Origin of the sequence: Mycoplasma haliaeeti (genome assembly GCF_048284645.1) — a bacterium.
Taxonomy (GTDB): domain Bacteria; phylum Bacillota_I; class Bacilli_A; order Mycoplasmatales; family Metamycoplasmataceae; genus Mycoplasmopsis.
Window position 1 is genome coordinate 57,672 of record NZ_JBLWAB010000001.1, and the last position, 115,343, is coordinate 173,014.

Consider the following 115,343-nt stretch of genomic DNA (forward strand, 5'->3'; position numbering starts at 1 on the left):
ACAAGATCAAGAAAGTTTTAATAGCAAGTTATCTCAAGCACTTGATTTCAATGGCTTTATTAAGACTATTAATTCAACCTTTAATGCATTAAACTATAGTAAAGAAGTCTACTATATTAATGCTTCTAGTCAAGACCAAGAAAATATCAATTCTCTTGCTAGTGACTTTAGTTCAAAAGTAACAACTAGTTTAGATAAAAAGCAAATTCAAGATAGTTATGATGCATTATTAAAAGCTCTAGACCAATTAAAAGAAAAATATTTAGAATCTCTATCAAATAAAGAAGAACTAATTAAGCAATTAAATAACTTAATTAAACAATTGCAAGAATTCTCTATTTCGCAACTTGAAACCTATAAAACAGACTATTTAAACTTAGCAAATCAATACTTAGCTTTATTAAATGATGATACTAAGCCATTTAGCAAAAAAGCAGAAGTACTTGATTTAGTTAAAAATGTTTCTCATTTATTACAAGTGGCTCCTAATTGAAAACGTGACTATGACAAAATCAATGATTTAATTACCCAAGGTAAAAATGCATTTGCTAAGCCTGCATATCAAAGTGTATTAGATCAATTTAATAAGGTTGTTTCTCAAATTACTACTTCAAATCAATATCAAGCTAAAGATTTTGCTTCTATTGATTCAAATGCATTACAACCATTGGTTGAAAAACTAACTCAAGCCTACCAAGATGGTGTAAAAGAATGCAATCAAATTGACCTAGGTCTCAAAAAACAAGAGCTTAATAATCAATTACAAGAAGTTATAAAAAATATTCTTCCTGAAGCTAAAGAAAAAGTTTTAGCCCACTTAGCAAGCTTAATAAATCAAATCAAAGATAAGATTAATCAACTAAGCCAAGTTCAAGGTGCAGCAATAATAAAACAAGAAATTGATACTTTAGCAAACTCAATTGCTAGTGATAATAACTACATTCAAATTTATAAAGAGTTGCAAAACCAAATACAAGAAGCTAAAAACCAAGCTTCAAGTCTTTATAACTTACCAGCTTATGATAATATGCTTCAGCCTTATGTTGCAGGTCTAGACAACTTGCAAAATGAACTAAACTTCAACTTCAATGCCCAAGAACTAGCTAAAATACAACAAGACTTTAATAAATATATAGACAATGCTGCTCAAGCTAGAACAATAGCTTTAAGTCAATATAATTCAGCTAAAGAAGCCTATAATATAGCTCTAAAACAATTGTCAAACTATACAAGTAAACTTACAAATCCTTTATTTAAGGATCTTAAAGCTTCATTAGAAAACTTTATTACTCAACACCAATTAAGTCCAGAATTAAGCACACAGCAAATTAAAACTTTAACTAGACAAATTCAAGATCAATTAGTTAATGGACAAGGTCAAGAAAAAGAACTAATTAATCAAGTTATAAATAACTTAAAAGTATCACTAGCTAAAGCTACCGATAAACTTTCAAGCCTAGAAATCTCAAACTTTAAATTGATCAAAGAACAATTACTTGAACAAGGCCAAAAAATTAGTGCTAATATTAGTCCGCTAAGCTTTAATTTAGATAATCTTGCTCAATATCAAGCAGAAATTCAAACATTAGATAGCACTATTCAATCTACTATTGAACTGCAACCTCAATATAAGCAATTGCTTAATACTCTGCAAGAATATCAAACTAAAGCAAGCGAATTCCAACAACCTGCTAATTTAAAACTTATTTATAATGCTTATTTAAATGATTTAAAAGCTATTGCAACACATTCTATTTTTGCTCCTAACGAATTAGGACAAGTTTCAGATTCATTAATTCAAGCTACAAGTGAGGAAATTGTACAAGCCTACAATAAAGCCCTACAAGCTAAAAATGAATTGGAAATGAAGCAAAATGACTTAAAACTTGAATTAAGTGCAATAGCAAAAATGCAAAATAACATTCCAGCTATCATTCAAGCTAATGAAGCTATATTTAAAAACTTACTAAATCAAATTGACTCGCTAGATAAAATTTCTGATGCTATTAATATTCAAAATCAAATGAAAGCATTAAAATCAAATCTAACAAATGAATTAGCTTACAATAATGCCTATGAAACAGCTGTAAAAGAATTACAAGGATTACTTGCACAAGCTCAAGATTTCTCTTTACCAATTGAAAAAGATATCCAAGCTAACTATCAAACTCAAATTGAAGCTATTACTAAAGAATTACAATATAACTTCAACACAAATCAATTGCTTATCCTTGAGCAAAAAGCTCATCAAGCATATAATTCTACTAAAGAGCAATCAAATATGCTGATTCAAAAGTATCAAGCTATCCAAGAAGAAATTAATCAATTAGCTAACACCTTTAAACAATTCTTAGTAGATAATCAAACTGAACTAAGCTTGCAAAAGGAAACAATAACTAAATTTATTAGTGATGAAACTCAAAAAGCTAGTTTGGATAACTTAACATTCACTCAGCTAAATGATATTTATACAAAAATTCAAAATTTCTTCTCTGAAGTTAAAAAATCAATTCACATTCCAGAACCATTACCAAATCCTAAACCTGATCCAGTAATTCCAAGTCCTAACCCAAAACCAAATAATCCGGATTCTAAGCCAACACCAGAGGAACAAAAACCTGCTCAAGGTTCAAGCTCTCATGCTGCTTATGCATGATTTAGCTTACTTTTAATTCCGGTTATAGGTCTACTAATTTATCTTCCACTTAAACTTAAAAAACGTAAAAAATAGCATGAAAAAAGTCCGTTAACAACGGGCTTTTTTGCATTCTTTATTTCTTATAAATGATTCTTTAAAACCTTTAGAGCTTGGTGCTAGGGAAATAAATTTCTTTCCTTTGCTAAATGAAAATACAACTTTATCTTGAATTTCAAATAAATAAGCACTTGCAAAGAAGTAAAAGGCTCCAAAAACAGATAATGTAACTAGACTTGTTGGTCAGTGAAGTAATGGGCCTATTAAGTTAGCAAAACCATTATATTGATTCATTCCGGTGTAGAAATAGTTGCTCTTTCATTCAATTGGTGCTAGCGCATCAGTGAAAGCATTAATAGTAAAGACAGTTAATAGGAATGAAAGAAAAATCTTACATTGAGTAGCAACATCTTTTTTAGTCATCTTATAAGGGTAAAGTACAGCACAAACTGACACAGAGACAATCATAAAGATATGTAATCCCATTAGATCATAGAAATAAACATTATTTCAAGCTACATAATATGTGGTATTTACTCCAGCTTGGAAACTTTGACCAAAGACAGTAAAAGTTTCGCTTGGAGTAAATACGATTTTAACATCAGGAATCGCTAATGCAATAAAGGCTCCTAAATATGCAGGTGAAGCAAAATAACGTAAGGCTTTAGGTTTGTTAAGCGCTAAAGTAAATCCAATACATAAGCCAACTAAACGACAAAAGTGCAAGGGAATTGATTCTCAAATTCTTGGATAATGACTTAGCCCCATATTTAATGAACGTAAAAACATTCCAAGTAGCAATAAAATTCCAGTGGCTCTAATTAAGATCTCTTGCATTTTTTCAGATGGTTTATTCTTTTGCCATGAAGCTGCAATTTGACGTTTAAATATTCATCATAGCACTACAAAAATAACAGTAGCAATTAGTCCAAGTTTCATTAATAATAAAGTAATCGATAAGTTGCTAGCAAAGTTATTATCTGTCCCGGTTCATGATAAAAAAGAATGTTTAAGGTATCAATACTTTTGTTCTAAATTCATTACTTCCTTTCAATAAGTAATATTATAAAGTAAAAATGCTAATTTACAAATTGCATTATGATGGCTAAAAGTTAATTTTTTAGCCCTTTATAACTTCCTCCCACTATTTACCCAAAAGCATAAATGTGGAACAAACAGCATAATTTCCACATTTATGCTTTTTGTGTAATATATACTCATAATACTAAAAAAAGTTAAAAATATCAATAAAATAAGCTATTTTTTAGCTTTTTAGCTAACTTAACAGTTTCAAAATGGCTTTATATAGTTTTTTCTACTACAAAAGTGTCAAAATTCCAAGAAAATTTTTAACTTTTTTTGTTTTGTGTTATTAATAAATGGTAGAATTATGGTGGATAGTGGGAGGAAGTGGTAAATATGTACGGATCACAAACACGAAATATCGACGATAAAAACAGAGTAGTTTTACCTCCTGTTTTTAGAGATGAACTCGGAAGCAAACTTTACATCACCATCGGATTTGATGGTAATGCTGAAGTGCGTTCTCAAGAAGGTTTTCAAGCATACATTGCGATGATTGAAAACAAATCTAGATTTGATGTCAAAACCAGAACATTAGCTAGATATATTTTTGGAAACACTTTCGAAATCGTACTTGATAACCAAAACAGAATTTCCCTGCCTAAACCAATAATTGAAAAATTATCTATCCAAAAAGAAGTAATCTTTATCGGAGTGGGTTCAATTGTTGAACTCTGAGCTAAAGAAAAATACGATGAAATTCAAAATCAATATACAGTGGAGGATATGGCAGAATTAGCACAATTCTTGTCTCAAGATGTCTCAAGATAAATTACATTACTCAGTTATGCTAGATGAAACTATTGAGTCACTAAATATAAAACCTGATGGTATTTATGTAGACTTAACTGTTGGTATGGGCGGACACTCTTCCGCTATTCTAGCCAAGATACCAAATGGAAGGCTAATCGCTTTCGACAAAGATGATTATGCTTTAGCACAATCACAAATAAGATTAAGCGCAATTGCTTCCAATTTTACCCTAGTTAAAAGTGACTTTAAAGATATTAAAGCTAAACTTTATCAACTAGGTATATATAAGGTAGATGGTATTATTGCTGATTTAGGAATTTCATCACCTCAAATAGATCAAGCCGAACGTGGATTTAGTTATAACAAAGATGCTAAATTAGATATGCGGATGAATCAACAACAAGAGCTAAGTGCTTATGATGTAGTAAATTCATACTCTGAAGAGAAACTGGCTGACATTTTATGAAAATACGCTGATGTAAAACTTAACAAAAAAGTTGCGAAAGCCATCGTAAATGCTAGACCAATTTCAACCACCATGCAGTTAGTTGATGTTGTTAAATCTGCCTACCCAGCAGCTTTATTAAGACAAAAAAATCCAGCTAAAGCAATCTTTCAAGCAATCAGAATTGAAGTTAACAATGAACTGGATTCGCTTAAACAATTATTACTTGATGCAACTGAATTATTAAATAAGGATGGAACATTAAGTATCATTACATTCCACTCGCTAGAAGATAAAATGGTTAAGGACTTTATTAAAGACTTAACCAAAAGTGATCTCCCAAGCAAGATGCCTGTTATGGAAGAGAAAAAATTCTTAGTAAAACAGGTTAAACCTTCAAAACAAGAAATAGAAGAAAATAATCGCTCTCGTAGCGCAAAATTACGTGTCATAAAGAAATTAATTTAACAAAATAAATCAATAATTTATAAGGAGTAGTTATGAAGAAGTATTTTATAAACTTTCACATTCGTACCAATGAATGTTCTTTTGCGTTCATCAATAACACAAACGATAACTACTTAAATGTTAAATTAAGCGCCACAAATCATATTTCTTATTCACACCCAAGTGACTTAGTTTCTTGACATGATGACATTATGTCTCAAGTTAAGGAAATTGCCAAAAAAGATATTGTGACATTAAACTATGTGTTTGATGACAATTTATTTCCTAATTTAGAACAAAAAATTATGGTTAATAAACTAAATTGTCAAAGCACTAGTTATGATTCAAGAATTCTAGCTGAATTATTTGCTCAAAAAAATGCCACATTAACTAAAGCTAACGTAATTGAGGATTTCTTAGCTAGTTTTCCAATCAATTACACTATGCAAAAAAATGAAATTATCAAGGAATATAAAGATATTCCTAAAAATCGTATAGCTGAAACAATTACTCAATATTTATCAGTTTTCAAGACAAATTTAAATTCAATCAATGATTTTAAAGCTTGCTTTTCAGCTAACATTCCAAATTGCCAAATTAATTACTTTTTACAAAGTCAAGTATTAGCAGCAAGTATGAAAAATATTCCTACTTCAAGCCTAGTAGTAGATTTACAAGCTGACTATATTGCTTTCTTTGTAGTTAAAAATGGTGCAATTTTAACCTATAAAAAATTGCCTCTTGGTTACAATGTACTTGATAATGGTAGCCAACTTGATACTTTAGAAGTTATTAAATATCAAGTTAAAAATAGAATCAAAAATGAAGACAATGAAACAGTAGAAGAATCATTAATTCCAGCACTTGAAGGAATTAATCAACAATATAGTGCATTCAAAAACTCCTTGCTTAACGAATTATTAAAATACACTATGACAAGTTTCAAAAATCCTCTTATTAATCAATTAAGCCACATTGCATTTACTGGTCAACTTGCATGAATGGTTAAGGATATTGAAGAAACATTTTTCGCTCGTTTTAATGAACACAACATGACAATCCAAAGTCTTGACAATGACAACAACTTTAGATTATTTGCTCTAGAAGACTCACTTTTAGAACAAGTTGTTCTAATTACCAATGAACACAAAGTTGAAGCAATCCAAAATAACACTGTGCTAAGCAAAATTGATTATGCACACCCTAAAGCCAAAAATAACGTATTAAGCAAACTCTTTAGTAGATTTTTCTTAAGATAGGAGCACACTATGAATAATGAATTCAACAATAACGCAGCATCATATAAGACAGCCATTTCCCTAAAGGTCATAGGGGTTGGGGGCGCTGGAAACAACGCAGTTAATATGATGTATGATGAAAACTTACCAAACGTAGATTTTATCGTTGCTAATACAGATCTTCAATCTCTAGAAAAAAGTAAATGTACTCATAAGGTTGCTTTAGGAAAAGAAAATCGTGGTTTTGGTGCAGGGTCAGATCCTAAACTTGGAGCCAAAGCAGTTGATGAATCAACAACAGAAGTCAAAGAAGCCTTAAAAGACGCTGATGTTGTAATTATTACTGCTGGATTTGGTGGCGGAACCGGTACAGGTGCCAGCCCAAAAATTGCTCAAATCGCAAAAGAAAGTGGTGCACTAACTATTGGTCTAGTTACTACACCATTTGTTTACGAAGGAAAAAATCGCATGCTTGTAGCACAAAATGGTATTGAACAACTTAAACAAGCTGTTGACTCTTACATTGTTCTTTCAAACGAAAAATTATCTGATGAAAATCCAGATGTCCCATTTGCTGATTCTCTTAAATTATCAAACATAACCTTAAAAAATATTATTATGGCAATCCATGATGTTTTAAATCGTGTCGGCACAATTAACATTGATTTTGCTGACATTAAGCACACACTTAAAGATTCAGGTCTAACTATTGTTGGTATCGGACAAGCTGTTGGTGAAAATCGTGCTGAAAAAGCTGTTAAAAAAGCTTTCGAAACAAATCTATACGAATACGACATTAAACATGCATCTAAGCTTTTAATCAATATCCAACATGACAAATTAGTCACAAACAAAGAAATTAGAAACGCAGTTTCTAGCATACACGAAATTCTTTCAGGTCAAGATGGCTTTATCAATGATTGCAAAATTGGTCAAGAAATCGTTGAAACTGAAGATAACAAACAAATTTTCAAAGTTTCTATTATTGCCTCAGGTGTAGATGCAACTACAGCCAATGCGCAAGAAGAAAAGGTAACTTCTAAGATTGATGCAATTTCAGACTTGCAACCTGAAATTGAAAATACCGAAGAAGTAATGCTTGAACAAGAAGAAGAAAATGAAATGATCAAAAATACTTTAGAAGCAGATTCAAACGCCTTGTTACATGCTACCGAGGAAGTTAAATATGCTCAAACTAAAGAATTAAACTCATATTTTGATATTGATGATACTTCATTAACAGATGAACAAGAAGAAACAAGTTGATTTATTTCAAAATAGTCGATGTTGCGAAGACTTGGAATAATTAATGTTTCCTTGTTAACAGCCTAGCTAATACCTAGGCTGTTTTATTATCCCTTAGTTTTATAATGCCTTGAATAAAAAATGCCCTACTGTAATGTAGAGCATTTTGCAACTATTTCTTGCTTAATAAAGCAGCTATTTCAGGTATTGATTGATTGTGTAAAGTAGCTAAGTCATAAGGTGTTTCATTTAAATAAGTTTTACTAATGCGTTTATCAAAGTCATCTACAGCCATGGCCTTATGTGGCTGTCATTTTAAACGAGAATCTAGTTTAAAGTAATCAAAAGTTCTATATACTAGACTTGTAATAAAATCATTTGGAACCTTATTTATAACAAATTCAGGTTCATTATCTTGTAAAATTAGTGGGACAATGAAGTCAAATGTTTCAATTGTTTCATTTGCTATGGTATTTTGTATATCCCTGCTTAGTTGGTCACCTTTCATCGAATCATATAATTGATCAATGTATGCTTGCTCATTACTTGCTTTAGTTTGGTATCTATCAAATTGATCACTAAAGACTTTTTGATAGTATAATTTAAAACTTTCAAAAGAGCTATGCGAATATGCACGATTTGCTGGTACATGTTTTTCTGGTTGATAGTTAATAAAAACCTTATTTGTTATGCCATAAACCATATATAATTCTGGCTTAAGTTCACCATGTTGAACCTTTACAGGAATAGAAATTTTATAAAAGTGTACATTAGGATTTAATTCCTCTAATTTATTCTTTTCAAATTCCGGCTTATAGTCAATATATAATTTATCATTATCTAAGTATGCTAAATCATACTTAGATAAGAAACTATTTTTTAAGGCAACTAATGATTCATGCATGCTGCTTGATAGTTTCTTATCTTCCAGTAATGTAGATAGTTTATTATTTACGTATGACAATTCTTGTACTGTATAACCATTTATAGCTTGCACAAGTTTATCTTTATTTAAGTATGATAAAGGGGCATTAAACTCTGGATCCTTACTTTTAGCGCTAAATTCTAGCTTGTTATTTCAAGCTTGGGCTAGGAAACTTGAAATATTAAATTCATAATTTGGATAAAGCTTATTAAAAATCTGTTCTTCGACATTTCAAGCAGGTATCATTTCTGCTTTTTGATTGCCTTCCAATTGAGCAAGACTAAGAGAAGTGACTAAATCTAGTCCATATTTTCTATTATCTTGCACAAGCTTCTTGTGTTCGTCGCTATATTTAGCTAAATTAATTTTATTTTTACTTTGTAAAATATCCTGTAAGAAATTTATGTTTTTGCCTTCCCCTACAGGAGTAAAAAATCCAATATCTTTATTTGATAAATCCATTTGTTTATATAAAGGTATCGTAATATTCTTATATGCTATATAAACAGTTGGTACCATATCTCCTAGTTTGCTTTTTTTCTCTTCTTTTTTTATAAAATAGGAATCGGAACTATTCATGTAGTTTAAGTAATTATTTACTAAATTAATATTTACTCAAGCTGTTTTATTTATTGTTCCATCTTTGTTGTATATCTTTGGATTTCTGTTTATGGTTTTAATAATTAAATTAAGCGACTTTAAATAAGTTTCTGAAGGATAGTAAACTTCATGATCCTGTGCTGGAATAAATTTTAATACTGCTTTATTTAGCCCATCAAGATCAAAGTTTTTGTTTGGATTTACTCAAAGTAATTCTTTAATACCATTAATTTTGTTCAAATTATCATTCAATTCACTTTTTTCAGTTTGTTGACATGATATAAGTGTGCAAAATGGTAAAAAGGATATTGAACCCAAAAGTAATAATAATGATTTATGTTTTTTCATTTCACCTCTTTAATTTATATACAAGAATTAATTGTATATATAATCATTATAGGCTTATTTTATTAAGTACATTATAAAATTTGATTTCATGTGGAAATTTCCACATGTTTTCCCTTTTTTTCAGATTTTGGAGTTTAAATACTTTAAATTTAGAACCAAGTAAAATAAATAAGAGCATTAGTGAACTCTTAATAAAATTTTTAAACGATACGATCAAACAATAAATGATTTAGATCATTAATTCCAATTTTAATAAAGGAAAGAAAAACGAAACTACCTAGCGCGTAGCTTCGTTAATTTTTTTTATAGTTGGTATATAAATTTTTGCAATATAATGCTTACGATTTTTACCTACAAAAGATATTCATTCAATATTATTTGGGATATCTACATCTAGACTTAAATATTCATCTAAATCCTTGCACAGATTCACAAAAAAGCGTTTATAGAAAATGTACCTTATAGGCGAAATATATATAAAGAATACTGCCATAGATATATAACATATTATGGATGAATATTGACTCATATAAACTTTTTCCTTAACTAATATAGTTAATGTTGTAATTATAAAAAATAATGATGTTAAAGTTGTAGATAAGAAGCCATTAAGTATCATTCATCATATTAATTTTCTTTTGATTAAAATGAGAAGTTTATTTCGTCTTAGTAAATAGAAATCATTTCTAAATTTAAATATGTTATTATTCACATTTTTTTCATCAATAATTTCATATTTTGTATTTATGTAGATTTTCTTTCTGTTTCAAAAGAAATTAACCATACGATATTGTTTATTACATCCTATTGCATATCTATATATTCAAGTATTTTTTACATTTGATTCCTTATTTCACTTATATCTAGGGATATACAAAGGTAAAAAGTCACCTTTTTTATTTTTATATAATCAAATCAGTTTATACAAATTTCAATATATAAATGGATTTATTCAGGCAAAAAGTATTCAATAATTAGATAAATCAATAAAAGCTATAGTCAAAAATAGACTAAAAATAATTGATTCAGTAAGACTTTTTAATACAAATAAATTGTCTTTAAAATTGCTTATTGCCTTATTTGGATTGATTCTTTTTATCATTTTATTTTAATAGGATATGTATTTCTAGCAACTTTTTTTGCACTAAGACTGATATTTCTTCAGATTTCTTTAATTACCACAATAATTATTTTGCATAAAACGAACTAATGTTTGAATGCAAAATAATTTGTTAGAGCAAAATGCTGTTAGTATTGTTACCTTGTAAATTTAATTTATTTTCTTATATCCTTGTTTATATTATTTAACTAATAAAGATGGTTCATCCATTTCTTTTGGTTGCGCTACATGAATGTAGTCTAATACAGTTGGAGCTACATTAGCAAGTTTACCATCTGCTAATTTAACACTTTTATCACTACATACAAACATTACAGGACTTGAAGTGTGTTTTGTAGCTGGTTTACCATTAGCATCTTCAGTAATTTCAGCATTACCATGATCAGCTGTAATAAAGATTGTTACATCATTTTCTTGAGCTCATTTTATAACTCTAGCAATTTGGCCATCTAAGAATTCAACAGCTTTAATTGCAGCTTGTAAGTTACCTGTGTGTCCTACCATATCAGGGTTAGCATAGTTCATAATAGTTACATCAAAATCAAGTGCATTAGCAAGCAATTCATCAGTAATTCCTTGAGCTGACATTTGAGGCGCATCAGCATATGATTCAACTTTAAGTGAATCTACCATGATACGTTTTGAGTTTTTAAACTCAATATCATTTCCACCATCCATGAAGTAAGTTACGTGAGCGTATTTTTGAGTTTCAGCGATTCTTAATTGTTTTAATCCAGCTTGTTCAAGAACTCTACCAATTGGCATTGTAATTTGCATTTCATCAAAGGCAATAATTGTATTAATTCCTTCATATTTCATCATTGAAACAAATTTATCAATGTTTCTTGGGTGTGTTGGTTTTACATCATATAATGGTGATCCAATAAATAAGTGTGTTAATTGTCTTGCTCTATCAGGTCTAAAGTTAAAGAAGATAATTGAATCTCCATCTTGCACAAAGTCTTCTTTAGTTAAGTTAGCATTAATTGCTGGTACAAAGAATTCATCACTAATATCTTGACTATATTGTGCATCAACATATTCTAGTGGTGTATTAAATTTATGATCTGAATTACCCAAAATAGCTTCATAGGCTTTTTCAACTCTATCAAACATTGAGTCTCTATCCATAGCATAAAATCTTCCTGAAATTGAAGCTACATTATATCCGTATTCTTTACATAAAGCATCTAATTTTTCAAATGAAGGTTTAATGCTTCTAGGTGCAACATCACGTCCATCCCCGAAAGCGTGAATTGCAACTTTTTTAACACCATGTACATGTGCTGATTTTAATAATTCAAATAAGTGGTTTTCAAGTGAGTGAACTCCCCCAGGAGAAAGTAATCCCATCACATGTAAAGTTTTATTATTTTTCTTAACAGCTTCAAAAGCTTCAATAAAAGCTTTATTTTCACCAAATGTCCCATCATCTAAGGCTTTTTGAATTAAAGATAGTCCTGTGTATACAACAGTTCCAGCCCCGATATTTAAGTGTCCAACTTCTGAGTTTCCCATTTGTCCTTTTGGAAGTCCTACATATTCTCCAGAAGCTTGAAGCACTGAGTTAGGGTAATTTGCTAATAAATTATCAAATGTAGGAGTGTTAGCTAAAGCAAAGGCATTCCCTTGTTTTTCTGCTCTAAGTCCTAGTCCATCAATAACGATAAGTACAGTTTTTTTCATTTTTTCTCCTTTTAAATTAATTAAAAAAATTATATTGTTTTCTTATAAATATGTAAATAAAAACTTGCAATAATCAAAAAATAAGAAGCCTAAGCTTCTTACTAAAATTATTTATCTTGTACAGCTTCTACACCAGGTAATTTAAGCCCTTGAAGTAATTCAAGAGAAGCTCCACCACCTGTTGAAACATGGGTAAATTTATCTTCCATACCTAGTTTTTCAACAGCAGCAACAGAGTCTCCTCCACCAACTACTGAGTAAGCACCTTTTAATTGTGCAATAGATTCACAAACAGCAAGTGTTCCTTTTTCGTAGTTAACAAATTCAGCAACTCCCATAGGTCCATTTCAAACTACTGTTTTAGCATCTTTTAATGCATTCTTGATGTTTTCAATTGATTTAGGTCCAAGGTCAAGTCCCATGTAACCATCTTTAATTGATCCTTCTTGAATTTCAGGTTCAACATCTTTAAATTCTTTAGCACATGCGTGATCTATTGGTAAAATAACTTTATCACCATATTTAGCTAAGAATTCTTTCGCAAGTTCTACATAGTCGTTTTCAACTAATGAAGTTCCAGCACTTTCTCCTTTAGCTACCATAAATGTATAAGCCATAGCTCCACCAATAATCATCTTGTCGGCAATTTTAGCTAAGTTTTCTAAAACTTGAATTTTATCTGAAACTTTAGCACCACCAATAATTGCTACATATGGGTGTTCTGGGTTTGTAATTACTTTGTTAAGTGATTCAACTTCTTTTTGCATTAAGTATCCAAGTGCAGATTCTTTAATGTTTGAAGAAATTCCAACGTTTGAAGCGTGTGCTCTGTGAGCTGTTCCAAATGCGTCATTAATAAAGACATCACCCAATGAAGCTCAGTAAGCACCAAGTTCTGGGTTGTTTTTTGATTCAGCTTTGTCATTTAAGTCTTCAAAACGTGTATTTTCAACTAAAACAACATCACCAGGTTGCATGTTTGCAACTGTTTTTTCTAATAGTTCACCTCTTGTTTCAGGCACAAATGTAACTGGACGTTGTAATTCATTTGCTAATTCTACAGCTACTGGTCTAAGTGTCTTAGAAGCTAAATCTTCAGCTGATTTAATTCTTCCTAAATGTGAGAATAAAATAACTTTTCCACCTTCAGCAATAATTTTGTTAATTGTTGGTAAGGCAGAAACTATTCTTTTTGTTGATGTAATAACACCATTTTTTACAGGTACGTTAAAATCAACTCTAACTAATACTTTTTTTCCTTTTAAATTAAGGTCATCAATTGTTTTTTTCATCGATATCTCCTCTATGTTATCTTTTGAAATTATATTTTATTTTGAATAAAATAAACTAAAAAATATAGCTTTTTATTGCTATATTTCTAGTATAAATAGTTTGGAATATAAACTAGTTCAAGTAAAAAGTAAAGTGAAAAAATATCTTTTAAAACATCATTATAAACTGCTTTAGTTACTTTTTCTGGTTTAGTTGAATATAATGGAACATCAATTATTCCAAATCCTTGTGGTGAAATAAATCCCATGTAAATTAAATCATTATCAGCTTGTAATTTAATATAGCTAGTATTGGTAAATTTAACGTTTTTCTTTCACATATTAGTTAAGTTTTCCATTGCTAGTGGAGTAAACATTACACGTGCTTTAAGTTCATCATCTGATTTAAGTTTGAAAATCTTATTAAATTCAGGATTTTCAAGTGTAATTTTCTTCATTTTTCCCATAAATGAATCAAAGAATGAAAATTTTGCTCAATGTTTTTGATCAAGCGCTCTGGCATCAATTTTAAGTAATGTAGCATAATAGTGTGTTTCACTGTGGTGAACATTACCTTTTGAGTCAGTATAAGTGGTTTCATAGATTCAGTGAGTGTTAGAAAAATGCGCTGGGTATTTACCATCAATAATTAATGTTTGACATGGTTTAGCTTGAGCTAATCTGGCACCATTTGGAATATTTGAAGGCATGCAGTTTTTATATTCTGACATAGTGAAAACATGAGTATCTGGAGCAAAAGAATATTTAATTCCAGCACTTGGATCATTATAATTTGCACCTTGGAAATCTCAATTAGGTTGCAAAATATCAATTGCCATCTTATATATTTCATCTTTAGAAGCCTTTTGACGAATCATAGAAGAAATACTTTTAGCTGCGCTTAGAGCTTGTCCTAAAAAGATGGCAGCAAAAATAAAGACTGTTAAATTAAGAATTGCTAAAATTACACCTACAATTATTCCACCAATTTTTTCATAAATGCAGCATGGAATAAGGATAGCTAAAGTTATAGCTAATAAAGCTAAGGTAACTGATCCTACAATATAAAATAGTTTAATTGATTTTTTATATTTATCATATAAAGGTGTTTTGAAGCATTCATCAACTATTTTTTGAATAACTGGTAAAACTTTTTGGTCAGCTTCACTTTTAAAGTCTGCATAGTTTAAATAGTCAGCAACGCGTTTCATTGTACTATAATCCTAATTCATTCATATCAACATCTTGTCTAGCTTTTGTTGAAGCTTGGAATAGAGGAGCTGTTGATAATTTCATGTTTGATGAGACAACATTGTCTGGTCAAGTCATAATTTGCATGTTAAATGCATTAACTTTTGAGTTATATAATCTTCTGGCAGCAGCAAGTTCTCTTTCAAGGTAAACTGTTTCTTCCATTAATTCCTTGTATAAACTATCTGCTTTAAGTTCTGGGTAGTTTTCTCCCACAGCCATTAAACGACCAAAGATTGAGTTGTTTAAGCTTTCGATTTCTTGACTATTTGCAGCTGTATTACCTGCTAAAGTTAATGAACGTAATTTAGCTACATCTTCAAATACTTTTTCTTCGTGAATTTTGTAAGATTTTACTTGTAACACGATTTTGTTTAATGTATCTGAACGTTTTTGCAATTGTGTATCAATTCCTGAAGCAGCTTCATTAATTTCATTTTGCATTCTTAAGAATTTGTTTCTACGAACGATGTATCAGATAACTGGAATAATGAAAATAAATGAAGCATAGACAACAACTTTACCTCCTGTTGATGCTTTAGCAGCAACTGGGGTGTTGTCAGCAACTGGTTCTAGTCCTTCTGTGTTTTTTACTTCTGAGTTGTTAAATAAATTTGACATAATTTCTCCTTTCTATTAATTATATAGTTTTTTAAATTGCACTACAGTTATTTTTTCACCACCTATAAAACGTTTAGGCCAATAAGCAAGGGATAAAATAAAAGTCCAGAGAAAATTCTGGACCTTTTTTGCTTATTAATTAATTGTGATTTTATTTTTTACGACTGTATAGGATAATCATTCCTGCCACTCATAAAAGTGAAGCTGAAATTGCTACATATGCTCATCATGGCATATTTGATCTAGCCACTTTTAATTGTGTGATAATAGCTGAACGAATAATATTGTCACTAGCTTGGAAAGCAGATGAGTTAAGAATGTTGCGCAATGCAGCTACTTGTTGTTTTGTAATGTTTTCTTTTGGTGTTGAAAGAATGTTGAAGTAATTGTTACTTTGTAATTCATTAGCTAGGGCATTATAGTTATCATTTCCACTAGCTGTGCTTAAAGCTTGTGCTGCTTGGTTGTAAGCTACTTGATCATTATTAGCTAAGGCATTAACTAGGTTTTCAAGATCACGAGCTTGAGTTTGCAAGTTAGCAACTTTGGTATTAAGTTCATTTGCTAGAGCAGTATTATTAGGATTTGCCACCACTGTTTTACTTGCAGTCGCAATAGCATTATTTAAGTTTGCTAAAGCTTGGTTATATGCTACTGTATCCTTAATATCACTGGCTTTATATTGATTTAAAGCATCAATTAAGGCATCTGCATTAGCTAAAGCTTTGCTTAAGCTATTAATATCAGCAGATTTTTCAGCTGGAGCATATGAGCTAATATCGCTAGCTTGTTTTTGAATGTTACTTAACGCTTGTTTATCAACATTTGGTAAAGCATTAATTGCATCTTTAATTTGAGTATTAATGTTATTTAGTTCATTACCAACTTTATCATTTTGTTCTTGAGCTTGTTGAATTACTTTATTTGCATCAGGTAGATTCATTGTTTGATTGTATGCTTGTTTGAATTGTTCTTTAGCAGCTGGAGATAAATTATTCAATCCATCTAAAATATGGTCGATTTCAGGAACTTTATTACCAGCATTTTGGTAAGCAGTATCTGGGAATTGATTAATTTGATCTGCTAAAGTCTTAACATCAGCTAGAGCTTTACTTAAAGCTTCAGTTTTACTTTGGTCTGTAGCTGATTGCATTTGATTTACAGCTTTAAGAGCATCATTTGCTTGATCAAGTGCATTTTGATATGCATCTTGTAAAGCTTTTGGTGCATTGAAGAACTTGTTACTATTACTTAATTGAGAATCTGAAGCAATTTGTTCACTAGCTGCTTGCTTGATTTTAGCTAAGTTTTCATTACCATTTAAGTCATTTAAAGCATTCTTTAAGTTGTTTAAATATTGTTCAATTGCGCTTGGGACATTAGAGTCAATTACTTGACCTGTGGTTTTATTTAACACAGCATTTGCATCATTTAGCGCTTGCATGTAGGCTTGTTGCTTATCAGCATCTGCATAAGTATATTTAATTGATGAAATTGGAGCATCCTTAAGAGCTGGTGCAATATCTTGCACATAATTACTTAAGGCTTTCATGTTGTTTTCAAGTGCGCTAGCTTTTGTTCCAATTGTGTTAATACTATTTTGGTTAACATTAGGTTGAGCTAATGCATTTTTAATTTCATTATATAAAGCTTGTTTTTGAGCATCATTTAAGTACTTGTCACCTGCAATTTGATTAATGATACTTGCTGCACTATTAGCAAGTTCTTGTAACTTAGTTTGAGCTTTTAATGCTTGTTCTGAGATATTTTGATCAGCTAACATCTTGTTTGAATTATTTAAGATGTCATTTGTAAATTGAGGTGCATTGGCTGCTAAAGGTACAGCATGAGCAACTGCATTAGCTAAATCATTTGATTTAACTAAGTAATTAAGTTTGTTTTCTTGGTCTCTTAAATCAAAGTAATTTTGATCTTTAGCACCATTTTGTAGCATTGTTGATAATTTATCTAAATCTTGGCTTAGAGCTTGTGAAGGAGTTAAACTGTGAGCTGCAATTTGGTTTTGAATTCCTTCAACTGTGTCTTTTAGCTTAGTTAAAGTATTGTTATATGCATCATTTAACTTAGTTGTTACTCCAGCAAGATTATTAGCAGCATTTTGATAGAAGTTTTTATCTTGATTTGCTGTATTTAGGGCCTCTGTAGCTGAATTAATAGCTGTTTGCATTTGTTCTCTAAGGTCTTTTGCTTTTTGGTCATCTTCTTGACCACTATTAGGAGTAAATTTAGCAAGTGCTTCTTTAGCTTGTGCTAAATTAAAGGCTAGAGAATTCTTATTAATAGCATCTAATAATTTGTCTGTTGCAGCATTATTAATTTCAGTTGAGTTAGTTGTACTTGTTTGAGCAACATCCTTAGCATTTTGTAAAGCAGTTTCTAATTCTTTTGATCTAGCATTTGCAGGAATTGCTTCAGCTTGCTTAATGGCGTTTGCTAAATCATTTTGACCTAAGGCATTTAATAGTTTATTAGCTTCTTGATCAAAGAATGCTTTATCTTTATTTGCTACTGAAACATCTGAATTATTAAGCATTTTTAAAGCATTATCTTGTAGATTTTTTAAGTCAGCAGAAACTGGTTGAGAAGCTTTTAATGCTTTATCATAGGCATTAAATAATTCTTGCTTCTTAATTTGGTCTTCAAGAGCTTTAGTTGCATTTTGATAATCTTGAGTTGTTGAATCAGAATTATCTAAAGCATTTTGTGCTGGGCTTAAGGCTAAGTGTTTAAATGTTGGATTATTAGCTAAGTTAGGGTCAACATTATTGATTGCATTTGCTAATGTATCTTTAGCGATTGCTTTGTTAAGATCATCTGTTGCTTTAACGATATCTAAAGCAGACGAATTAGGGTTGTCAATTAATCCTTGAGCAGAGGCTACTTGTGCTTTTAAAGCTTCGCTTTGAGGATTTACTGCAGCAGCTTGTTTAATTGCATCTGCTAATTTATCTTTTAGTTCTGAGACAATTGTATTGGCTGCTGTAGTTGCTTGTGTTAATTCGTTTGCAGCATCATTATAGAATTTTTCATCTTTATTTGGTGTATTTAAAGCAGTATTTGCAGCTTGAATAGCTTCTTTTAATGCATTTGCTTTATTAACCACAGCTTGTTGATCTGGGGTTAAGCTTTCTCCTGCTTTAGGTGTAAATTCTTCTAATGTTTTATTAGCACTAGCAATAGCAAGAGCTAATTTGTTTTTATTTAATTCTAGAGTTAAGTTTTCGTATGCTTGAATAACTAGTTGTAATGGTTTATCATTCTTATCTTTTAAGTTGGCAGCTGTCATTTGAGGCACTAAGGTGTTAAAACTTGAACTTAAAGCACGTGAACTAGTGAATTGAATTGCTGCTCCACCTAATTGAATAATAGCATTAGAATCCTTCATCGCATTTGCTAATGAAGTTGAAATTTGTTCAGGAGTTAATTTAGCTAATTTTTCTAATTCAGCTTCCATCTTGTAGTAGTCAGCATTAGCAGTTAGTTTGTTATATACCTTTTGATATGCTGGGGTGCTTGATACATTTTCTTGGAATGCAGTTGAACTTACAGCACTAGGTACTAGACCTTGAAGGCTTTGAATATTTGATGTAAAGTTTGAATAGTAAGCTTGTAAAGCACTATCACCTGGATTACTTATGCTTGTTTGCAATTGATTTGCATATGTATATAGTCCATTGCCATTAGTATTTGTATAAACAGCAGGTGTAGCAGCTTGAATTGCTTGTTTTAATTCTAATGAAAGAGTATTGTATGTTGATCCATCTTGACTTTGATCATTAAAGGCATTAATTTTGGCTTGTCAATCAGAAATGAATTTATCTGCTATATTCATTTCAGCCATAAATTGAGCAGAAGCTTGGTTTGCAGGAACTAAAGTTTTAGCCTTATTTACAAGTTGAATAAATTTATCAAGGTTTATAGCTAATTTAAGTTTTTCACCTTGAGAGATAATTGCTTGATTACTTGTTTCAGGATTATCTAAAGCAGCTTGAGATTGATTAATAACTTGTTTTAAGAATCCTTCTCTTGTACCATTTTGTTCATTAGCATCCTTAATAATATCTTTTAGAGCTTCTCTAGCTTGGTGAACTAATAAGTCTCTAGCTACTGTATTATTTAACTTATTAACTGCTTGAGTAACTTGTTCTGGAGTAAGGTTTTCTTGAGCAGTTGTTTTAGCGTCATTGATTGCTTGAGCAATGTCAGGAAGGTTATATTTAGTATTTGTTTCTGTAGCTTTTTCAATTGCTTTGTATAAAGGTTCCTTAGTTAAAGCTTGAGATAACTTATTAATTTGGTCTTGATATTGAGCTGTTTCTTTATTATTTGCTACTGTTTGAGCAGCTGCAATAGCTTGTTTTAAGTTATCTGATGGATTTGTAACTTCACTTGCTTGCTTAATAAGTTTTTGTAACTTATCTAAACTTTCAGCATTCTTTAATTTATTAATTTGAGCTTGAATTTGTTCATCTGTAGGAGCACTTTCTCCATTTACCATATCAGATAAACTCTTTTCGACTTCTTTAATAGTGCTAGTTAAGTCAGCACCAGGGTTTGTAATTTGATCACTATCAGCAAGAGCTTTATATAATGGAGTTAAAGCCACTACATTTTTAGCTTCTTGAGTAAGTTTCTTAAGTTGATCTTCTGTTACATCTGGACTTGTAGCACTGTTTAAAATCTTAGTTTTAGCCATTTGTTGATCAGCTGGAGATTGTTCATTAATTGGTAATAAGATTTTTGCGATATCACCAACTTGCATACCTTGAGATAACTTAGTTAATGAGCTCTTAAGTTCATTAGTTAATTCAGTTGCTTGTTGTAATGATAAGTTTTGTTCATTAGCTAATTGTTCAGAGTATGGTTTATAGACTGTTTCAGCTTGGGCTAAGGCTTTTTCAAATGTTTGTTTAATTTCACTATTTGGCATTTGTTTGTATGCAGTTTCATTATCAGTTACAAATGTTTTTGCTGCATTATATGCTGCTTGTAATTGGTTCATTTGTTGAGAAAGAGCTTTAATATCAGTTACTGGAGTATTATAGCTAGCTAAAGTAGTTTGACTTGAAGCTATTGAATTAATGTTTGCTTCAAGCGCATTCTTTTGGGCTTGAGTTAAGTTAATATCTTTTGCTATTACAGCATTAATATTGCTTGCAACTGCACTCATTAATTCTTTAGCTTTGGCTTGATAGTTAGCTAATGTTCTAATAAGAGGGCTAGCAGGCACATTAGTGCTTGAAGTATATGTAGGATTTGTTACATAATTTCCAACTATTGTTTGAGCAGCTGCAATATCTTGAGTTAATAATTGGTTATATCCATTTAAGGCATCAAATTGAGTTTGTAATGCTTGAGTTCAAGTAGCAATTTGACTTGGATCAATATTTGAAATAGCTTCTACATTTTCAACAGGACTAAATGCTGCATTAAATGCATCTAAATTACTTGCTTTTTCAAATAGCAATGGGTCACTAGCTTTAACTTTAGCAATTTGATCTAGTAAATTACGTAAAGCTTGCATGTTGGTATTTAATTTACTTGCATCTGGTTTAACTAAAGGCTTGTGTAATGTTTTGCTTAAGTTAGCATAACTTGTAGGTAAGGCATTTGCAACTTCCGTAATACTTGTTGTAGTAGTATCAAAGATGTTTTGATTCATAATTTCTTGAGTTAATGCATCTTTTTGTGCCTTAGTTAAAGCACTATCAGCACTAAAGTTAGCAGCTAAGTTAGCTTTTAGATCATTAATTTGGCTTACTTGGTAAAGTACAGCTTGCACTTTTCAAATTCATTGTGGTTGATTTGTTTGGTTAATGTCAAAGTCATTAAATGAAACTGAATTTTGAGCTAATTGTAAAGTTGCAATTGCAATTTGTTTATCACTTGCAGTTACATTAGGTAATGAATTAATATATTCAGTTGCTTTCTTAACAATGAATTGATTTATTTGGTAATAGTAAGTATTGTCAGCATTAGATTCAAAACTAAATGTTGCTTTATTTAATTTTAAAGCATCAGTTTGATCTTGAGCTTCGCTCTTGCTGTATAAAGGTGTAACAACACCATTTGCAGCATTAATTGCGCTGAAGTATTTATCAAGTACATATTGAGCATAATTGTTAACTGCTTGGTATCTACCATCTAGTTTAGCTATAACTTGATTTAATGCATTATTTAAGCTTTCTACATCTTGAGCACTGTATACAAATCAGTTATATGGCATTGCTTTAGTAAATGTAGTTGTTTGAAGCACACTAGGTAAATTATTGCTTTTCATTGCAGCAAGAATGTCGCTAGTAGCTGCATTAGAAGCAACAAATGAGTTAACATCAGTTAAATTGCTTTGTAAAACTTGTAAAGCAGTTGATAATAAAGCGATTAATTCACCATTTGCTTGAGGCATTGTGAAGTTTAATGAACCATTTGTTGCTGTAACATACTTGTCATAGTTAAGCAATCCATAGAATTGTCCATTTTTAAATACTGAATTAGCTCCAGTTGTTAATGTAGCTACTGTATTTTGCAATTGATTCATTGCACTAGCAATATTTTGCATTTTTGTATTTCAATTTGTGACATTGCCAGCTAATACTACATCATCAGCATTATTTGTATTATTTGTGTAGTAAGTGTCGTATAAATCTTTTGTTAAGAAATTATATTGAGCTTGGTTTAATCCACCTACTTGAGGATTTTCTTTTGCTAAATCTCTATATTGTGCATATAAAGTTTTTAAGTTAGTTACAAAAGCATTTAGTAAGGCTTTTTGGGTAGTTAGTAAGCTTTCAACGCTTGCTTGGTTTGTTAAGCTAGCATTTTGGCTTACAAGTAATTGTTTATATTGTTCTAAAATAGCACTAGCAAGTTGAGTATTTTGTTTTTGATCAACTTGAGCAATACTAATTGTTGTTGAAGGATAATTTGTTCCATTCTTAATGTAAGCTTGTGCATCAGATTGTCATGCATAGTTTACAGAAGCTGAATCAATTGTAGTGTTAGGATAGATATAAATATTAATTCCATTTTGTGACACAACATTTCAGCTAGGGTGAGAATTGTTACTTGTTTCAACTGTAACTGTTTGATTGCTCCCATTAGCTATTGAACTACTTGTTGCAGCGTTTTTATCAATACTATTAGTTAAGCTCGTAGTAGAGAAGGCAAAGTTAAATTGTGCAGCAAATGGGCTTCAAGTTTTATTTTGAGCTAAAAGAGCATCTTCTAATTGAGCTGTTGTAGCAATTTTAGCCATTTGCGCTTCTCTAAGTTGATAGTTTTCTAATAATCTATAAGTATTTACATCACTTTCACTAGTTGGATTAATCACTGCTTTTAATTGTGCAATATAAGCTTGTTTACTTTCATTTGAAAGATTGCTTAAGTTATTAATTACTAAACTAAAGGTATCAATATCAGTTGTAATTGCATGGTAAGCTACCGGCACAGCTTCAGGTTTTAATGAAGCAGCTTCTTGGATAATTTTATCTGTAGGTAAGTAAGTATCTTGTCCTGTTGTTGCACCATAAATAGTTTTTACAGCTTGAATTTGGGCTAATAAAGCTTTTTCAGCAGTATCAAAGTTCTTAAAGGTTTCATTATTATTTGCACCATTTGGATTGTAAATATTTGTATAGATATTATCCTTGTTAGTGTCAGCTGGTAAGTATTTATCATACATTGCTTGAGATTGGTCTACTTTAGTTTGTAATGCTTGCAATGCATGGATAAAATCAACTACTACTTGACGTGAGTTTTGTCTTAATACAAATTGTTTAAATTGATTTTTGTATCATGGTGAGTATAGAGATAATGAATCGATAATTGAATTAGCTGTATTAACAAATTCAATTGAAGTTAACTTTTGATCTGGAGTAAATCCAATACCTTTTTCAGTTTGTAATTGGGTTAATACTTTTACATAAGCATCAATAATATCTTGAATTTTTCTAGCTGCATGATTTTTATCAACAATAGTATTGCTGCTTGTATCAAAATCAGGAGTAGAAACATCTTTTCAGTTTGTTAAAGCACTGTAAGCTTCCATGTAAGCTTTTTTAGTTGCTTCAGAAGCATATAAGAAGTTGATATATTTATCAATCTTGTTTTTAGTTTCAGTTAGCGAATTAGTTCAGTTAGATTCAATTAAGAAGTTTCTAACATTGTTAATTACTTCACTATTTCCATTAATATTAGCATTATAAGCTTCAATATCACTCATATCTGGAGCTGCTTTTAATTCATTTTCAGCATTAAAAGCAGATTGTTTTAAATCATTATATTGAATTCATCATAAGTTTCCTGTATTAGCAAAGTGATTTGTATTTCAATCGCTATATACAGCGTCAATAAATGGTTGCACTTGGTTTTCTAATAATGCTCTATTATTGAAATTATATGATTGGTAAACATTAGCTGGAGAGGCAGTTCCACCTCCAGTTGTATTTTGGTTAGCAACATCAAGTAATTTTAGTTTTCAATATCCATAGTTGCTTCCGCCATTAGATCCAGTTCATTGAGTATCTGAATAGAAGACAATCTTTCCATCATATCTTAATGAGTTTGTATCTAAGAAGGTTCCTCCAATAGATTGTGCCCCATTATCAGTTGGCAATTGATCCATTCCATGATTGCTATTATCGGTAAAGAATTGTGCAGCATCTGGTTGGTCAAAAATTTTCTTAAGCACTAATTTGCTTGGATCCATTAAATTGCTGTAAGAAGAAGCCATTCCTGCAGGTCACTTAGAAATATCTGTGTTAAAGACTAAATTAAGATCAAAGGTTTGGGTTCTTTCATTGTAGCTATTACTTTTGGCTTTAGCAATTACACTTGAAGGAATACTTGAAATTAAAGTATCACCATAGTAAAGAGCATATCCATAGTTATTGGTTAAATATTGGTTTCCTAAACCATATTGATTTTGCATGTAACTTGAGATAGCTTTTTCTTTTACTTGCACAGTAATAGGTCTATAGTTGCTACGTGTGTAAGAAATTGAATCTGCAGCTACATAGTTATATCCAGTTCCACCATAGGCAGTAAAGAATGCAGAAATCCCACCTTCAGTGTTTTGTGTATTGGTAAAGGTATATGTATTAGTATTATTAATATTTAAATCAGATTGGTTATCAATAGTTTCAAATTCCACAACAATAGTAGGTTGATACTTACTTCCTCTGTAGTTCTTGTATCCGGTACTTACTTCACCATAAAATACTGAACCTACATTAGTTACGTTTTTAGTAAATGCACTACCTGGAGCTTGTGGTAAAAAAGTACCAAGTAATGTTTGTCATCTAGAATCTGGTCACCCGTTTTGATCATTAACCCCTTTTCATAGGCCATTAACACTTTCAATATTAGCTTGATAATTTGGATCAACAGTTACATATTTAAGGTTGTTTAATTGTAATGGTTTGTCATAAACATCATTGAATGTTGCACCAAATCCTGGATTAGTGAAATTATTAAAGAAAGGATTGTTTGCATTTAAATCAATAGTTGCATTGATAAATTGTTGTGGTGCATATGAATCTAAATTATTATTGTTATATACATTAGGTACATTGATATTTCCAGTTGTTAGTGGTGTAGCTGAGCTGGTATTTAGAATATCAAAAGTATATCCTTTAAAGCGTGCACCTTCAATAATTGGATATGAAGTAGAATTATAGTTTGCATCTTTAGCCAATACTGTAATTCTCATTGAGTTGTCAACAATTTGTAAGTTTTTAGTTAAAGCAAGCCCGAAAGCTAAGTTTCCGTAACTGTTTGCTTGGTAATAATTTGATGCACTTGGTTGACTATTCCAGTTAGGGTTGCTTGGAGCAAAATAGTTGTTAAATACTGCTCTTCATCTACGTTTGGTTTGCTTTTTGGCATCAGTAAAGAGATCTCCAGTACTTGGAGATGTTACTTCTTCAATTTTAACAACATTGTTAAAATGTTCATTAGCTAAAGCAACTTTACCTGAAAATGCACTTGAATATGCTACTCCATCTTGATAAACTTCACGACTTTCTGTCTTGTTATATCATTGGACTTGATCCATTCCAGGATAAATGTTGCCAAATATCGCATCATCTGCTTGGTTATTTCCATTTTTTACAATGTTAATGTAAGAATCTTTAAGGTAAGTTCCTGAGAATTCTGAATCATTCCCTCCGAATTCCTGTCTACTTGCACTTGTAGAGGCTGAAAGAACACCAATAATTGGTAGCGAAATAGCACTAACTGCTGCTAGTGGCAAAATAATTTTCTTTGTTTTATTTTTCATTTTCGTCTCCTTCATTTTTTGAGATTTTTGCATTAATTTTTACTTTATATTTATGTTTTTTTATATTTATATTATATATGAAATTTTTTGAATAAAAAGAGTGCAAAAAGTCAAAAAAGCCCATTTTAGAGGGATATTTGACATAATATGAACTTTTTGTTACAATTTGAAATAATTTTTTTACCATTTTATATCCAAATGTGGAATGAAAATGTGGAACAAAAATGAAAGACTGCTTAGTCCAAGATTCAAATTAAGTTTAAGTTTTCGAATGGTAATATGAAAATATCTTTTATAATTGTTTTTATGAGACTAAGATTTGACAAAAATGCTGAAAGCAATTTAAATGCTTCAGAATACTTAATTAAGGAATTTCCAGTGCAACTTCATCCTGGAGATGTTTTAGAAATTGGAGCAGGTAAAGGTGAAATGATTGCTAAGCTTGCTTCTTTAAATCCAAACACTAGATATATTGCTTTTGAAAAGTATCCAACTGTAGCAAATAAAATACTTAAGAAGATTAATGAAATGGGACTTAAGAACCTATTTATAGTGACTAAAGATGCAGCTAACTTAAACGAGTTATTTACTGGATCAATTGATACAATTTGATTAACTTTCTCAGATCCATGACCTAAGAATGCTCACGAAAAAAGAAGATTAACTTATAAGACATTCTTAGAGCAATATAAAGCTTTACTTTCACCTCAAGGTTGCTTATACTTTAAGACTGACAATGACAAGTTATTTGATTATTCATTAGAGTCACTTGCATTAAATAATTGAACAGTGGTTGACTATACTAGAGACTTACACGCTTCAACTTATAATGCTACTAATGTGCCTACTGGATACGAAGAAAAGTGATCTGCTAAAGGAAAAAACATTAATTTCTTAATTGCTAAGCCAAATTAAAAATGTACTTACTTACAAGTACATTTTTTGTTATTTTTGGGAAATTAAATCTTATTTACTTCAATAAAGGCTGAAAACTTCTTGTTTTTAACAATTTCAACAACCTTGAAAGTAACTTCATCATCAAGTGTATATCTAGCATTCTTGTAAAGACGTTTAGCCCCAGTACGCTTGAGTAAAAAGCTACGTAAGTCCATATCTTCTTCCTCAGGTAAAAGCAATTCATCATCAATTTCAAGTTGTTTGAATAAATCATCCATCTTTACATTAGATTGCACACGAGCTTTTTCAAGAGAAACTTCATAAATTTCTTCATCATCATCAAATTCATCGTATATTTCACCAACGATTTCTTCGATAATATCTTCAATAGTAATAATACCTAAAACATCTGTGCTGTTGTTGTTTTCAACTACAAAAGCCATTTGAGCTCTTGCTGCCCGCATCTTTTCGAGAGCAGAAGATAATATTGAGTTTGCTGAAACTAAAGGTACGTGTTTCATGTAGTCAATAATACGACCTTTTTTCAAATTAAAGATGTCTTTAAGCAAGACGATCCCGATTAGTTGGCCATCTTTTTCCACTGGTATTCTAGAGTAATTGGTTTCCTTAAAGATTTCAAGTGCATCAGCTATATTACTTTTTGATGAAATAGTAGTAACATCTTTCATTCTAATATAGTGTTGAGAAACTTTAGTTGAGTCTAAATCTAAGGCATTTTGTGCTAAAATGCTTTCCCCAGTTTGCAGCACTCCTTCTTCTTGAGCTAGTGATAGCATTGATTTAATATCTTCTTCAGAGTTAGTTACATAAACATTTTTTGACAACTTACTAATTGGATAAGTAAGTGGGAAAAAGAGTCAAAACATCACTTCATTAAAGATACAAAAGATTGTTAAATATCTTTCAGGATTACTTTTAGCTATTAATTTGGGGATTATTTCACCAAAGAGCACTAAAATTGGTGTAACAACAACTGTTGAAATAATTACAGTTCGAGGATCACCTTCTGCAAAATAAAGTGAAAGCACATAAGAAGTAAGTGCTGAGGAAGCAACGTTTACTAGGTTATTGCCAATTAAAATCGTGCTTAATAATTGATTATATTTTTTAACTTGTTTATTGATTAAGACAGCAAACTTCTTCTTTTTATCTTGCATATCATGCAATTTAGCTGGCGAAATAGTGCTATAAGCAGTTTCTGATCCAGAAAATATGCTACTTAGTAAGAATAATATGATTAATACAGCTGCAACAATACCTGTAATAAGAGGTTTATTAACATCATTACCTGTTGCACTTGTTGAGTTTTGTAAATTAGTTATAAGACTGGAATAACTGTCCATGATTTAATATCTGTTCCCTTCATTTTCATCTGTGAATTTAACATATTTACCAGTGTAAATTAAAGTGTCACTACCTGGTTGCCCATTTCTGTTCTTAGCAATTGTAACAACCACTGGAATATGTTCGTTTCTATTTGATTCTTCTTCAGAAATACCTTTTTTCAAAGGTTTTCTATTTAAGAAAATAACAGCGTCAGCATCTTGTTCAATTTGACCTGATTCACGTAAGTCATTTAATTGTGGACGCTTGTCTTCTCTATTTTCAACACTACGAGATAGCTGTGAAAGTGCCAAAATTGGAACTTTTAATTCTAAGGCTAGTGTTTTTAAAGAACGTGAAATAGTTGCAACTTCATTTTGTCTATTACCACTTGCATCACCTGCAGAAAGTAATTGCAAGTAATCAATTACAACTAAATCTAGTTTGCCTTCAAGATTCTTCATTAAGTGACGAATCTTGAAAATTATTTCAGTAATGTTGCTTTTTGGTTCATCATCAAATCAAACAACACTATCTTTCTTCATATTTTCAATAGTATGAAATAGCTTAAGAGCTTCATCACCACTATTGATTAATTTTGGATTTTGAATTTTGTATAGCTCAATACCACTAGATGTTGATAAATAACGACTTGTTAGTTCGCTAGTTGGCATTTCAAGTGAAATAAAGGCTACATTTTTAACTTCACCTTTCATATTAGCTTCATCAATGATGTTTTTAGCTATATTTAAGGCTAAAGCTGTTTTCCCGACTCCAGGGCGAGCTGCTAAAATAATTAATTGTCCAGGTTTGATCCCTTTGATATATTTATCAATAGCATAGAAACCTGAATATAAGAACTTTTGGTTTTCATCTTTGTTTTGCAAGATAGCATTAATATGTTCAGCTAGTTGGAAAGCAGCCTCATCTAGTGGAATAAATTCAGAATTCTTAATTGACATGTTGTTATTAGTTACAATAAAGTTTTGTAAGTCTTGAATACTACTATCTCAATTAATTTCTTTATTATGTCCGAAAGCTTTTACATATTCAGCATAAAATGATTCTAAATTACGCATTTTTTGTAATTCAATCAGCTTTTCAATATTAGATACAAAGTTATCATCATTGTAAAATGAAGATGCAACTTTGTTTAATATTGCAAGTGAAAGCGCACTGTATTCAAATTCTGTATTATGTGATTCAATTAGTCTTTTCACATCATTATAGTCAAATGTGATGGCTTTATTATTTGATGCACTCCGAGTAGTTTTAATTAGTTTAAAAAGTTGATGATATGCTTGATTAAAGAAAGCTCCAGGAGTTAAATAGTCAAAGGCTAGCCCTTGCTTATCTAAATCATTTAGCATATTACTTAATATTTCTCTTTCAACACTTTCGCTGTGAAATAAAGTGTCTTTTAAAGGCATTAAATCGCCAGAAATATTACGATAAGGTTTATCTTCGAAAAAACGTCTATTTCTTGACATGTTGAATGGTAATTTCTACTCTAATGTTAGCTTTAATGTCTTTATAAAGCACAGCTTCGACATCGTGTGGCCCTTCTGAAACTAGACGAACTTTGCTTAAAGCATGTTTATCTAGTTTAAATCCTAAAGCTGTTAGTTTTTTGTCAACATCTTTAGTTGATACTGAACCATGCACGTTTAAGTTTCCGTTAGCATCAGTATTAGCTTCAAGTGTATATTTAAGCACTAATTTTTCAAGTTGTTCTTTTAGTTCTAATGCGCTAGTTCTATTTTCGTGTTCATTAGCTACTAAATTGTTTAATCTTTTGTTTAATTGGTGCACTGTTTGATCGTTGTATGGAACACCAAATCCATTCTTAATTAAATAGTTTGATCCATATCCATTAGATACTTCAACTATAGTATTAGCTTTTCCATCTTTACAATCTTTAATTAATATTACTTTCATCTTTAATCTCTCTTTCACTTGTAATAATTGCATGTCTGATATTATCAACAAAGGTTTCTAATTCTTCATCTGAGACAGCTGCAGCAGTTGAGAAGTGACCTCCACCTCCAACTTGTTCACAAATTATTTGTACATTAGTTCCAATCCCTCTGGCACTAAGTTTATATAATTTAGTTCCTTTTAATCTAGCTACAACAAAGCTAGCTACTCTTCCTTTTATTTTTAAAATTTCATTAGCTGCCATTGAAATAACATCATTTGAAACTTCTAAATCACAGTAGGCAAGGAAGTAGCCCTTCTTAACTTCTTGTACATTATTTAAAATTTCTTGAATTTGTTCTTCAGTTTCATCATCAATTTTGAGCAAGTTACCTGACTTAATTACGTTAGCTCCACGAGCTTCTAGTCATGCACTAGCCTCAAATGTCCGAGTGGTTACTGATTTTGAAAATTGTGCAGTATCTAGGAAAATACCACTAAGCAATAATTGTGCACAAATTTGACTTATGTTAAGTTTATATTCCATAAAGGTCATAATTTCAGTCACAATTTCTGATGCTGAGGAAGCTGTTGTATCAATGTAAATATTTGTAATTGGACAATAGTCAATACTTTTTCCTACCCGGTGGTGGTCAAAGATAAAGATATTGTTTCTAGCTGCATTAATAATGGCATCTTTGTTATCTGTTCGAGCTACATCATTATTGTCAACTAATACCACTAAGGTATTTCCATCAGTAATCTTAGTTGCATGTGCTGGTTTGATAAAGACTTTTTCATCAAAGCCACCAGCAGTTAATTCTTCTAAATATTTTTCAGTAGTTTGATCAAATGTTACGTTACAAATATAAGCCTTCTTGCCGAAACTACGAGCAATTTCAACTACTGCATAAGCTGAACCTAGGGCATCTAAGTCAGCTAATTGGTGTCCATATACAATAACTTGTTCAATATTAGGTTCCTCTAGACGTTTAGCAAACTCTAAAGCAACAGATTTAATCTTAGTTCGATTATTATTTGACATAATTTCACTATTTGACCCAAAGTAAACAGCTTGTTGAGTATTTGAGAAAATAGCAATTTGATCTCCACCTCTGTTTTGTGCTTGCACTAAAGCTTTTTTAGCTTGTTCAAGTTTTTCTTTCAATGAAGATCATCCTCTTGCAAATCCAACACTTAAAGATAGCTTGTTAATTGAAGGGTCCTTAATATTTTGGTGGATATTGGTAAATAAACTAAAATTATCCTTTGACATTTCTTGTAATGATTTTTCATTCGTAATAACAACGAATTTTCCATTGGTATATTGACGATAAATCAAGTTATATTTTTCCATGTATTCCTTAATTGTGTCAATAACAATTTTGTTAATTAAGAAAATTTGTTCTTCAGAAAGAATTGATTGATACATTTGATAGTTATCAATTTCAATTTCACCAACTACTGGTTTTTGTTCTCATGATTCTACTTTAAATAAGTGTTCAGTTGTAATATCACGAATAACAATTGTATTTGATAAAGGTCAAAATTGAGCTTCATAAATATTTTTGTTGTTATAGAACTCAATTTTTGTTTGGTTCATGTCAACTTCTTTTTTATAGTTATTGTCTATCTTTTGGAAAAACTCATTAACTGAGACATTAATAAAGTCCTTATGGAATTTATTCTTGATAAAGTTACTGGTTCAAACAATATTTTGATCAATATCATAAATAATTAGACCAATATTGTTATTTGTCATAATCTTTTCCAAGAAGCCATTAAATGACTTATTAATTAGCTCTCTTGATTTTGCAAAATTGTAAACAGCAAAATAAAGTAGCATAATAACAATTCCAAGTATCACAAACATTCCTAGTATTGCTAAAATACCAGTTAATTTATCGGTGTGTAGATTAACTAATGCCCAAATTAAGAGGATAAACATTATTATAAATAATGTTATTAATCCTGAATAAATTCAAACTTTTTGTTTTTTTCGCATTGCTTCCTTTCAGTAATATTTAAATTATAAATTAATTCTGATTAAAGGGGTAAATTACTTTAATCTTTTTACTAGCTTTATTTAGGATAAATTAGCCACTTTATTGCAATTTTTTGCTGCTTTCTGATTGGATTTTTGCATAAGAAAACAGCACATATTTGCGCTTATTTTAAGCAAAATATTGTGCTGTTAATCATATTTTTATTCAGTTTTTACAGTTGGTTTTGTTACTAATTTTGGTGTATTTTCAAAAGCATTTTGACCAATTTCTTGTACATTTGGACATGTAATTTCGCTTAATTCAGGATTATCACTAAAGGCACTTTCGCCAATCTTTGTAACTTTAGGTAATGTAACTGTCTTCAATAAAGGATCTTGGCTAAAAGCGTATGCACCTATTTCAGTTACTTCTGGGAAGTTAGCTTCACTAAGTACAGTGCAATTAGTAAATGCTCCCGCACCAAGATATGTTGCTTTAGGTAATGTAACACTAGTTAAGGCTTGATTTCAGTTGAAAGCATATTCTCCAATATAAGTTGCTTTAGGTAATGCGATGCTGCGTAAAGAACGATCATTGTCAAAAGCATTTGCACCAATTGTTACTGCTTCAGGTAGATTAATTTCTTCTAAGGAACCACAAGTGTCAAATGCATGACTTCCAATTGTGGTTGCTTTTGGAAAATGAATAGTTCTAAGTCGTTCTGAATTAGCAAATGCCTTGTCGCAAATTGTTGTAACATTTTCAAATATTGCAGCACCTAAATTGTCTGTGTCTTTAAACACACCATTATAAATTTCTGTTATATTATCATCTTTTACAACACCATCATCTAGATTTGACCATTTTACAAGTACTTTATTAAGCACTATTTTTCCATCAATATAAGGGAATGGATTATCATCATATAGACCAAAGGCATAGGGTTGGACGTATTTTAAGTTAGGTAAACTAATTCTTCTAATATCATTAGTTCGATTGAATGCCCCTCTGATTATTGATGTAACAGTGCTATCTGATATATCACCAAAAGCATCATTTCATCTAATAAGAACACCATTTTGAACAATCTTATAACCGGTTAAGGTAGATAATAAGTTATTTGTTAAACTATCAGGAAGTGGATTAGGTAATGTTGTAACTACATTTTCTAATTTTGGAAATTCAATTTCGCTAATTGAAAAATTATAACCAAGTCTAGCATCACTGACAGCAACCAATGTAGTTGCATCAGGGCAAACTAATTTAATTCCACCAATTATGCTTCCATCTTTGTTAACTAATTTTAGTTTTTTACCTTTTGTTTTGTATATGTTATTTAAATATTCAGGGGTAATTTCTTTCACATCTTTAATGGTTAAAACATTGTCTTTAGTGTTATATGAGATATTTTCGTCGGTTGTTATAGGACTAACTGTAGGTGTGTCCTTGTCTCCGGTTCCTTTACCTGGTTCTTTTTTGCCTGGCTCTGGTGTTGGCACTACAGGGCGAGGCTTTTCTTTATTATCATTATTATGATTGCAAGATCCAGCTACCAATGGTAAAGTGGCAACGCTTGAAATTGAAGCTAATGATAATAAGATAAATAATTTATTACGTTTCATATTTATGACTTTCTTTCTAAAGGCGCTCAATTATAAATAATTGAGCAATATTTTGTCCCTTTCAATTATTATTTCACTTCTGAGAAAAAAATCAAGGTACTAATAACTCTATATCATAGGAACGGATGTCAAAAATATTGCTTTAATATTGTATTTTAGTTAATAAACTAAAATAAAAAATATAGCATCCAAAGAATGAATACTACATCTTTATTACATTATTTAAATTGATTTAATTTAGGTGTGTTTTCAAATGCTTTATATCCTACTGTAGGGTTTTTAGCGAATGTAGCAGAAGCTAGATTTGTGTCATTTAAGAAAGCTGATTCACCTATTTTAGCAACTAGTGGAAGATTAATTGTATTTAAGGCAGCATTATTAGCAAATGCTTCTGATCCAATTGTTTTAGCTAATGGAATATTGACAGTAACTAATTTAGCATCATTTGCAAAGGCTCCATAAGGAATATTTACTAATTTGTTTAAGTCTACCTTTGTTAAACTAGTTGCATCTTGGAATGCTCTTTCACCTAAAGTAACTACATTAGGTAATGAGATCTCAGTTAAACTGCTTGTTCCTAAAAATGCACCATATCCAATTGTTTTAGCCTGTGGCATAGTTATTTTAGTTAAGCTAGATGCTCCAGAAAAGGCATTTCCACCCACTTTTGTAACACTTGGGAAATTAGCTTCTTTTAGGCTAGTTGCTCCAGCAAAAGCAAATGCTTCAATAGTTTGAACACTATCCATAGTTACTGTTTTTAAGTTTGGTAAGTTAGCAAACATATCTTTGCTAATTGTAGTTACTTTTGGCAATGAGATGCTTTCTAATGCAATCGCATCACTAAATGCACCACTTCCTAAAGTAGTTACCTTAGGTAAGTTTACCTTGTTTAATTTAGCTGCAAGTCCAAAAGCTGATGATCCAATTTTAACAGCACTTGGTAGATCAATGCTTTCAAGCATTTTTGCATTAAAGAAAGCACCATTTGAAATAACATTAACTTTTGGTAAGTCTAGTTTTGTAATGTTATTTCCATGTGTTCCAGCAAAAGCATATGAACCAATGAAGATTGCATTTGGAAGTGAAATTTCACTTAAACTTGGCGTATCAAAGAAAGCAAAGTCAACTACATTTTGTACTTTTGGAAGTTTAACTTGTGCAAGTTTGGTTGCTTCTTTGAAGGCTGACATTTGAACTTTTGTAACTTCAGGCAAGTCAATTTTGCTTAATCCGCTAGCACCATAGAAAGCATGTGGCCCAACTACTTTAGCCATTGGAGCTTGAATTCAGTCTAAAGCCTTAGCATTTGAAAATGCAAATGAACTAATTTCTATTACTTTTGGAAGAGATACTGAATGTAATTTTTCAGTTCTTGAAAAAGCACTTGAGCCCATTGTTGTTAATTCGGGAAGCTCAATCTTTTCTAGTGCATTAGCACCAGCAAAAGCACTATCGCCAATTTGAGTTACTTTAGGCGCATTTAGGTTTGTTAATGCAACTGCATCCTCAAATGCACTACTTTGTATTTCAGTGGCAGAAGGAATATCAAGATACCTAAGTGATTCACTGCCTTTAAAAGCATTAGCTTCAACTACTTGAGCATTTTGAAATGCTGCACGTTTAAGATTTGCTAGTTTGTCAAAGATATTTGCAGGTACCTTTGTTACATTAGGGAAATCAACTGCAACTAATTGATCTGAGTTTTCAAATGCACTTGGTGCAATACTAATAATATCTTCATCAAAAACATGCCCAGTTGCTTGAGCTCATTTAAGTAGCATACCATTTTGAATAACTTTACCTCTTAGGCCCGTTTGTGTAAAGGCATTGTGCTCTACTGTTTTAATTTTTGGTAATTCTACATTAGTTAACTTACTATCATTAGCAAAAGCATTAGCTTTTATTGTGTCAACTTTAGGTAATGAGATTTTAGTTAGCAAGCTTGCACCTTGCAGTGCACTAGTCCCAATTTCTGTTGCATTAGCAAGTGTTAGAGCTGTAATTGTACCATTGTTTTTAAAAGCATTAGGTGCAACTTTTGTAACTGTATCTTCACTTACTTCACCTGTTGCGTCACTTCACTTAAGTAAAATTCCATTTTGAACAATTTTACCTGGCATATTTGGTGTGTTTGAAATATCAAAACTATCATCAATCTTTTGCAAGTTAGGTAATTGAATAAATGTTAAATAAGTATTAATGTCTTTATTCCATTTAGCAATCTTGGTTATATCATTTCCTTCTAATTTAAATAAAACTAATGTATTGTTCTTTTTAAGTAGGTCAATGATAGCTTGCAAGACATTTTCATCAATAGTATCAATTCCTTTTAAAGCAACTACTCTATTTGCTTTGTCAAAATTGATGCTACCTTTAGTTCCTGATGCTAGGGCATATTCAGCACTAATTAAATTATTTGATTCATTTACTTTGTTTATTGGTTCTTTTTTAGTGTCTAAATCAGCTGAATTTTTATCTTTTTCATGGTTACATGAAGCAGCTACAATAGGTAAAACACTAACAGCTGAAAGGGTACTTAATAGTAAAAATTTCTTTTTCATATTACTCCTTAAAATAAATCAATTCACTAATATTAATTAATAATTAATCTTCAATATTATAAAAATAGTTATCTACATAATTATTTTTTCAAAATCTCTGAAAAAATCAAGCATCCAAAATCCCTACCAGCTAGCTTTTTATGAAAAAAATATTCTCCTAAATAATTCAACTTCTAGCACTTGAGAAAAAATGAAAATGTTTCTTTTTTAAGGGCTAAAACACAAGAAAGAAAAATTCCACTCCTAATGTGAGTGGAATGAAAGAATAAACACTGCTACAATGATTCCAACAAATAATGAAAAGAGTATAAAGAATCATTTTTTCTTTTCAATATGGTTGTGATAGAATTCTGGGATAAATTCAACAATTGAGGTAAATAAGAATATTCCTGCAATTGCTGCAAACATACCGGCTTTTAATCATCATAAATCATTGATTTTAGCACCTGCATAGGCACCAATGAGCATAAATGGTAAGAAGAGTGAAAGTCCTAAGAAGGAAAGTAGTAGTGATTTCACTTTACTAAATCCTGCTTCTCTTAATCTGAAGTAGAAAATTGATTCTTCAGGGAAAAGGTGAAGGATTAAAGAAATAAAGTAAGCTGTAGAAAGGTTGTTTAATTTACCTTCTGTTGCTAAAGATAAGTTATATCCAAGTAAAATTCCTTCAGGAATTCTGTGTGTAAGTAATAAAAGTAAAGCAATAACCTTCATTTTAGGTGAAGTTTTATAAATAATTGCTTCCTCTGCTTGAGCTAAGTTTTCTTCTTGACCAAAGATATAGTCAGGGTGTGCATGATCATGATAGTGATTATCATGATCATGGTGGTGAATGTATTTATCACCTGTATATAGTGTTTTATCTTTAAAAATAACTAAACTATTTTTATTTTCTTGTAAGACTTCAGCATTTTTCTTTGAGTGTACATGTCCAGCGTCATGATGGTGTTCGTGATCCCCATGTTCATGAACAAACACACTCATGTTTTTATCTTTTTTTAGTGCTTTATTAATTCGATAAGTAATAACAAACTTCAAGGTAAATGAAAAGAGTAATCCAACAATTAATCCTGTCACTACTGTTGCTATATTAAGGCCATAAACGATATTTTTATTTTCGGATGCACCTGGGTAATAATCGATTGCACCATGACTTGAAGTTTCAATACTTTCGCGTAAAAATCCAAATAAAGCTAAGGCAATAAAGAATCCAGTTGAAAATGCATATAAGTAAAATGTAAAACTTTTAAATTTGCGATCTTTGAGTCTGTGAAATAGAGGTAAAATGAATGATAGCAACGTTGGAATTGATAGCAATATTAGTAAGGTTACTAAAACTACTATAAAAGTTGCTAAATTTTGATTTCCTCCTACAGAATCAGTTAATCTAAGATATAAATCTTGTAGAGACATTATTCTTCTTTAACATCAATATTGTGATAAACGTCTTGAACATCATCATCATCTTTTAATTTTTCAACAAAATCAAGAAGTTTTTGTTCTTTTTCAGCGTCATATTCTACATACATATTTGGTAAGTAAGTTACTTCACATTGAAGATATTCATTAACACCTAGTGAAGATTCAATAGCTGATTTTAGATCTGAGAAGTTTTCAGGGGCTGTAGTAATAACAAATGATTCTTCAGCAACCTCAACATCATCAGCTCCATTTTCAAGAGCGACCATCATGATGTCATCTTCTGATACATATTGTTTAGAAATTTCAATAATTCCTTTTTTGTCAAAGGCAAATGGGATTTGTCCAGTTTTCCCTAGTGTTGCATTTTGTTTGTTAAAGTAAGCTTGAATGTTTGATTTAACTCTATTTAAGTTATCTGAAAGTGTAACAACGATAAATGTTGCTCCCCCACTAACTGTTGCGTTAAATACTGTTTCAACGAATGCGTTTGAGTTTTTATCTCCAGCAGCTTTTTTAATAGCTCTTTCAATATTGTCTTTTGGCATATTTTTTGATTTAGCTTTTGCAATAGCAAGTTTTAAAGCTGGGTTTGATTCTGGATCTGATCCTTTTTGTGCAGCTACATAAATTTCTTTTGATAATTTTTGGAATACTTTTCCTCTTGCTGCATCTTGAGCACCTTTACGGTGCATAATGTTGGCTGCGTGTGAGTGTCCTGCCATAATTTCTCCTTTATTTAATTTCTGATGGTTTATAGATTGCATCTCTCTTGTGTTGAGAGATTCTGTGTTTGTGTTCAATTTTATCAATGATATCTTGTGATAAAACTTTAGATATTAATTCTCTATTTTCAATGTTGTCTAAGTAAAAATCAAGTTGTGCATATGAAAAGCCAAGTTCACTTTCATCAGTTTGATTTTCTCATAGTCCTGCTGAAGGTGCTTTAGAAATAATTTCTTGAGGAACATTAAGTAATTGAGCTAAAAAGCGAACTTCACCTTTAGTTAATCTTGAGATTGGAAGTAAATCTACTCCTCCATCTCCATATTTAGTAAAGTAACCAATAAAAGTTTCATCTAAATTGTCAGTTCCAAGCACCAAGGCGTTTTTGTCTTGAGCTTTTGCATATAATGTTGTCATTCTTAATCTTGGTTTAATGTTAGCAATCGCAAGTGGATTGTTTACATTTACAGCATCATAAATGGCATTAAATGCTTTTGATAGATCAACTACTTCAAACTTATCATAAAAAGTTGCTTCTAATTTAGCAATATCACTTAAGTCACTGTCTAGCATTTGACCAACTGGCATCACGATACCATAGGTGCGTTGTGGCATTAAGTTTTTTGCAATAGCATAAACTAAAGCTGAATCAATTCCTCCAGATATACCTACCACAAAGCCTTCAGCTTTTGACTTTGCTAAGTAATCTTGTAAGAAATTATTAATAACTTCTAAGTATTCTAAAGCAGCTTGCTTGTCATAAATAGGCTTGTTATTTTCGTATCTTGTAATTTTACTCATACTAACCTCTAATATTTTAATATTGAAAATATCTAAAATTTTACTAAATTTTACATTTATACTTGCAAATAATTTATACCATAATTTTGAAGGTTTTATATTACTTTTTAGTAATTTAATACAGCTCAAACTAACCAAAATATAAAAGTTATAAAAACACTACATTTTTTAGGTATTTTTTAGCTTTTTAGATTTTTCATCAACTTTTTATAATAAAAGATATAATAAGAATCTATTACAAATAAGGAATAAATATGACAGATAATACAGTTGAAAATATTGAACACAATAAGAAAAATCTCTTGCAATTTAGCTGAAAGCGCACGCTAAGACCTAGTTATAAAATTGCTTTTAGTGGAATAATGCTTGCTCTTGCAATCATTCTTTCTCTACTCAGCATGTTTTTAAAATTTACTTCATTTTTAAGTTTTAATTTATCTTTAATTCCAATTTTTATCACCTTTACCTATATAGGATTAAATTATGCCTTAATTGTAGGCTTTTCTCGTTTTCTAATTATGCCTTTGATTGCATCTGCGCTGCCTTTTAGTTTGGGAGCTGGAGTTGAATATTTAGGGAATTTTATTGTATTTGTTTCACAACTGTTCTTTTTTGCATTTTTTTATTTATTATATAGAGTAGTTAATTGATCTAAAATTAGCACTCCACTAGTTAAAGTGATACTAGTCATGATACTTTCAGCCCTTGCAGTAAGTATTATTATGCCTATTTTAAATACCTTTTTATTTAACATAATTTACTTTCGTATTCTAAACGTAATTAGTAGCTTTAGCCTTAGCGAAATAGTAAAGAATTACAATAGTCAATTTAAAGGTTTCTTTTTAGGCATTCCTAACTACTACGCGGGCTCATTTACTGTATATTTTATTTTTAATTTAACAAACATCTTAATAAATTGCATTATAATTTATATATTTATTACATGAGAATATAAAACTAATTTTATATATAAAATTAGCTCTAAAAATACATATTAAACAAAAGGAGCGGAAATGGATAAGTTCGATTTTAAATTTATCGACAAAAAATGACAAGATAATTGACAAGAATCCAATTATTTTGAACCAAAAGAAGATTTTACTCTTCCAAAGAAATACATTTTAAGTATGTTCCCATATCCAAGTGGTAAATTGCACATGGGACACGTTAGAAACTATTCAATTGGTGATGCAATTGCTAGATACTATCGTCGTAGAGGTTACAATGTGCTTCACCCATTTGGTTGAGATGCTTTTGGACTTCCAGCTGAAAATGCAGCAATTAAACATGGAATCCACCCAAGAAAATGAACTTACGAAAACATTGATTCAATGGATAAGGAAGTTCAAAAGCTTGGTATTTCATTTGCTTGAAATTACGAATGCATTACTGCAGACTATGATTACACCAAATGAGAACAATATATCTTTATTAAACTTTGAGAAAAAGGTTTAATTTACAAAAAGAAATCACAACTTAACTGATGTGAAAATGACAATACTGTTTTAGCTAATGAACAAGTTATTGATAATAAATGCTGAAGATGTGATGGTGAAGTTATCCAAAAAGAAATGGATACTTACTATCTAAAAATTACAGCTTATGCTGATGAATTATTAGCTGACTTGCAACAACTTGAAGGGCACTGACCTCAACAAGTTTTAACTATGCAAAAGAACTGAATCGGAAGAAGTCAAGATTACAAACTTACTTTCGATCTTAAAGCTAACAAATTTAGTCAAGCTACTACATTAGTTGCTTATGAAAATAACTTAAATACAATTTCAAATATTGACTATGTAGCAATTTCAAATAAACACCCATTAGTAGAAGACTTAAAACAAGCTAACTACTTTAGCGACAATGAACTAGCATTATTAGAAGAAATCAATCTTAACTTTGTTAAAAAAGATTTCTCTAAGAAAATCATGCTAGCAACTCCTTTTGTAGCACTTAACCCATTTTCAAAACAAGAAGTAGCAGTGATTATTTCAGACTTTGCCTCAAATAATCCAAATAAAGAAGTTACATTAGTTTCAGCAACTAATGAAACCCAAAAAGCTTTCATGGACTTTAATAACTTAGCTTATGAATTAGATCATAAACAAGTTATTGATCCTTCTAGTCTTGAAACTGAAGTTAAATATAACTTAAGAGACTGAGGTATCTCACGTCAAAGATACTGGGGAACACCAATTCCACTTGTTAACTGTAGCAAATGTGGAACTAACCCTGTTTCATTAAACTCATTACCAGTACTTTTACCTGAAAAAGTTGCCTTTACTGGTCAAGGTAATCCACTTAACACCAATGAAGACTGACGTTTAGTTAAATGTCCAAAATGTGGTGAATATGCTCAAAGAGAAACAGACACGCTAGATACTTTCTTTGAATCAAGTTGATATTTCTTACGTTATACAACTCCTACATATTTAAGAGAAGACTATGCAATTGAGCCACAACATTTAGCTTACTGAAATTCAGTTGATGAATACATTGGTGGAATTGAACACGCAATCTTACACCTCCTTTATGCAAGATTCTTTACAAAAGCTTTAGCTGATGTTGGTTTAGTAAGCTTTAGAGAACCATTTAATAACTTAATTACTCAAGGAATGGTACTTAAAGATGGCGCCAAAATGTCTAAGTCAAAAGGTAATGTAGTTGAACCTGGAGAAATGATTGCAACTTATGGTGCTGATACTTCTAGACTATTTATCTTATTTGCAGCTCCACCTCAAAAAGAACTTGAATGAAGTGATTCAGGTGTAGTAGGCTGCTTCAAATTTATCAATCGTTTATTTGAACGTTCAAAAGAAATTGATGTAAATTCAAATTATAAAAACATTGATCCAGCTAGCTTAACTAGTCAAGAAAAGAAAGCTAGATATAAACTATACCTAGGTATGCAAAAGCAAATTGCAACTTTTGAAGATAGAAATAACAATTATTCTTTCAATACTTTAGTATCATGAACTATGGAAACCCTAAATGAGTATGATCAAATCACTCGTGCAGACTTAATCACTGAAATGTTCTATGTTTTATTAAACATTCTTGAACCATTCATTCCACACTTTGCTTGAGAAATTTCTGATCAATACTTTAATCTTGTTAACTTAAAAGACTTTAGCATTGATACTAAAGCTTTAGAACTTGATGAAGTTACTTATGGAATCACTATTAACGGTAAAGTTAGAGCTGAACTTCAAATTTCAAAAAGTGCAAGCAAAGATGAAGTCTTAGCTCAAGCTAAAACTATTGTTGCAAAATGGCTAGAAGGCAAAGAAATTGTTAAAGAAATCTTTGTTCCTGGCAAAATTGTTAACTTAGTAATTAAATAGAAAAGAGGAGAAATGCCAAAAAAACCAAATATAAAAAAATATAAATATCTTTCAACAGAAGAATTTATTGACGCTTTAGAAGGAATTAACTATTTTTCTAAGTATGATCACATCTTAAAAGAAGAATCTCAAATTGATGAACACATTCTAGAACGTTCAACTAATTCATTTGCACTAGTTGTATCTGCAAAAGAAATTACTGGTATTGATGGATTCGGTGTTATTGAAGCTAGATATGATGACAATCAATTCGAAAGACTATACGAGTTCTTCCAACGTATAGATATCGAAAATCGTGAAAACACACTTGTTATTTGCTTCGATATGCTACGTCTTGGAGAAGAAACCGGACTTACAGAATATGAATTCAAGATGAGTCCATGTGTTTATGTAAAACCTATTAAATTAGAATTAGTCCCAGACCAACTAATTTATAGATTTACATTTAAACCATTATCAAACTTCTCACTATTACAAACAGTTGAATTAGATGAAGTAACTATTGATGGTGAAACTTTTGAAGTTCCACTTTTTGGGGCTCAAGGAATTAGAGATGTGCCTCAATTATTACCATGAAGAGAATTTGCTAATACTCCTGAAGAAGTTAAGGTAGTTAGAAACTTTATTCAAACAATTAAAGATTTAAGTACTCCAGGTCACCCATTCCCTAATGGAATGACTGAAGAAGATCCATTAAGTCTAATCGATCGTGAATTTGTAACTTTCAAACCTCACTTATTAGGCAGAACAAGATATACAATGGCTGAAGTTGAAAACATCTTCCTAAGCAACATCGATTCAAGAATACCTAAATCTTCAGATCAATACGTTTATGAAGAAATGGCAACAATTATCAACTTCCTTGATCCACTTTTCTTTAGAATTAAATTTGACTTACTTGATATTTATACTCAAGATCGTCAAGGCCCAATTGAATTCATTATTTCTCAAATTACTGAGTTAATTACTACTCAAATGGAAGTAAATAGTGATATTAATAATAAATTAACTCAAAAATTAGGTAAACAACAACAAGAATTTATAGTTAGAGAAAAAATTAAACAATTACAAGATTACCTTGAAGAAATGGGTTCTGATGCGATTGAAGATGATTTTACTAAAACTATTAAAGATGAAAAATTAAGAACAATTTATCCAGAATCAGTTATTAAGCTAATTGCAGAAGAAGATAAACGTTCTTCAGAAATGATGCCAGCATCTCCTGAAGCTGCAATTTCTAAAAACTATACCAATACCCTTAAAAAATTACCTTGAAGAAAAGTTCAACGTGAATTATTAGATATTAAAAATGTTAAAGAAACTCTAGACCAATATCACTATGGGCTAGAAGAAATCAAAGAAAGAATTCTTGAATATCTTGCTGTTTTAATTAATACTAAGAAACAAAACAAGAATAAAAATGAATACACAATCATTGATAACGAATACTTAATTGATCACGACCTTTTCAAAGAAAATGGTAAAAACTTACAAGATAAATACAATAATGTTCCAATTTTAACTTTAGTTGGTCCTCCTGGAACTGGTAAAACATCTCTTTCAAAAGCTATTGCTGAAGCTTTAGGAAGAAAATTTGTCAAGATTTCTCTTGGAGGGGTTCATGATGAATCTGAAATTAGAGGTCACAGAAGAACTTATGTAGGGGCAATGCCTGGAAAAATTATTAAAGGGATTACTAAAGCTGGTGTATCAAACCCAGTTATCTTACTTGATGAAATCGACAAGATGGCTTCAGACTTTAAAGGTGATCCAGCTAGTGCAATGCTAGAAGTACTTGACCCTGAACAAAATACAAAATTCCAAGATCACTATCTAGAACATGAATATGATCTTTCTAAATGTATTTTTATTGCTACAGCCAACTACTTTGACAACATTCCACCTGCCCTTGTAGATAGAGTTGAAATTATTGAACTTTCAGCCTACACACTAAGCGAAAAAGTAAATATTGCTAAGAAATACTTAGTTCCTAAAGTTCTTGAACAATCAGGTTTAGGAAAAAGAATGTTCAAAATTTCTGATGAAGCATTAGAATACATAATCAAGCACTATACAATGGAAGCTGGAGTTCGTGGTCTAAAACGTACTCTTGACAAAATTGCTCGTAAAATCGTGCTTAAAAAACTTAATGACCCAGATATTACTTCATACAAAATTGAAATCAGTGATTTAGAAGAATTACTTGGTGTTATTAAATACAAAGATGAAGAAAAAGAAGAAGATAACCTTCCAGGTGTAGTAACAGGTTTAGCTTACACTTCATTTGGTGGATCTACTTTACCAATTGAAGTAACTACTTATGAAGGTAAATCAGAAATTAAACTTACTGGTTCTTTAAAAGAAGTAATGCAAGAATCAGCTCAAATTGCTTTAACATACGTTAGAGCAAATGCAAAACACTTTGGTGTTGATAAGTTTGATTTTGAATCTAACACAATTCACATTCACGTTCCTGAAGGTGCTGTACCAAAAGATGGTCCATCTGCTGGTGTAACATTTACTACAGCAATTATTTCAGCTCTTTCACAAAGAGTAGTTTCAAACGAAATTGGAATGACAGGTGAAATTACCTTACGTGGAAAAGTGCTAGAAATTGGCGGATTAAAAGAAAAATCATTTGCAGCCTCATCTAAAGGCTTAAAACGTATCTTTATTCCTGCTGGAAACGTTAAAAATCTTAAAGACATTCCACTTGAAATTAAAGAAAAATTAGAATACATTCCTGTTAAAAATTACGAAGAAATCTACCAAGTAATTTTTGAAGGAAAAGAACCTAACGAAATTATTACTTTTAAAAAATAGATAAGTTATGGAAAAACAATTCACAGAGAAAAGTTTTACATTCTTTACTATAAACTTTGTTATAGGTGTTGGTTTTATAACCACTATATCGCAAGTGCTAAAAATCTCTTATTGAGGTTATTTAGTTCTCTTATTAGCTGGCTTTTGTGTATTTGGAATTGCTTTAGCCTATTCACGCCTAGCCAATACTTATAATGATCATTATGGAGGCTCATACTCTTTTGCTCGTCACATTGATGATGAGGTAGCAAAAAATAAAGCTACACGTTCTAAAAATAAATTTTTAGATAACTTAGTGTTCTTTGTTGGATGAAATCAATTCATCCAAATGCCTTTATTATCAGCCATTGCCCCACTATTTTTAGTGGATGCAATTGAGCTAATAATCCCAGATCGCGATCAATTTCCACAGTATGATTTAGTTATGTGAATAACTCGTGGAGCTTCAATAGTTTTATTCATAATTATTATTGCAATCTCTACCATAGGCTTAAAAACTAATAAAAAAATCATTCTGATCGCCTCATCATTTAAATGATTTATCCTACTTTTAGCCCTTATCATTATGATGGTAGCTGTGGCTAAGGCATCTTCTCAACCAGTTATGGCAGTTAGTCAGGATCAAAAACTTAATGTTATTTCTCCAAGGCTCATAATTTCCAATACATTATTATTTATGTATGCTTTTGCTGGTATTGAAGATGTTTCTTCAATGGTCAAAGATGTTAAATTTAAAAATTTCCGTAAAATTCTGCTTATTTCATTTGCTGTAATTTTCTCATTCTATTTAATATTTTTCTCACTCTACTTATTTTTACCAAATGAATTAAAACCTCAGCCAAATAGTAACATTAATATTTCAGCTATTTATACCTATGGACTAGGTAGCGCTGGTGTTATCTTATTTATTATTGGATTCTTATGTAATGATCTTAGCTTCAAGCTATTTCAAAGTGCTTCAACAGCTCGAAGAGTTGTTCCACTAGCTGAAGATGGTTACTTACCAGCTTCTTTAGCTAAGCAAAACAAAAATCATGAGTTTAGAAATGCAATCGTTTTTACTACAATAATCATTTTAGTCTCTATGGTTATTTTATGAATCATTCCTTCAATCATGCAGAATGATAACGATAAAAAAGACTTCTTTGATGGAACTATTATTGCTTGTTCAACTGCACTCTTTATCGAGGATATTATTACCTTTAGCACAGCCTTTGTCCTAGAAGGCAAAAAACGTATTCCTCGTATACCAGTTTGAGAAAAAATAGTTTATGGACTAGATTTAATTGCAATTATCTTTTTACTAGTTTTATTCTACTGTCCATGAATTATAGGTGATACTTGAGGAATTAAGAATACAGTAGCTATTGTTTCTTACTTAGTCTTTGTGCTATTTGGTTTCATTTTAAAAGCCTGATATCACTATAATGTGTCACACTTAATCAAAGAAAAAATGAGATTAAAGAAAACTCAAAAACAATAATTTCAAGCCTACGGGCTTGATTTTTTATTTTCTTATCTGGTAAAGATTCCTGCTATCTTATCATTTATAAGTTTATAAGATTTATTCTTAAATATAACTCTTATTCTTTTGGCTCTAGCATATAGTATTAAAAAGCTATGCAGCAACATGGCACTGTTTAGTTGGGAAATGATTTTTACTTATTTAAAGTAGTAGAATAAAGATATATAGAAAGAAGAATTATGAAGAAAAGAAATATTTTAATTTTATCAAGCGTTTCAGCGCTTGGGGCTATCTTGCCAGTTAGTGTTATTTCTGCTAGCACTAATGAAATCAATAAAAACCCTGATGAAAATGTTAAAGCTTTGCAAGCTCAGTTGCGTGAAATTTTAAAGAAAATAGACTTATTAATTTATCCAATTGATATGGATGCTTTTAATCACGCCATTGATTCTATTCCTAATGTTGCTCAAGAAGAACTAGATAAAATTTCAAAAGTTATTACAAATGATATAGAAATAGCTAAAAGTGTATCTTGATTAAAATATTCAGCAATTTATTCTATACCTGCTGAATATTTACCAAATATCTACAGTAAAATTGATCAATTTTATGCAACTATTAATCAATCATTGGCTCAATTAAGTGATCAACCAACAGCAAATTTAGCTAATGAAGTTAAAAATTTTACAGATAATGACTTTACAACAAAATCACGTGCATTTCGTGAATATTATAATACTCATATAGACAAGCTTAATAGCAATACTTTAGGTTCCTTGAGTTATAATTTTTATCAAAACGTCCGTTCATGAATGCAAGTGCCACCTATGACTGCACAACAATTTATTGATACCTACAACACCTTGATAAATATGAATGCACAAATGCAAAACTATAATTTATATGTATCATCAATTAATTATATGCTTACTAATAATTTCATGTTTCCTGGGTTAGGTTCTGGCCCTCAAGCAGCAGCACTTAAACAAGCTAATAATAACCTAGCAAATGCCTTTCCTAACAAATCAGGCCCTTATAATGCCCAACAAATTGCTCAAATTTGACAAAATATTACTGATTGTACAACAAATGCAATAGCTGCATCTAAGGACTTTTATACCTTTGCAGTAGACTTGCAAGTTAAAAATGGACTATTTGATCAAACTGTAGCAGATAACTTTATATCAAAAAATGTAACACCAGCTACTACATTGAATGATATCAATAATATATATGCTCCATATAATGCCCTTATTACCATTTATACTGGTGTGCAAACAATTAATCAAGTCAAACCATTTCTTGAAGCTTTAGAAAAAGAAAAACTTGTTTCATATTGTCCTGATGAATATGCAGAATTAAAACAACAATATGAACAATATAAAAACTTAGATCCTACGGCTCCAAATGCCTTACAACTGGCAACTCAATATCAAAACAACATCTCATCAACTCTTCAAGGACTTACTGCAACTTTACTATCAGCTGCCTTTCCACAAAATCCATCCATTCCAAATGCAATGGGCACACTTTATATGAATTCAACTAATAAAATTATGAACTTTGAAATTGCAAGTGGCGTTACTTGAGCACAACAAGTACGTGAACAAATTGATATAGACACAGCTCTTATTGATAAATTTAATAACTTGCAAACTCAATTATTAATCACTACAGTTGGTCCAAGTTCGCCAGCGCAACTTAGTCCAGAACAACAAGCTAAAAATAAAGAAATTAATCTTAATTACAACTTATCTACAAGTAATGTTCAAACAGAATTCCTCAATGCTAGAAATACTGTAGAAAACTATATTACTTCAATTAACGATGGCTCAACTCAAAACCTTTTAGCTAGCGATATAGAACAAGCATTAGCTCAACTTAATGAGGCACTAAATACTTTAAATGGATTTAGTATTCTACAAGACATACAAAATTCAATTGATAAACTTAAACCACTTGTAACAAGTGATGCAATTGACCTATTATTAAAAGAAAAGGCTCAATTGCAAAACCACTTCCAAGCTCAAAGTTTAATTAATAAAATTGCTGCTCTAAGTACAAATATCACGCAATTCCACACATTCATGAATTCTGGTCTTTATGCTACTATGGCTCAATTGAGTAACTATAACTACCAAACAATGTTCAAATTAGCTAATTATAATGCTTATGATACATACCAAAATGATTTAACTCAATCAACTATTTATACAACTTGCAAAGCCTTTGTAGATTCAATTGCAGATCAAGTATCAGTTTTATTTGATAGCAGCAGTATGAAAATCAAAATTACTAACCCTGATTTAATTACAAAATTCATTAATCTAGTAACCTATGAATACAATGCTGAAAGCTTACTTATTCCTACTTATTGAGCTGGACTAAATGCTTCAGTATCAGCATTATTACAACAAGCTAGCTCAATTAATGATCAAAATACAATTGATCAAATTAATAATCTTAGCTTAAATATTACTAAATACTCAGCAGCTAAAGACTTAAGCACAGTACCTTACTTCTTTGCACTTAAAGCTGGATTCAATAGCATGCTAACAACTTATTATACTTCTCTCTTTGCTAGTGATAAGTATCCAAATCTTTCTCAAGAATTACTTAATAGCTATATTGTAGAAGCTAAAAGTGGTACAAAAACATTAGCTAACTTATTAAACCAAGCTTCAAGCACTAGCCAAGATGCTAATAAACTTGTAGCAGTATTGCAACAAGCTAGAAATGCACTTCCAGCCAATACCACTAGTGCCAATAACTTAAGCAATCTTAATACTGATATTTATAACAAGATTTTAAATAGCAACAATCAAGTATTGCCTAATGTTTTAGATGTAAATATCAACACGTATATTACTGCCCTTAATAACTGAATGCTACAAAATCAACGTATTAGCGCAATTGAATTACTTAAACCATTAAGCTCATTAACTGCAAGTCAAGTAACCTATTTTACTAATGAAATTAATCAAGATGCAACTCCTGAAAGTATCCAATACAGCTTGCAACAAGCTAAATTGTTATACCAAGCCATGGATAATGCTCTTGGAGCTGCTAACAATTATAAGACATTAGACAACCTTAAAGCCTTTGCTGCAGCAAGCAAAGATGTAATGCAAGCTATTAAAAACGCCTATGATCAAATAGATAGTCTAACTCAAGAAAGCTATAATGGTCTAAGTGCAATTAAAATTAATCAAGCTGCTAATAATTTAAATAACTTACTAGATAACTATAAAGCTCTTGTTCCGGTTGTTCCTAAACCAAGCCCTAAACCTACTCCAGTTCCCGAACCTAAGCCTACACCTGTTCCAGTAACTCCAGCTCCTAGTCCAGAAAAAGATAATACAACTCCAACTGTAGATAATAATCCAACTAATAATTCTTCTCCATCAATTTGATATTGATTACCTACTGTTATTGTTGGAGCTTTAGCAGGAGTATTTGGTACAATCGGATCAGTCTTTAAACGTAAGAATAAGAAATAGTCGGTTGCCCGACTTTTTTCTTGCTTATTGCTAGATATAAAAATCATACCCGGAGGCATGATTCATTAATCTAATTCAATATCATTAATAAATGTAGCTTCTTCACTATCTTCATCTTCAACTTTTGTTTCAGGTAAGCTAGCTGTGTATTTACATTTAGGGAAGTTTTTGCAAGCTACAAAGGCTTGATTTTTCTTATTAAATCTTTCAACTAAGATACCACCATCCATTGGACATGGAGTATCGAATTCTTTAAGTGGGAAAGTATAAGTTTCAATTTTGCTATCTGCTTTTTCAAATTCAGTTACAAACTTGTCTCAGAAATCTTGCATAACAAGGTCTTTGCTAATTTGAGCTTCGGCAATTTGATCTAATTCAGCTTCAACATGAGCTGTATAGTCTTCACTAATAATAGTAGGGAAGCCAGAAATTAAATCTTTAAGCACAATTTCACCAAATTGAGTAGGTACTAAAGCATTAGCTTCTTTAACTGCAAAGTTTCTATCTTTTACAATTTTAACTGTAGCAGCAAAGGTTGAAGGTCTACCAACTTTAATATTGTCTAGCGCTTCAATTAATGACCCGTCATTATATCTAGCTACAGGTTTAGTTTCATGGTCTTCAAAGATAAAGTCTTTAACTGGTACAACTTGATTAACTTGATAGTTTGGATCAATATCTTCACTTTCTTTACCTGTAACAACATAGTATCCATCATATTTAATCTTAGAATACGAATTTCTAAAAGTATATGAGCCATTTTGGTAAGTATATGAAGTTACTTCTCTAATTGGTTGCTTAATTAGTGCTTGTAATGTATTGTCATAAATCATTTTATAAATCTTAAATTCAGATTCAGTTAGATTATATAAAGCTTTAGCACTAGTTGGAGTTAGTTCAATATGAGTAGGTCTAATTGCTTCATGGGCATCTTGATCTCCACTAAATCCTTTAACTTCACTAGCAATATAATCCTTACCTCATTTTTTCTCAATATAGCTATGTGCTTGGTCGATAAAGTCTTGTGATAAACGAGTAGAATCAGTTCTTGGGTATGAAATTAGCCCGCCATCTCCAAATCCTTCATAAAGTTTTTGTAAGACATATTGAGTAGTTTGAGATGAAAGTGGTGACTTACGGTAAATTACAGCTTGCTTGAATGGTTGCATTGCTGGCACTTTTCTTTCACTAACCTTAACATCAGTTACTAATAATTCTTTTTTAGCTGTGGCAAAGTAGTTTTTGAATTCTTCAAGTTGAGATCCAATGATTCAGTCTTTTCTATCTCCAGTTACACTAGCATCAAAATAGTAAGCAAAATTGTCTTTACCAAGTTTAGCTCCAAGGGTAGCATATTTCTCTGGAATGAAAGCTCTAATTTCATTTTCACGATCAACAATGAGTTTAAGAGCAATACTTTGCACTCTACCAGCTGTAGGTGTTCCAGGTGCTTGTTTTAGCTTAGTACGCATTAATTTAGAAAGTCTAAAACCAATGATTCTATCTAGCATTCTACGTGCCTTTTGTGCATCAATTAAGTTATAGTCTAATTCTAATGGTTTAGCTAAAGCTTTTAAAATAGCATCTTTAGTAATTTCATTATATTTGATCCGAGAATATCTATCTTGTAGCTTTAAATATTCAACTAAGTGATATCCAATTGCTTCCCCTTCACGGTCAGGGTCAGTTGCAATATAAATGTGGTTAGCATTTTTAACAGCTGCCTTTAATTGTGCAATTACTTTTTTCTTAGTTGAGTCAGCACTATATTCTGGTTCTCAATGTTCCATATCAATTCCAAAGCCATAAGTTCCAGTAGTTTTCATTTTTAAAATGTGGCCTACACTAGCGATAACTTCAAAGTCATCTCCAACATACTTTTGAATTGTATTTACCTTATTAGGTGATTCGACAATAATTAAATTCTTTGTTCCCATAATTAGTAATAACTATACCTTTATTTTTTGAAATTGATAAATATTTTTTTAAGATTTTGCATATCTTGTCTCCTTAATTATTTATTTAATAATTAAAAAGATAAAGAAAAATGCTTATGCAGCATTTACTTAATTAGATTATTATATAGTTCATTAACTTTGCTCATTAATTCAGTTACATTAGCTGTTTTAAAGACTCTATCTTCATAAACAATCTTTCCATTAATGATAGTAGTATAAACATCTTTACTATTAGTTGAATAAACAAGTGAGTTAATAATATTAGCTTTTGGTGTATGGTTAATATTATTAATATCAACTAGGATTAAATCAGCTAAAAAGCCAGGTTCAACTTTTCCTAAGCTTTCTTGCATGTGTAATGCTTTAGCTCCATTAACTGTAGCCATCTTTAATGTTTCTCAAGCCGGAAGTAGTGTTGGTTCAGCAAAAACACCTTTTTGAATTAGTGAAGCAAACTTCATTTCTTCAAACATATCTAAATTATTATTCGAAGCAGCCCCATCTGTCCCAAGACACACATTAACTCCTTCATCAAGTAATTGAGCTACTGGTAAAATACCTGAAGATAATTTTAAGTTAGAACATGGGTTATGTGCAATTGAACATCCCACACGTTTAACTAATTCAATATCGCCTTGAGTTAGATGTACCCCATGAGCTACCACAGTTCTATTAGTTAAGTTACCTGTTTCATAAGCTTCTTGCAATGAGTTAATGCCATATTTAGCAATTGCATTTTTAACTTCAGCTTTAGATTCATTTAAGTGAATGGTATGTAAGCAACCTAATTCTTTTAATAATTGTGCACAAGCAACTAAATCTTCTTCATCATTAGTATATACTGAGTGAGGAGAGACAATTCCTTGCACTAGATCACTGTCTTTATATTTATTATATAAATCTCTTGTTTCTTGTAAATTTCTTTCAAGTGAATCTCCAGTAATTCCAGTTCCTAAGAAAGCTCTAATATTTACTTCACTAGCAGCCTTGGCTACTTGAGTTTCTTGAAAATACATATCTAAAAAGGTAGTAGTTCCGCTAGCAATCATTTCTAGCATTCCAAGTTTAGCTCCATAGTAAACTTCTTGTGCCCCCATTTTGGCTTCAACTGGGAAGATACAATTAAATAATCAATCTTCTAAGTTAACATCATCAGCATGGTTTCTTAATATTGTCATTGCAATATGAGTGTGGCAATTAATTAATCCTGGCATTAGCACATTACCATGAGCATCTATCACTTTGTCAGCTTGAAACTCTGGATCTAAATCTTGAGTCACATTAACTATATATTTATCTTCAATATAGACATTTCCATCATAAATAACTTTATTTACATCATCCATTGTAATAATTGTGGCGTTTTTAATTAATATTTTCATTTAAACTCCTAAATATTTATATATAAATATTATTATATTACTTATTCCTTAAGTTTATGTGTAAGAAAAGAGGGCATTTTGCTTACTTCTAGCATTGCTGTGATACAATTAATTTATAACAAGTTAGCTTGAGATGGAAGGATTTATGCAAAAGGAAAAATTAGTACCAGCTATTAGGTTTAAAGGGTTTGATGAGGAATGGAAAGATATTTATTTATCACAGGTGGCTTCAGTTATAACTGGAGGAGAACCTCCAAAGCACTATTCAAAAACTTTTAATCATAAAAAGAATTTTATATACCCAGTATATTCTAATGGTTATGATGAAAACGCTTTATGAGGTTATGCTGATACATATAAAGTGGATAAACCAAGTATTACATTTTCTTCTATAGGAACATTAGGCTTTCCAACAATAAGGTTAGAACCTTACACACCAATAATTCGTCTAAAAGTTATACTTCCTATATTGAATCAAGTTGACTTACAATATCTAAAATATGCCTTAGATCAGTCAGATTTTATGACAAACGCAAGTGGAATTCCTAACATGAATGCAGATCAGGTTAAGAACATAATTATTAATTCTACAGATATTAACGAACAAAGAAAAATTGGATTATTATTTAATAATATTGATCAATTACTTCTATCTCAAAGGTCAAAACTAGAAAAACTTCAAACAATAAAACAATCATTATTAAATAAAATGTTTGCTTCATATGATCAAAAAACGCCAGAAATAAGGTTCAAAGATTTTCTAGATGCATGAAATCATAAATTAGTAAAAAGTTTGGGTTACATTACTACAGGTAATAGTAATACTCAAGATAGTGATGTAAATGGTGCTTATCCATTTTTCATAAGATCTGATAAACCTTTAAAAAGCAATAAATATCTTTATGATGAAGAGGCTGTTATTACAATTGGAGATGGTAATATAGGTAAAGTATTTCACTATGTTAATGGAAAATTTGACTTACATCAAAGATGCTATAAAATATCAAATTTTACCGATGTTTTAGGAAAGTATTTTTATTGATATTTTTCATCTAATTTCTATGATAGAGTCATAAGAATGTCAGCTAAGGCAACAGTTGATTCAGTTAGATTAGAAATGATAGCAGATATGGAAATTTACTACCCATCTAACAAGAACGAGCAATCTAAAATTTCTACACTCTTAGATGGTCTAGACTCTCTTATCCATTCTCAAGAGCAAAAACTTGAAAAGTTAAATAGCATCAAGCAAGCTTTATTGGAAAAGATGTTTTGTTAATATAGTTGCAATTTTGGCAGCTATATTTTTTATATTCCTTGCTTATTTATCTCATCCCCAAAGCAAGATTTTTCCCTCAATTTCTATATAATAGACTGAAAAAATAGGCTGAAAAATTGAGCTATATGTTAAAATATACAATTATGGAAACAACTATGTATAACTCTTTGATGCAAATCAAACAAAAACACGATGAATTAGAAAAACAACTTCAAGATCCAGAAGTTATTAATGATATTAAAAAGTACACAAAATTAAACAAGGAGATTAACTCAATTCAAGATATCGTAGATGCTTTTAATAGCTATCTAGAAGCAGAAAGCAATTTAAAGAATGCTAAAGAAATGCTTAAAGAAAATGATGACGAGCTAGTTTCATTAGCTAAAATGGAAATTGCTGAATCTGAAGGCAAAATGCAAAAGCTAACTGATGAATTAAAGATTTTAATTCTACCTAAAGATGAAAACGATGATAAAGACGTTATCGTTGAAATCCGTGGAGCAGCTGGTGGAGATGAAGCTAACATTTTTGCTGGAGACTTATTTAGAATGTATTCTAAATGAGCTAGTCAAAATGATATGAAACTTACTTTACTTGAATCTTCTGCAGCTGAAGCTGGTGGATTTACTCTAGTTGTCTTCTCAGTTAAAGGAGATAAACCTTATTCAAAACTTAAGTTTGAATCAGGAGTACATAGAGTACAAAGAATCCCAGTAACTGAAACAAAAGGTAGAGTTCATACTTCAACAGCTACAGTTACAGTTATGCCTGAAATAGATGATGATATCAACATTGAAATTAAATCAGAAGATGTAAGAATTGACGTTTATCGTTCAAGTGGTAATGGTGGACAATCAGTTAACACAACTGACTCTGCTGTTAGAATTACTCACTTACCAACTGGAATTGTTGTTACTTGTCAAGAAGGTAAAAACCAAATCCAAAACAAGGATATTGCCTTTAGAGTGCTTAAATCTAAGTTATATGACATTGAACTTCAAAAGAAACAAGCTGAAGAATCAGGTTACCGTAAATTAGCTGGTTCTGGAGCTAGAAGTGAAAAGATTAGAACATATAACTACCCACAAGATAGAGTTACAGATCATAGAGTTTCTTATTCAACTAGCTTACTTCCAGTTATGGAAGGTAAGTTAAATTCAATTATTGATGCACTACTTGCTGAAGAGCAAAATGAAAAAATTGCTGAAGCAGGAATTTAATTAATGCCTACAAAAGCAGATTTATTACTTGAAAAAAGAAGATATGGTTTACCTCAAACTGTATCTTCTTTTGAATTAGAGCTCCTTGAGCAAGGGATGCCAGTGCAAAAAATTATGGGCTACGTTGATATGCATGATGTTAGAATCAATGTTAACCATAAAGTTCTTATTCCACGTTATGAAACTGAAGAATTAATTTTACTTGTTGAACAAGCATATCAAAATAGAAATAACTTGCAAGCGCTTGATTTATGCACTGGCTCAGGTTTTATTGCTATTGCATTAAAGAAAGCTAATCCAACTTGAAGTTTAACTGCTAGCGATATAGATTCAGAAGCTATAGCGCAAAGTGGTGAAAATGCCTTAAGCAACCATGTAGATATTAATATTATTCAAAGCGATTTATTTAATAATATAGAGCAAAAATTTGATGTAATTGTTTCAAATCCACCTTACATTCAAGAAAGTGAGCAGCTAGATGCTAGTGTAATCAATTTTGAGCCACTACATGCCTTATATGCTCCCCAAGATGGTTTTTACTTTTATCAAACAATTATTGAACAAGGACAAAACTACCTCAATCCAGGTGGCAAAATCTTTTTTGAAATTAATCCTTTTCACAAACAATATTGAGAACAACTTCAAGCGAAATATCAAATTGAAATTCATAAAGATATGGCTGGCAAAGATCGCTTTGCTATTGTATCATTTAACTAATTCACTCTTAGAGTGGATTTTTATTACTGATTTTATTTCTGATAATTTGCCACTTTCATTTGACTAACAAACTAATAGAGTTATGCTTTTTTAAATTGAAAATAGGTTATTTTTCTCTATAATTTTTATAACAATAATAATGCTATACAACATTATTCAATACAACTTAGGAGATAGATATTAATGGTTTTTCTTATACTAGGAACAATAATTATTTACATTCGATTTTTTAGTAAAACTAAGATATTTAGTCACTTTGTAAAGATAGTCTTGCCTAAAATTATGAAAAATAAAATTATGGTTCAAAATACTTTCTTAAAATGAATGAATAGAAAAATAATAATCTATGTGACTTTAGCAATGGTGGAATGAACTATTGGTATTGGTCTTGGTTCTATTGCTTTAAAAATAACAATCTACAATTATGAGCCAAATAAAATTAATGAAACAATAAAACTTTTAATTAGAATTTTTAGTCTAATAGATATATTTGGTAGCTTATCTCTAACTATAATTGCGGTGGAATATTTTAATTTATTAAGTCACCTAGTTAAAATTAGAATGCAAAATGCTTCAAATTATGATCAACAAATCCTTGATAGTTTTTTCATTTCTTCAAATGGCAAAAATGACCAAATAGATTACAAACAATTATCAAATAAAATAATCTTATTACCTATAGAAAGCAAAAAATTAATTCAAAAAGTAAAGTTAAATAAGTATCTAAACAGTCGAAATAAAATGTGAAACTATTGTGCCTTAATTTTTTGTAATAATTATCTGATAAAAGGAAGCAATTTAGTGTTAGAACCAAGTAAACTGCAAAAATACTATCAAGAAAAGATCAATTGTATTTCTGGGGAGAAATCATGTTAGGTTCATTGGGAATAATAGCTTGTTTCATCTATCTGTTAGTCTCTAAAAATAAAATTCTTTTTGTATTATCTTCAGCTTCTGCGAAATATTTCTTGTCAAATAAGATAAAAATCAATAATAAAAGCTTTAACTTCATTTTTTCAAGATTACTCCTTGCTATTGGAATTTATTGTTTATTTATCTTACCTAGCATTTTATTTATAATCATATTTAATCTTTTATGAGCCAATAACATAGCACTTGAATATAAAAACATAAGTTGATTTAGTGCAATGCTTGTTGTTGACTATTGTACTGTAGCTATGACTTTCTTATTTATATGACTTAATATCTGATTAATATACAAGTTTGCTTACTGAAAATATAATAACAATAAGCTAAGCAATATTAAAACACTAGAAAGCGTAATCTTTGAAAGCAATGAAGCAAACCAAATTGTTTTTTCAACTCAAAGTAAAACTGATACTTATAAAGTTTATGGTTTCGATATTACTCAATATCTCACCAACAAAAATGCCACTTATGATGGAGCGAAATATGTAGGATTTTGAATTTCTGCGAATCGTTACTTAAATGGAAACAAATGGTGAAAATATTTATTACTTCTTATGCCACCAATTTATACAACTTTAAATGGTAAAAGAATTGAAATGACACATTATCAAAACTTTTATAATAAGCACTTTCTCAATATGGATTAGTAATTACTATGCAAAAGCATAGTTTTTATTTCTCTTCTAGAGTACTACAGCACAGCATTAAAAAACACAGGTTACCCCGTGTTAATTATTCATTCGCAATTTTATATTAAATATTAATTTACTAGTTAACTTTGAACATCCTATTTATTAGACTCATGTTTTTGCTCTTGTTTTCAAATGTAGTACTTAATATTAAAGAAATATTTTCGATAACCAAATTTATAGCTGTAGAAGAGTGAAATATATCTTCATAAAAGTCAACTATCGCTAGTCAAATATAGATAAGCTAAGGCATCAATAGAAAATTTAGTTGGGTCGAGTTTTCAATTCAGATCTAAATACTTTCCTTTTTTAAAGTTATCTCCTAAAACCATCCGAACAAAATAAAATGCAATTGATTCAAAGGCTGTAATACAAAATAGCATTATCACGTATCCGTATGTATCATCCTTTATAGCATAATGCGGGATGCAAAGTGGTAATAGTATTACAATTTGAACAATAAAAGCTATTGCAGTATACAATGCATTTGTATTAGCTATAGCATTTACTGTTTCAAAAACTTCTATATCAGATGGGGCCTGAAGTTTGATTTTAGCTTTATTGTTCATTATTTTCACCTTCAACAAATTCGATATTTAATGCTGATGCTATTTTTTTATAGTGACTAAATGGGTACATTGCCATTAATAATCTTCTATACAAAATAGTACATTTTGAATTCTTAGTAAATATGATAATTTGTATCAGCTCTTCAGTATCAACTTTTTTACGAGCTATTGCCCCAGTAATTAAAAATGAGATTATAAATACTAAAATTAAGGCTGCAAAGATAATTAAAATTGCATATAGTACATATAAGTAATAATTGTCTTTAAACATTTGTGTAAGGAATAAAATTAATCATATGATTAATTCTATCAGTAAAGCCACTGGTGATGCATACAGTAATCAAAGTATGATTTTGACAGTTGTAGCATATTTAAAAATATTGTCTTTTGTCTTTAGTTTAGTATGGATCATAATAGTCTCCAATTATTGGGTTGTAAATTCAAGCACTACATGTACCTGTACATGAGCTATTTTGATTTAATATAACTTCATAAATAAATGTTTGATAATTATCTAATAAAGTTGTTTCATATAGAGGGATGTCAGTAATATCTTTGATTATAATATTAAATTCATAAATTCATCTATTGATTTCATGTAACATTTTTTCTTGGATGTTATTATCGCTTAAAGTGCCACTATTGTGATCAATAGCCTCATAAATACATTTTTCGATTGCATTAATATTATTTTTTATATATTCTATGCCATCCTTAACAACTTGAGAATCTAAATCAAATTGCTTCTTAGTTAATTCTTGTATTTCGACAGACCCTTCTATAATATTTTTTACATTTAAAGGCACAGTTATAGAAGTTGCTATAGCCGATGGATCAAGAGTTATAACTCCCGCTATTTTTCTAATAAATGAAAATATTCCTCAAACAATCTTTCCAACTGATGGAATAATTGACTTGCTCGGATACTGATTATTTGTTATTAGCATATCCTTTCTTCCTTTTTCCAGTCGACTTATAGCATCCTTTAAATATCTAATTAAATCTTTTAAATAAAATTGTTCTTTCTTATCCATGCTTCTAGTAGACCAAAAATATTGTCTTGTTTTTAATGATGTTTTTAGAATTTCATACCCTAGAATGTTATCTAAATTTTTAAGAAACTTTTCTTTTGTTTCATTATCTATTCCTAGTTCTCTCAAATTAAGTTTTTTTAAGAGATCTACAAAGAGTAATAGGTGAATTTTTTCTTCTTCTGAATAATTTTCGGTTCAATTTTTATCATTTTCATGAACCATTTTATTATCAATAATTTGTTTTTCTTTCACTACTGGTTGATACGTTTTTGGTGTTTGTACAATCATTTGACTCCTTGCTCTGTTTTTTAACATTTGAAATATAATATTTTTCTATTGCACTAAAATCTATGGACCAATTTTGATTTATCTTCTTTAATGCGTATGAGGTATCATCATTAAATTGGTTGTTTAGCCATAATATATCTTGAATGCAAGCTTGTATGTCATCGAAATAAATAAAGTAATTACCAAAATTAAAAAGCGAATTTTTTTCGTTTGCCTCTTCATTATCTTCAGCATCAAAAAACTTTATAGCATAAGTATGAAATATTTTATAAATGATATTGATTTTTGATATAAAATCATTATAAATTTTGTGACTCGAAATATACAGCAATATTGAAATTAATTTAGGGGACATATTAGATATAACATCTCCAAAAAATATCTTAAAGTTAGTTAGTTCACTATATGGTGACATATAATAAATGAATATTTCGAAATCCAAATTATATTTAATCGCTTCAATTACATTATGTAGCATTTCATCATTATTAATATCAATTTTGTTTATTAAAAAATTTAGATCATTAATTGTTTGTATAGTTTTACTTCTCGTTTGTCTTTGTTGTAAAAATAGAATTCAAGAAGTGAAAAGCTGGCAAACTTTAAAAGCTAATATTCATTTTGGTTTTAAAACTTTAATATTATCAACTAGGGTAATCATACTGTTATCAATATTTTTATATTGCATGATTTCTATTTTTTTATTGTTAATTGTGAATTTTGTATAAAATTCATCTCTTTTATCAAGAAAAACTATAGAGCTATTGATAATTGAATCAACAATAATATTTTTCTCAATAATATCACCATTATTATAAATTAAGATGTCAATATCAGCAGCTTCTCTGTTTAGAAGATTTAACAATTTCAAGGCATAGCTTCCATGAACAACTATTTCATCTCGTTGCAGTAGTTTAAATATTGATTTATCCATATATTATTCCCCACTATTATTATATAAGCTACTCGTTCGAATTCTTATATTTTGTTATTGTTTCCACATTTTGTTCCATATTTTTAAAAATTTCTTCAAATAAAACTTTTTTATCGATAACAGACCAAATAATGTGTCTTTTAAATAACTCGTTCGAAAGAAGGGGTTATTTTTGTTATGATTAATTTAAATAAATATATAAGTAAACAATTGACAGAAGTAGGAAGACAGATGAAAGAATTAGCGCAAATTTTAGGTATAACTACAGAATCTATGATTGAACAATTTAACGACACTATGGAAAAAGAAGCGAAGTCTTTTATAAGAGAAGAAAAAGATTTAAATCCAGATAGCAATGTCAAAAGAAATGGTTATAGAGAATCCACAAAATATACTTTGAATGGAAAAATTACATTAAAAATACCAAGAGTAAGAGGTAAAAACTTTATTCCCAGTGCATTAGCAAAATATGAAAAATGCTCAAGGGATTTCGAAACTTTAATCGCAATACTTCTAGCTTCTTTCTTATCATATGAACAAGTTTCAAGAATTGTTGAACTATTCACAGGAATTAAAGTCGGGCATTCTTTAATAAATAGGATAAAACAAAAGATAGATATATTGTCATCACAAATGTTTAAACATGATATTCAAGGAGAATGATTAGCTCTATTTATTGATGCTTCATATCACAATGTTATGAAGTGATACAATCCCATAACAGGTGAAATTGCTGAAAACATATTTGATGTTGATGATAAGAAGAATTTTATCAAAAAGAGCTATAAGGTAGGAGTATACACAGCAATTGGTATAAATAAAGATGGTTATAAAGAACTTTTATCTATGAAAGTGCAAGATGCTGAATCTAAGATAAATTGAAGTAAGTTTCTATATGAATTAAAAGAAAGAGGAATGGTTGATCAAGAATTCATAATTTGTGATGATTTCTCAGGTAATGATGTTCTAAAAGAAATATTCCCAACATCACAAGTACAAAAATGTGTTATTCATAAGATAAGAAATGCACTTACACATGTAAACTATAAAGATAGAAAATCTTTTGTTGAGGCGTTTAAAAAGATTTATACAGCGTCAAACCTAGAAATTGCAGAAAAAGAGTTTATTTATTTTAAACAAACTCACTATGACAAATATCCAAAAGCTGTAGAAATATTAGAAAAATCATTAGATGAAATTTTGAAATTTATGAAACTACCTATAAAGCTTAGAAAATTTATTTATACAAACAATATAAGCGAAAATTTTAATTCAGCACTAAAAAGATACATAAATGAAAAACGCTCTCACGCTAGTGTGAGAACGCTTCAATATTTTTGTAATCTTGCTAGCCTGTGAATAACCAAAAACTGAGCTAACAAACGCATTATCTTATAGGTAATGCACATAAATTATATATAATTTTTACAAGTCGTTATAAATTAAAGAACGAGTTTGGACCCACTAATTGGTCCGTTATCTTTTTATCACTTTCGTAGTTCAAAAAAGGTATGATAGTATATTAATAACATCCAGTATTAAAAAACACAGGTTGCCCCGTGTTAATTATTAAATGTAAGTTATTTTAAAGTAAATAATTTCTTTCCAACTGTTGCATTAGCTTCTAAATTACTAATTTCTTGGAATTTTGAATCTTGTGTTAACACAAATAATACATCTTTATTAATGTTTTCATTGTTAAATCTGTTTAAGTCTAATTCAAATAATTTATCCCCAGCTTTAACTGAGTCATTTAAAGCAACAAAAGCTTTAAATCCAATTCCATCTAATTTGTAGCTGTCTTTTCCAAATAAGATAACAGCTTCAACACCATTACTTGAGTTAGATAAAATGATTTGAGATTTATTAGCTGGCATCATAGCAATTTTTCCATCAAATGGAGCAACTACTTCAGCTTTTGTTTCGTTTGTTAATTTGATTCCAAATCCTTTTCCAACTAACCCTTTAGAAAATACACCATCATTTAATGATTCTAATGTAAATGTTGTTCCTGTCACTGGTGCTAATACTTCAATTTGGTTTACTACTTGAGTTTTAGCTTCTGTTTTAGCACATCCACAGTTGCTTTCGCTGTTAGCTTGTACAGATGAACATAAAGGTTTTAATTCTTCTTTATTGCATTTAATAAAGCAGTTTAATTCTTCGGCACACGGGAATGTTGCTTGTACGTGTCTTGCAGCATCAAATACCTTAATGTCGCTTGCTCCAAGTCTTTTTAATTCTTCAACATTAACTAATGTGATATTTTTAACATCGTATCTTAATTGAGATACTGAGTTATTAAAAGCTAAAATATTATCAAAACCACCAAATGCATCAATAATAGCAGCTAGATTGCACATATCTTTGTGATTAACTTCTTTATTTTTTATGTTTTCAAACATAAGATCTCCTTATTTAAAATATTACTTAAATTTTATCCTATTTTAGATTTCATAATCTAAAAAATAGAGATTTTTATCTAGCGCTTTTTACCTATCTCCTAGGCTTAAAGAAGCTATATTTCTTAAATTGCAAAGCTAAAGGAAAACTAAATAAACTTCTTGCAATATTAGACTAAATAAAAAGTTTTATTTTCTATACAAAATTCTAAATATGGAACAAAATGTGGAAATAAATTCAATTTTAGCTAGGTTGTCTCACTTCTTTATATAATAAAAAGGTAAATATTTTAAGGAGTATATATGAATGAATCAAGTAACAAGAAAAAAATTTACTGGCTATTTTCAATCGGAATTATCTTAGCAATTGTGCTTATAGCAGCGCTATATACCCTACTACTATTGCCTGTAATTATGCCTATATTAATGGATGAAGTTAAGGTTTCAAAAAATCCTAATGAAATCAAGTTTTTTATAGCAGCTGAAGTATTCTTTGGAATATGGCTTCTTATCCTATCCCCATTTATTGTCTTCTATAATTTAAAATTTGGATTTAACCTATGAATCAGAATATTAATCAAGGACTTTGAAACACCAATTCATCGTTTTCCTAGTCAAAAAGGTAAATTACTTGCTTTTATCTACAAATATATCTACATTAAACCAACTTATGATCTTGATGTAAATTCAAGCACAGTAAAACAAGGCAATAAGAAAGCAATTGCTTGCTTAATTAATACTTTTCCAATACTTAATTTAATTTTTGCTCTCACAGGTCTAGGGTTAATTATTAATGCCTTTGCTAATCCATCATATCATGGATCATTTATTAATTATATGTTTATGATTTATATATTTGCTATGCTTGCAATCCTTGGATTGTATCCATTAAATCGACTAGTAATTTATACTGTTATTAAAGAAAATAATTTAACTAGTGCTGATTTCAATTCTAAATATACTAAACTAATGATTAAGTTATTTGGAAGCAGATTCTTCTCTTGAATTTTAAAAACTCAACTATGTACAATTGCTTCAGTTAACCATGAAGATAACTGAGAAAAAATCGAATTTGATTAATATAAAAATGCCTAAAGCGCTATATGCATTTTAGACATTTTTTATTTAAATAATGCTGTTTGATAATTTGACCCATAAACTTTGGTCAACGTTTCACGATATGAATTTATTTGATGTGGATATTTTGTTTTATCAGTTCCGTCAATAACATTATAAGGTTGCACATAACCATTAATATTGCTTGAATAAAATGGCATATTTAAAGCATAACCAACAGTTAAAGCTTTTTCTAATTGTACTTGAGCATTTTGATTATCAGTTAAAGGCTGCTTGCCATTATGTCCAAATAGTAGTCCTACTGGTAAATTAGAATCATTTACCACTAATGAGCCAGAAGCTCCTCCAATAATATCACATGGTACTAAGTTTTCATATGCTAGACCATAAAATCTGCTTCTAGGTTCATTATTAAATTCTGCTCCATGATTTGCAATAACATTGCCATTATATCAATCAATGGTACGTCAAAAGTTTCGATCAATACTATGCACCAGGCCAGTTGAACTGCCTAGCATAGAAGGAGCTACATTATATAGCAACTGATTTCTGCTAGCATTAACAAATGGATATCCAGCAAAATAGTCTCAGGTAGGTTGCTTTTGAAGCTTAACATTGCCAAAGTATTTTTCAATATCGCTACTTACTTTATTTATTTTGTTAATGGTGTTAGGTTGCTGAATTACGCCATCTTTAGTTCCTAAAACATTATGTGCAAATAATGCAACTGAACCATAATCCATTCCAGCATATGGTAAAGTAGAATTTTGCATTGGGTAAGAACCACTTTTGAATTTTTCAATTGATAAGTCTAACTCTTTGATTGCATTATTAAGCTTGTTGGTTAAAACGTTATTATTTGATTTCATTTGTTTTAATTCTTCAATTCTAACCCTTTTTTCATTCTCATTTAGCTTAGGATCAAGTGGTGGTAAAGCATTGAATTTTTCTATGTCATAGTCAAATTCAATTACCGAAAACTCTGTATAGTAACGTCCTTGGTATAGAGCAGAAACTTCTTGATCCATAAAGTTGTGTGCTAAAAACAAGTTTTTAGGTCACATTTCATGGTTTAATTGTTTATAACTATACTTGCGTCTTGCAATTGTTCAATTATCAATGACTCCTAGGCGAATATTGGTAATTGATTTTTTACGATTGGGTTGTGCATTAAAAGCAAAGTCTTTATCTGAATATAGTTCAGCTGCGACATGATAATTAGTAGCAAAGAAAAGCTTATATTTAGTATCTGATTCTTTACGATAATCTAACAATCAAATAGTTCCAGCTGTATTAGTTCCATCACTAAAATCTCAAATTAAAGAAAAGGTTCGATTTAGAATGGAACTAATATAAGCTTTATTATTTTCAAGTTTTCCATCAACATTAGTATCTAGTTTAAATTGTTTTAAGTTAGGATGTTCTTGATAATATTTCTTAATCTCTGCTGTAGAAAGTACTTTGTCTTTATCAATTTCACTTTCTCCAGAATGATCAGAAATTTGTTTTTTAAGTTTTGCAATTTCATCAAGTAATTTAGCATTTTGTTCCTGCAATGTTGCATTAGAACTATTAGCAACTTCTAAGGCACTTTTAGCACTTGCTAATTGAGCTAAAAGTTGTTCCACTTGCTTGTTTAATTGTTCTTGTTGAGCTTGAGCTAATTGAGCTTTTAATGACTGAATTTGCTCTTGATCTTGAGCATGAATGTCATTAGCTTGTTTAATAGTTTCTTGTAAGGATACAATTTGCTTATTTAGCTCTTTTATTTGTTCAGCCAGATTTTTATATTCTTGGTTATTTTGTAGCTCTTTTACTTGTTGTTGCAATCTAGCTATCTGAGTTTGGCAATTAGTTATATCGCTAGCATTTTGTTGTAATTGTTCATTCAGCTCTTTATTTTGAGCCTTTAATTCTTCTACTTGAGATTCTAATGCAGCATTAGTGTTTTTAGCTTGAATCAATTGTTCTTGAACTAAAGCTAAATTGCTATTAACTTGCAATAATTGTTTGTTTGCATTTGTTAAATCATTTTGTTTTTGCCCTAAAGCTTGATTTAGTTCATTAATTTGTTGATGTAGTTGTTCAATTAGCTTATTTTTCCGATCTAGTTCCTGTGCTTGTGGATCATTACATGATAAAGCCACTAAGGGTATTAAACTTTGCACACTTATTGCTCCTAGAGCAAATTTCCATTTTTTCATATCATATTCCTTTACTTTTATCTTGAATAATTTTAACATTCCCACTAAAATTTAAAGTAAATTTACCTAAAGCAAAATAAAAGCCACTATTGTGACTAATATTAAATTACTTACTAATTTGTTACTTTATTGGCATCTGTAAACTTTTTAGCAAAGTCATTGTATGCTTGTTGGTATTGCACTAAAAGTTCTTCAAGCTTACTTGAATTGTTTTGACTATTTGCAAATTCATTAGAGTATTTATCAATAAGCCCTTGAGCTTGTACTCTAGCTTGAGAATAAAGATCACTATTTGCCAGTGTTTTTAAGTATCTATAAAATTGAGATCTAAGATTTTTAAAAGGCTTATATTGTTCAGTCCCAAACCCTAGAAGTAAAAATCCTTTTTGAAGAATTGGATCAATGAAATTAAAGAAGTCTAAATATTGCTGTTGAATTTGTTCAAAAGGTTGATTTAAATCAATTTGGGCCATTTCTTTATGCTTTTCAATTTCACTGCCATATTGAGCTTTAAATAAATCCATTTTCATAAAATTATTTATTGAAGTTTGCTTTCTTGACATCTCTGCAGCATAGTGATTCAATCCTTCAATTTGCATTTTGCCTTGATTATATAGTTCTAAATAGTCCAAAGCAGTTTTCAGAAAGCTTTCTAATTGATCAATGACTAAATCTTTATTATCAGCTAGCTTGACTTGTGCTTGCATTTCTTGTGCTAGACTATTTAATTTATTGTTTTCTCATTCTCAAGATGTGTAATATTTTTCATTGCACAATGTTAGAATGTTTTGATAAAGGTAGCTATAAAAATTAGCACTTAATGTTGGATTAGTTTCAGTATATGAATTCAATATACTAGGCAATTGATAAAAGAACTTTCAATAAATGGCTATAGTTTTAGTTGGCGAAAACTCTGATTCTTGTTTTATATTTACAATCTTGCTTCAAACTTTACTATTATGCAAAGCTTTTTTAATTGGCTCACTTTGCTTATTAGCTCACATTTCTAAGCTATTAGAAATGCTAAGAACTTGCTCAACTTGAGTTTTATATTCAGTAATATATTCATTAAATAATCCATCCAATGAGTCATAAAACTCCTTAAAAGTATTAAATGCATTTTGATTTGGATTGTTGTTTCTTAAAAAATAATTATCATTTAGATAATTATCAATTTGATTGATACATTCATTTGTTTTATATGTAACATAATAATCATTTTCATCTTTAGCTTTATTTCATAAGTCTAGATATTTTTTTCTCATTTCTAAGAGAACTGGTCGGTTTTGTTTTTCTCAATCTGTTCCTTGCTTGTAATTTATAATAGCCTTAGAAACACCGTAGGCAGCAGCTCCTAGTCCAGAAGTAATTACTAAAATTGTAAAAATAATTGATACTATTTTAAATTTATTTCTTGCCATATCTTCCTTTTAATATTATTCTATCATAAGCAATTTTTAAAGTAGAAAAAACGCACTCCCGTGCGTAAAAAGCATTCACTTTTTTAAACAACAAAATCTTTTTTATACTGAAACCACTAATAGTTACCTACTAGGGAACACTTTATCTATGATAAAGTCAATTCTTTTATATAGTGGCATTTATTTTTATGCAAAAGAGCATAATTTAGTGCGATATAAATAAAAGTTAGTTTTTTATCCACTTTATAAAAGTTTAGCGTGTAAGCAGCATTCACATGCGTCTTACAAATTTATTATATTATTTATTTTCTTAATATAACTGAAATTGTGCTCTGTTCCACATTTTTCCACAAATTGTGGAAATTTCCACATTTTTAGTCCTTTCAAGTATTTAATGTAATAACTTAATTGCATTAGATTTCTGTCTAGTACTAAAAATTAAGTTATTAAATGCTTATTTTTTTATAAAAAATAAGACTAATTTTAATATAATTAGTTTAATTTAATTAAAAATATATATAACAAGGCTAAAATAGTCAAAAAAGGAGAAAAAATGATTAATGTTAATGAATTTAAACCAGGTATCACATTCGAAGATGAAGGTGAAATCTTTGTTGTCTTAGATGCACAACACTCAAAACAAGGACGTGGTCAAGCTAACGTTAAAGCTAAAGTTAAAAACTTAAGAACAGGTTCTACAACAATTAAATCTTTCACAGGTGGAGATAAAGTTAAACCAGCTCACATCGACAAAAGAAGAATGAATTTCTTATACTCAGATGGAGAAAACATTATTTTAATGGATAATGAAACATTTGAACAAGTTGAAATTCCAGTTTCACACGTTGAATGAGAATTAAACTTCTTAAAAGAAGGTCAAGAAGTTCAAATCAGAAAATTCCAAGAAGAAGTATTAGACGTTGAATTACCAGCAAACGTTGACTTACTTGTAACAGAAGCACCTGACGCTGTTAAAGGAAACACAACAACTAACCCTCAAAAGAAAGTTACAGTTGAAACAGGATTCGAATTAGAAACACCTATGTTCATCAAAGAAGGTGACGTTATTTCAGTTTCAACAGATTCTGGAAAATACGTTGGAAAATCAAATAAATAATGAACTGAATTACAGTACCGTACAATTCTAATCAAAGTTACATCGTACAAGAATCTGCTATTGTAGATGCTGTATCTAACGCGATTGAAAGTACTAAATACGTTAAAAGCAATCTCTCAAATATGAGACTAAGCTTTGACGATGATCATTCTAATGTACAAATTTACATAGATGTTAAAATTCGTGGGGCACAAAGTAACGAAATTGATCCATATGCAATAATTAAAGATTTAACTTTTAAGATTGAAGAAAGTGTTAAAAGTTTAATTGACAAGAAACCTAAAAATGTACAAGTTGTTTTAATGGACATTTACTAAAATGCAACGCAAAGAATTTCCTAAAGAAAAAATGTCTTTTTACCGTAAGCTCTTTAGCAATGAGGTAAAAAGCGAAATAGATAAATTTACAAACTTAAACAAAAAAAGATATACCAAAGCAACAGAAAAATATTTAGATCAAATTAATAAGTTGCTACTTGAATTGCGCGACCATAAAATCGCTGACCAGGATTTAATTTCAAACAAAGTGCTTTTTAGACGTTTGAAAAGAGAGCACGCTTTCTTACGTAATCGTTTATGAGCCATCTTATTTGGAATTGTAGTTTTAGCGCTTATTATTACTATTATTCTGCTTGCAATCTTGCTATAAAAGAAGATTTATGGAAAATAAAAAAATTAGAAACTATTTTTCAAGGTTATTTGGGACATTTAAATGACAAGATTGATTAACTTGTGCAATCGGTTTTACTTTAATTGTTACATATATAACAATCACAATTCTGGAATGACACTTCAGAAGTCTTTGAGTACTTGAAGCATATAATATTGCTGGCCCAGGTGGCAAAACAATTCTTGATGATATCAAAGAAATATATGCAGCTGGAGATCCTAATGCTCAACGTGTCATCACAGAGTTAGTTTATCCAAATGCTACCTACTTATTTTGAGGTGGCTCAACATATTGATTCACTTTTATGTCAAACGTTTTAATGGGTGTAACACTCTTTATTTACCCATTTTATCAAAAGTCACGTAGAGCTCAAACGTTCTACTTTGCTTCTATGGTTTACATCATTATTGTGATGTTAGGTTATTGAGGAGGTGTTATTTTTGACAATAGCATCATTACTCAAAATCGCCCATTTGAAATGATTAAAACATTAATCATGCATGCTGGTGCACCATTCTTAGGATTATTTACGCTCTTTGTCTATGAACGTAAAAGAATCCGGATCTCAACTAGATCAATTTGAGGCTTTGCAGCCTGACCTATTGCTTACTTATTATTTACTGTAGCAATTTACTTTATTGGTTACAAATTCATGAAACCTTTTGGTGGAACTGAATTGCAAAGAGGTGTAACAATCTATGGGGTTGTTTCCTTCTATCATCCGATTGGATATTCAGGAGATAGTCTCTTTGTTGTAGTAGTGCTAGATGTAATTATGGTCTTATGTGCTATTTTTACAGCTCCGGCCATTGGCTTTACTCTTCGTAAGGTGCTTAGAATCTTACTTCCAAGACAAAAGAAACCTAAAAAGGTTTACTTCATTCGTCCTGAAACACGTGATGCTATTGCACAACATAAAGCTGAAATTAAACAAGCTAAATTAGACAAAAAGAATCAAAAATTACTAGCAGCTAGCAAGCAAGATGCGCCTGAGGCTGCTGCTCTTGAAAATAATAATCAAGATCAAACAAACTAAGTTAATTAGTTTGTTTTCTATAACTATAAAATAGGAGAATTATGCAAGAAAAAGAAAAATATATCGCTTCATATTTTCAGAAGACTAAAGATATCCTTGCAACTAAATTACCACAAAATAAGATTGTAATGCAATTTTTTCAAAGAAAAGATGATGCAATCTTATGTGGTATCAATGAAGTACTTGATATTTTAAAAACTCAAACCGATATTAGTAAATATACCATTAGATATTTACCTGAAGGTAGTCACATTAACAACTTAGACATTGTTTTAGAATTAGAAGGACAATACCAAGAATTTGGTATTTGAGAAGGATTAATTGATGGGATTTTAACTCGTAACACTTCTATTGCAACAAATGCATATCACTGTGTGCAAGCTGCAAAAGGTAAAGAAGTGATTTTTATGGGTGATCGTGCTGACCATTATGTAAATCAAGAAATTGATGGTTATGCAGCTAGAGTTGGTGGAATTAAATTAGTTTCCACATTAGCACAAAAAGACCCAGCAGTTAAGGAAGAAAGTGTTTTTGGTTCAATGCCTCACGTTTTAATTCAAGGTTTTAATGGTGATGTAGTAGCAGCCACACGTGCTTACCATGAATTATTCCCAAACAATAAACTAATTGCTCTAATTGATTATCACAATGATGTTATTAATGATGCTTTAAAAGTATGGAATGCTCTAGGAGATAAGGTTTGAGGTGTTAGAATAGACACTTCTAAAAACATGGTGGACCACATGTTTGATGGGCAAGAAGCTCAATATGGAGTAAATCCTGAACAAATCTTTAGACTAAGAAAAGCTTTAGATCAAGCTGGAGCTACTAATTATAAAATCGTAGTATCTTCTGGATTTAATGCAGAAAAAATCCAAATGTTTGAAGAACTACATGTACCAGTTGACTACTATGGAGTAGGACAAAGTATTTTTAAACTTAACAATTCTTTTTCAGCTGATGCTACTGTTTTAAATGGACAACTTCAAGCTAAAGAAGGCCGTAGTTATAGAAAAAATCCAAATCTAATTACTTATAAATAGAAAGGGCGTAAGCTCTTTTTTATTAGCCTTGACAAAATTTCAAAATAATGTAAAATTATTAAAAAGTTAAAAAGGAGTGTAAAAATATGCAAAAAATACTACTTTTGGATGCACATGTACTTTCTAAGGAAATTTCAATTTCACACAAAATTCTTGATTTAGTACAAGAACAATATCAAAAAGATCCCAATAATCAAATTACTCGAATTGATTTAAATGACACAGTTTTATCAAAAGTTTTCATGACAAGCCAAAACATGTCAACTTACTGACAAGATGTAGAATCAGATAAATGGATTGAATTAGTTAAAAATACTGATATCTTAGTTATCTCTAACCCAATGATTAATTTTTCAGCACCTGTAATTATTAAAAACTTTATTGATTCAATTTCAGTTGCGAATAAAACCTTTAGCTACAAATATTCAAATAAGGGTGATGCAATCGGGCTATTAACTAACCTTAAAAAAGTTATTATTGTTTCAACTCAAGGAGCTCCTGAAGGATGATATCCATGAGGAACACATGCAGCTTGATTAGAAGGAACATTTAAATTCTTAGGAGCTCAAGAAGTTCAACATATTAAATGATATGGTACAAAAGTTAAGCCAACTAGTGAAATAAAATTAGATCAGTTACAAGACTATCTTGAAGAACAAATTAAAACAGCTATAAAATAGGCTTAAAAGTTAAATTCGTAAAATTATGGAAGTTTGTCAACAGACTTCTTTTTTATAAACTATATTTCATAAATGAATAAATGAAGAAAATAAAATCGAAGATAAAAAAGAAGAATCCTGAATTAGGCAACAACCCTATTGACACACCAGCTGTTGTTACACCAAATAAAAAAAGTAAAAACCATTGCTTTAGTTGCTACTAAAGCAACTGAATTAAATTCACTAGCTAAAACTTTAGATACTGAATCTAAGGCATTTATGGATGAAGATTCATATACAGATATTGTTCTTAATTTTGATCTTGGCCCATTACTTATTGAAGTAAATAATCAAGAAGATCTAACTAGTGCAGAAAAAGCATTAGAAAGCGCATATAACAATTATTATGTAAATGAAGAATGATTTACAAAAACAATAAAGACAATGTTCAAAAATGCTGGTGGAAATCCACTTGGTTCAGTTACATCAGAAAGTGCAGCTAAAAAAGGAAAAACAACTGAATATAATGCATTAGTAAATGAAATCAAGTCATTTATGGCAGTTAATGGAAAGGTACACTTGGCTCAGGATTTAGAAATTGCTAAAATTGATCAAGATTTGAACAAAGGTTGATCTTTAAAAATTACATTGAAAAAAGATAATTTAGTTGCCAAAGGAATTAAGCTTGACTTTAGAAAACCACATAAAGATTGAGGTGATGCAGATATATTAGATAAAAACAACCAAGATTCAAAATTTGCTAAAGTTAAGTCTGCTGTAGCAAATAAAACCTTGGAATACAAACTTCTAGTTGCTGGATTATCAAAAGTAGGTGATGTTGTGTTAAAACAAATAGCCAACACATTAATTGAAGTAGTAATTTTTACATCATTAAAAAACATTTTACCACTACCATTAAACATTATTTGTACTTACATCATGGCTAAACCAATTATCAAATACTTAAATAATTTAGCAGACCAATTAATTGAAATTTATTATCCTAAAACAAAACTCAGCTAATCGTTGGGTTTTTCTTTTTTTCCCTTAAAAATGCACTATATTGTACTATATTGTAAATAGTTTAAATATGAAATATTTAAATATGATAAAATTAAATTATAAATTTAAGGAGTAAAAATATGAGATTATCAATAATTTCACTTGTAGGTGACGATGCATCATATGTAGATACATTTTTAGCCTCATTAAAAGAGCAAGAAACCCAAAGTTTCGAGGTTATTTTATGTGTTAATAAAAACTCAGAAGCTAAAAATATTTTCAAAATTGCTCGAAAATACTATGAATTCTTCGGAAGTAGACTAGTTTTAATAACTAACTCAAAAGATAATTCATATCAACACAATCTTGTAAGTGCTTTTAGAATTGTAAAGGGTGATTATGTAACTGTAATTAACTCTGACTCAAGTATTAAAAGATACTTTATCGGTGATATGATCGAACACGCTCAACGTTTCAATGTTGATGTGCTAGAGTTTAAACCAAGACTAGTTGGTACAGTTCGCTTCAAACCAAAAGAAAGAGGTGAATTTGATAAAGTGCTTGACATTAGCAAAAATCCTAATGTTATTGCATATACTTATCCTTTCATCTTCAATAAAATCTTTAAAAAGTCATTAGTAAAAAAAGTAACTAAATACAAACCAAAAGTTTCAAATGATACTTTAATGTGCTTAGAAGTTAACTACTTACTAATGATGGAAGCTAAAAAATACAAATACTTAGACTTTAGAATTATTCGTGAATTCATCTCTTCAGATACTTGATTTAATACCAAGACTGCAATAGATGCCTTTAGAGTTATTGAAGAAAACTCAAAACGTATGAATCTAAAAATTCAAGAAGAATTAAAATATGCTAAATACTACTTTGTTAAATTGCTTTTAACTGGATTCTTATCAGAAACTTATTTTGTCTACAGACACTTTTCAAAAAATGATAAAGAACAACTAGAAGAAAAAAGAAGTAAGATCTTGATTCAAAAGCATGATGAAATGCTTGAAAAAATTGAAGATAGCAATGATTTTCAAACTTTCTTAACAACTAATATGTATATGCTTGTTGATAATACTGAAACCAGTATGTTAAGAGAAAGCTATACTAAATTGATCAAAAACAAAATCTTGGATAATCTAGAATAATGTACAAGAATGCAGGATTCTTTAAAAGGTTCTTCTCGAACTTAATTGACTTTATTCTTTTCATTGCCATTGCTATCGCCATTATTTTCATTAGCAAGCCAGATGGCAACTTAACAACAAATCACAAATACTACTACACATCTATGATATTGATAGTAATTTGATTAAATTGCTATTACATCTTATTCCCATGCCTAATTGGAGGCAAAACAATTGGCATGTGAATTTTCAATCTTAAACTAATATCAGATGTCGATAAAAAATTTCATTACACCTTAATTTTAAAACGCAACATTTTAGGTTGCTTCTTTGTAACACTAAATTTTATTATTGTCCTTTCCGCTACAGCCTCAATTGATTTGAGCCAATACAAAGATATGAATGAAGCAAATTCAAGCCCTACCATTCAAGCTATCACAGCAATTATTACTGCACTAATGGGAACTTGATTCTTGCTTCAAACTTTAGGTTATATCTTATTAATTTTTTACAAGAAAAGATTAACCATACTTGATATTGCTTTTGCTTCAAGAATTGTTGAAGATAAGTACCTTGAAGTAATCGCAAGTAAAGATATTATTCTTATCCCATATTACTACACAGAAAGAACATTTAGATACTACAATCAAACAAATCAAATACAAGGAGATTAACTATGGATTTAATTAAAGCTGACTTACTTAGCGATTTAAATGCTAAACAACGAGAAGCAGTTGAATATTTTGACACATCATTACGTATTATTGCTGGAGCTGGATCAGGAAAAACCAGAGTATTAACACGTAAAATTGCTTATTTAATCAATGATTTAGGTGTTAGACCTAAAAATATTTTAGCTATGACTTTTACAAATAAAGCTGCCAATGAAATGAAACAAAGAGTGCTACAGTATACAAGTAAAAGTTTAAAAAATGAATTAAAGATCTCCACATTCCACTCTTTCTGTGCAGAATTATTAAGAAAACACATTCGCTTACTTGGATTCCACAATGACTTTTTAATCATTGATGAACCTGATAAAGTACAAATTTTAGGTAATATTTACCGTAAGCTTGGTGTTTCTAGCCACGATATTAGTTATAAAAGCATGATCGAATATATTTCATATGCTAAAAATATGGAATTAACCTATAAAGAACTTAAAGATGAATTAAAAACTTTTGAATATTCCAAAGTAGTTGCTGATGTTTACCAAGAATATCTTAACGAACTTGTTTCAAAAGGGTCACTTGACTTTGATGACTTAGTTGCCCTAACTAAGTTACTCCTTGAAACTCACCCAGAAGTTGCTGCTATTTACCAAAAGCAATTTGAATATGTGCTTGTAGATGAGTTTCAAGATACTTCAAGAATTCAATATGACTTAATTAAGTTACTAGTTGGAAAAAATACTCACTTTACTATTGTAGGTGATCCAGACCAAACTATTTACAACTGACGTGGTGCAGATGTTAACTTAATTTTAAACTTTGATAAAGAATTCCCAGATGCAAAAACAATTATTCTAGACATTAACTATCGTTCAACTCAAAAAATTCTAGATGCTGCTAACAAACTAATTGCCAAAAATACTAACAGATTACACAAAGACTTAGTTACAGCTAATGAACTGGGTGAAGATGTTGAGTTCTACCATGGATTCTCACCAGAAGCTGAAGCTAGATGAGTTATTCAAAAAATTAACGAACTTAAGAAGCAAAAGAATCAACTTAAAGGCATTGCCATCTTATATCGTTCAAACTATTACTCACGTCCATTTGAAGAAGCTTTAATTGAAGAAAACATTAACCACAAGATTTTTAATGGAACTAAATTCTTTGAACGTGCTGAAGTTAAAGATGCTTTAGCCTTCTTAAGAGTTATTGCTGAACAAAAAGATATCGCTTTAGAAAGAATTATTAATGTGCCTAACCGTGGAATTGGGGATGCTACTCTTAGCAAATTAAAAGAATATGCTAAAAAACAAGGTAAATCTCTCTTTAGAACTCTACAAGAAGATATCAGAACCTTGCCAATTCCAAATGATAAAATTGTTAAATCAATTTATCCATTTATGGTGCTTGTAATCAAGTATGCTAAAGCCTTACAACACAATAAAATTAGTGTAACTTTAAACAAATTCCTTGAAGAAATCAAATACTATGAACACATCGCTTTAAACGAAAACTTACGTGGATCAGCTGAAGATAACGTTAAAGAATTAATTAACTCAATTGCTAATTGAGAAGAAAAGAATAAAGACAAGACTGTATCTGACTACTTAAATATGGTTGCTTTAATGTCAGTTTCAGATGAATATGACAATGTACCTAACTATGTTTCATTAATGACAATTCACTCAGCTAAAGGGCTTGAATTTGATAATGTCTTTATTGTAGGTATGTCTGAAGGAATTTTCCCTAACAGAAGATCACTAGAACCGGATCATAGTTCTAAATTCTCTGCTAAAGGAAGATATTCAAATACTCTTGAAGATGAAAGACGTTTAGCTTATGTTGCTGTAACTAGAGCTAAAAATAAACTCTTTATTTCAGATTCAAGAGGAAAAATTATTGGTACTGAAATTGATAAGGTTCCTTCAAGATTTATTACCGAAATGGGAATAGATGTTAACGATACAATAATAAATGCTAAAAATCGTTTCTATGGTAACTTTGGTAATGAAGAAGAAACTGTTACAAATAACCACATTATTGTTGGAGATATCATTAGCCACATCATGTTTGGTGAAGGTGAAGTCTTAGAAGTTACACCAAATGAAATTGTCGTTGAATTTATCAAAGACAAAAAAGTTAGAACATTAAATAAAAACCACTCTTCTATTAAGGTTATAGGTCAATAATGCCAACATCATCTATTATTGGAGTAGTAATAGGTGTTTTTGTTGCAATCATCCTACTTACTTTCCTCTTCTTTCTAACTTTATATTTCTTTTATGCACGTTCTTCATCTGGTATTATCCTTTTTATGCTAGATGCAAGTAATAAAAGGGTATTACGCTTAAGTGAAAAGAATTATGCTTTCTCAACTATTTTTGATGCCAAACGTTTAAGATTTCAACAATATAAATTCATTCAACAAGACACTTTCTTAGATGTGCTTGATGATGAAACAAAACAATATATTACTTCATATATTGAAGAAGGTATCACCCGTAAGCAAGAAATACCTTTTACGTTTAATGCTAACATTAAGGCATTATTAACACCATATGAACGCTTAATTTACTGATTTGATCGTATTTCTCAAGTTACTAGTTCATATGTTTTAAAAATTTATCCAATTGGTAATGGCCAATATAATTGCACCATTACTTTTAGCAAGCGAAATGAAAAATTTAATTCACTCAATAAAATCTCAGATGATGAAAACACCTTCTTTGATACTCAATTCAAACAAGAATACAACATTATAATTGCCTTTGCTCTTAAGCCATATTACATGACTAAAGAAATTGATTCTGAATATCTCGAAGACTTATTTAATCAATTTGACTTGCCTTATAAACGCACCCCAATTTTTAGACAAAATGGATTTTTATTCCTTGTAATTAAGGATAAAGGTAAGCATACTTATAATAATTACCTTAATAAAATTCGCAATATAAATAATAATATTAACTTTAATAAATGTTTTATTGCAGCTACTATTTTTAAAAATGCCAAATTAGCTACTGAATATTCACGTGAAATGCTGCTAGCTAAAATTGCTTACTCTTTATTTAACATCCTCAATGATTTTAATAATTATGCTAACTATTTAGATTTACCACTTGATTTTATTAATACCCCTCAATTTAAGGAGTTCAATAATCAATTGGTGAGATATCGTAATGAAAACTCATTGCTAAATAAAGACCTTAATAACATGCATATAAACTTCTTCCCAATTAAGAACTATCAATCTCAAAAATCTTCTAATTTAACAATTGCATCAGTATCTAATGACTCTTATGATGTTGCAGATAATAAATGAAATGATTTCTTTAGAAACATTCCAATTCTTAACTATGAATATGAAAAGTATTGATATGAATACGTTGAAAAGAGCTCTAATAAAGCAAATCATAATTTACTAGTTAAAGTTAGTCAAGAAGTTTACTTAAATAAAGACTTAAATAACACTAAAGACTCACCTATTTGCTTAATTTATGCTTACAATAATGTCTTTGATCACTTAAATTTAAAACGTAAAATTGAAGATAACTTTAGAAATTCAATTCCAACTGCTCTGTATATCGATGAAATTGATAAGGCATTAATTAATATTATTAATGATACTAAGCTTAAAGCCATTGTCATAGGTGAAAAAGTTACAAAACACCTCAATAGTACTAAGGTATATTTCGACTGTATTAATGTTATTAACCTAGCTTCAAATAACAACATTAAAGTTATTTATGAAAACCCACCTCAAAATTTAGACGAGCTAATTGTACTTAAAGCTAAAGTCTTTGCCTGCTACTATACTGAAGGCAAAAAAATCTAAATTAAAATTATCTACACAGCAGTGTAGATTTTTTATAAAAAACAGCCACTAGGCTGCTATTAATCATAAGTTACATCATTTAAGTTTCTAGCTCAGTTGATAAATAAAGTATAAGCACGTGTTAAATCAACTTTACCACCATCTTTAAAGATATTATTAAGTGTAGCATATTGGTGGAATTGAGCATAGATTTCAACATCATTTTGACTAGGTACAAGGCCTAAAGCTTGAATCTTTTCTGGATAGTACCCTGAAATTAAAGCATAAATTTTTGTTGCACAAAACTCTTGAGGGAAGTTTTCAAGCTTAATAGCTCCTGTTACTAGTAATTTAATTGCGTTTTCTTGATTATCAAATTTAGGAAGTAAGATTCCAGGAGTATCTAAGAATAAAAATTCTCCATTAACCACTCATTTCTTTTCTCTAGTAACCCCTGGATAGTTAGCAACTTTTAAAGTTTTCTTATCAGAAACTAGGTTAATTAAAGTACTTTTACCACAGTTAGGCACACCTACTACAAAGGATTTAATCCGAGTAATTAGCATCCCTTTAGCACGATTACGTGCTATTTTTTCTTTCATGATACTTTGAATTTTATTTAAGATGACTTTTTTAGAAGATTGATTTCTTAGATCAAGTCATAATAAGTTTTCACCCTTAAATCTAGCTTGAATTTTATCTTTCTTACTTTTATCCATTAAGTCTGATTTAGTGATAATAAATAATCTTGGCTTTTGAGGAGCTATCTTATCAAAATCTTCATTATATGAACTAATTGGGCATCTAGCATCCAATACAACTATAAATAAGTCAGCTAAGTTAGCATTTTCTCTTAGATCCTTCATAGCCTTAGCCATGTGGCCTGGGTATCATTGGATTAAGTTTTGGTATTTGTTTTCATTTTCGTTATTATTCATAAATTTTTTCCACCTCTTTTGATAATCGATTATTTTCTTCCTCAAGCATTTGATTCTTTAATAATTCTTTTTGATATAGTTCTTTATATTTTTCTAATTCAGAAGCTAAGGCTTCTTTTTGGCTTTGTTCATCAATTAAATTAGCAAAAATAAGTTGCATAAAATCATCAACTTCTTTTCTGTTATATCCTTCAAGGTTCAAACTAAAGGTTTGATTCTTGATCTTTTCACATAAGTCATTTACTTTATTATTCATACTTATTCCTTATTTCTAATTTTATCTAGAACTATAGCTGTTGCACAAGCCACATTTAAACTTTCAAATGAGATTGGAATATAAATGAATTCATCACTTAGCTCTTGTACTTGAGATGAAACCCCATTGCCTTCATTTCCTACTACTAGGATAAATTTATCATGGTTAAATTGCACTTGGTTAAGTTTTTTAGCTTGTGTATTTAACACCGTGGCATAGATATGGTAGTCTTGGCTTTTTAGTTCACTAAGTAAGCTAGCACCATCTTTAGTTGCAACTAAATTGGTTTTAAAGAAGGCTCCTTGAGAAGAGCGAATAGTTTTAGGATTGAAATAATCAAACTTATTTACAATCACTGTATCTATGTCAAATGATTTTGCTAGCCGAATAATGGTTCCAACATTTCCAGGATCTTGGAGTTCATCTAAAAATAATACTTTAGAACCAATTTTACCATTTGGAATTAAACTACATACTCCAATAATGCTTTGTGGAGTAGTAGTATCACTTAATTCTTTGATAATTTCACTTGTTACTAGTGTTGAATTAGGATACTTAATACTTTCAGGATTAGATTCAAAAGTTTCTAATAATAATCCAGCATCTAATGCTTCTTGAACTAAATGGTAGCCTTCAATTAAAAATTTGCCTTCTTTAGCACGATATTTTTTATCTTGTAATTTCTTTAGTTCTTTGATAGTTGGATTGCTTTTACTTGTGATCTTCTTCAACATAATCTCTTAGGAAGTACTTTCCTTTTTCTACTTCATATAGTGATAAATCACGGAAGTCAAGTTGTCTCATAACTTCAAATCCAAGAATACTTACACAGTTACCTAGATTGATTGAACGCATTGCAGATACCATTGGAATTCTTAAACAATCATCTAAATGGTCTTGTAAAACTTTCTTATCTATTCCAGTAGATTCTCTACCAAACATTAATCAAATTTCACCAGTGTTTTCAAATTGTTCTTTGTAATTTACATCTGTATATGATTTAAGTCCATATCTAGTAATGTAAAAAATTCTTTTATCTCCGTATTTAGCAGCAAAATCAGCATATGATTTGTGCACTTCATGTGGGATATCTGAAAGCATTCTTCCAGCCCCATATCTTCTTAATCATTTTGGGTGTAAGTCAAATCCAATTGGTTTAATGATGTGTAATTTAGCTCCTAAAGCGAAGCATGTACGAATAATATTCCCTGTATTTGGACATATTTCTGGTTGATATAATACTATATTTAACATATTTATATTATACAGTGTTTATTGTATTTACTTTATGTGTTTTTCCCCTTGCTGCAAGTTGTAAAAATAAAAATATCCACACGTTTTGCTGTGTGGATAAGTGATTAAATTTCGTCTTCTTCATCAATATCAAGTTCGTCATTTTCGACTTCACCAAAGATTGATTTCTTAGTTTTTTCAAGTTCTTGAACAAGTGATTTACGAAGTTTTTTACCATTATTTTCAGCTTCGAATTCACCTTCATCTTTATTATTTGAGAATTTAATTTTAGCTTTATTTAGTTTAGGATCTTGAGGCTCATCTGTGTATATTATTGTAGGAACAATAATTGGTTCTCTACGTTTTTCTTTATAGAATAAAGTGGCTAAACGTTCACGCACGATTGCTTCAAGTTCTTCAGTTGTTCATTTTTCATTATTTTTGATGTGATATAACACAGCACCATGAGCCACTCTTTTAGCTTCTTCGATTAATTCTTTAGAGGTCTTAACAAAGAAACTTCCACGTGTTACTATTTGAGGACGAGCTAGAATTGCATTTTTATTTCTATCTAATAAGAAAATAATGTTAACAAATCCAGAATCCTTTAATTGAGCTCTATCAGCTAAAATGTGTTCTGAAACACTTAGCACAGTGTTTCCATCAATATAAATTGGACCATATTCAACAAAGCGATCTGTTGGAGTAATTACGTTATTTAACATCTCAAAAATTTGGCCTTTTTGAGGAATCATAACATTTTCTTTTTTAACTCCATTAGCTACTGCTGTTTGACCATGCACAAGTGACATTCTGTAATCACCATGATATGGTAAGAAGTACTTAGGTTTAGTTAAAGTAAAGATCTTATCATGTTCTCATTGGTAAGCATGCCCTGAAGTATGTAAGTAACCATCAACACCATTTTCTTTAATAATAGCCCCTAATTTATAAAGTCTATTAACAAGTAATTCAACTACCATTCTATTACCAGGAATAGGACTAGAAGAGAAAATAATTAAATCTCCTTTAGTAATCTTGATTGTTGCGTGTTTTCCATAACTCATTCTTGATAAAGCTGCAAGTTGTTCACCTTGTGAACCTGTAGTTAAGATAACTAAGTCAGAATCTTTAACATTAGCTAAGTCTTTTTTATCAATAATAACATCATTTCCAACATTAATATATCCTAATTTACGACCAATTTTAACCCCTTGGATCATTGAACGTCCAAAGGTAATAACTTTTTTATTTAACTTAGCTGCAAGCTCAATAATAACTTTAACACGAGTTAAGTTTGAAGCAAATGCTGTAATAATAGTTTTCTTTTTAGCTGAACGCATGTGACGTTCAATATCAGTTAAAATATCTGATTCACTTGGTGAGTGGTTTGGACGCATTGCATTTGTTGAGTCAGAAAGTAAGGCTGTTAATCCATCCTTTCCAATTTCATCTAGTCTAGCAAAATCAGTATAGTTTCCAATTGGTGTATAGTCAAATCTAAAGTCCCCTGTACACATAATTGATCCATTTGGAGTTGTTAATCTAACTCCAAAGGCATCCGGAATTGAGTGTTGTGCTGTTCAAAAGTCTGCTTGACATCCAAGTGGGAATTTATAAACTTCATTCTTTTCAATTTCAATAAATTCAATGTCTTTTTTAATACGATTTTCTTCAAATTTTAACTTAAGGTATTGAATTGCAATTCTAGGTGCAAAAATCTTTTTAACTCTGGTTTGTTGCACTAAATAAACAACACCACCAATGTGGTCTTCGTGGCCATGGGTAATGAATAAACCTTCAATTTTCTTTTCTGGTCTATTTAAGTATGAATAATCAGGAATAATTCCTTTAACTCCAGTATTAAATGTATCAGCAAACTTAATACCTGAGTCGATGATGAAAAGGTGATTGTGGTGATCAACAACTAGTGTTGATTTACCAATTTCTTCAACACCACCTAAAGCAAAAATTTCTGTAGGTTGTTTTTGTTTCATAATAACTCCTTAAAAATTATGTGAAATTAAGATAATGAAAAAATGCTTCATTAAAATTAATTATTATCTTTTGAAATGGGTGAATAAAATACCTAAATGTATTTATCAAAATAATTATATAGTAAAAGTGCTTTTTATTAATAAATAAGGCTAAATATCTCAAAAAGCTATTTTAGCTTAAATAATGGTGCAAAATGCATTTTTTTAATTCTAACTGCAAGCGAAATTTATCTTTTAAGCTATTTTTTAAAGCTAAAATACTTACTTTTTTTCCATATTAGAAAGCTAAATTTTATATAATTTTTTTAGATATAAATTAGGAGATATAAATGAAAGTTAAAAATAAAGTTTTACTTAGCGTTCTAGCTACCGGCTTAATTGCCACACCATTAATTTATAGCGCTATTTCATTTACAACTAGTGCAACAGTTAAGCAAAATAATATTACCCACGATCCAAACGCAATTCGTTGCTGCTGTCCAGGGTGCTTGCGCGGAATGAGTAGTAAAACTATTACAATAAGTCCAAGTTCTAAGGACTCAACTTTTTAAACTTATATAAAATAAAGGAAAACTATGAGAAAACTAACTAAAATATTATTCCCACTTACTTTAACATCTACAATTCTTACACCTTTAGTGGCAGCTCAATGTGGTACACAAGCTCCAAGTGAAGAAAATATCGTTTCTTTAGCCAAAAATCTAGATGCATTTATGAAAGATGAAAAACAAAATTCAAAAACTTTTGATGTTGATTTTTCTGTCAGAATTCTAGCTCCATTATTATCAAATAAAGTAGAAGGAATTTATGTGACAAATGGAATGCAAGCTTTTCCATATATTGCTTCTTATTTATCACAAATACTCCAAATAAACAATTCATTAACTGATGCTGATATTGCATCTTTGAATAAAGCTTACAGCGATGTTCTAAATATGCCAGCTGACTTCTTAAAAATTTCAATTCAAAACTCAAAAACCCCATTAAAATATTTAGCCGATGCTGGTGAAGCTGGAGGTTTTAACTTTATTCAAAACTTAGATGAATACAAGAATGCTGAAGTCAAAGACTTAGGCACAATAAGTATTAATCTAAATAAAATATCTATGAAAGATAATAAGCATGCTGTCAAAATTCTTCAAGATTTTAGTAATCAAATACAAGATTTTTATAGCAAACCTCAAGATAAGCCTATCTTATTAAAGCTTTCTTACAGCATAAAAGCAAAAATAACATTAAATAAAAAATTAGATTTTGCAACATATGCTAATAACATTTTTGACAAAAATTCAGAATTTATTTCGAAAATGTTTATCAACTCAATAAAAAATACTCCTCAAGCAATTCAAGGTTTAGATGAAGAGCAAATTAAAGCGATGGCTGATCGCTCAGCAGCTGAAATTAAACGTAACATTTTAGAATTAGATCACGACCTACCTGAACAATACACACCTTTAAATGAACAAGATTTTGATAACATTAAAAAACTTGGTAAAGCGCTTGATAATAGTAATGCTTCACTTTCAATCCAATTAAGATAGAAAAAACGTCCATGCCTAGCGCAAGGGCGTTTTCATTATCCAGTATAAAAAGAGCACCTCATTGTTTACCCAAACAACAAGGTGCTTTTGTATTATAGCAGCATTTTATTTTTTAGTGAGAAAAAGTCAAAATTATTTATCAAATAGTGCTGTTTTATATTCTGGCCCATAACGCTTAATTAATTCTTCACGATATGAACTAACTTGATATGGATAGTTATCTTTGTTAGTACCATCAATTAAGTTATAAGCATACAGTATATCAGCAGTGTCATTTTTTCAATAAAATTGCTTATCAAAAGTATTGACAAATGAGACTACAACATCACGATATGAGTGCACTAGTCTTAAATTATTGTCAAAGTATTTTGTTTCTCCATCAACAATAGATCCTCATTTTAATCCTATCGGCAAGTTATCTTGGTTAACTGCTAGTGAACCAGAGGATCCACCACTTAGATTATTAGCACTTGAAGAATAGAATTGCAACATATATCTTGCATATAAAGTACCATCATAATCTATTGTACTTTTTGGATTAAATTCAACACTATAGTCAGCTATTGCATCAGTCACCTTATAGTTATAAATACTATCCCCATTTTCATTAATCTTACTTCAAGAACCATTAATTTCAGTCTTATTACCATTTTTAGCTGGATATCCAGCAATAAAAACATTATTAGGTTGCTTGTCAAATTTATTATTGCCAAATTTAGCATTCATATAGCTATCTAAATAAATAGCTGATTTGTAGCTTTCTGGTTGAGATAAGTAGCTAGTAATCTTATTATCTGGATACATCTTGTTATATTCTTTTAGGATGTTGCCAGCTGACATGTAGTCTACTGAAATATAAGGCAAGCTAGAATTGAAGTTTGCCTTTGCTTTATTAGCAATTGCTACTTTTGAAGCATTAACTTGTGCAATTGCATCTAAGATATGTTGTACATAAGCTTTTTGAAGGCGACCTGTTTCAATTAAACTATTATATTCATTTCTTGCTTCAGCATTATTTCCATAAGCAGTTGCTTCTGGATCATAGAATCGTGCTGTTTCCAAAAAGCTCATAGGGTTTCACTTAGCAAATGCATTTAAGTCAACATATCATTCAAGTACAGCAAAATCAGCTGCTACATTACCTTTGACTTTATTTGGTGAAATAAAATTGGTTGCTACATAAAAGTTCTTAGGAATGTATAAAGCATGTGAATCTCAATTGTTCATAAATTGGTACATGTAATATTGATTTTTGCCATCAGTTCAATCAGGATCAAATCCGATAAATGAAGTAGCTGTATGAATCCCTTTGCTAATTTTGCTTTCTTGTCTATTATCTGAATGATCATTTTTATCAATATTTGCATTAGCTACGTGTAAATTGGTTCCTAAATATAAACGATATTTATTATTTCCTAAATCAACATAGTCTAATAATCAAGCAGTTCCAAGTGCTAAGGTTGATTCATTCTTTTTAGCATCATCTACATTCTCAAATACTATTTTAAAGGTGCGTTTAAAGATAGAATCGTAAATATTGTAATTACTAAAGCTTGGATTTTTTGTAGCTTTATTTTCAATTATTAGTTTTTTAACTGTTGCAGCATTATTCTTGTAAAACTCGCTAATTTCGTCTGCGCTTCTAGGTGCATTCATATTAGCTTCAAATTTTTCCCATAACTGTTTGATATTATCTTTAGCCCTATTACTTGCTTCAATCTTGCTATTGATATTATCAAGTTCTTGCCCCTTTCAGTCAATTGTTTCTAATGATGCTAGGCCAGTGGTAATTTGAGCTAACATGGCTTGAATTTCAGCATTTTGTTTATAGTAGTCACTAGCATTAACTCACTTGTCAATTTCAGCTTGCAATTGTTTAAATTTTGAAATTGATTGCTCGGTTGCTTGTTTTAAACTAATGTAATATTTTTTAACGCTAGCTAGATCATTTTGTACTTGTGCTAGTTTACTTCTAGCTCTAGCACAAAGAACTATAATACTATCATAATTAGCTTTTTCATTTCCAATTTCTTCTCTTAATTTTTCAAGTTCTTTATAAGAAGCGAGTTCATTAATATAATTTATTAAATCATTATTTTTTGTCTCAAAATCTTTGATAGCATCTAGTACACTAGCTTTATTTTGCTCAGCTTCTTTTCTAGCATTAGCACTTGCATCAGTTAAATCCTTTTTAACCTTGAGCAAGGCTTGAAATGAGCTAAGCAAGTAATCAAAACTTAAATTAATATAGCTACGTTTAGTTAGTTCATTTCTAAGATTTTGATAATTTCTTTTTAATATTGGATCTAATGAAGCTACATCCATTTGATCACATAACGAAATATTTAAAGCAATATATGACCAAATATTGAATTTTAGTTCATCACTAGCTTGACTTATTAAATTAGGTAAGTTTAACTGATCATTATTCACAATTGGACTATAGGTAACTTGATAGTTTGAAATCATATTAAAGGCTTTAGCATAGCTTTCAAGCATTCTGTTATATTGTTCAATCACCTGAACTTTATTGCGATTAACTAAATAAATTAATTCCTTTAAGTATTCAATTAAATTATCAAATTTATTAGTAGGTAAAGCAATAGTTGGACTTTCTAATTCACTATTAATTGTATTAAGCTTAGCAATTGCATCACTATATAATCCAATTGCTGAAGTAAGAGCATTTGAATAGCTTGCAATTAAAGCATTTGTTTTATCTATACTATATTCATTATTAATAGCTTCTATAGCTTGTTTTAAGGCATTAAACTCTGATGCACACTCAGTTTGTAAAGGTGCATTAGCTTGATAAATAGCTAGAAGATTTTTAGCATTTACATAGTTATCTGATTGTTTATTTATACCTAGTAGCAAGGACTCAAGAGCAGAAATCTTCTTATTTTTTTCATTAATTTCATTTTCATGTTCCTTGAGCAATTTAATCTTTTCATTCTTTAGTTCACCAATTTGTTGATTTAGAGCTAATTTTTCATTATTTAAATTTGAAATAGCTTGCTCATTTTTAGCAATTTCAGCTTCTTTTTGAGCTAAAGTTTTCTTATTTAATTCAATTTGTGCTTGTAATTGTGCAATTTGATTCTTTAGCCCTGTAATGTTGCCTTCTAGCTCAGTGATATAAGCTTGTTTAACTTCAATACTTTTGCTTAGTTTATCTATTTCATCTTGATTTGAATGTAATTGTGCTTTTAGTTCTTCTAATTGTTCTTTTGCTTCTATAATTTGATTTTCATAACTTGCTTTAATATCATTAATACCATCAATTTTATCTTGTAAAAGATTAATTTGATTATTAAGTTCTGTGCTTTTTGCCTCATTTTGATGTTTTAAAGTAGCCAATTGATCATTTAATTGAGCAATGTTGTTTTGATGTTGTTTAATTTGATTATCTTTTTGTGCAAGCTCTAAGTCATAAGCTTTTTTATTAGCCTCTAGCTCAGAAATTTTTACATTTAAAGCAGCCTGAACAGCTTGATTATCTTGTTCAAGTTTTTTAATTCTTTCAATTAATTTTTGCTCTAGCCCTTGATTTATATCATCACAAGAAGAGGAAATAACAGGCAAAAAAGTTGCCACTGAGGCACTAGATATTAAAAGTAAGTTACGTAGCTTTTTCATATTTAAATTTTATTCTATTTTTACTTATTTTTTTAATTCTATTAATAACTTATTATTTTTTCCACAAATGTGGAAATTGTGGAAATAGCATGCTTTTTTGACTAAAATTTCAGTAAAAAAGTTAAAGTTTGATAAACTTTAATTACTTAGTAATTAAGTTTAATTTAAGTCTATTAACTAGGAGAATTATGTTCGAAAATATATTAAATAAACTACTTGATACATCATTACGTAACAATTTAGTCAAAATTAAGCCTGAAAAATATTTAACTATAGAAGCTATTGAAGAAACAGCTGAAGGGCCATTTTTATTAACTAATAATGCTAAAAGTGCCACAGCAAAACAAAGTATTATGCTAGTTAATATTGCCGATGCTGAACTTAGCAAAATGGCTGACAAATTTATCAAATTCAATCGCCTTTCAATTGAAGAAACTGGGATAAATATTTTAAATCTAACTCTTGGAATTTTAAAATGACAAGATCGCGATGATAACTTGCTTAATTCACCATTATTTTGCATTAGCGCAGAATTAAATAGTGAAAAAGATGATTATTTTATTGAAGCTTCTTATGCTAATATCGAGCCAAACTATACGCTTGCTTTTAAATTTAAAACTGAATATAATTTTGACTTACTTAAAGTATTGGAACAATATTTAGAAGCAAAGAGTACTTTTAATGAAGTACTAGATAATTTAACTGAATTAGAAAACCAACTCCTAATTCAAATTAATTTTGGTCAAAAACAACTCAAGGTTCAAAAGCTTGCTTATTTTGGTATTTTTACTTATTCTAAAATCAGCATTTATAATGACTTAATTCAAAACAAGTCCCGTTTGGATGCTTCACCATTTTATCAACAATTAAATGGCCAAATGCAAAACTTTAATTTCGAACTTATCTCTGATAAAGATATTGATGAAAAAATTGATTACTTAAATTACTACCACTGTCTTGAATCTGACGGATCACAAGAAAAGGCTATTCAAGCTGCAATTCAAGGCCACAGCTTCGTGCTTCAAGGTCCTCCTGGAACTGGAAAATCTCAAACTATTAGCAACATCATTACAGAATTAATGTCACGTGGCAAAAGAGTTCTGTTTGTTGCTGAAAAAACAGCTGCTGTTGATGTCGTTTATAACACACTAGCAGATAAAGGCTTTGAAAAATTTATCCTACGTCTTCATAGTGATGATAACAATAAAGAATTTGCTAAAAAGTTACTTGCTGACTATGAAGAAACAAAAAGCTATCCTAAATTAAATAATTCATTTCGAGATGAAATGAATCGTAATATTTCTCAATATGTCAGATTAATTAATGACTATGAAAACATCCTAGTAGATAGCGATAAAAATAGTGTTCCATTATTTACTTTATTTAATAATTATCTAGAAATTAAGGACTACTTGCCTATTTCTGAATCCTTTAGTTTTATGCGTAGTTATTCAGAAGAAGAACTTAGAGATATCTATGACTTACTAAAAAATTACCAAGGCATGCTAAATTCCTTTAATAAAATCAACTATTCAAAATGATTTTCAATTATTCACACTAGTGAAGTTGACTTTAACAAGATTATTAACTGCTTAAATAATCTTAAAAATAACTTAACCCAACTTAATTACTTACTTGGTAATAGTGACTATATTTTTATTAAAAATAATGAGTTATTTAGCGAGATTGAAAAGGTTAAAAATATTACTTTTATTTTGACTAAAACTACTTGAAATAAGAAAAATAACTTTACCTTTAATTCTGAATTAAGAACTCTAAAAGAAATTTCAAAATTATATAAACAAATTACAAGGTTGCTTAGCTTTGATCAAGTTACTTTGAAAATGAATCAAGAAAATATCAGCTATTTAGAAAAATGATTAAAAGAAAACAAAAATGGTTTCTTTAGAGCTTTCTCAAAGCAATATAAAGCTAATAAAGAAGCCTTAAGCTTACAAGATTTTGGTCTTGGAATTCATCATAATTCTTATAGAAAAGCTAAAAAACTTTATAAAGCTAGTTTAAAGGCTCAAAAGATCTTTGATAAGATTCAAACTATTTTACCATCATTAACATTCCAATTTAATATTCAAGATATAGTGTTAGTTGATATCTTAATTAAAAACTTTGAAACTTTAGCAAACAGCTTTACTGATTCAGAATTTAGTTTTGCAGTTAACTATACTAAAGAAGTTGCTCCTGTTGCTCGCTTTTCATTTGCTCAATTACAAGAAATGATTAGTGAAATTAACTCTAATTACACTGAACTATTTAAAAACTTTTTAGTTGAATTAGATGCTGAAAACTATTATGCAATTATGAATTTCATTGATACCTTGTTAATGGAACAAAATAATGGTTATGTAATAGTTTCTAAGAATAATTTAGAAATTAAATTAGTTGAATTTGGACTTGAAAACTATTTAAGTTTCTTACATTCAGGTCACTACAACAGCTTATTTGTAAATACATTTAAATGATCATATGCAAACTGAAATATTAAAAATATTTTAGTAAGAAATAATTTAGCAAGCGATTTTGTTAAATTAAAAGATTTACATGAAAGATATCAAAATGATATTGCAATCTTAAACAAAAACGCCTATGCCAATGCCTTAGAAGCTTGCAGTAAGCAAGTTCCTAATTTCCTTGGAACTGAACGTAGTTACCTAATATTAAAAGCAGAAGCTTCTAAGTCACGTAAACTAAAATCAGTTAAAAATGTAATGTCGGAAGCTAGTGATGCTATCTTACAAATGAAACGTTGTTTAATGATGTCTCCTCTTTCAGTTTCAACATACCTAAAAGATTCAAGTGCAACTTTTGATGTTTTAATTATTGACGAAGCTAGTCAAATCAAGACAGAAAATGCTTTATCTTCAATTTTTAGAGCAAATCAATACATTATTTGTGGTGACGTTGAGCAATTACCACCTACCAGTTTCTTTGAAGAAAAATCTGATCTAGATGAAGTTGATGATGAAAACATCTATGACTTAGATGCTTATGAATCAATACTTTCAGCTGGTGCCTCATTCCTTAAATCAATTGCTTTAAGATGACACTATCGTTCAAAATATGAATCATTAATTTATTCATCTAATACCAATGTTTATGATAATACACTTGTTTCTTTCCCAAGTGTTTCAAATGGAGATCGTTTCACAGGGCTTAATTTCATTTATACCAATGGTATTTATGAAGATCGTGAAAATGCACAGGACGCTGATGCAACAATTAAAAAATTAACTCAAATTATTGACAAGTTTGGAGACAAGAAAACTATTGGTGTTATTACTCTTAATATCACTATGGCTAACTATTTAGATAAGCATCTTAATAGATTTTTAAATAGTAATGAAAAATACAAGCCTTTCTTAAACCCTAAATCAAAAACAAAATTCTTTATTAAGAATATTGAAAATGTGCAAGGAGATGAAAGAGATATCATCTTACTTGTAATTGGATTTGGTCCAAATTCTGAAGGTAAGATTTCACATAATTTTGGAGCAATTAACCAAGACGCTGGATATAAACGTTTAAATGTAGCAGCATCACGTGCTAAAGAAGCCATGTTTATTGTTTCATCACTAAAATACAGTGATATTGATACAAACAAAAGCCCAGCTCGTGGAGTTGCCTTCTTAAAGGACATACTTAAAAATGCTGAAGTCGGAGTGCAAAGTGTTGCCTCAAATAGTGCTATTACACAGGCGTTTAAGGTTCAATTAGCACAGGAATTGACTAATTTAGGTTACATTGTACATACCAATGTTGGAGCTAGTGATTTCAAAATTGATTTAGCTATTTATAACAAAGAGAAAAACAAGTATGTGCTTGGGCTTGAATGTGATGGAACAACATTTGCTTCCTCACGTGTTGCTAAAGATCGTGATTATTTACGTAGTAATGTTTTACAAAGTCGTGGTTGAATTATTTATCGTATGTGATCAACTGATTGATTCAAAAATAAAGACTTGGAAATGGAACAATTAACTAACTTTATTAAAAAACACCTTTCTACACTTGAACAAGTTAAGCCACGCTTAAATGAAACTTTAGAATCACAAAACCTCATTGAGCAAGTTGCAAAAGTAGATTTTAGAAGTTGCTTTGAACCTTTAATTAACCTAAAAGAAGTGAGAAGAAATACTTTAATCCGTGATAAGGCAATATACTTACAAGAACATATTAATGTAATTTCACTTAAAGAATTAAAAGTTTTAATCCAAAAAGTATATACAAACCCTAAAAATATCAATCTAGTATTAGATAACTATAGGTTCAAAATTATTCAAGGATTTGCCTACAACACAGGGCTAAATAATCAAGAAATCAAGTTTAAGACTGCATACGATGATGATAGAAGAGAAATTGGATTCTTACATCCTAAAGAATGAGAACACTTCTTAGCTAAAGCAAAAGAATTTAATAACGAAGTGAACTATGATGAGTTAGCTAAAATTGCTCTTGAGTTACTTGGTTACAAACGTCAAAGTGCAGTTACTTTACAACAAGTTATAGATATATTGAAGAACACTAATGAAAAAGGAGGCAAATAATGCCAGAATATCCTGAAGTCACAGTTGTAACAAATACTTTAAATTCCTTAACTAGTGGACACAAAATAATAGATATTAAGGTTTTAAAGGATAAATTAATTAAGAATGCTTCAGAAGTTCAATTTATTGACTTCTTAAAAAACAAAACTATAAAAGAAATATGTAATTACGGGAAGTTTATTCTCTTTACATTTGATGATAATTCTCGTATGATTTCACACCTTAGAATGTCTGGAAAGTACTTTGTGCTAGATGTAAACAGTATAAATCCAATGATGCAAGAAGCTCATAACTATATTTATTTCTATTTAGATAATAATACAGTGATGATTTATAATGATGCTCGTATGTTTGGCTCATTTGAAATTATTCCTTCCAGCGATACTCGTAGCATTTATGAAATTAAAAATTTAGCCAAGTTACCACACCAAGTAGATATTGATGCTTTATGGGCTAAATTACAACATAAAAATATCAGTATTAAAGCAGTATTACTTGACCAATCCTTAGTTTTAGGAGTTGGAAACATTTATGCTGATGAAGCTTTATATCGAATTAAAATGTATCCAATGCTTAAGTGCAATAAAGTTTCAAAAGCAAGATTAGCTCAATTATTACAAGCTGCCGGTGATATTATGAATGATTCAGTGGCCCTTGGTGGTTCTTCGGTACATACTTATGTATCCGTTAACTCTAAAAGAGGGAGCTATCAGGAAAAATTGCAAGTTTATGGAAAAGATGGACAGCTTTGTTCCACATGTAAACATTCTTTAATAAAAAAAGTAAAATTAGATTATAAGCAAAATGGACGTGGCACAAGCTTTTGCCCAAATTGTCAAAAGGAAATTAATGGATAAAAAACTGCTCATAGTAGTTGATATGTTAAATGGTTTTGCTTATAAAGGAGCTTTAGCAAGCTCAAACATTGCTAAAATAATCCCAACCATTGCTAATATTGTTCAAGAATTTGATCATAATTTATTCGTTTGTGATCACCATTCAGCTGAAGATTTAGAAATGAAACTTTACCCAATTCATTGTCTAGCCAATGATGTTGAATCCGAAATAGTGGCACCACTAGTGCCTTATGTACAAGAAATTGTTTATAAGAATACTACTAATGCCTTCTGAGATATACCAGCAAAAATTTGGGATCTTTATGATGAATTTTATCTAGTAGGATGCTGCACTGACATTTGCATTCTCCAATTAGGAATAACTTTAAAAACATATTTAAATAAGATTCATTCAGATAAAAATGTTATTGTATATCAAGATGCAGTTGCTACTTATGATAGCAAAGAGCACAATGCTAAACAGTATACTGAAATAGGCTTAAAAGCTTTAAAAAACGCAGGAGTAATTATAAAAACATGAGAACAGTAGATTTACATGGTTTAACTTCAGAACAAGCTATGATTGAAGTTGTTAAACATTTATATGACCTAAAAAGAAATAAAGTTGATTCAGTACTATTTATTACTGGAAATGGTACAGGTACACTAAAAGCTGCTTTAGAAACTTTTTTAGTTAAAAACAAGATTAAATACAACCTTCAAAACGATGGAGCAGCTTACTATTTAGACTCAAGAGATTGCTTTTCTGGCTCAAATTCAAGCTTATATGATGAAGAAGAGTTCGAAGATGAATTACTTGATGAAGATGATTTAGAAGATATTTTCACAGGTTACAAATTCTAATTTTAATTAACACCCTTGTGGTGTTTTTTTATGCAAATGTGGCTGGAAAGCGATAAGAAAAATCCATCCAGGAGGATGAATTATTTCTTATCAATATTTTCTATTTCTTGTTTAGTCATATCTAATTTCTCAACCAGGTCTTGGGTTTGAGTAGCAGAAGTTTTTGTATCTGCTTCTTTAGCTTTAAAGTCTAGATCATTGTTATCTAGAAAAGCTTTTTGTTTGCCAAACATTTGTCTTAATTTGTCCATTAGTTTTTCATTTAGCGTAAATGTAGCAGCCAAATAAGCTACTGCACAAAGTAAGAAAACTAATACTGTATCAAATGGGAAAACTAATCATTTGGTTTCAAAAACTTCTTTGTTATCTGGACCTTTAACACTGTGAGATTGTGGAATTCAAAATAGAGTTAAAACAATTCCGATAATAAAAATATAATTTGAAAAACGATAAATTGATAGCTTTTTGTTTCAAGCTAGAATAAATCCATATATCACCACACTAAAGCCATAAACCACTGACATAACTATTCTTGCCCAAAGAGGCAAGTGGTAGTTTGAATCAGGTATAAAAACATTTCAAGGGATGATAATACCACTAGTTAAAATTAGCAATAAGCTAAAGATAGTTAAATAAATATAAAATGATGTTGTATATCAATTTCTTTTAGCTGTTTTAGTGGCAGTTTTTTGTTTATCCACGAGAGTCTCTCAATCTCATCATTTGTAGGATGAAGTCAGCTAATGGTAATGTCACAGTTTCTTCTTTTCCGTATTCTCTATAAGAGATAGTTTCGCTTAGTCTTTCTTTTTCACCTAAAATAATTTGGAATTTAGATTTAGACATTTGAGCTTCACGAACTTTTTTACCTAATCTTTCGTCTCTATCATCAATTTTTGATCTAAAGTCTGCGTTAAATAAAATCTTGTTTACTTCTTGAGCATATTTAATGTCTTCTGCATTATTTGTAGCAGGGATAACTGTAAATTGTTTAGGTGCAAGTCAAAATGGTAAAACACCTTTAGTTTGTTCAAGTAAAATAGCAACAAAACGTTCATATGTTCCAATTAATCCACGGTGAATCATAACTGGACGTTCTTCTTCATTGTTTTGGTTAGTGAAAGTAATTTGGAAACGTTCTGGTAGTAAGAAGTCAAGTTGTAATGTAGAAACAGTAATTTCGTGTCCTAAAGCTGTAAAGATTTGAATATCCATTTTTGGACCATAGAAGGCAGCTTCACCAATCTTTTCTTCATATTTAACACCTAATTCATTAAGTACTTCACGAAGTTGGTTTTCTGCTTCATTTCACATGTGATCATCTTCATAGTATTTTTCTTTATTTTCAGGGTCTCTTAATGAAAGAGAAACATAAGAAATTTGAATTTTGAAGATTTCAAGAGTTTCTTTAATTAATTGGTACATTGATTTGAATTCTTCAGCGATTTGGTCTTTTCTAACAAATAAGTGTCCTTCTGTTAGTAACATACCCCTTACACGTTCAAGTCCTGTAAGTGCACCTGATTTTTCATATCTGTATAATTGTGATTGTTCTGAATATCTAATAGGTAAATCACGGTATGAACGCTTTTCTGTGTTGTAACATAAAATGTGGTGAGGGCAAGTCATTGGGCGTGGAATTAAACGTTCATTTTCAACTACAATAGGTCTAAACATATCATCTTTGTAGTGAGCTAAGTGCCCTGAGATTTCATAAAGTTCTTCTTCTCCGAAGTGAGGAGTTAAAACTTCTGTAAATCCATATTTTCTATCCATTTTAAGTACAAGGTTTCTTATTTCATTGTGAATGTACATTCCATCTTCAAGTCAGAATGGTAATCCTTGACCACCTAATTTGTTAAATGTAAAGAGTTTAAGTTCTTTTCCAATTTTTCTGTGGTCTCTTTCTTTTCTATCTTTTAAGATTTCTAAGTAAGCATCTAATTCTGCTTGGCTTTCTCATGAAGTACCATAAATTCTTGTTAATTGGATATTATTGCTATTTCCTCTCCAGTATGCACCAGCTAGTGATAAAAGCTTAAAGTATTTAATTTTCTTAGTGTCTTCTACGTGTCCACCTGCACATAGGTCAACAAAAACTGTTTCATTGTTAAGTGGATCAACTAGAGCATAGAAAGTAACATTTTTTCCAGCTGCTACTAGTTCATCATATAATTCTTGTTTATAAGGTTTATTAGTAAAATCATATTCATCGATTGAAACTTGTTTCATAACTAAATTACGTGAAGCAAGTTTTTTCATGTATTTTTCAATTTTAACTAATTCTGTGTCACTTAATGGTGTTTCAAATTCGAAGTCATAGTAAAATCCTTCATCTGTAGCAGGTCCAAATCCTAATTTAACATTTGGATAAAGTTTTTCAACTGCTGCACCAAGTAAATGGCTTGTTGTGTGATTTAAAAGTTTATTTGCTTTCATTGTATCTCCTTAAATTAGTGAAATTATAATACTTTTTTAATTTTCTATCTTACTAAAGTAAGATAAATGTCTTTAAAATATTTGTTTTTTATATCTTATCACCAATTAGTTATCTGGATACAAAAAAAGCGAGCCAATGCTCGCAAATTAACGGGTTGATCATTTAAATGACTTAGCTGATAATCCAAATAGAAGGACACTTCAAATGTAAGGTAAGATTAAGTTTATAATGTTTTCAGCTTTTGAACCAATTTGAATTAAATCATCTTGACTAATAGCTTTATTACCCATAAGGATATAAGATTTTAAATCAGAGCTAAAATCAGGTCTCATTTTAATTCATTGAACAATTTGATTTGTACTTTGATCTAAGTTACTTGCATTTAAGTTTTGAATTAGTTGTTGGAATTGACCTTCACGAGCCACTGATGCATTAGCACCTAGAGCAAGGTTTTGTAAGAATAAGACATTATTATCATTTAAGCCTTTACCACTGGCTAAAACATCATTTAGACTAGTATGAACTGTTTGGTTAAGAACTGATTCAAATGGTACAACTAATGGTTGAATAGTTTTTAGTGAGTTAACTGAATAATAAGTTTTATTTACATCAAATATATTATATTTTTCAAATGCAACTGAATTAAATTCACTAGTTGCAATATTATGCATATGATGCAATAATTGATCAATTTCAGGTTTTATTTCATCCCCTTGTAGTAGTGGGAAACGTTTTAAAGCTTGAGTATATTTAGCAACTGATTCAAGGTAAGACATGTAATCATTTAGCGCATAGATAGCTGGCGCATCTTTGGCAGCAAAATTGATTTCTTTTCCACTTATTTGAATAACAGGAGTTAGATAAGCACTTCCTTCAAATGCCATCTTATTTTGAGTAATTGATGATTTAAAAGGTGAAATATATGAGAATCATCACATTCCTTTAACTTCTGAGACAGCTACCATTGGAAATACTTGACCAGTTAAAAACATTGAAATAATTAATAAAGTAGAACCTAAAGCTTGAATCATTAAAATAGATTTGGATACTGAAACAATAAAGAGCCCAACAGCTAATGAAACTAATGTTAAAGTTAGTAATGAATATATAAGGCCTCCAACTTCAATTTGTTGGAAGATTTGTTTCAAGGAAGCTAAAGAAACGTGATAGTTTACTCCACCAATTACTTTACTATAAACCACTTTTCCTTCAGTAAAATAATCAGGTCCAAAAATTATAAAAGTAAAAAATAAGGTTCATAATCCTGAAAGAAACATTATGATGAAATAATAGCTAGCTACATAGAGTAAAAACACTAAAGGCTTTATTTTAGTTGCACCAATTCTTTTTAATAATGTTGACTTCTTAAATTCAAAAATAGCTGTAGGTAGTGAGACACAAGCAATTGCAACTGGGCCAATTGTTAATGAAGATGAAGCAATCATTGGATAATTAAAGATTAGCCCACAAACAACAATGAAGATAATAGGATAACCGAATGCGAAAAATGGCCCTACAAAGGCTTTTCAAAAGTGAATGTTAATTAATGAGAAAATACCATTAAATGTATTCTCAGATTGTGATTTTATTCTTTTACTTTTCATATCTATCCTATGTATTTATCTAAGCATTTAGCAACTGAGCCAAATTCAGCTATTGTTTCTTCTTTTAATGCATCATAAATGATTTTTCCCTTATGCATAATAACAATCCGATCAGCAATTATTTCAACTTCATTGACATCGTGTGAAATTAATAAGATTGAAGATTCATTTGCAATTGCAAACTTCTTAATAAAATGGATTAAGCGAGATTTAATTTTTATATCTAGCCCGGTGCTTAATTCGTCTAAAATTATCAATTTCGGGCAGTGGATAATAGCAAGCAAGGCATTTAATCTTTGTTGCTGACCACCAGAAAGCGCTGATGCTTTATTGAAAATAAATTCATCAATTCCAAAAATTTTTATTAAGTTTTCAATGTCAGCTTCATCTAATGCTGATCCATAAATTTTCTTCATTGAAACAATAACATCTTTAACTGTTAGCCCTTGTGGGTAGGAAGAATCTTGAAATTGAATTCCAATAAGAGCATTATTAATTTTGCTAGCTTCTTGCATGTTATAAATAATTTGACCACTAGTTGGATTTGATATTCCAACTATCATTTCAACAGTTGTTGTTTTTCCTGCACCATTTGAACCAAGTAAAGCTACATTTTGACCTTGATATAAGGTTAGATTCATATCATTAACAGCATAAAATTTCTTATTATGACGTAGTGAAAATTCTTTACTAACGTTTTGTATTGTAATGAGTTTTGGTAAATCGAATTCACGAGTTTTAACAGCTTGATAGAGTTCAACTTTTTGCGATTGTTTTTCTAAGTCAGCTAAAAAATCTCGAGATATTTCTTGTACTTTTGCTATCTTATTATTCATTTTATTTCCTTTATCTATTAAATTATAAATTTATTTTGCATATTAGGCAAAAGAATGTAAAATATGGAACTTTTTTGTTCCACATTACTTTTAATTCTAGCTAGTAGTCTTTTTAGTAATTTAACTTATAAAAAAGCTACCTAGCAAGTGCTGGCAGCCTTATAAATTATTTAAAATTATCTTTCATCAGTTCATTCAAATTGGAATCCAAAGATACTTACAGTATCTCCAATTTCAATTCCCATACGAACTAGTTCATCTCATACACCCATTTTTTTCAAGATGTTGTTAAATCTTACTAAGTTATCAAAAGTGTTAATTGGGATTCGATTGTAAAGCTCTTCAACTTTTTTACCTTCAATTTCAAAGTATCCTTTGTATGGATTCTTAATTACATAGTCAGGTTCGTATTCAATAACTGTTTCTTCTTCTTGCTCTTCTTCGATTGTTTCATAATTATGTTTAGTAATCATGTCTCATAATTTAGCTTTAACTTCATCTAAGTTTTCACGGAAGATTGCTGAAATTGTTACTACCTCAATATTTGGGTATTTAGCCTTAAATGCCTTAAGGTGAGCATCAAAAGCTTCTAAATCAGATTTATTTGCAATTACTAATTGAGGTTTATTTTCAAGTTTTAAATTGTATGATTTAAGCTCATTATTAATGATTTCAAAATCTTGAATTGGATCTTTTTCTTCTGACCCAAAATCAATAATGTGAGCAATAACTCTACAACGTTCAATGTGTTTAAGGAATTGAATTCCAAGTCCTTTTCCAAGTGCTGCACCTTGAATTAATCCAGGTAAGTCAGCTACAGTAAAGGAATCATCATGGAATTGCACCATTCCAAGTTGTGGCACTAAAGTAGTGAATTCATAATCAGCAACTTTAGCTTTTGCATTAGAAATAGCATTTAAAAATGTTGATTTACCAGCTGATGGTTTACCAACCACTCCAACATCACTAAGAATTTTTAGCACAATGTGAGCTTCAAATTTTTCTCCAGGCATTCCATTTTCACTGATTCTTGGTGCAGTATTTTTAGCAGTCTTGAATTTAGTATTTCCTCTTCCACCTTTACCACCTTTGGCAATTAAGTATGGAACGTTTGCTTCAATAACGTCAGCAATTAATTTTTTACCATTGTAAACTAAAGTTCCAACTGGTACTTTGATAAAAGTATCTTCAGCATTAGCACCATAAAGATTTTTAGGTCCACCTTTGATCCCATCTTTAGCAACAATGTGTTTGTTTTTATAAAAGGCTAGAAGTGTATTTTTACCACTGTCCCCAACGAAGTAGACGTTTCCTCCACGTCCACCATCTCCTCCATCAGGACCACCTTTATCAACGTGAGCTTCTCTACGGAATGAGACCATTCCATCTCCACCACGTCCGGCTTGAATGTTTACATAAACTTCATCGATAAATTTAGCCATATTCCCCTCCTTGGGTTGATTTATTTTATTATTTTCTTCCTACTTGCTTATATTATATAAGGTTTTGGCAAGATTATAAAAACAGCAATAAAATCTGCTGTTTTTATTCATTGATTTTATTAGATATAGTCGTTTATTCCAACAAAAGTTTGTTCATCTGGATGGTTGATATCTCAATATCCAGTTTCAATTCTTTTGGCTCTAACATTTTGACGATGTAATTCAAGTTTAGATCAAATTCATGAACAAATGTAAATTGATGAATATACCCCAATACTAATTCCAAATAACATAACAATGTTAAATGAGAAATCTGTGGCATTGTGGAAGCATAATAAGACAAGAATAGCTAAAATAGTTGTTCCTGAAGTATATAAACTTCTCTTTAAGGTTTCAGCAATTGAGCTGTTAACAATTTTAGTAATATCTTCTTTTCCTAAAATTTGGTTAACATATTGTGTTTTAATTGTTTCTCTAATTTTGTCAAATGTAACTACAGTATCATTAATACTTAATCCAAGGATTGAAAGCATAGCAGCTACAATAATGGTTGAGACTTGCAATCTAGTAATTACAATAAAGGCCATAACCATTAAGAAATCGTGTAGCAGACCAATAATAGCTGCAATTGAGTAAGTTCAGCTCATTCTAAATAGTAAGTAAAGCACAATTCCAACAAAGGCAATGGCAGTAGCAATTACTGCATTAAGCACTAATTTTTGGGCTTCAGTAGATGAAATAGAGTAATCTATTATCTTAAGAGCTGAGTCTTGAGCTAGAATTAATTCCTTAATCTTTTGTAATTCAGTTAGTGAGAATTCTTGAGCAGTCTTAATTGAAATTGCTCAGTTATCACTAGTTGAGCTGACTTTATTTAGCGAAATAATTGAGTCAACATTATGAATGTTGAGTGCTTGACTATTGTTTAATAAAGCTTGTTGAATAGCTTGAGCTTGAGCTTGGGTTAATTGTCCACCGATATCAGAAGTAATAGTAATATTAGTTCCCCCTGAGAATTCTAATGAACGATTAAATCCTGCTCAAATATCTTTATGTGCTCCTGATATAGATGCGAATACTATAATTCCAGCTAACATAAAGATCAGTGATCCTAAAGCGAATCATTTTGATTGTTTAAGGTAGTTGTTGTTTTCAACAGCAACACCAAGTTTAGTTTTATTATTAATGTATCTTTTTCTAATACCTAGTAAGTAAAGCTTATCATCTAATAATCCAGAGTTAACTAGCATAGTTGCTAAGAATCTAGAAAATAGTAGCATAACTAGTAAGGTAAATAGAATAGAAAGTACTAAAGTAACTGAGAATCCTCTTACTTCCTTAGTTCCGAAGTAAAAGAGGATAAATCCAACAATAATAGTTGTCACATTGGCGTCTAGAATTGAAGAAAGCGATAGTTTATTAGCATTTCTAAAGGATTTTTTCAAGGAATCTCCAGTGTAGACTTGACGTTTTAATCTTTCATAAGTAATAACGTTAGCGTCCACACTAATTCCAATCCCAATAATTAAAGCAGCAATTGTTGCAGGTGAGTATTCACCACGAAGCACTGTAAATAGTAATAATGTTAAGAATATATATAGTGCAATTGAAATTGTACTTAAGGCACCTAATAATCCATAGTTAACCATCATGAAGATTGAAATTAAGCTAAAGATTACAAGTCCAGCATACATTGCATAATTAAATGCATTTGAATTTAAGTTTGGATTTAAGTAAATGTTTGAAAGAACATTTAGCTCATAGTCACTAAGACCAAAGTTAATTTTTCCAGCTAATTCACCAGCTTCTTGTGGTGTAAAGTTTCCTGAAATTTGTACATCTGCAGTGTTTAATGGTCCATTAACACTAGCATCAGAAATTAAGTACTCTTTAGCATTAAATTCATGTTCTTTTAAAATGTTTGGTACTCTTTGAGGTTGTCCATTAATCCCCATAATCACACTGTATGGTTGGTTATTAACGTGAATAAAGTTTCATAAGTTGTGACCTGAAGCTTCTCAATCACTTGGATATTTATCTTGAGCTAACTTAAGTAGCTTTTCAATGTTTAATCACATTAACATTCTGTGATCTTGTAACTGAGAAACATATTCAGTTGCTTTGGTTCATTGGAAAATGGCATCTTTATCAGCTAGTTTTAAATTAACTGAAGTTTTACCATTTTGGGTATTTGAAGAAACAGCTGCTGAATTTTGCTTGAATGGAGGAATCCAGTTGGCTGGAGTTCCACCATTGGCATCAAGAGAGTTGATTGGATTTCCTATTTTGAAAACGCCATCATAAAACAATGGTTGTAAGTCAGCGTTAGTTATGGTTAAAATAGGTTTATCAACGATTTCTTTTTCGAATTCAATACGCTGTGAATCAGTTATAGCTCCACTCTTAGTGATTCTAATTTTTCCTTCACCTTCTGAGGATACTGTTATACCATTAAGTCCAGTACCACCAGTTAAACGTTCAAATAAAGATCTATTAACTTGTTCAGTTAATTGTTTATCAGCATTCTGCCCATCTTTCTTAACTTGAACAAGTACTTCAATTCCTCCACCATACTCAATTGACTTATTAACATTTTTATTTATGTAGAATACACTACCAAAAACAATTGCTAATATTGCTGAGACTATAGTGATGAAACTGATTATCAATCTCTTAAAATTATTTAATTTTAAAAATTTGTTTCATCTCTTTTTCATAACTAGTATATATTTTAGCAAAAAAACTCTATATTCATAATGAATATAGCTGCTAAGGGCCATATTTTACCTTTAGTTCCCTATTTGTAGTGATATAAGTTCAAAAGTTTTTCTCCTTAAGGGCTTTATACTTTAGCCATTTATTTGTTTTTATAATTAGCAAAAATACTTTTATTTCTATATGCTAGGTTTAAAAAATAAATTAGTAGATTATAGCTGCCTGATATATTTTGGATGCTAAATCTAGAATTTGTTACAATTGAAGTATTGCAAGGAGAAATATGATAAAAACAGTAGCAATTGTTTCACTTTCAAGTGGAGCACTAGGAGAACCATTTGTTAAACATGAACTAGATTTAGGGCTCAAACGTCTAAGCCAAATGGGACTTAAAGTTAAAATTATGCCAAATGCCTTAAAAGGAATCCAATATTTAAAAGCACATCCAGAAGCACGTGGACAAGATTTAATAAGTGCTTTTAATGATCCTGAAGTTGATCTTATTTTATGTGCAATTGGAGGATTTGATACTTATTTATTAACTCCATATTTAATGGAGCAAAATAGATTAGCAAATAGTTTAAAACCTAAAGCCTTTTTAGGTTTCTCTGATACCACAGTAAATCACTTTTTACTCAATAAGCTAGGGCTAAAAACATTTTATGGGCAAGCTTTTCTTACTGACATTTGTGAGGTAGATACCAATATGTTACCTTATACAAAACATTATTTTGATCAATTAGTTGCCTTAAACACAATTAGCGAAATTACGCCTGCTAAAACTTGATATAAAGAAAGAACTGATTTTGGGCCTGCAGCACTTAATACTAGTCGCGAAAGTTTTCCTAATGTTAAAGGATTTGAATTATTACAAGGTAAGGCACAATTTGAAGGTGAAATTCTTGGAGGCTGCATTGAATCTATTTATAGTAACTTTTTAGATCCTCAATCACCCGCATATGAAATAACTTCAAAATATCAAATCTTTCCTTCTTTAGACAAATGAGAAAATAAGATTTTGCTGCTAGAAACAGCTGAAACTAAATCATCACCTGAACATTATTTAACTATGTTACAGGCTTTAAAGTCATATGGAGTATTTGATAAAGTTAGTGGAATTCTTATTGGTAAACCTCAGGATGAAGCTTACTATGAAGAGTACAAAGACATTATTAAAAATGTTGTGCCAAATCATATTCCTGTTTTATATAATGTCAATATCGGACATGCAGCTCCAAGATGCATTATTCCATTTGGAATTAAAGCAAAAGTTGATGCTAACAAGCAAATTATTGAGTTTGAAAAATAATAAAAAAACTTAAATATCTACTATATAAGGCTTAAAAAAATAAATATTTAAATAAAAATTCAACATTTTATTGTATTATATATACATAAATTAAATTGTTAAAGAAAGGAGTTGCTGGTTCAGCAACTCTTTATCATTTACATAGGAGGAAAAATGTTTAATGAAAACAAATTAAAAGAACAGTTTCCTAAAATTTTATACGCAAGTATAACAAGTGATCCAGTGTTTGGAAAAACACTTTCTATCACAGTAGATTCTACAAATTTAGATGAAGTTGAAAAGATTTCAAGAGAAATTTCAACTTACTTAGAATCACAAAGCTGGTTCACAGATGATTTTGCTTTAGAAGTGCTTTCTAAAGGAACAGACCTATCTGTAACATTTGATAACATTCATGAATTTATTGATAAATATTTAGACATTAAATTAATTAAACCATTTGATGGATTAACTGAATTAATTGCTAAATTACTTTCGATTGAAAATGATCATATTCTAGTTGAATGAAATCAAAAAGGCAGAATCAGAAAAATCAAGATTGAAAAAGCTAATATATCTGAAATTAGCGAATATATAAAATTTTAAGAGGACATTATGGCTACTAAAAAAACAACCCCAGAAGTTAACAATTCTGAAGAATTTCAATTATTTAGATTAATTGAAGAAGTTGCTACACACAATGATTTCTTATTTGAAGACATCATGGAAATCTTTCGTCAAGCTACTGAAAGAGCCTTTGTTAAAAACATTGACAAAGGTGCTGAAATTGTGCTTGAAGCAGATCACGAAAATAAATTAGTTAGAATGTATAACATAAATGGTGAAGTAGTTGAAGATGATTTCGAATTCAATGAAGAAACACCTGAAGAAAAACTAATTTGCATTCCTTTATCACAAGCTCAAGTATTTAACCCAGAAGTTCAAATTGGTGATATGGTGAGAATTCCATTTACCTTTGCTGACTTACCAAACAGAATTAATGTTGCAATCTTAAATGATTACAAACAAGAATTCAAAGCAATGGAAAAAACTAAAATTATTGCTAAATACTCTCAATTACTAGGTAAAAGAGTTGATGCTAAAGTTTTAACAAGAAATAAAAATGGTTCATACAATGTTTCATTTGAAGACCAAGTTACAGCCTTTTTACCACAAAATAAAGTTAATGAAAAACTTAACTTACAACCAGGTAAATTTATCCCTGTATATATTGATGCAATTAACGAAGATTCAAAATTAAGTATTGTTCAAGTATCTACAACTTCAAACACTGAATTATTTGACTTACTATTCAATGAAATCCCTGAAATTCAAAATGGTGACTTACAAATAGTTGCAATCGAAAGATCAGCAGGATTAAGAGCTAAAGTTGCATTAAGAAAGAATCCAGACAGAAAACTTGACTTCGATACAATTGGTACAGTTTTAGGTGAATATTCTGTAAGAATTAATGCTATTTCTGACTTACTTGGTGGAGAAAAAATTGACTTAATTAATTATTCTGATGATATCTTAGAATACATTAAAAATGCTTTATTACCTGCCAAAGTATTAGATGTTATTGCTAGAAACGAAGAAGATACAGTTAAATATTATGCAATTGCTCGTGATGCTGAAATCAACATTGCTATAGGTAAAAAAGGTATCAACATTGATTTAGCTTCTAAATTAACTAATGCTAAAATCACAGTTATTAAAGCTAGTGATGCAATCGAAAGAGGATTTGAATTTAAGAAAGCTGAACAATTTGATACTCACTATTTCAAAACTACAGAAAGAAACAAGAATTCAAAAGCAACCAAAATGCTTAACAACCTTGATTCATTCATTGATACAGATACCTTATTTAGTGATTTCAACCACAGCTTAGATGAATTTGGAAATGAAGTTGCTCCAGAAGCTACTCCAACAGTTAAAGCAGTGAAAAAAGTTGCAGCCAAAAGACATGCAATCAACATGCAAGATCTTGACACTTTATTCGATGAAGAAGCTATCAAAATTGAAGATGAATTCGATAACCTTGACAGTTATGATTTCATTAGTGAAATTGAAAAATATGACGTTGAATATGGTGAAGAAAATTCAGACGAATTAGATGAAGTAAAAACAGAAGTTTCTGAAGAAGAAACAAATGCTAAAACTAAGAAAGTACTAAACGAATTCAAAAATTCTAAAGTACAACTTAAAGATTTCAAAGTTGATGATGATCTAGCATCTTATGGATTAGCTGATTCATTAGATGTTTCAGAACTAGTTGATGATGACTGAGAATAAAAATTACACTCGCAAGTGTATTGCGACTAATGCTATTACACCAATTGATAAATTAGTAAGATTTAGCTTTGATAAAGAAACTAATCTAGTTGAATTGGATTTAGATCATAACAAACTAAAAAGAGGGGCTTATTTCATCCCTACACAAGAAAATTGAAATTACATAAAGAAAACCAGAGCTCTAAATCGTGTTTTCCGGACAAATATAAGTCCTGAAGTTTACATAGAAATAGAGGAACAATTAAAGGAGGTGCTTTATGACAAAGAAAAATAATAGAATTTCAAACATAAATGAAATTAAAGAACAGTTATCAAACACAAAAACAGAATTAAAAGATGGTGTATTTATCTTTACCGAAAAAATGACTATTGCTGATTTCGCTGAAAAAATTAATGTTTCAGCTAATGAAATCATCAAAAAGATGTTCATGCAAGGGAAGATGTGCAACGTTAATACAATTCTAGATGAGGAACAAATTGCTGAAATTTGTTTAGACTATGGATATGACTTCCAAAAAGAAACTAATATTGATGGATCTAACTTCTTAGATGAAGTTAACTTCACTGATGATGAACAAGATTTAGTGCGTAGATCACCTATCATTACAGTTATGGGACACGTTGACCATGGTAAAACTACTTTAATTGATAAAATTAGACACTCAAATGTTGTAGCTACTGAAAGCAGTGGAATTACACAACATACTGGTGCTTACCAAATTGATTATAAAGGGAATAAAATTACATTCCTTGATACTCCAGGGCATGAAGCCTTTACTCAAATGCGTGCACGTGGTGCTAAAGTAACTGATATTGTTATTTTAGTTGTTGCAGCTGATGATGGTGTTATGCCTCAAACTAAAGAAGCTATTGAACACTCTAAAGCAGCAGGTGTTCCAATGATTGTTTTCGTTAACAAGATGGACAAACCTAATAAAGACTTAGACAGAATTAAAGGTGAACTTGCTGAAAATGATGTTCTCATTGAAGAATATGGTGGGGATACTCAAATTGTTTATGGTTCAGCTATGAAAGGTGAAGGACTTAATGAACTATTTGATGCCATTATGTTACTTGCTGATATTTTAGATTTAAAAGCTAACCCAAATAGATACCCAATTGGTACAGTTATTGAATCTCGTATCGATAAAGGGATTGGATCAGTTTCAACAATTATTGTTGAAAATGGTACCTTATATAAAGGTGACTTCTTAGTAGCTGGTTCTCGTTATGGAAGAGTTAGAATGATTTTTGACTCAAATGGTGCAGCTATTGATAAAGTTACTCCAGGTGCTCCAGGGATTATTTCTGGTCTTAACTATGTACCAGATGCTGGAGATCGTTTCATTGGATTTAATGATGAAAAATTTGCTAAGAAATTAGCTCAAGAAAAAGCTAATGCAGATAAAATGGATTTACTTTACTCACAAAGTAATGTTGAAGAAAACATTGATGGTAAAAAAGTTATTAACATTATTGTTAAATCTGACGTTTATGGTACTTCACAAGCCATCAAAGATCAAATTAACTTACTTGAAAATGATGAAGCAATCATTAAAGTTATTTCAGCTGGTGCTGGTAATGTTAATGAAACTGACTTACTACTAGCTAAAGCTTCAAATGCAACAATTTTCTGTTTTAACTTAAAAGTTTCACCTAACATTAAGCAAAATGCAGCTAGTGCAGGAGTTTCTTTAATTGTACATAATGTTATTTACAAGATTATTGAAGACTGTCAAACAATGCTAGATGGTGAAAAAGCTCCAGTTTACGAAGAACGTAAAATTGGTGAAGCTCACATTATGAAAGTATTTTTCTACTCAAAAGTTGGAAAAATTGCTGGATGTATGTGTGATTCAGGTGCTGTAAGAACTAACTGTAAAGTTAAAGTCCTTAGAGCTGGTAAAACAGTATTCGAAGGTGTTATTGACTCACTTAAACGTGATAAAAATGACACTAAAGAAGTTGTTAAAGGTAAAGACTTCGGTACACACATTAAAGGATTTAATGATATTGCTGAAGACGACATTTTAGAATTCTACGAAGATGTAAGGGTAAATTAGACATATGAATTTGCAAAAGTTTATAAATAACGTTCCAGATTTTCCAAAGCCAGGAATTATCTTTAAAGATATTGCTCCATTACTTAATGATCCTGAAGCATTTAACTATGTCATTGATCAAATGAGTCAATATGTAGCAAATGCTGACATCATTGTAGCACCAGATGCTAGAGGTTTTATCTTTGGTACTCCTGTTGCTTACAAGATGAAAAAACCATTTGTTATGGTAAGAAAAAAGGGTAAATTACCAGGTAAAGTAGTTCAACAAAACTATGACCTTGAATATGGAAATAACACTCTTGAAATTCAAGCTGAAGTCCTTAAACCAGGGCTTAAAGCTGTTATTGTGGATGACATTTTAGCTACCGGTGGAACTACTAAAGCTATTATTGATTTATTACACAATCAAGGAATTGAAGTTACTGATTTAGTAGTACTTGCTACAATTCCTGAATTAGATGGTGCTAAACTTCTTGGAAACGTTAAAATACATTCAATTATGTAAAACTATCAGCCACTGGCTGATTTTTTTATGCCTTTTTTGGCACAAAAAAATCCCATAGGGATTACCTATGAGATTTAAAAGTATTATTTTCTTTTAAGTAGAATAGCAAGAAGACCTGCGATTCAGGCAACTGCTGAAACAGCTACTGCAATTGGTCATCATGCTCATGGTTTTTTACCACTTAAATCTTGGTTTAATAGATCTTGAATAGCTGGTGAAGCTAATTGGTATTCTGAAGAATTCTTCATAGCATCCACTGTAGCTAAATCATCTTTAGTAATTGCTTTATTATCAGCGTTATTTAAGATTCCGATGTAATCGTCTTCTTGAATTAAGCCAGCTAATTTAGCATTATTCTTATCAACCTTGTTAAGTAGTTGAATTGCTTGAGCTAATTCTTCACTATTACGTGTGTCAAGAGCTTGAATTAATTGTTTAATTCCATTTGCATGGTCTTTAACATTGTCTTTAGCTGTATTTAGAGCTTTATCAAATTCTGGGTAAGCTGCAAATGATACTTGAGGTAATGCATTAAGGCCATTATTAATTAAATTAATTTGATCCTTAAATGCTTTTCCTGCATTTTCAGTATTTAATGCAGTTTTTAGAGCTTGATCAGCAACTAAGATAGTAGCTGCACCTTGCATCATTTCAGTTAATTCTTTAACAATTTCAGGTTTTGCTGTTTGGAGTATTTCTCCTAATAAGGCAGCAGTTTCTGGATGTGCTTTCTTAGTATTTAATGAATCAGTTAAGTTAGCAACAAATTGAGCAATTTTTGCTTTAAGATCATTGTTTGTTGCAACTTGATCATTTAGACTCTTAATTGCATCTTGATAGGTTGTAGCTCTATTGAATGCATCTAAGTTATTATTTGCAACAACATCACTTGTGTAATCTGAATTATTGTCAATTACATCTTGAGCTTGTGTAATACGCTTACTGTCTTTTCCAGTAAAGACTTGAGGTGAGAATTGGTCAACTTGATCATTTAGGTTGCTTAATTGATCAACTAGTTGTTTCAACTTAGCATTTCCTTCTTGCATGTATGCAGCATGATTGTTGAAGTATTTGTCACTTAAGTCTTTAATTTGTCCTTGTAATTGAGCAACTTGAGTTTGAATTGCTTGTGGTGAGTTAAATAGCTTGTTGCTATTTACTTGTAAGTTGTTTGATAAAGTATTAGCTTGGTTGTTTAGTTTATTAAATTCTTCTTCCATTGCTTTAGCTTGACCTTTTCCTTGTCCAAGTGAATCAAGAGCAGTATTTAAATCACTGTTTAATTGGTCAATTTGAGCAGGTAAGTTATCTAAGTAAACTTCACCAGTTTCAGGAGTTACTTTGCCAGCTTTAGCAATTGCATCCTTAGCAAAGGCTAATTTATCTGCTGGGATAAAGAAGGCTTCGTATGGTAAGTTTGTTCCTGATTTGTAAGCTTCATCAACTTTAGCATAAGTGTCTTTTAATGTAGCCATAGCTTTATCTAAGTCTTGAGCTTGTTTTAATTCATTAGCTACTTGGTTAGCGTCTTGAGCTTGTGCAATTGCATTTGCTAATGCGCTAGCTTGTGCATTATTTAAGTTGTTTAATCCAGCTAAAGTATTTAATGCATTTCCTTTAGCGTTGTTTAATAATTGTTTTGCAAGTTGGGTGGCAATTTCTTGTGTGCTTGCTTGAGGGTTATTGCTTACAGTTTGAGATTGATCAACAATGCTTGGCACTAATGTAGCATACTTATCATTAATTGTTGGAGCAGCTGCAATAGCTTTATCAAGTTCATTTGTTGCATATTTGTGTTGTAAGTTTTCTAAAGCATTTTCAATTGCTACAACACCACTATCTTTCTTAATAGTTTGAGCATGTGCTAATTGTTCTTTTAATGGAGCAGAGATTTGATCTTGAGGCATATTTGCAATCTTATCTCTTAATTCTTCAAGAGTCTTGAAGACATTTTCGATTGTCTTCTTAGCATTTGCTACAGCATTATCAAGCGCAGCAGCAGCTGTATTATATCCAGCTTCAGTATCATGTTTATTAGCTGCAGCAACTGCTGTAGGGATATCTTCATTGCTTAATGTATTAACAATTCTGTCTCTTAAAGCACTGTGGTGTTCTTTGTTTCCTTCTTGTAACTCTTTAACAAAGTCGTTAGCATTATTAATTGCTTGGTATAGTTTAGCTTTGTTAGTTTCATTTACAAGTTTATCACTAGCAGCTTTAAGTTCTTTTTGAGTTAAGTCTTTATTATTTAAGGCTTCTTTACCTTGAGCAATAGCTGCATCAAGTTGACTTGATTTAGGAGCTAATTGAGCTTTAGCAATCACGTTAGCTAATTCATTTCTTGCCATGAATCCATACAATTGATCAGCTAAGTTGTCGTATGTTGCTTTAGGTGTATTAACATCTGTGTGGTGATATGAAAGCATGTCTCTAGCTGAAGCTAAGATTTCATCAAATTGAGCTTTTAATTCTGCCGGGATTTGTTCTGAAATATTTTCTTTAGCAGCAGCATCATAAGCTAATGCTAATTTGTCTTTTAATAATTGGTGTTGTATTTTAGCTAATATTTCATCATCACTTGCTTTGCTATTTGAATTGTTTAAATCTCTTTTAGCTGTATCTAAAATATCGTTAAATGATGTTGAAGCTTTTAATTCTTGAGGTAAAGCAGCTTGGAATTTAGCAAATTTATCTAAAGCAGCTAGATGTTGTACTTCACGAGCAGCTACTACATCTTCGTAGATATTTGCATTCTTATCTACTGCTTTTGTTGCAGCAACTGTAGCTTTTTCTTTATCTGTAGCAATATCAAAGTTTGCAATATTAGCAGCTGAAACAATAGCGTTGTTGTTTGCAACAGTAGTTTCAATTGTATTTGTAGCAGTTTCTTTAGCTTTTGCAATAGCAGCTAAAGCATTGGCAACTTGATCTGCATTTAAGGTTGTAGCTTCAAGTGCTACTCTAGCAGCTTCTTGAGCATCTTCTAATGCTTTCTTGTTATCTGCAAAGACCTTAGTTTCTTTGTAGAATGAGCTTAAGGCAGCTTCACTAATATTGTTTGGTTTTGTAAATTGGTTAATTAAAGCATCTAAGCTTTCTTTAGCTACTTGTAATTGAGCTTTAGCACTATCTAGGTCTTTAGCTTCTTGAACTTTTGCATCTAATTGAGCTTTATCTTGAGCTTGGTTTAAAGTATCTTTAGCAACTGATTTTTGGTTTGAACTTAAGTTGTTTAATGCATCAATTGCTTCTTTAGCAGCTTGTTTATTGTTATTTCCATTTAAAGCTTCTTTAGCTGTATTAATCTTGCTATTTAAAGCTTCAATAGCACTCTTATCTAAAGCAGCAGCTGCTTGTTTCATAATGTTGTCTTTATCTGAAGCAACTTTATCAAGTTCATTCTTCTTATCAACATCAGCTAATTTGTAATTATCGACAGCTTTTGTTGTTTCGATTGAAGCTAAATTATCTTTTAATTGACCAATAGCTTTATCTAATTCTTTAGCTTTTGTTAATGCATTATTTACAGCTTCTGTACTTTGAGCAGCTTTAACTTCATTAATTAAAGCTTCTTTTTGTGTAGAAGATAAGTTTAGTAACTTATTAATTTCATCAATAGCATCATTTTGAGCACCTTTTAATGCATCTACATTAGCTTTAATCTTACCAAGTACTTCAGCTAATTTAGCAGCAGCTTTGTTTACTTGGGTAACATCTGCTCCTTGTTTTAGCTTGTTATCTTCTAAGAATTCGTTAGCTTTATCTTTAGCTTCACTAGCTTCCTTAGCTATAGCTGCATCTAGTGTGCTTCCAGCATTTTGTAATGCTGTATTTACTTTATCAAGGTTATCTACTAGGGCTTTAGCAGCTTCTTGAGCTGTTTTGGCAGCTTCTTTAGCTTCATTTACAGCAGCAATTGTTTTAGCTTTATCAACAGTATCTTTAAATGTGTTTGCAGCTTGAGGTGATAATTGGCTTGCGCCAGCAATTACACCATTAGCTTCTGCTTTAGCAGTATCTAGACGACTTTGACCATCTAGTGCAGCATTTGCATCATTTATCTTAGTTGTATCTTCTGTTAAGGCTTTAACTAAGTTATCAAGTTTTTCAACTGTAGCTAAATCTTTTGTTGTAGTTGCATTTGTAAGATCACTATCTAATTTATTTGCATTTGTATCAAATGGATTCTTAGTTGCATCACTAGCTTCTGTGTATTTAGGTGTAGCTTTTACTTCAGTAGCAGCTTTTTGAGCTTCTTTAGCTTTCGCAATAGCTTGGTCTAATTCAGCAGCTTTATTTGCAATTGCATTTGCAGCTTCTGGGCTAGTAGCATTGTTAATAGCAGTCTTAATAGCTTCTTTTTGTTCGTCACTTAAGTTAGTTAAGTTTTGAACTTTATCTTGGGCATCTTTCTTAGCATCAGCTAATTTGCTTTCACCATTTAGATCACCTTGAGCTTTAGTTAATTTTTCACTTAATTCTTTGATTTGATCTTTATCTTTATTTGCAAGTCCTTTAGCTAATTCAACTTCAGCATCTTTGAGATCGTTATCAAAGGCTTTTTGTTTGTTTTCATCAGCATATTTGTATTTATCTG

The 115,343-nt window shown here is 30.2% G+C and carries 79 protein-coding genes (2 of these 79 cut by a window edge); 41 read left to right on the forward strand and 38 right to left on the reverse strand.

Going from position 1 to position 115,343, the window contains the following annotated elements; translation table 4 throughout:
• A protein-coding gene (locus ACNQ2T_RS00165; RefSeq protein ID WP_418035677.1) for a hypothetical protein crosses the window boundary here: on the forward strand, positions 1 to 2,731 show its 3' portion. 3,221 nt of this gene lie to the left of the window's left edge; only the last 2,731 of its 5,952 coding nucleotides appear in the window; the start codon falls outside the window, past its left edge; its stop codon occupies positions 2,729 to 2,731.
• A gap of 15 nt (positions 2,732 to 2,746) precedes the next feature.
• Here the strand turns inward: ACNQ2T_RS00165 and ACNQ2T_RS00170 are convergent, their stop codons facing one another.
• Entirely contained in the window at positions 2,747 to 3,736 is a 990-nt protein-coding gene (locus tag ACNQ2T_RS00170) for a YwaF family protein (protein ID WP_418006211.1), read from the reverse strand.
• Positions 3,737 to 4,114: 378 nt separating this feature from the next.
• Between ACNQ2T_RS00170 and ACNQ2T_RS00175 the strand changes: the two genes are divergently transcribed.
• The 4 genes from ACNQ2T_RS00175 to ACNQ2T_RS00190 are packed head-to-tail and all read left to right on the forward strand — an operon-like array spanning position 4,115 to position 7,942.
• Positions 4,115 to 4,549 (forward strand): division/cell wall cluster transcriptional repressor MraZ, encoded by a 435-nt coding sequence (locus ACNQ2T_RS00175; RefSeq protein WP_418035678.1) that lies wholly within the window; start codon positions 4,115 to 4,117, stop codon positions 4,547 to 4,549.
• Complete coding sequence (gene rsmH / locus ACNQ2T_RS00180) at positions 4,536 to 5,444, forward strand: 16S rRNA (cytosine(1402)-N(4))-methyltransferase RsmH (RefSeq protein WP_418035679.1); 909 nt, start codon at positions 4,536 to 4,538, stop codon at positions 5,442 to 5,444. The genes ACNQ2T_RS00175 and rsmH overlap by 14 nt, the downstream gene beginning before the upstream one ends.
• 32 nt (positions 5,445 to 5,476) lie before the next feature.
• Positions 5,477 to 6,682 carry an MAG3720 family protein gene (locus ACNQ2T_RS00185; RefSeq protein WP_416755079.1) on the forward strand — a complete coding sequence of 402 codons (1,206 nt, stop codon included), beginning with the start codon at positions 5,477 to 5,479 and terminating at the stop codon, positions 6,680 to 6,682.
• Between the two features lie 9 nt (positions 6,683 to 6,691).
• Positions 6,692 to 7,942, forward strand: coding sequence for a cell division protein FtsZ (locus tag ACNQ2T_RS00190; RefSeq protein ID WP_418035680.1), 1,251 nt, complete (start codon positions 6,692 to 6,694; stop codon positions 7,940 to 7,942).
• A 136-nt stretch (positions 7,943 to 8,078) separates the two neighbouring features.
• Here ACNQ2T_RS00190 and ACNQ2T_RS00195 read toward each other — a convergent pair whose 3' ends face one another.
• From ACNQ2T_RS00195 to ACNQ2T_RS00220, 6 genes are all read right to left on the reverse strand, one after another.
• The gene (locus ACNQ2T_RS00195; protein ID WP_418035681.1) at positions 8,079 to 9,779 is read right to left on the reverse strand and encodes a hypothetical protein; all 1,701 of its coding nucleotides are present in this window, start codon (positions 9,777 to 9,779) and stop codon (positions 8,079 to 8,081) included.
• A 1,300-nt stretch (positions 9,780 to 11,079) separates the two neighbouring features.
• Positions 11,080 to 12,585, reverse strand: a complete 1,506-nt coding sequence (gpmI, locus tag ACNQ2T_RS00200) for a 2,3-bisphosphoglycerate-independent phosphoglycerate mutase (RefSeq protein WP_418035682.1) — start codon at positions 12,583 to 12,585, stop codon at positions 11,080 to 11,082.
• Between the two features lie 107 nt (positions 12,586 to 12,692).
• On the reverse strand, positions 12,693 to 13,877 hold the full coding sequence (locus tag ACNQ2T_RS00205; protein WP_418035683.1) for a phosphoglycerate kinase: 1,185 nt from the start codon (positions 13,875 to 13,877) through the stop codon (positions 12,693 to 12,695).
• A gap of 86 nt (positions 13,878 to 13,963) precedes the next feature.
• On the reverse strand, positions 13,964 to 15,067 hold the full coding sequence (locus ACNQ2T_RS00210; protein ID WP_416755086.1) for a DUF3137 domain-containing protein: 1,104 nt from the start codon (positions 15,065 to 15,067) through the stop codon (positions 13,964 to 13,966).
• A gap of 4 nt (positions 15,068 to 15,071) precedes the next feature.
• Positions 15,072 to 15,728, reverse strand: coding sequence for a LemA family protein (locus ACNQ2T_RS00215; RefSeq protein WP_416755087.1), 657 nt, complete (start codon positions 15,726 to 15,728; stop codon positions 15,072 to 15,074).
• A gap of 151 nt (positions 15,729 to 15,879) precedes the next feature.
• Positions 15,880 to 26,028, reverse strand: a complete 10,149-nt coding sequence (locus tag ACNQ2T_RS00220; protein ID WP_418035684.1) for a hypothetical protein — start codon at positions 26,026 to 26,028, stop codon at positions 15,880 to 15,882.
• Positions 26,029 to 26,334: 306 nt separating this feature from the next.
• Here ACNQ2T_RS00220 and trmB point away from each other — a divergent pair, with 306 nt between their 5' ends.
• Positions 26,335 to 26,943 carry a tRNA (guanosine(46)-N7)-methyltransferase TrmB gene (trmB, locus tag ACNQ2T_RS00225; RefSeq protein ID WP_418006216.1) on the forward strand — a complete coding sequence of 203 codons (609 nt, stop codon included), beginning with the start codon at positions 26,335 to 26,337 and terminating at the stop codon, positions 26,941 to 26,943.
• 44 nt (positions 26,944 to 26,987) lie between these two features.
• Here the strand turns inward: trmB and ACNQ2T_RS00230 are convergent, their stop codons facing one another.
• The 9 genes from ACNQ2T_RS00230 to nadE form a co-directional block, all read right to left on the reverse strand.
• Entirely contained in the window at positions 26,988 to 28,289 is a 1,302-nt protein-coding gene (locus ACNQ2T_RS00230) for a CNNM domain-containing protein (protein ID WP_418035685.1), read from the reverse strand.
• A gap of 3 nt (positions 28,290 to 28,292) precedes the next feature.
• A complete protein-coding gene (locus ACNQ2T_RS00235; RefSeq protein ID WP_418019957.1) occupies positions 28,293 to 29,759 on the reverse strand; it encodes a DnaB-like helicase C-terminal domain-containing protein in 1,467 nt (488 codons plus the stop codon).
• Positions 29,746 to 30,207, reverse strand: coding sequence for a 50S ribosomal protein L9 (gene rplI, locus ACNQ2T_RS00240; RefSeq protein ID WP_416755094.1), 462 nt, complete (start codon positions 30,205 to 30,207; stop codon positions 29,746 to 29,748). The genes ACNQ2T_RS00235 and rplI overlap by 14 nt, the downstream gene beginning before the upstream one ends.
• The gene (locus ACNQ2T_RS00245; protein ID WP_418035686.1) at positions 30,188 to 32,191 is read right to left on the reverse strand and encodes a GGDEF domain-containing protein; all 2,004 of its coding nucleotides are present in this window, start codon (positions 32,189 to 32,191) and stop codon (positions 30,188 to 30,190) included. The genes rplI and ACNQ2T_RS00245 overlap by 20 nt, the downstream gene beginning before the upstream one ends.
• A gap of 201 nt (positions 32,192 to 32,392) precedes the next feature.
• Positions 32,393 to 33,793 (reverse strand): leucine-rich repeat protein, encoded by a 1,401-nt coding sequence (locus ACNQ2T_RS00250; RefSeq protein WP_418035687.1) that lies wholly within the window; start codon positions 33,791 to 33,793, stop codon positions 32,393 to 32,395.
• A gap of 218 nt (positions 33,794 to 34,011) precedes the next feature.
• A complete protein-coding gene (locus ACNQ2T_RS00255) occupies positions 34,012 to 36,357 on the reverse strand; it encodes a leucine-rich repeat protein (protein ID WP_418035688.1) in 2,346 nt (781 codons plus the stop codon).
• A gap of 243 nt (positions 36,358 to 36,600) precedes the next feature.
• Complete coding sequence (locus tag ACNQ2T_RS00260) at positions 36,601 to 37,770, reverse strand: ZIP family metal transporter (protein WP_416755099.1); 1,170 nt, start codon at positions 37,768 to 37,770, stop codon at positions 36,601 to 36,603.
• Positions 37,770 to 38,501 carry a YebC/PmpR family DNA-binding transcriptional regulator gene (locus ACNQ2T_RS00265; RefSeq protein ID WP_416755100.1) on the reverse strand — a complete coding sequence of 244 codons (732 nt, stop codon included), beginning with the start codon at positions 38,499 to 38,501 and terminating at the stop codon, positions 37,770 to 37,772. Before ACNQ2T_RS00265 ends, ACNQ2T_RS00260 begins: the two co-directional genes overlap by 1 nt.
• A gap of 10 nt (positions 38,502 to 38,511) precedes the next feature.
• Entirely contained in the window at positions 38,512 to 39,303 is a 792-nt protein-coding gene (gene nadE, locus ACNQ2T_RS00270) for an NAD(+) synthase (protein WP_418035689.1), read from the reverse strand.
• A 254-nt stretch (positions 39,304 to 39,557) separates the two neighbouring features.
• Here nadE and ACNQ2T_RS00275 point away from each other — a divergent pair, with 254 nt between their 5' ends.
• From ACNQ2T_RS00275 to ACNQ2T_RS00295, 5 genes are all read left to right on the forward strand, one after another.
• Positions 39,558 to 40,301, forward strand: coding sequence for an MPN527 family putative ECF transporter permease subunit (locus tag ACNQ2T_RS00275; protein ID WP_418035690.1), 744 nt, complete (start codon positions 39,558 to 39,560; stop codon positions 40,299 to 40,301).
• Positions 40,302 to 40,316: 15 nt separating this feature from the next.
• Positions 40,317 to 42,647, forward strand: coding sequence for a class I tRNA ligase family protein (locus ACNQ2T_RS00280; protein WP_418017999.1), 2,331 nt, complete (start codon positions 40,317 to 40,319; stop codon positions 42,645 to 42,647).
• Between the two features lie 12 nt (positions 42,648 to 42,659).
• Positions 42,660 to 45,470 carry an endopeptidase La gene (gene lon / locus ACNQ2T_RS00285; RefSeq protein ID WP_418006224.1) on the forward strand — a complete coding sequence of 937 codons (2,811 nt, stop codon included), beginning with the start codon at positions 42,660 to 42,662 and terminating at the stop codon, positions 45,468 to 45,470.
• Between the two features lie 7 nt (positions 45,471 to 45,477).
• Positions 45,478 to 46,953 carry an APC family permease gene (locus ACNQ2T_RS00290; protein ID WP_418035691.1) on the forward strand — a complete coding sequence of 492 codons (1,476 nt, stop codon included), beginning with the start codon at positions 45,478 to 45,480 and terminating at the stop codon, positions 46,951 to 46,953.
• A 221-nt stretch (positions 46,954 to 47,174) separates the two neighbouring features.
• Positions 47,175 to 50,435 carry a hypothetical protein gene (locus ACNQ2T_RS00295; RefSeq protein WP_418035692.1) on the forward strand — a complete coding sequence of 1,087 codons (3,261 nt, stop codon included), beginning with the start codon at positions 47,175 to 47,177 and terminating at the stop codon, positions 50,433 to 50,435.
• A gap of 65 nt (positions 50,436 to 50,500) precedes the next feature.
• Here the strand turns inward: ACNQ2T_RS00295 and topA are convergent, their stop codons facing one another.
• Together topA and ACNQ2T_RS00305 are read right to left on the reverse strand one after the other, a co-directional pair.
• Positions 50,501 to 52,372: a type I DNA topoisomerase gene (gene topA, locus ACNQ2T_RS00300; protein ID WP_416755108.1), complete on the reverse strand. Its 1,872-nt coding sequence runs from the start codon at positions 52,370 to 52,372 to the stop codon at positions 50,501 to 50,503.
• Positions 52,373 to 52,497: 125 nt separating this feature from the next.
• Positions 52,498 to 53,775 (reverse strand): amidohydrolase, encoded by a 1,278-nt coding sequence (locus ACNQ2T_RS00305; RefSeq protein ID WP_418035693.1) that lies wholly within the window; start codon positions 53,773 to 53,775, stop codon positions 52,498 to 52,500.
• A gap of 145 nt (positions 53,776 to 53,920) precedes the next feature.
• On the opposite strand from ACNQ2T_RS00305, the gene ACNQ2T_RS00310 reads away from it, so the two are divergent.
• The 5 genes from ACNQ2T_RS00310 (at position 53,921) to ACNQ2T_RS00330 (ending at position 58,568) form a co-directional block, all read left to right on the forward strand.
• Entirely contained in the window at positions 53,921 to 55,054 is a 1,134-nt protein-coding gene (locus ACNQ2T_RS00310; protein WP_418035694.1) for a restriction endonuclease subunit S, read from the forward strand.
• Positions 55,055 to 55,197: 143 nt separating this feature from the next.
• Complete coding sequence (gene prfA, locus ACNQ2T_RS00315; RefSeq protein ID WP_474623438.1) at positions 55,198 to 56,274, forward strand: peptide chain release factor 1; 1,077 nt, start codon at positions 55,198 to 55,200, stop codon at positions 56,272 to 56,274.
• A 3-nt stretch (positions 56,275 to 56,277) separates the two neighbouring features.
• Positions 56,278 to 56,991 carry a peptide chain release factor N(5)-glutamine methyltransferase gene (gene prmC / locus ACNQ2T_RS00320; RefSeq protein WP_418035695.1) on the forward strand — a complete coding sequence of 238 codons (714 nt, stop codon included), beginning with the start codon at positions 56,278 to 56,280 and terminating at the stop codon, positions 56,989 to 56,991.
• 282 nt (positions 56,992 to 57,273) lie between these two features.
• Entirely contained in the window at positions 57,274 to 57,867 is a 594-nt protein-coding gene (locus ACNQ2T_RS00325; RefSeq protein ID WP_418035696.1) for a hypothetical protein, read from the forward strand.
• Between the two features lie 272 nt (positions 57,868 to 58,139).
• Positions 58,140 to 58,568, forward strand: a complete 429-nt coding sequence (locus ACNQ2T_RS00330) for a hypothetical protein (protein ID WP_418035697.1) — start codon at positions 58,140 to 58,142, stop codon at positions 58,566 to 58,568.
• Between the two features lie 140 nt (positions 58,569 to 58,708).
• Here the strand turns inward: ACNQ2T_RS00330 and ACNQ2T_RS00335 are convergent, their stop codons facing one another.
• Genes ACNQ2T_RS00335 through ACNQ2T_RS00350 form a run of 4 tightly spaced genes read right to left on the reverse strand, consistent with a single transcriptional unit; the run spans position 58,709 to position 61,435 of the window.
• Positions 58,709 to 59,179 carry a hypothetical protein gene (locus ACNQ2T_RS00335; protein WP_418019860.1) on the reverse strand — a complete coding sequence of 157 codons (471 nt, stop codon included), beginning with the start codon at positions 59,177 to 59,179 and terminating at the stop codon, positions 58,709 to 58,711.
• Positions 59,169 to 59,591, reverse strand: coding sequence for a hypothetical protein (locus ACNQ2T_RS00340; RefSeq protein ID WP_418019859.1), 423 nt, complete (start codon positions 59,589 to 59,591; stop codon positions 59,169 to 59,171). Before ACNQ2T_RS00340 ends, ACNQ2T_RS00335 begins: the two co-directional genes overlap by 11 nt.
• Positions 59,578 to 60,501, reverse strand: coding sequence for a hypothetical protein (locus ACNQ2T_RS00345; RefSeq protein WP_418035698.1), 924 nt, complete (start codon positions 60,499 to 60,501; stop codon positions 59,578 to 59,580). The genes ACNQ2T_RS00340 and ACNQ2T_RS00345 overlap by 14 nt, the downstream gene beginning before the upstream one ends.
• Complete coding sequence (locus ACNQ2T_RS00350) at positions 60,440 to 61,435, reverse strand: hypothetical protein (protein ID WP_418035699.1); 996 nt, start codon at positions 61,433 to 61,435, stop codon at positions 60,440 to 60,442. The genes ACNQ2T_RS00345 and ACNQ2T_RS00350 overlap by 62 nt, the downstream gene beginning before the upstream one ends.
• Before the next feature lie 231 nt (positions 61,436 to 61,666).
• Here ACNQ2T_RS00350 and ACNQ2T_RS00355 point away from each other — a divergent pair, with 231 nt between their 5' ends.
• Complete coding sequence (locus tag ACNQ2T_RS00355) at positions 61,667 to 62,833, forward strand: IS256 family transposase (protein ID WP_418035700.1); 1,167 nt, start codon at positions 61,667 to 61,669, stop codon at positions 62,831 to 62,833.
• Positions 62,834 to 63,015: 182 nt separating this feature from the next.
• On the opposite strand, the gene ACNQ2T_RS00360 is transcribed toward ACNQ2T_RS00355, so the two are convergent.
• Positions 63,016 to 63,840: a PTS sugar transporter subunit IIAB gene (locus ACNQ2T_RS00360; RefSeq protein WP_418035701.1), complete on the reverse strand. Its 825-nt coding sequence runs from the start codon at positions 63,838 to 63,840 to the stop codon at positions 63,016 to 63,018.
• 300 nt (positions 63,841 to 64,140) lie between these two features.
• Here ACNQ2T_RS00360 and ACNQ2T_RS00365 point away from each other — a divergent pair, with 300 nt between their 5' ends.
• On the forward strand, positions 64,141 to 64,917 hold the full coding sequence (locus ACNQ2T_RS00365) for a hypothetical protein (protein ID WP_418035702.1): 777 nt from the start codon (positions 64,141 to 64,143) through the stop codon (positions 64,915 to 64,917).
• 41 nt (positions 64,918 to 64,958) lie between these two features.
• Here ACNQ2T_RS00365 and ACNQ2T_RS00370 read toward each other — a convergent pair whose 3' ends face one another.
• Positions 64,959 to 67,118, reverse strand: a complete 2,160-nt coding sequence (locus tag ACNQ2T_RS00370; protein WP_418035703.1) for an MIP family Ig-specific serine endopeptidase — start codon at positions 67,116 to 67,118, stop codon at positions 64,959 to 64,961.
• Between the two features lie 113 nt (positions 67,119 to 67,231).
• Positions 67,232 to 68,539 carry a hypothetical protein gene (locus tag ACNQ2T_RS00375; protein ID WP_418035704.1) on the reverse strand — a complete coding sequence of 436 codons (1,308 nt, stop codon included), beginning with the start codon at positions 68,537 to 68,539 and terminating at the stop codon, positions 67,232 to 67,234.
• Between the two features lie 553 nt (positions 68,540 to 69,092).
• Between ACNQ2T_RS00375 and efp the strand changes: the two genes are divergently transcribed.
• The 11 genes from efp to ACNQ2T_RS00430 all read left to right on the forward strand — a co-directional run bounded on the left by efp (position 69,093) and on the right by ACNQ2T_RS00430 (position 79,713).
• Positions 69,093 to 69,656, forward strand: a complete 564-nt coding sequence (efp, locus tag ACNQ2T_RS00380) for an elongation factor P (RefSeq protein ID WP_416738327.1) — start codon at positions 69,093 to 69,095, stop codon at positions 69,654 to 69,656.
• The gene (locus ACNQ2T_RS00385; protein ID WP_416741502.1) at positions 69,656 to 69,973 is read left to right on the forward strand and encodes an MMB_0454 family protein; all 318 of its coding nucleotides are present in this window, start codon (positions 69,656 to 69,658) and stop codon (positions 69,971 to 69,973) included. Before efp ends, ACNQ2T_RS00385 begins: the two co-directional genes overlap by 1 nt.
• Before the next feature lies 1 nt (position 69,974).
• The gene (locus ACNQ2T_RS00390) at positions 69,975 to 70,304 is read left to right on the forward strand and encodes a hypothetical protein (RefSeq protein WP_416755259.1); all 330 of its coding nucleotides are present in this window, start codon (positions 69,975 to 69,977) and stop codon (positions 70,302 to 70,304) included.
• A 10-nt stretch (positions 70,305 to 70,314) separates the two neighbouring features.
• Positions 70,315 to 71,361, forward strand: coding sequence for an MAGa3780 family membrane protein (locus ACNQ2T_RS00395; RefSeq protein ID WP_416755257.1), 1,047 nt, complete (start codon positions 70,315 to 70,317; stop codon positions 71,359 to 71,361).
• A gap of 41 nt (positions 71,362 to 71,402) precedes the next feature.
• Positions 71,403 to 72,404 carry a nicotinate phosphoribosyltransferase gene (locus ACNQ2T_RS00400; protein ID WP_416755256.1) on the forward strand — a complete coding sequence of 334 codons (1,002 nt, stop codon included), beginning with the start codon at positions 71,403 to 71,405 and terminating at the stop codon, positions 72,402 to 72,404.
• Between the two features lie 86 nt (positions 72,405 to 72,490).
• Complete coding sequence (locus ACNQ2T_RS00405; protein ID WP_418035705.1) at positions 72,491 to 73,084, forward strand: FMN-dependent NADH-azoreductase; 594 nt, start codon at positions 72,491 to 72,493, stop codon at positions 73,082 to 73,084.
• A 153-nt stretch (positions 73,085 to 73,237) separates the two neighbouring features.
• A complete protein-coding gene (locus tag ACNQ2T_RS00410; RefSeq protein ID WP_418035706.1) occupies positions 73,238 to 74,086 on the forward strand; it encodes a hypothetical protein in 849 nt (282 codons plus the stop codon).
• Between the two features lie 119 nt (positions 74,087 to 74,205).
• On the forward strand, positions 74,206 to 75,225 hold the full coding sequence (locus ACNQ2T_RS00415) for a glycosyltransferase (protein WP_416755251.1): 1,020 nt from the start codon (positions 74,206 to 74,208) through the stop codon (positions 75,223 to 75,225).
• Positions 75,225 to 75,878 (forward strand): RDD family protein, encoded by a 654-nt coding sequence (locus ACNQ2T_RS00420; RefSeq protein WP_418035707.1) that lies wholly within the window; start codon positions 75,225 to 75,227, stop codon positions 75,876 to 75,878. Before ACNQ2T_RS00415 ends, ACNQ2T_RS00420 begins: the two co-directional genes overlap by 1 nt.
• A gap of 2 nt (positions 75,879 to 75,880) precedes the next feature.
• Positions 75,881 to 78,067: an ATP-dependent helicase gene (locus ACNQ2T_RS00425; RefSeq protein ID WP_416755248.1), complete on the forward strand. Its 2,187-nt coding sequence runs from the start codon at positions 75,881 to 75,883 to the stop codon at positions 78,065 to 78,067.
• Entirely contained in the window at positions 78,067 to 79,713 is a 1,647-nt protein-coding gene (locus tag ACNQ2T_RS00430; protein WP_418019909.1) for an MHO_4530 family protein, read from the forward strand. Before ACNQ2T_RS00425 ends, ACNQ2T_RS00430 begins: the two co-directional genes overlap by 1 nt.
• A gap of 59 nt (positions 79,714 to 79,772) precedes the next feature.
• On the opposite strand, the gene ylqF is transcribed toward ACNQ2T_RS00430, so the two are convergent.
• From ylqF to ACNQ2T_RS00455, 5 genes are all read right to left on the reverse strand, one after another.
• Positions 79,773 to 80,630 carry a ribosome biogenesis GTPase YlqF gene (ylqF, locus tag ACNQ2T_RS00435; RefSeq protein ID WP_416755246.1) on the reverse strand — a complete coding sequence of 286 codons (858 nt, stop codon included), beginning with the start codon at positions 80,628 to 80,630 and terminating at the stop codon, positions 79,773 to 79,775.
• Positions 80,623 to 80,886: a DivIVA domain-containing protein gene (locus tag ACNQ2T_RS00440; RefSeq protein ID WP_416741513.1), complete on the reverse strand. Its 264-nt coding sequence runs from the start codon at positions 80,884 to 80,886 to the stop codon at positions 80,623 to 80,625. The genes ylqF and ACNQ2T_RS00440 overlap by 8 nt, the downstream gene beginning before the upstream one ends.
• A 2-nt stretch (positions 80,887 to 80,888) precedes the next feature.
• Positions 80,889 to 81,620 carry a TrmH family RNA methyltransferase gene (locus tag ACNQ2T_RS00445; protein ID WP_418006280.1) on the reverse strand — a complete coding sequence of 244 codons (732 nt, stop codon included), beginning with the start codon at positions 81,618 to 81,620 and terminating at the stop codon, positions 80,889 to 80,891.
• The gene (locus tag ACNQ2T_RS00450) at positions 81,598 to 82,140 is read right to left on the reverse strand and encodes a tRNA (cytidine(34)-2'-O)-methyltransferase (protein ID WP_416741515.1); all 543 of its coding nucleotides are present in this window, start codon (positions 82,138 to 82,140) and stop codon (positions 81,598 to 81,600) included. The genes ACNQ2T_RS00445 and ACNQ2T_RS00450 overlap by 23 nt, the downstream gene beginning before the upstream one ends.
• Before the next feature lie 104 nt (positions 82,141 to 82,244).
• Positions 82,245 to 84,116, reverse strand: a complete 1,872-nt coding sequence (locus ACNQ2T_RS00455; protein WP_416755242.1) for a ribonuclease J — start codon at positions 84,114 to 84,116, stop codon at positions 82,245 to 82,247.
• 329 nt (positions 84,117 to 84,445) lie between these two features.
• Between ACNQ2T_RS00455 and ACNQ2T_RS00460 the strand changes: the two genes are divergently transcribed.
• Positions 84,446 to 84,667 (forward strand): hypothetical protein, encoded by a 222-nt coding sequence (locus ACNQ2T_RS00460; protein WP_418035708.1) that lies wholly within the window; start codon positions 84,446 to 84,448, stop codon positions 84,665 to 84,667.
• 24 nt (positions 84,668 to 84,691) lie between these two features.
• Positions 84,692 to 85,657: a hypothetical protein gene (locus tag ACNQ2T_RS00465; RefSeq protein ID WP_418035709.1), complete on the forward strand. Its 966-nt coding sequence runs from the start codon at positions 84,692 to 84,694 to the stop codon at positions 85,655 to 85,657.
• Between the two features lie 132 nt (positions 85,658 to 85,789).
• Here ACNQ2T_RS00465 and ACNQ2T_RS00470 read toward each other — a convergent pair whose 3' ends face one another.
• Positions 85,790 to 89,296 (reverse strand): MIP family Ig-specific serine endopeptidase, encoded by a 3,507-nt coding sequence (locus ACNQ2T_RS00470; protein ID WP_418035710.1) that lies wholly within the window; start codon positions 89,294 to 89,296, stop codon positions 85,790 to 85,792.
• Positions 89,297 to 89,484: 188 nt separating this feature from the next.
• On the opposite strand from ACNQ2T_RS00470, the gene ACNQ2T_RS00475 reads away from it, so the two are divergent.
• From ACNQ2T_RS00475 to ACNQ2T_RS00490, 4 genes are read left to right on the forward strand one after another with little or no spacing between them, the layout of a single operon-like run.
• The gene (locus ACNQ2T_RS00475) at positions 89,485 to 93,858 is read left to right on the forward strand and encodes a PDDEXK-like endonuclease domain-containing protein (RefSeq protein ID WP_418035711.1); all 4,374 of its coding nucleotides are present in this window, start codon (positions 89,485 to 89,487) and stop codon (positions 93,856 to 93,858) included.
• Complete coding sequence (gene mutM, locus ACNQ2T_RS00480) at positions 93,858 to 94,715, forward strand: bifunctional DNA-formamidopyrimidine glycosylase/DNA-(apurinic or apyrimidinic site) lyase (RefSeq protein WP_418035712.1); 858 nt, start codon at positions 93,858 to 93,860, stop codon at positions 94,713 to 94,715. Before ACNQ2T_RS00475 ends, mutM begins: the two co-directional genes overlap by 1 nt.
• Positions 94,708 to 95,244, forward strand: a complete 537-nt coding sequence (locus tag ACNQ2T_RS00485; protein ID WP_418018022.1) for a cysteine hydrolase family protein — start codon at positions 94,708 to 94,710, stop codon at positions 95,242 to 95,244. The genes mutM and ACNQ2T_RS00485 overlap by 8 nt, the downstream gene beginning before the upstream one ends.
• Entirely contained in the window at positions 95,232 to 95,558 is a 327-nt protein-coding gene (locus tag ACNQ2T_RS00490) for a Smr/MutS family protein (protein WP_416755199.1), read from the forward strand. The genes ACNQ2T_RS00485 and ACNQ2T_RS00490 overlap by 13 nt, the downstream gene beginning before the upstream one ends.
• A gap of 80 nt (positions 95,559 to 95,638) precedes the next feature.
• On the opposite strand, the gene ACNQ2T_RS00495 is transcribed toward ACNQ2T_RS00490, so the two are convergent.
• The 6 genes from ACNQ2T_RS00495 to secDF all read right to left on the reverse strand — a co-directional run bounded on the left by ACNQ2T_RS00495 (position 95,639) and on the right by secDF (position 104,597).
• On the reverse strand, positions 95,639 to 96,259 hold the full coding sequence (locus ACNQ2T_RS00495) for a DUF6688 domain-containing protein (protein ID WP_418035713.1): 621 nt from the start codon (positions 96,257 to 96,259) through the stop codon (positions 95,639 to 95,641).
• Positions 96,252 to 97,997: a threonine--tRNA ligase gene (thrS, locus tag ACNQ2T_RS00500; RefSeq protein ID WP_418035714.1), complete on the reverse strand. Its 1,746-nt coding sequence runs from the start codon at positions 97,995 to 97,997 to the stop codon at positions 96,252 to 96,254. Before thrS ends, ACNQ2T_RS00495 begins: the two co-directional genes overlap by 8 nt.
• Before the next feature lie 147 nt (positions 97,998 to 98,144).
• Complete coding sequence (locus ACNQ2T_RS00505) at positions 98,145 to 99,602, reverse strand: hypothetical protein (RefSeq protein WP_418035715.1); 1,458 nt, start codon at positions 99,600 to 99,602, stop codon at positions 98,145 to 98,147.
• Between the two features lie 2 nt (positions 99,603 to 99,604).
• Complete coding sequence (locus ACNQ2T_RS00510; RefSeq protein ID WP_416755193.1) at positions 99,605 to 100,438, reverse strand: ABC transporter ATP-binding protein; 834 nt, start codon at positions 100,436 to 100,438, stop codon at positions 99,605 to 99,607.
• A gap of 176 nt (positions 100,439 to 100,614) precedes the next feature.
• Complete coding sequence (obgE, locus tag ACNQ2T_RS00515) at positions 100,615 to 101,880, reverse strand: GTPase ObgE (RefSeq protein ID WP_418018226.1); 1,266 nt, start codon at positions 101,878 to 101,880, stop codon at positions 100,615 to 100,617.
• Between the two features lie 119 nt (positions 101,881 to 101,999).
• Positions 102,000 to 104,597 (reverse strand): protein translocase subunit SecDF, encoded by a 2,598-nt coding sequence (gene secDF / locus ACNQ2T_RS00520; protein WP_416755191.1) that lies wholly within the window; start codon positions 104,595 to 104,597, stop codon positions 102,000 to 102,002.
• Between the two features lie 281 nt (positions 104,598 to 104,878).
• On the opposite strand from secDF, the gene ACNQ2T_RS00525 reads away from it, so the two are divergent.
• The 6 genes from ACNQ2T_RS00525 to ACNQ2T_RS00550 all read left to right on the forward strand — a co-directional run bounded on the left by ACNQ2T_RS00525 (position 104,879) and on the right by ACNQ2T_RS00550 (position 110,746).
• Entirely contained in the window at positions 104,879 to 105,904 is a 1,026-nt protein-coding gene (locus tag ACNQ2T_RS00525; RefSeq protein WP_418035716.1) for a S66 family peptidase, read from the forward strand.
• 153 nt (positions 105,905 to 106,057) lie between these two features.
• Entirely contained in the window at positions 106,058 to 106,489 is a 432-nt protein-coding gene (locus tag ACNQ2T_RS00530) for an LSm family protein (RefSeq protein WP_416755956.1), read from the forward strand.
• Between the two features lie 9 nt (positions 106,490 to 106,498).
• On the forward strand, positions 106,499 to 108,178 hold the full coding sequence (locus ACNQ2T_RS00535; protein WP_416755188.1) for a NusA N-terminal domain-containing protein: 1,680 nt from the start codon (positions 106,499 to 106,501) through the stop codon (positions 108,176 to 108,178).
• The gene (locus ACNQ2T_RS00540; RefSeq protein WP_416755187.1) at positions 108,165 to 108,452 is read left to right on the forward strand and encodes a YlxR family protein; all 288 of its coding nucleotides are present in this window, start codon (positions 108,165 to 108,167) and stop codon (positions 108,450 to 108,452) included. Before ACNQ2T_RS00535 ends, ACNQ2T_RS00540 begins: the two co-directional genes overlap by 14 nt.
• The gene (gene infB / locus ACNQ2T_RS00545; protein ID WP_416755186.1) at positions 108,436 to 110,241 is read left to right on the forward strand and encodes a translation initiation factor IF-2; all 1,806 of its coding nucleotides are present in this window, start codon (positions 108,436 to 108,438) and stop codon (positions 110,239 to 110,241) included. Before ACNQ2T_RS00540 ends, infB begins: the two co-directional genes overlap by 17 nt.
• Positions 110,242 to 110,245: 4 nt before the next feature.
• Positions 110,246 to 110,746: an adenine phosphoribosyltransferase gene (locus ACNQ2T_RS00550; protein WP_416755185.1), complete on the forward strand. Its 501-nt coding sequence runs from the start codon at positions 110,246 to 110,248 to the stop codon at positions 110,744 to 110,746.
• An 83-nt stretch (positions 110,747 to 110,829) separates the two neighbouring features.
• On the opposite strand, the gene ACNQ2T_RS00555 is transcribed toward ACNQ2T_RS00550, so the two are convergent.
• Positions 110,830 to 115,343, reverse strand: partial view of a hypothetical protein gene (locus ACNQ2T_RS00555; protein WP_418035717.1) — the end only. The gene runs 8,836 nt beyond the window's last position; only the last 4,514 of its 13,350 coding nucleotides appear in the window; the start codon falls outside the window, past its right edge; its stop codon occupies positions 110,830 to 110,832.